The sequence below is a fragment of the Bordetella tumulicola genome (assembly GCF_054779135.1).
The window spans coordinates 112,075-223,002 of record NZ_BAAGYU010000004.1; the positions used below are offsets into that span (position 1 = coordinate 112,075).

The following is a 110,928-nucleotide window of genomic DNA, read 5'->3' on the forward strand; positions in this document are numbered from 1 at the left end:
GAGCCGTTGGCGTCGTTGTTTTATCAGGTGCGTCATCGCGTCGAGTTCTGGCAGCCGGCGGTGACGCGGCAGCGCGAATTGGCATCGTTGGCATTTGGTTACACGTATAGCGGCCCCCCTGATTTTGGACTACAGGAGTTTGCGGAGCAAGCGCGGGCCGACGCTGAGGCTTGCGTGGCGGCGTCCGAGACGTGCGCCCGTCCGCATCATCATCTGAATACAGATCATGGCTATGCGGTCATCATGCCGTCGGCCAGTCGTGACGACAAGCTTTGGCCCGAAGACGATTGGCGCGCCGTGTTTACCCGTGTGCAGCAAGCCGGATGCACATTGCGCTTGTTGGCCGGTAATCAGCAAGAGGCCGAGCGTGCCCAAGCATTGGTGGCAGGCTTTGCGGGCGTCGAGGTATTGCCTCGGATGGATTTGACCGCTATTGCCCGGCAATTGGCCGGCGCGCGCATCATGGTGGGGTTGGACAGCGGGCTGACTCATTTGTCGGCGGCGCTGGGGCGCCCCACGGTGGGCATCTACCGAGCCTCTACGCCGGTGCGCACGCCATTGATCGGGTCGAGTTTCACGGCCAGTCTGGGCGACCGTGGCGCACCGCCGTCGCGTGGGGCGGTACTGGCGTCCGTGGACCAGGCGTTGGCCGCGAGCTAACGGCCATGGCGCTAGATTGATATGCGACGCGGCACCTACACCCTGGCGTTGTATGTTGTGGCTCCTTTGGTGTGGCTCTGGATGGCGCGACGAGCCCGCAAAGCCGGCGGCAACTGGGGTATTTTTTCGGCGGCGCGCTTTGGTCGGCCGAGTGCCGATAGTCCGGCGCCGTTTGCTCGACCGCCCGTATGGGTGCATGCGGTCAGCCTAGGCGAGACGCGCGCCGCTGAGCCCCTCGTCAAGGTGCTATTGGAGCGTGGTTTGCCGGTGTTGTTGACGCACACGACGGCGACGGGACGGGCTGAGGGCGCTCGCCTGTTTCCGGAGGCGATTGCTTCGGGTCAGTTGCGCCAGACGTGGTTGCCGTACGATTTTCCTGGCGCGGTACGCGAATTTTTAACCTGTTATACGCCGCGTTGCGGGCTTCTGATCGAGCGTGAAGTGTGGCCTAACTTGTTGGCGCAGGCACGTCGGCAAGGGATACGAATGGCGCTGATCAGTGCGCGTTTTTCCGCCTCGTCGCTGCGTCAGGCGGCATGGATGGGGCGGGTGTTGCGCGATGCGCTGGCGAACTTGGATGCCGTGCTGGCACAAACGCCCGACGATGCTCAACGGTTGGAGCAGGCGGGCGCGCATCGGGTCAGTGTGACGGGGAGTCTGAAATTTGATCTGAGTTTGCCCACTTCGCAGGCCCTGGAAGGCCGGGCTTGGCGGCAGGTGTTGGGACGACCGGTGATAGCAGTGGCCAGCACGCGGGAAGGGGAAGACGCTTTGTTTGTGCAAGCGATACAGACACTTCGCAACGTCAAGGCGGTAGAGGCTTCGGCAGGTGTCTCATCAGAAGGGGCGGCGTCCGGAGGGGCGGTCAGCGCGGGGGAAGCCCTAACGGCTGGGGCGCGCGTCTCGGCTCGGCGTGTGTTGTATCTATTGATTCCTCGACATCCACAGCGTTTTGATGAGGCTGCCGAGCAGTTGACTGCTGCCGGGCTCACGTACATGCGACGCTCTCAGGTTCCGACGTATGCCTTGGAAGACATCGCTTCTCAAGCGATATCGCAGCAAGGGCAATTGCCACTGACGCAAACGGAGAGTGTGCCGCCAGCGGATTGTGAGGTCGATGTCATGCTGGGTGACTCATTGGGCGAGATGGCGTTTTATTATGCCGCTGCGGATGTGGCCATCGTGGCAGGGAGTTTTGTGCCATTGGGCGGGCAAAACTTGATCGAGGCTTGTGCGGCTGGCGTGCCGGTTATTGTCGGGCCGTACACCTTCAATTTTGAACAGGCCGCTAAAGACGCGATTGCCGCGCAAGCCGCATTGCGGGCAGCGGATGCTCCCGAGGCATTGGGGGCGGCGTTGAGGTTGCTGGGCGACGAGAATCGTCGCGCGGCCATGGGCCGTGCCGCGCACGATTGGTCGGCGGCGCATGCTGGTGCCACAAAGCGTACTTTGCAGGCATTGGACGAGTGGTTTTCGTCATAGCCCTGCGCGTACGTGCGGCTCGATCCAGCGAGGGTTCAACCATGCGCCGCCCAGATGAACCTATTTTGGTGCTAAATCGTCAGCCTGATCAGGGCTCGGCGCCGAGAGTGCCGTAAACAGCGCTATAAAAGCAACATACAGGCTCACCGTACGCATGCCTCGAAACATGAGCTCGGTCAGTCCGAATATGGCGAAGCTCAGACACACTGCCAGCCCCATGGCTGCCGCCACGCGTTGGGTTTGTGGCACGTTGCGGCGCAGGCGGCGCAGGAATAGCCAAGCCGGCGCGAAATAGAGTGCTAGCAGGGCGATGCCGCCAGCCACGCCGAGGGTAGCCAGTGCCTGCAGGAAATCATTGTGCGGCTCACCGAAATCGCGAGCGACAAAGGGCGAGACCCGGCCAGCGGCTACGCCTTGCTGCAGCATATCTTTGAAGCTGGAGCGGTCTCCGGTTCCCGACCAGGGCGCGCTTTTGAACATATGCCACGCTGAATTCCATAGCTGCAGGCGAATGCACATGGACGTGTCGGCCGTCGGGGCGACGGTGAGACATTCATGAATTTCCTGGGCGCCTTGCGTGACGCGTTCACGCAGTGCCGGGTTGGATGCGCCGACGGCCAGTGCGATCAGACCGATACCCAGCAGTGCTGCCAGTGCTCGCATTGGGCGATGCAGCCAGCCGGCCAGCGCGATGCCGATGATGGCGAATACCGGTATCGCCATCCAGCCGGTGCGCGTCTGTGTCAGCACGAAACCCACGCAAGTCAGTGCGGCTGCGGCGATCTTGAACGCGCGTTCGGCTCGAGGATGGCGGGTACACTGCCAGCTCAGACTGTAGATTGACAGCACGGCCATCAACAGCATGAGGTTGCCATAGCCTACGGCATTGAATTGTGGCGTCGGTGGGCGCTGCAACGTCGGGCCTGCCAAATAGCAGACGATTGCGGTCGCGGCAATGCCCGCCGTGATCGGTCCCCAGATGAAATGGCGCAGCCGCTGGCGGTCAATCAGTAGAAAGCCGGCTAACAGACACGGAAAGCCCAAGCTGATTCGCAGGCCACGTTCGATGCTGGGGCCTTCCCAATGGGCATTGAGTAATTGACTGAGCAGTACGGCGGCCAGCGGCAAGCACAGGACGAGTAGTAACCAGCGATACGGACGCAATTGTTGCATCCAGTGCGTGGCAGGTGTGGTTGCGACCATGCAGAGGCAGGCGACGATCAGCAGATAGAACAGCGCACTGCCCCCACCGACCGTGAGCGTCAGCACAGGCAACAGCACAACGAGGAAAGTGATCAGAAACGGGGTATGGGATAAAGAAGAGCGCGTCATGTAAAAAGGGCAGTTCGGTTGCGGTAAGGAAGGCTATTCCTCAAATCAAATGCGACAAATTTGCTACAAAAATAGTACGAAATATTTAAAAAAAAGATAAAATTTATCTAATGATATGGTTTTTCGCGAAAGTGTGTAAGGGAAGATAGGCTTGTTGTGTCATTGAAATGACCAGCCGTTGCGACCTCAGGGCCCTACTGCGGCCGGGGTGAAATTTGCCGGGCGAGTATAGCTGAGACAACTGACATTACAGGGCAGGTACGCACGCATCGGTGTGCTTGGCATTGGCAAGTCGATAGACATCAGCAGACCAATCCAGAAACACTATGTGCGGGCGCCTATCTATACAATCCGTTCGAAACCTAGCAGCCCGGAGTTCCTTACACAGCTTTGTTATGCAATATTTATTGACGGCGTTTCTCACCTCACTCGTGTTCACCGCGCTACTCGTCCGGTGCCGATTCTGGGGTAACGGCTGTATCTTCGATTCCGAGCTGGACAGCGTGCAGAAGTTCCACGTCAAACCCGTGCCGCGAGTGGGCGGTGTGTCGCTGGTGGCCGCTATGGCCGTAACCTGTGCGGTGGCCGCTTTCCGAGAGCCCGAGGTGCTTCCGGGATTACTGTGGCTAGGGCTGGCGGCTGCGCCGGCTTTTTTAGGCGGACTCGCCGAAGACCTGACCAAACATGTACGGGTGCTGACCCGCCTGATGCTGGCGATGGCGTCGGGGGCGATCGCTTATTTCGTGCTTGATGCCGCGGTGACACGCGTGGATATCATCGGCCTGGACTGGCTACTGCAGTTTAGCGCCGTGTCGTTCGTCTTTACTGTCGTGGCGATCGGCGGCTCGGCCAATGCCCTGAACATCATCGATGGCTACAACGGCCTGGCGGCTGTCGTGTCGGCGATGATTTTCGCGGGCTTTGCCTATGTCTGTTTCTATCTGGGCGATCGCATGCTGCTGATCGTGGCCTTGGGTATGCTGGGCGGCGTGGTCGGCTTTCTGTTCTGGAACTATCCGCGCGGCCATATCTTTCTGGGTGATGGCGGTGCGTATTTCCTGGGATTCATGATTGGCGAGCTGTCTGTGCTGTTACTGGCGCGCCATCCCGAGGTATCGGCCTGGTTTCCGTTGTTGCTGTGCATTTATCCTGTTTTCGAGACGCTGTTCTCCATTTACCGCAAACGCTGGCTGCGCGGTCGTTCGCCCGGCGCACCCGACGGCGTGCATTTGCATATGCTGATCTACAAACGCGTGGTGCGATGGGTGGTGGGTTCGCGCGAGGCGCATCACCTGACTTGGCGTAATTCTTTGACATCACCGTATTTGTGGCTGCTGTCGTCGCTGGGCGTCATTCCCGCTGTGTTGTTCTGGCAAACCCCTGTCATGCTGATGCTGTGCGTGGCGGCGTTTTCCATGGGGTACATAATTTTGTATCGTAAATTGGTACTTTTTCGTATTCCCAAATGGATGGTCGTCAAGAAGAAAAAACGCACGTATTGAAAAAGGTGACTTGTACGGCATGGAGTATTTTTTTACCGCCGCGGATTGTCAAATGGGGCAAAATTGGCCCAGATTAATATTGTTCATGATTCTGTCATGGGGACGATTCCTTCCAAGAGAAGCATCCAATTCCCTCTAAACGCGACCAAGGCATCTTCATGCTGATTTCTGTTGTTTTGTCTGGCGGGGCTGGCACCCGTCTTTGGCCTGTTTCCCGCGAAGGCTATCCCAAGCCATTTATGAAGCTGGCGGACGGCGAGAGCCTGTTGCTCAAGACATACCGACGTGCCGCAGAAGTCGGTGCCACGAGTCTTCTCACCGTCACGAATCGCGATTACTACTTCATGAGCAAGGACGAGATGGCGTTGGCCAAGCTCGATGTGCCTGCCCATTTTCTGCTTGAACCCAGTGGCCGCAACACGGCACCCGCCGTGGCGATGGCCGCGCTTCAGGTGGCCGAGCGCCATGGCCCCGATGCGCTGATGCTGGTGCTGCCCGCCGACCATCTGGTGCTGAATCAAGACAGCTTCGCGCTGGCGGTGTCCCGTGCCCAGGTGCTGGCCGAACAAGGCAAGCTGGTCACCTTCGGCATTATTCCCACAGGGCCCGAGACCGGCTTTGGCTATATCGAAACCGGCGTCGACGTTGGCGACGGCAAGCAGGTCGTGCGTTTCGTCGAGAAGCCCTCGGCGGACAAGGCGCGCGAGTACGTGGATTCAGGCCGCTTTGTCTGGAATTCGGGCATGTTTTGCTTTAAGGCCGGCGTCATTCTGAAGGAGCTCGCCGAGCACGCGAGCGACGTGGATACGGCGACGCGCGCCTGTTGGACGGCCACACTTGCCGCGTGCGGCGATCACCCCGAGATGGCCGAGATTCCCGCTGAGTCGTTTGCCGAAGTGCCGGATATTTCCATTGACTATGCGGTGATGGAGCGTTCGTCCAACGTGGTCGTGGTGCCCGGCGATTTTGGTTGGAGCGACATCGGCTCGTGGGTGGCGGTGCGGGATCTGACCGCGCCCGATGCGAATGGCAATCGCGCTGCCGGCAACGCGATGTTCGTCGACAGTCGCAACGTCTACGTCCAAAGCGACGACCGCCTGGTGGCGGCTGTGGGCGTACAGGATTTGATGGTCATCGATACGCCGGACGCCGTGCTGGTGGCGCACCCTGACAAGGCGCAAGAGGTCAAGCAAATCGTCAAAAAACTCAAATCCCAAGGGCACGAGGCATACAGATTGCATCGCACGGTATCGCGACCGTGGGGGACTTACACCGTGCTCGAAGAAGGCCCGCGCTTCAAGATCAAACGCATCGAAGTCAAGCCGGGCGCCAGCCTGAGTCTGCAGATGCATCATCACCGTAGCGAACACTGGATCGTGGTCTGCGGCATGGCTCGGGTCGTCAACGGCGACAAAGAGCTGTTGGTCGGGGCTAACGAGTCCACCTACATCCCTGCCGGCCATAGGCACCGGCTGGAAAATCCCGGCGTGCTGGACTTGGTGATGATCGAGGTACAGAGCGGCGAGTATCTGGGCGAAGACGATATCGTGCGTTTCGAAGACATTTACGGACGTACGTGATGTTAGGTATGTTCAACGCGCTATGGAGCTATCGCGGCTTCATCATGGGCAACGTCAAGCGCGAGTTTCAGTCCAAATATCGCAATTCGTTGTTGGGGGCGGCATGGAATGTGCTCAACCCGTTGTCGATGATTGTCATTTATACGGTGATTTTTTCACAGGTCATGCGCGCCAAATTGCCGGGCGTGGATGGTACGTTCGCCTATAGTATTCACCTCTGCGCAGGCGTGCTCACCTGGGGGCTGTTTGTCGAAATCGTCAGTGGGGCCCAGAACACTTTTATCAACAATGCGAATTTGATCAAGAAGCTGAGCTTTCCACGCCTGTGTCTGCCGGCGACGGTGGTGGCGAATGGCCTGTTGAATTTCTCGATCATCTTTTCACTGTTCACGATTTTTCTGATCGCCACGGGTAACTTTCCAGGCTGGTCGTTTCTGGCGATGGTCCCCGTGCTGTTGATTATGGTGGCATTCGCAATTGGCCTGGGTATCACGTTAGGTGTGCTCAACGTGTTTTTTCGTGATGTGGGTCAATTTTTCACCATATTCCTGAATTTTTGGTTTTGGTCCACGCCAATCGTGTACCCGATCAGCATCTTGCCGGAGCGTCTGCAATCCTTGATGCAGTTCAATCCCATGGCGGTGTTGGTTGATGCGAGTCAGACTATTTTGATGCAAGGCCAATGGCCAGACTGGACCAAGCTGGCCTGTGTCGCCGTGCTGGCCGCGCTATTTTGTATGCTGGGGCTACGATTATTTCGCAAGCATGCCGGCGAAATGGTGGATGAACTCTGATGGGTAGTATCACTGTTTCTAATTTGGGCAAGGCCTACAAGCAATATCCGACACTCTGGTCGCGTTGGCGCGAATGGATGGATCCGCGCGATCGGCCACGCCATCAGTTGCATTGGGTGCTCGAGGACTTGAATTTCACGGTGAATGTTGGCGAGGCGGTCGGCATCATTGGCATCAATGGTGCGGGCAAGAGTACGCTATTGAAGATGATCGTCGGCACGACGCTACCGACTACCGGCAGCGTGCAGATGAGCGGTCGCGTGGCTGCGTTGCTCGAACTAGGCATGGGTTTTCATCCTGATTTTACCGGCCGGCAGAATGCCATTATGGCGGGACAACTCCTGGGAATGAGTGTGGAGGAAGTCAATGCCCATATGGCCGAGATCGAAGCATTTGCCGAGATCGGCGAATACATAGACCAACCCGTGCGCGTGTATTCCAGCGGCATGCAAGTGCGCCTAGCCTTCAGCGTGGCGACCGCGGTGCGGCCCGATGTGCTGATTGTGGACGAGGCCTTGTCGGTGGGGGATACCTACTTTCAGCACAAGAGTTTTGATCGTATTCGCGAGTTTCGTAAGCAAGGCACTACGTTGTTACTTGTGTCGCACGACAAACAGGCGATTCAATCCATTTGTGATCGGGCGATACTGCTTAGCGCCGGAAAGTTGTTGATGGAAGGCAAGCCTGAGGCAGTGATGGATTACTACAACGCGATGCTCGCGGACCATCAGGGGCAGCAGGTCCGGCAAGACGTATTGGACAATGGCAAAGTACAGACGATATCCGGTACAGGCGAAGCAGTTGTCACGGCTATCGCTTTATTGAACGAGGCTGGTAGCCAGATAGAGACGGTGGACGTTGGGCAACAGGTGACATTGCGCATCAAGGTTCAGACCAAGGCGTTCATCTCACGACTGGTTCTGGGGTATGGGATCAAGGATCGATTGGGCCAGGTTATTTATGGAACCAACACCGATCTGAAAAAGCAGGTGTTGACGGACGTTCCGCCTGATAGCAAGGTGACATTCAATATTGCGTTTCCAGCAAACCTTGGGCCTGGCAATTACTCCATTCAAACTGCCTTGGCCAGCTCGGACACACATCTGGTCAATAACTATGAGTGGCGGGATCTGGCGATGGTTTTCAATGTTATCAATACTGACAAACCCGATTTTGCGGGCGTTGCCTGGATAGACCCCGAGATCCAGATCGAGATGCTATGAGCTTTATTTCTTACGCTCAGAACTACGAAGACGTCATGTTGCGTCGGGTACTGAAGTCGGTATCGCGTGGATTCTACGTCGACGTCGGCGCAGCGTGGCCTGACGAGCATTCAGTGACTAAAGCTTTTTACGACCAGGGTTGGTCGGGCATCAATATTGAGCCCAACCCGAGGTTTCACGCCGCTTTATCAGAGGCTCGGCCGCGGGACGTCAATTTGCGGATTGCAGTCGGTGAGCATAGCGGTGAAGTCGTCATGAACATTATCGACGGCACCGGATTGTCATCGGTGGATGACGGTATTGCTCAGGGGCATATTGAGGCCGGCTGGAACCCGGAGCGACAAACCGTAAAAATGGAGCGACTCGCCGATATCCTGGACGAGCACGTACCATCGGGCCAGGAGATCAACTTCCTGAAGGTCGACGTAGAGGGCCTGGAAGAGCAGGCCCTGCGCGGCAATGATTGGCAGAAATTTCGACCGTGGGTTGTGTTGGTCGAGGCCACGTTACCAATGTCGCAGACGCCGTCCTACGAACAGTGGGAGCACGTCTTGCTCGATGCCGGCTATTTGTTTGTTTATGCAGATGGCCTTAATCGTTTTTATATTGCCCGGTCACATGCTGATTTGCGCGACGGTTTTACCTATCCACCCAACGTATTTGATGATTTCAAGGGCGCCGACCTGAAGACGCTGGAAGGCCGGTTGGATCACCTAGAGCGGCAAAAGCAGCAACTTGAGTTTCTGGCTCAGCAAGCGGAGCAACAACGGCAGCAAGCCGAGCAGCGCGCACAACAGGCCGAACAGCGGGCACAGCACGCCGAGCGGCGGACACAAGATGTCGAGCAACAAAAGCGCCAAGTCGATCAACAACTGAAGTTGATTCAGGCTAGTACGTCTTGGCGCGTTACAGCCCCATTGCGATCGGTGAGCCGACGTGTATTCAGGCACGGATTAAAGGCCCAGGTATGGTCGGCGGTACGATATGGCGTGAGCTACGTCAATCGCCATCCGACGCTACGTCGCTTAGCATTGCGGATTCTGAACCATATCCCTGGCTTGAAAGACAAGTTGCGTCGCGTGATGGGCGTGGCGCAGGCAACACAGATGGCTGACAATCACGATTTATATAGCTCGTCTAATCTGACTGCCCATGCAAGTCAAATATACGAAGAATTGCAGGCGGCGTATAAAAACAACGGGCAGGAGAAACGCTGATGCGCATTGTGTTGGATATGCAAGGCGCTCAAACGGAAAGCCGATTCCGCGGGATAGGCCGATACGTCCTCGGTTTTGCCAAGGGCGTTATACGAAACCGCGGGGATCATGAGGTTTTTCTGGCCTTGAATGGCTTGATGCCCGAGGCCATTGAATCGATTCGAAGTGAATTCGACGAGTTGTTGCCTCAGGAGAATATTCTTGTCTGGCATGCGCCGGGCCCCGTGGAAGAATGCACCGCAGGTAACGAGGCTCGCCGACAGGCTGCGGAGATCGCTCGCGAGGCGTTTCTTGCAAGCTTGCGACCCGATGTGGTGCATATCGGCAGCTTGTTCGAGGGCGTATCCGGGTTTGGCGTCACCAGTCTAGGCGAGTTCGATCGATCGACGCGGGTAAGCGTGTTATTACACGACTTGATTCCGCTGGTGAATTCGGCCAAATACCTGGATCCTTACCCTCACGTATCGCGCTGGTACTTTCGCAAGGTCGAATACCTCAAGAAGGCAGCCGTACTGTTGACGAATTCTGATTTCACTAGACAAGAAGGGTTGGAGAATCTGGGTTTGCCGGATGATCGCATCGTGTCGGTGTCGAGCGCGACGGATAGTTACTTTAAACAAATAACGATTAGTTCGGATCAACCAGCGGCTCTGCAGACAAAGTTTGGCATCGGCAAAAAATTTCTGCTCTACACGGGTGGAGCAGACGAGCGAAAAAATCTGCCGCGGTTGATTGACGCGTACTCACGACTGCCTGCTGATCTGCGAGCAGATGTGCAGTTGGTATTCGCGGGGAAAATGCCGGTATACGAATCGGACGTCTTGCGTTCCCACGCAAAAGCCGCTGGTATTGATAGCCAGAGTTTTGTATTGACTGGCTATATTACCGACGAAGAACTGCTATGGCTGTACAACCTGTGCCAGGCTTTCGTGTTTCCGTCATGGCATGAAGGTTTTGGCTTGCCAGCACTTGAAGCCATGGTGTGCGGCGCACCAGTCATCTGTTCCAATAGCAGTAGTTTGCCTGAAGTCATGAGACGAGAGGATGTGCTGTTCGATCCCACCAACACGCCTTCGATCACCGAGAAAATGATCCGGGTATTGCGCGACGACGTATGGCGCGACGAGTTACGGGAATACGGTTTAGAACAATCGAAGAAGTTTTCGTGGGACATTGTGGGTCGGAGAGCCATCGACGCATGGACGCAACTGGAGCCGCCTGCCGAACGGCCTTGGCTGGATCAGTCTTTGCAGAAAAATAGACTGACGGCGGCGTTGGTCGATCGGTTGATGCCAGAGCGTGACGAGCAGATGTTGGTGCCGCTGTCGGCATGCTTGGCCCAGAACGCGCAGACAGGCCTTCAACGTCAGTTGCTGCTCGATATTTCTGAACTATGCCAGCACGATGCAGGTACCGGCGTGCAACGCGTGGTTCGGAATTACTTGCGTTGTTTACTAGAGTCACCACCCGCTGGTTATGACATTGAGCCTGTTTATGCCACTGCCGAGCACGGCTATCGCTATGCTCGCCGGTATACGCAGAAATTTCTTGGCCAGAAAGAAGATCCTGCCGTTGTGGATACGGCGATCCGGTGGCAACGCGGAGATATTTTCTTTGGCCTGGATCTGCAGCATCATGTGCAGATTAGGCATCGTGCGTTTTATCAGACGCTGATGCGCCAAGGCGTCACGGTCAAATTTCTGGTTCATGATCTGCTTCCCATCCAAATGCCGGAGTGTTTCTGGGATGCCGATCTAGCACCGTTGCATGAGCAACTGATGCAGATGATCGCCTCGACGGATGGCGCAATTTGCGTGTCCCGCGCGACTTCAGACGCGTTGCTTGCATGGATACGCGATACCGGCGCTGCGATGTCGCCCAGTTTTCAGAGCACGTGGGTCCACAATGGTGTGGAGAGCCTCGTTCCGGCCTCAGAGGCGTTGCCATCCGATGCCGAGCATACGTTGTCCCTGATTCGCAGTCGGCCGAGTTTCTTATGCGTGTCGACGATCGAGCCGCGTAAATGCCAGGAGCAGATACTGGACGCCGTGGAGGGACTATGGTCAACCGGGCACGATGTCAATCTGGTGTTTGTCGGGCGCCCGGGCTGGAAGATGGATGCGTTCGCGGATCGTTTGAACAAGCATCGAGAGATAGGCAAGCGTCTGTTTTGGCTGCAAGGAATTTCTGATGACTATCTGACCACGGTTTATCAGTCGGCGACATGCCTGGTGGCAGCCAGTTTGAACGAGGGCTTTGGGCTACCTGTTATCGAAGCCGCTCGCCATAAGATGCCTGTTGTCGCTCGTGATATTCCGGTATTTCGCGAGGTGGCAGGAGATGCCGCATGGTATTTCTCGGGCGATACCGTTGCCGATTTGCAGGGGGCGCTGGAACAATGGTTGAGTTTGCATCGAGATGGCAAGCTTCCCGATCCGGGTGCGATGACGTGGTCCACGTGGGAAGACAGCACCGAAGCCCTGAAGTCGGCGTTGTCGACAAATATCGTCTCCAAGCAGCTATTCCTCGATATATCTGAATTGGTGGAGCATGATGCGAGGACGGGCATTCAGCGTGTGGTGCGCAGTATTCTAAAAGAGTGGCTGGAGCATCCCCCCTCGGGTTATGAGGTGGCGCCGGTTTATGCGCGCGTCAATGAACCCTATCGATATGCACGGCGTTATGTTGCCCAGATGATGGGAGTCCGGGCAGAGGGGCTGGTTGATGACCTGATCGAGTTTTCGCAGCGAGATGTCTTCCTGGGTCTTGATCTCTCTCCTCCGATCATGCTGACCCAAGTGAATTTTTATCAACGGCTGCGCAGGCAAGGCGTGCAGGTCAAGTTTTTTGTGCATGATCTGCTTGCGTTAAATCCCGACTACACCGAGCCGGCAGTCACGGAAAACTACCGGCGATGGCTGGTGGAGGTGGTAGCCGAAAGCGATGGCGTGATCTGCAATTCAAAGTCGACCGAGGATCAGGTTGCCGCGTGGTTAGGCACGCAAGAACCAAAGCGACTGAGACCTTTTTCCATGGGGTGGGTCCACATGGGCGCCGATATGGAAAATTCCATCCCGACGCTGGGGTTGCCTGATAACGCCCAACAACTGTTGACCGCGTTTCGCACCGACCCGAGTTTTCTGATGGTCGGCACATTGGAACCGCGCAAGGGACATGCACAAGCCTTGGAAGCATTTGAGACGCTATGGCGCGATGGTTGCGAGGTCAATCTTGTGATTGTCGGCAAACGAGGTTGGAAAGTCGCTGATCTCGCAGAAAAGCTGAGTTCGCACCCCCAAGCCGGTCGGCGGTTGTTCTGGGTTGAGGGGGCTAGCGATGAATTCCTGCAGGAAATTTATGCGGCATGTCGGTGCTTGTTGATGGCCTCATATGCAGAGGGGTTCGGATTGCCACTCATTGAGGCCGCGAAGAACAACTTGCCCATACTGGCGCGCGACATCCCGATTTTTCATGAGGTCGCAGGAAAATATGCGTCTTATTTCCACGCCGAACAAAGCCAGGATCTGGCTGATGCCATCAAGCAATGGCTGGCGTTAGATGCCAAAGGGCAAGCGCCGGGTTCTGTTGGCATGCCCTTTCTCACATGGAAACAAAGCGCGGCGCAGTTGGCTCAGCGCATCCTGAAGGACCATTGATAAAAGCATGGCAAAACCATCCATCATTCTCGTGCGATACGTTGCGCCGGATTTCTGGGAAAGCGTACGGTGCACATAGGCGTTGACGCGCGCCTGTTGACCATGCCTGTGACAGGTATTGGCCGATACACGACTGAGCTTGCCCAGGAGTTGCTGACGCAAGGTCGCGCGTTGACGCTGTACATGCCGCAGTCTCCCGTAGTGGGTGATTGGTCCAGCCCGAATGTCCACGTACGGGCTGGCAGCATCCGGGGCCGGGTCGGCCGGATGCTGTGGTCGCAGACGGTGTTGCCTTGGCAGGCAGGGCGGGATCGTGTTGATCTGTTCTGGGGGCCTGCGCATCGTTTGCCACGGTATCTTTCGCAGTCAATTGCGCGGGTGGTGACTATCCACGATCTGGTGTGGAAGCACGCAGGCGAGACGATGCGGCCGTTGAGCCGGTTTATGGATCGGACGTTGATGCCGCAGGCCGTGCATCTGGCCGATCGCATCATGGCGGTGTCGCGCAGTACGGCAGATGCCATAGAAGCGGAATTTCCGCAGGCCCGGGGCAAGGTGCGCGTGGTGTATCCAGGAGTCACTGCGTTGGCTCCCCCCGATAATCGCGAGGCTTTGCGTGCGCTGGGTGTGAGCCGGCCGTATTTCTTGTTTGTCGGCACGCTCGAGCCGCGTAAGAACCTCAGGCGCTTGTTGGGCGCCTATGCACGCCTGCCGCAAGCGTTACGTTCAGCGTGCCAGCTTGTCATTGCTGGCGGCAAGGGATGGGGCGGGGTGGATGTATCTCAATTGCTGGAGCAGACAGGTTTGACGGGGCAGGTGGTGGTGACGGGTTATGTGACAGATACCCAGTTATCTACGCTTTACGCGCACGCGCGTTTTCTGGCCATGCCATCGCTGTATGAGGGATTCGGTCTTCCCTTAGTGGAGGTTATGTCGTTTGGCGTCCCCGTGGTTACCGCCAATATCTCGTCGTTGCCGGAAGTCGCGGGTGAGGCCGGTGTGTTGGTGGACCCGTTGGATGAAAGCGCTATCGCCAATGGCCTGTCGCGTCTGTTGACCGATGAAACACTGTACGCCGAATTGGCGGGAAAGGCTCGTGCCAATGCCGCTCGCTTTACCTGGCAAGCCGCCGCGCAACAGGCGATGGCGGTATTTCACGAGGCCATTGAAGTCCGGCGCTCGGTGAGCAAAGGGACGTAATCATGGCTGCGCCGCGTATCCTGCATCTCTATCGCTGCTATTACCCCGATCCCCCTGGTGGGGTGGCAGAAGCGATGCGCCAGATCTGTCTGGCGACTTCAGATTACGGGGTACAAAGTACGATTTTCACTTTGTCGCCCAAGCCTACTCCGTCGACACTGAATCAACCAGAAGGACAGGTCGTTCGGGCTCGTTCCTGGGCGGCGCCGGCGTCTTGCGATCTGGGCGGCCCGGCGGCTTTTGTACGCTTTGCTGAACAGGCTCGGCGAGCCGATGTGATTTGCTATCACTTCCCCTGGCCGTTTGCGGACCTGATGGATTTGGTGGTGCGTCCGGAGGTTCCCACTGTATTGGTCTATCACTCGGATATCGTGCGGCAGCGTTGGCTCGGTCAGGCTTATGCACCGCTGATGCGGCGCATGCTGTCATCTGTGTCCGCCATCGTTGCGACTTCGCCAACGTATGCCGCTTCCAGTCCGGTATTGTCCGATCCGCGCTGGAAGGATAAGGTGCGCGCTATTCCCCTTGGCATTGTCGAATCCCCGCAGCAAGAGGATGCGCGCGTGCTTGGCCGGCTGGGCCTGACCGAGGGACAGCCCTATTTCCTGTTCCTGGGGGCGTTGCGCTATTACAAGGGTTTGCATACGCTCGTGTCTGCGGCCAGGCAGGTCAATGCGCCCATCGTGCTCGCTGGCTCGGGCACCGAAGACGCGGCGCTGCGGGCACAGGCCGCGCGCTTGGGCGCGGGTAATGTCCTGTTTGCCGGACAGGTATCCGATGCCGAGAAAACCGCCTTAATGAAGCGTTGCCTGGCATTCGTCTTGCCATCGCATTTGCGATCCGAAGCCTACGGCATGGTGCTGGTCGAGGCCGCTATACAAGGTCGACCGTTGATCTGCTGTGAAATCGGATCGGGTATGTCGTTCGTCAATGCGCAGGATGAGAGCGGTTTGCTGGTGCCCCCTGAGAACGAACAGGCCCTGGCCGAGGCCATGAATACATTGTTGAATGATCCGGCATTGGCGGCCCGGCTGGGGCGAGGCGCGCGAGCCCGCTATGAACGCCTGTTTTCAGGAGCGCCGCTGGGCAGGGAATACGCTGCGTTGTTCCATGAGTTGGCGGCGCGTTGACGCTGAGCAGCGTTGAGCGTCGTCGTCGGGCAATCGGATAAAGGACTATTTTTCAAACAGATCAGGTTGGCGCGGATCGGCTGGTTGCGGATCGTAGTTGATAATCACCGGCGGCTTCACGCAGGATATTTGGGACTGCAGACTACGGCCGGATCTTGATGCGTTCCGCATTCAACTCTTGGCTGAACGTGGAGCGATCACGTCCGGCATCCTCAGGCCGAGCGCCCATCCAGCCCTGGCCCAGTGCATAGACCCAGAGGTTGGCTAGGACAATCAGTACGAAAAGTACACGCATGACAGTTCGCTCACAGAGATTGAGGGTCGGGTTCAGAAGCAAGCAGTGCCAGGCCATCAAGCACAGGCCTATCCAGATAGTGCGGGGTTGGTGTCGAACCTGTCGCATTACCGGTTTGCGCCAGCAATCGTTCCGTTTCCTGTTGCACCTCGGGCCAACCACCACCCGCCACATAGAGGTCCGCAGGTTGACCATAGTGGTGGCAGGCCGCCAGCCACTGTCGAACCACGGCGCCGGCTTGGGCGGCGGCGATACCGGAGGCAATGGCTTGATGGGTATCGACCGGAAAATCGGTGACGGATCCCTCGGCCAGAGGCAAGTTCGCGGTGCCCCGGGCCAGCGAGCTGCGCATCAGCGCGGGGCCGGGGAAAATCAGGCCGCCAATAAAAATGTCATCGGGTCCGACCGTGTCGATCGTCGTGGCAGTGCCGAACGAGGCCAGTACGAATGGAGGGTGATTCGGCGTTAAACGACTGCGTACGCCGAGTAGCGAGACGAGGCGGTCGGCGCCTAGCTGGGTGGGCTGGGTATAGCCGTTTTTCAGGTGCAGCAATTGGGCGCGTGAGGTAATCCAATGCACGGGGCAACCGTGGCGTGCCAGTGCATCGTGAATGCCCGCTCCCCGTTCGCCGCCTGCGACATTCACGCCCAGGGCCAAGGCAGGTTTGTGCGTCAGGGTGCCGAGCCAGTCACCGAGGGCATGCGGGTCGAGATTGTCAAAGGCAACGGCAGCGGGCTCGCGTGCAGCAGGCGTTGCAGCAGACGCGACCCCGTTTATGGAGGGGGATTTGGCGTCGCCCGGTTTCCCGGCCGTCGGCGACATATGCAGCCAGCCGACTTTCAGCCGACTGTTGCCAGAGTCGATGAGCAAAATCATGGTGTTTGCTCCGCGGTGCGGGGTCGAATCGAGATCTCGCCCACTGACACCGGGACGAGATCCCGCGTTGTTTGCACCATCAAACGGCCGTGTTCGTCCAGGCCCCGAGCACAGCCACTGAAGAGCACCGTACCTCGATCAATGATGTTGACGTCGCGGCCCGCCAGGGCATCTACCGCGCTAAACCGATGACAAAATGGCGCGAAGCCGTCTGTTTCGAGTTGCGAGATCGCCTGACGCCACGCGGTGGCCACCGCGCAAACGATATCGGCCACGCTAACGGCGAGGCCATTCGAATGCTGTGTGACGGTTGCCCAATCGGCGATAGAGCGGCCCAGTGCTTGCGACAGCGTCTCAGCATCGCTCAGGTTGATGCCGATGCCGACGATGACGGTGTACGCGTCCGGTACGGCCAAGTTGCGTGTGGACTCGACCAGGATGCCGGCCAGCTTGCCGTCGTGCCATTGCAGGTCGTTTGGCCATTTGACGCGTAGCGGATCGGGGTTGCCGATCAGGCTGCGTAGCGCTTCCCCGGCGATCAGCCCGGCCAGGGGGGAAAGGGCTGGCAGGCGATGCGCGGGCATACGAACAGGGTAGGCGCAGGAAAACATCAAGGTGGCCCCGGCGCGGTTTTGCCACGGTCGTCCAGCTCGTCCGCGGCCTGCCTGCTGTTGGTGGGTCCCCAGTAGCCATGTGCCTGAGTCCTGGCGTGCGCGTGCCAGGAGATCGCCGTTGGTGGAGCCGGTACCGGCTGTCCAGGCGATATCCTGAAAGCCGTCCAGTCGTGCGGACAGCTCGCGCGCCAGCGTCTGGGGCGTAGGCAGATCAATAGGGCGGACATCATTAAGCATGGCGGCGATTGTAGGGCACCTGGGCAGGGCGGGTCACGGCGCCTGCACCGCGATCAAGGTTGGTAACATGCAGGCTGCTTCTATTATTTCGCATCCGCCTATGTCTGCTCGTACCGAAAACCAGGGTTTTACCGGCGAGGCCGGTCGTATCGATTGCGCCATTGACTGGCCTGCCGAGACGCCACGCGGCTGGGCATTGGTCCTGCACCCCCATTCTTTGCAAGGAGGGGCGCGCGATAACAAGGTCGTGACCACGATTTCGCGCGCCTGTGTCCAACACGGGTTGGTCGCGGTACGCCCCGATTTCCGTGGGGTTGGCCAATCAGAAGGCCAGTTCGATAAGTCCCGCGGCGAAACGCAGGACATGTTGGCGCTGGTGACCCAGGTGCGTGAGCGTTATCCCGATTGGGCGGCGATGCCCTGGGTGCTGGCCGGGTTTTCGTTTGGTACTGCGGTTGCGGCGCAGACCTATGCGGGTTTGGTGCAGGCGGGGGACGCTGCGTTGCCGTCGGCGTTGATGCTGATGGGGGCGGCGGTGCAGCGCTTTCAGGCGGCGGAGGTCACGGTGCCGGCCGATACCCTGATGGTGCACGGCGAGGTCGACGACGTGGTGCCTTTGAAAGAAACCCTGGATTGGGCCCGCCCGCGTGATATACCTATCGTGGTCGTGCCGGGTGCCTCGCACTTTTTCCACGGCAAGCTGTTAGTGTTGAGGGCTTTGGTGCAGGCTCGTCTGAAGGTCGCGCTGGACTAGAAACCAAGGCCGACAAGTGCAATGGCGTTTGCTGCTGCGACAGCGCCGTGCTATTGCGGAACGTTCTCTCCACGGCGCGGTCTTATGTGCCTGCCTATAATGACGCTGCTTTCATGGGGTTGCTTGTTGATCAAGCGGCCGCTGTCTATCTGGCAGGCCTGTTAACCGTATGCGTGTTGCCCGTGAGGGCTATTCTTGATTGTGGATCCCTTTTGCCGATGAAACTCACTCGCTCCTCCTCGCCTTCTGTTGCGTTTTCCCGCCGTGTCCTGGCTAGTGCCGTGTTGTCGGCGATGCTGGCTTCAACGCCGTTAGCCTGGGCGCAACAGGAGCCGGCGGCGCCCGTGCCCGCTGCGGCGCCTGCCGCGCCCGCGGCGGTGTCGCAGTTGGCAGAGCTGTCGAGCGTACCGGCCCCCACTATTGCGGCGCGCGCATGGATCACTCTGGATGCGACGAGCGGGCAGGTGCTGGCGTCGTCGAATCCGGATATGCAGATCGAGCCGGCTTCGCTGACCAAGATCATGACCGCCTATGTGGTGTTCAATGCGCTGAAAGAAAAGCGCATTACGCTGGATCAGCAGGTCACTGTTTCCGAAAACGCCTGGCGCACGGGCGGTTCGCGCATGTTTATCGAGCCGCGCAAGCCGGTGACGGTCGATGAGCTCATCCAGGGTGTGATCGTGCAGTCGGGCAATGATGCGTCGGTCGCGCTGGCTGAGGCGGTCGGCGGTACCGAGGCCTCGTTTGCGACGCTGATGAATCAAGAGGCTCAGCGCCTGGGTATGACCCAAACGAATTTCCTGAACTCCACGGGTTTGCCGGACCCGCAACACGTGACCACGGTGGCTGATCTGGCCAAGCTGGCCGTCGCGCTGATCAATGATCATCCCGAGGAGTTTCACTACTACAAGCAGAAAGAGTTCACCTACAACAAGATCACGCAGCCTAACCGTAATCGTCTGCTGTGGGCGGATCCCTCGGTCGATGGCATGAAGACCGGCCACACGGACGCCGCGGGCTATTGCCTGGTGTCCACTGCGATGCGTGGCGACCGTCGTATTCTGACGGTGCTGGCTGGCGCGGATAGCGAGGCCTCGCGCGCCGAAGAAAGCCTGAAGCTCCTGAACTGGAGCTTCCAGAATTTTGACTCGGTCAAATTGTATGGCGAGAACCAGCCTGGCCTGGATGTCCGCGTCTGGGAAGGTACGGTCGAGACGGTCAAACTGGGTCCGGCCCAGCCGATCTGGGTGACGGTGCCGCGCGGCAAGTCCGGTGAGATCAAGCCGATGGCACAGCGCACGGATCCGCTGATCGCGCCGCTGACCAAAGGGCAACAAGTCGGTACGCTGCAGTTGACACTGGACAACAAGGTCCTGCGCACCGAGCCGTTGGTCGTGCAAGAGGCCGTTGAGCGCGCGGGCTTTTTTGGTCGCATGATTGACTGGGCCAAGCGCCAGTTCGAGTAAGATTTTCTTGTCTTTTTCCTTTAGCGATTTCAATCTCAGGAGTACTTGATGATTCCGGGCATGCCAGGTGATAGCCAGGTGTATCTCAATGGTGAATTTACGCGAGCTGATCAAGCCAAGATATCGGTGCTGGATCGCGGATTTATCTTTGGTGATGGTATTTACGATGTGGTTCCGGTATACGACGGCAAGGCATTGCGGATGACCGAGCACCTGGATCGCCTGGACCGTAGCCTCAAGGCCCTGAGCATTGGGCAGCCGATGTCGCGCGCCGAATGGGAAAACCTGGTGGGTGAGTTGATTCGTCGCTCAGCCACGCCGTCGTGCCTGGTTTATTTGCAGGTGACCCGTGGTGTGTACAAACGCGACCACGCCTTCCCCAAGGAACCTATTACGCCCACGGTGTTTGGCATGGCAACCGCGTTTGCGCAGCCGACGGCCGCACAGCGTGAGCAGGGCATCAAGGTGATCAGCATTACCGACGAGCGCTGGCTGCACTGCGAGATAAAATCGATCTCGTTGCTGGGCAATGTGCTGGCACGTCAGAAGGCTGTCGAGGCGGGTGTGGACGAGGTTGCCCAGTTCCGCGACGACTTTCTCACCGAAGGGTCGTCCTGCAATCTCTGGATCGTATCGGGGGGCAAGTTGATGGTGCCGCCGAAAGACAATCTGATCCTCGAGGGTATTCGCTATAGCTTGCTGGGCGAATTGGCCGACAAGGTCGGGGTGCCGTTCGAGGCGCGCCGCATTGCCAGAGACGAGGTCGAATCGGCGGACGAAATCCTGGCGTCCTCAGCCACCAAGGGCGTGTTGCCGGTGACGTCGTTCGACGGCAAGCCTGTCGGTAACGGCAAGCCCGGCCCGGTTTATGCCAAATTGCGGGCGGCGTATGATGACCTGATTGCGTCCTTGTAAATCTGGGTTTTGCCGTGCGAGCGTACGGCGGTAGATTTTGTCATGAACATCATTTCTCCTGAAGACTCCCTGATCGAGTATCCGTCGGATTTTCCGATTAAGGTCATGGGTAAACAGCATCCCGAGTTTGCCCAGACCATGACCGAGTTGGTGCTGCGGTTCGACCCGGAGTTTGATCCGGCCAAGGTCGAAATGCGGCCCAGCAAGGGCGGCAACTATATGGGTCTGACATTCACTGTACGTGCGACCTCGCGCGAGCAGCTCGACGATCTGTATCGCGCGCTGCATGCGCATCCTATGGTGTCCATCGTCCTGTAGGGCGTATCGCTTGGTATATCCATGATCAAGTGGTTGATCCGTCCGGCCGAGTACACCTCGGTGTGGCAAGACATGCAGGCGTTTACCGCGGCACGGGGCACTGATACGCCAGACGAAGTGTGGTTGTGCGAGCATGCCCCGACCTATACGCTGGGGCAGGCCGGCAAGCCCCAGCATTTGTTGAGCCCGGGGGCGATCCCGGTTGTCATGTGCGATCGCGGGGGCCAGGTGACTTATCATGGGCCGGGCCAAGTCGTCGCGTATTCCCTGTTTGATTTACGTCGCGCAGGCTGGTTTGTGCGTGACTATGTGCGTCAACTCGAAGATGCCGTTATCGACACGTTAAGCGATTTTGGTATCGCACACGCCTGTCGCCAGCCTGGCGCGCCGGGCGTCTATGTGCCGCATCGGTCCACCGGCGATCTGGCCAAAATCGCAGCCCTGGGTATCAAGATTCGTAACGGTTGTGCCTATCACGGTGTGGCGCTGAACGTAAATATGGATCTGTCACCGTTTTTGGGTATCAATCCGTGCGGGTACGAGGGGCTGGTGACCGTCGACATGGCGACTTGTGGGGTGCAACAAGACCTGGTGGTTGTGGGCGATCGCCTGGCTCAGCGCTTGTTGGACGCCTTGCCCGAGCCCCTGTGCGATGCCCCTGAAAGGTTGGCGCGTTAGAATGCTTTTTTCTCTCCGTCCGGTGCCGTATTTTGATGCGCCGGTCATGACGAAGGTGACGAATGTCCACGCTTGAGTCCACTCCCGCTTCCTCGAACGACGCGACTATCGCTGCGCCGGCCCCCTATGACGCCACGCAAAAGCAAAAATCGCAGGCCAAGACCGCCCGTATTCCCATCAAGATCGTGCCGGCCGAACGTCTGAAAAAGCCCGAGTGGATTCGCGTCAGGGCCGCCGCACCGGGCTCGCGCTTTTACGATATCAAGCGCATTCTGCGCGAGCACAACTTGCATACTGTGTGCGAAGAGGCGTCGTGCCCCAATATTGGCGAGTGTTTCGGCAAGGGGACGGCGACCTTCATGATCATGGGCGACAAGTGCACGCGGCGCTGTCCCTTCTGTGATGTGGGCCACGGCCGCCCCGATCCGCTGGATACCAACGAGCCCGAGAATCTGGCACGCACCATTGCGGCCCTGAAGCTCTCGTACGTGGTGATCACGTCGGTCGATCGCGATGATTTGCGTGATGGCGGGGCGGCACACTTTGTTGACTGTATTTCGCGTATCCGCGCCTTGTCGCCTACGACGCGGATCGAAGTCCTGGTACCTGACTTCCGCGGCCGCCTCGAGCGTGCGCTGGCGATTTTGAATGCCGGCCCCCCCGATGTGATGAACCACAACCTGGAAACCGTGCCGCGTTTGTACAAGCAGGCTCGTCCGGGCTCTGACTATGCGCATTCGTTGAAGCTGTTGGCCGAGTTCAAGCAACTGCATCCCGAAGTCCCGACCAAATCAGGCCTGATGCTGGGTCTGGGTGAAACGGACGAGGAAATTCTGCAGGTCATGCGCGACATGCGCGAGCATGGCGTGGACATGCTGACCATCGGCCAGTATCTGCAGCCATCTGAGCACCACCTGCCCGTTTTGCGTTATGTGCACCCCGATACGTTCGCGATGTTTGAACGCGAAGCCTACGCGATGGGGTTTTCCCACGCGGCCGTGGGGGCAATGGTGCGCTCGTCGTACCACGCCGACGAGCAAGCGCATGCGGCTGGGGTGAATTAAAGCTGCTGGTACGCCGCATTGACGAGGCGTTCGACGACGGATGCGACTTGGCCGGCCTCGTTGTCTCGCCATGCGTAGGGATAGGTCTCGTCCATGTAAGTGGACTGGCACATTTCCAGTTGAATGGCGTGAATGTTCTGGTCCGGGGCACCGTATTGGCGGGTGATGTATCCGCCTTTGAAGCGGCCATTGATGGCCCAGGTGTAGGCGTTAACGTTGTCGAGTTGATTACGGATTGCGTCTTCCATCGCAGGGTTGCAGCTCCTGCCGCCTGCTGTGCCGATATTCAGATCCGGAAGTTTCCCATCAAAAAGGCGCGGGATGATGCTGGCGATAGAGTGTGCTTCCCAGACCAATACTTTGTCATGCTTGGCGCGCAAGCGATCAATTTCGTGGCGAAGCTGATCGTGATAGGGCTGCCAATAGTGTTGGCGTCGTGTTTCGCGCTCGGCATCATCGATGGTTTCTGCGCCGTCCAAATATAACGGTTGGCCGTCGAAGGTATGCGTGGGACAGAGGCCAGTTTTGGCTTGTCCTGGGTAGAGGTTCTCGTCATTGGGAGGGCGGTTTAAGTCCACCACGTAACGTGAGTAGCGCGCCCACAAAAACGAGGCGCCGAGCTTTTTGGCAAAGGCGTACAAGCGGTCCAAATGCCAATCCGTGTCGCCAGAGCGTAGACCGAACTCGGTCAATCGGGGTTGTAGGGACCCGGGGATCTGGCTTCCCAGATGCGGAATTGAAATCAGTAGCGGGGCAGTGCCGGCTTCAAAATGGTAAACGTCGCTCATAGATAAAAGGATAGCTTGATTTCAGGGATAGGTCTCGACTGTCGCCAACGTCATCCCAATGCTTTTCGTTACTCGGCCTGTACTCGCGAATGTGGGCTGGTCCAGAACACGTCGCTCATGCCCTGTAGGATATTCAAATGCCGCGCCAAGACGAACATCAAGTCAGATAACCGATTCAGATATTGACGTACCGACGCATTGAGGTTGTGGTGTCGTTCCAGGGTGACTACGGAACGCTCCGCGCGTCGTGCGACCGTGCGAGCGAGATGCGCCAGCGCCGCTGGACGGCAACCGCCTGGCAGAATGAACTCGCGCAGCGGTGGCAGGGCGCCGTTATAGTGCGCCAACCGTTGGTCTAAAAACGCGATCTGAGTAGCGGTCAGCGTTGTGTGGCCAGGGATACATAGCTCGGCGCCCAGGTCGAACAAATCGTGCTGGATGGCGTTCAGATCCGCTTGAACTGGATCAGGTAAGGATTCTGTGCGTAAGAGTCCAATGACGCTGTTGAGCTCGTCGACGTCGCCGAGCGCTGCGACACGCGGCTCGTCTTTGCGAAGCCTGCTGCCATCGCCCAGGCCGGTAGTGCCATCGTCGCCGGTGCGTGTAGCGATGGCCGAAAGTCGATTGCCCATGCGAAAAATCTCTCTAGTCGGTGGTTATATGCGGAAACAGCTTGATAGTGTAGTGCCTGCTGCAGTGCAGCCGGACGCGTTATCCTGTACGGGTATGTAGCGTCGGCGATAGTCGGCGTTTTAGGCCGGTTTCTGGCTGAAGGAGCAATGAATGAAAAAGCTGTCTAGCGTAGCGGGACGAGTGCTGATGGCGTCGAGGCTGGCTCTGGTCGGCCTGGCCTGGCCGACCGCGCACGTACTGGCCGCTGAGCAACAAGTGTCTGCGAAACAGGACGCTACCGCTACTGCAAGTGGCGAGGTGCGGCGGGTAGACGCGGCAGCGGGCAAGGTCGCGATCAAGCATGATGCGATATCGGACTTGGAGCTGCCCGCGATGACGCTGGTGTATCAGGCCAGTCCAGCCCTGCTGACCAACATCAAGCCTGGCGACCGTGTGAGGTTCACGGCCGCGCGCCAGAACAGCAAATATATCGTGACGGCGATCAGTAATTAGTCGCCTTGCGGCCTACCAGTACCGGGTTAGATAGGCCGCTTCGCCGTGATGTCGATTGGATAGTGTCCGCGCGCTACAGCATCTGGTCCAGCTCTTGCACCAGACGCTCATGGAATCGTTCGGGATCCTGGATTTGCGGCGAATGCCCCAATTCCGGGAAAGCCACCAGCCGTGCGCCTGGGATCGCCTGCGCGGTGGCCGGCCCTAGTGCCGCGTAATTGCCCAGCGTCGTGGCGACTTCCGGCGTGGCTGCATCCTTGCCCGGCGCCGTGTTGTCTTGTTCGCCAATCAACAGCAGAGTCGGCACGCGCACCTGGCCGAACTCATGCACCACCGGTTGGGTATATACCATGTCATAAGTCAGGGCCTGGCTCCAGGCGACCTGCTCGCGCCCTTCGCCCTGGACCATACCTGCCGCCATCGTGACCCAGCGGTCATATTCGGGTTTCCAGGTGTCGGCGTAATAGGTGTTCTGCTGGTACTTCTTGATACCCGCGAAGTTTGTCTTCAATTCGCGTTCATACCATTCATCCACCGTGCGATAAGGCACGCCCTTGGCCTTCCAGTCTTCCAGGCCGATGGGGTTTACCATCACCAGGGCGTTGACTTGGTCCGGGTACATCAAGGCGTAGCGCGTAGCCAGCATGCCGCCCATGGAATGGCCCATGATCACCGCACGTTCGATGCCCAGGGACTGCAGCAGGGCATGGGTATTGGCGGCAAGCTGATGAAAACTGTACTGATAGGCGGCTGGCTTGCTGGATTTGCAGAAGCCGATCTGGTCCGGGGCTACTACCCGGTAGCCTGCGCGCGTCAAGGCGCTGATGGTGCCTTCCCAGGTGGCGCCGCAGAAATTCTTGCCATGCAGCAGCACGGCGGTGCGGCCATTGGGGCGTTCAGGCTGAATGTCCATGTAGGTCATGGACAACGACTGGCCTTGCGACGTCAGATTGAATTCACTGACTTGGTAGGGATAGTTGAAACGTTCGAGCCGGGGCCCATAGTCGGGCACGGCGGGCTGGGCGTGAACGCTGGCGGTAACAAAAAGCGTCGCGGCGGCGATGGTGGGTTTGAACATGCGAGCCTTCATTGAACATGAACGAAGTTATGCGACATCCACGCATCACAATGGTTCAGCTTTTTGTCAGTAAATGCCGCGCCTGCATCGACTTGCATTATTTTGATGAGTCTCGCTGCACGAGGCTATGACAAGACAAGCACCGCCACGCCCACGCAGCGGTGCTTCATACGTTACAGCACGTAGCGCGCCAGATCCTGGCTGGCTGCGGCTTCGGACAACTGTTCGTTCACGTAGGCCGCGTCGATCTTGACGTTACGGCCGCTGCTGGCCGTTGCATCGAACGAGAGCTCTTCGAGCAGCTTTTCCATGACGGTGTACAGACGCCGCGCGCCGATGTTTTCGGTGCGTTCATTGACCGAAAACGCCAGTTCGGCCAGGCGTTCGATGCCCTCGGGTGTGAATTCGAGGTGTACGTCTTCGGTGGCCAGCAAGGCGGAATATTGCTTGGTCAGCGAGGCGTCGGTGTCGCACAGGATGCGCACGAAGTCCTGGGCCGAGAGCGATTCTAGTTCGACGCGAATGGGAAAGCGCCCCTGCAGTTCGGGGATCAGGTCAGACGGTCGTGACAGGTGAAACGCACCCGAGGCGATGAAGAGGATGTGATCGGTGCGCACCATGCCGTAGCGGGTGTTGACGGTCGTGCCTTCCACGAGTGGCAGCAGGTCGCGTTGTACACCCTGACGCGAGACATCGGAGCCACTGCTTTCTTGGCGGGTGGCGATTTTGTCGATTTCATCCAGAAAGACGATACCGTTTTGCTCGACGTTGGCAATGGCGACAGTGCGTAGATCGTCTTCGTTGACGCGCTTGGCGGCTTCTTCGTCGACGATGAGCTTGAAGGCCTCTTTGACCTTCATTTTCTTGGGTTTTTTCTTGTCGCGGGCCATGCCGGCGAACATGCCGCGCAACTGCTCGGCCATTTCTTCCATGCCCGGCGGGGTCATGACGTCCATTTGCGGCACCGTCTGGGCGACTTCGATTTCGATTTCCAGGTCGTCGATCGTGCCTTCGCGCAGCCGTTTGCGGAATGTCTGGCGGGCACTGCTGTCCTGGTTGCGTTCGGGTTCGCCAGATGCGCCCCGGGCTGGCGGCACCAGGGCGTCCAGGATACGGTCTTCAGCGGCGTCTTCGGCCTGGGTGCGTACGCGGCGCATTTCGAGCTCGCGCGTTTGTTTGATCGAATATTCGGTCAGGTCGCGAATGATGGTATCGACGTCGCGGCCGACGTAGCCGACTTCGGTGAACTTGGTCGCCTCGATCTTGATGAACGGCGCGTTGGCCAGCTTGGCCAGGCGGCGGGCGATTTCGGTCTTGCCCACGCCGGTGGGGCCGATCATCAGGATGTTTTTGGGGTGGATTTCATGGCGCAGGGGTTCGTCGACCTGTTGGCGACGCCAGCGGTTGCGCAATGCGACGGCCACTGCACGCTTGGCACGGTTTTGGCCGATGATGTATTTGTCGAGCTCGGAGACGATTTCTCCGGGAGTCATAGTGGATGCGGACATGAGCGGAATCCTTGCTGCAGCAACTCGTCGCGGCGGCTATTCGCCTAACGTTTCGACGACGTGGTTCTGGTTGGTGTAAATGCACAAATCGCCAGCGATCTCGAGCGATTGTTTAACGATGTCGGCTGGGGCTAGCTCGGTGTTGCGCAACAGGCCCAGCGCGGCCGCTTGCGCGTAGGCGCCGCCGGAACCAATGGCCGCCAGACCGTGCTCGGGCTCGAGGACATCACCGTTGCCGGTCAGGACCAGGGTGTGTTCGGCATCGGCCACGATCAGCATGGCTTCCAGGCGGCGCAGTACGCGGTCGGTACGCCAGTCGCGGGTCAGCTCGACGGCGGCGCGCATCAGGTGACCCTGGTGTTTTTCGAGTTTGGTCTCGAAGCGCTCTTGCAGCGTAAAGGCGTCGGCGGTGGCGCCGGCAAAGCCTGCCAGAATTTTGTCATGGTAGAGGCGACGGATCTTGCGGGCGGTTCCCTTGATGACGATGTTGCCCAGGGTGACCTGGCCATCACCGCCCAGCGCAACGCGGTTGCCGCGGCGCACGCAGATGATGGTAGTGGCGTGAAATTGTTCCATGCGTTCCTTCCTGTGAAGGTCTGAATTGGGGGCGATGCGCCAGATTTCAAGGTGCCGCCTGCATGACATTATCCCTCTGGATCATGCATAACAAGAAAAAGGGCCACATCGGAAAACCGATGCGGCCCTGGAGAGACAGACAAATAGCGCGGGGGAGGGGTTAGTCTCCGTAGAGCTTTTGACGCATTTCGCGCCGCTCTTGCGCCTCGAGAGAGAGGGTAGCGGTCGGGCGTGCCAACAGGCGGGGGACGCCGATGGGTTCGCCGGTTTCTTCGCACCAGCCATATTCGCCGCTTTCGATGCGGGCAATGGACTGTTGCACTTTCTTGAGCAGTTTGCGTTCGCGGTCGCGGGTACGCAGTTCGAGAGCGTGCTCTTCTTCGATGGTCGCGCGGTCGGCGGGATCGGGCACGAATTGCGTTTCGCGCAAGTGCTCGGTGGTCTCGCCGGCGTTGGCCAGGATGTCTTGTTCGAGTTGCTTGAGTCGTTCTTTGAAGAACGCCAATTGGCGGTCGTTCATATAGTCCGACTCGGGCATGGCCAGCAATTCTACTTCGCTGGGCAGATCAATCGCCGCGTCGCTCGTCGACTTGTTTGATTTTTTGGTTGCTGCCTTGGTAGCCATGAAAACACTCCACTATGAATCGATCCTGGCGCGATGCGCGCGTCGGGATTGCGGCGTTAGCCCGCCAGGCACTGCTCCAAACCCCGGGTGAAAATTTCCTGGGGCAGTTTACGACCGATAAAGACCATCTTGGTAGACGGTTTTTCGGCTGCGGTCCACGGCTTGCCAGGTTCGGCGCCCATCATCATGTGAACACCCTGAAACAACATGCGGCGGTTGATGCCTTTCATGTACAGGATGCCCTTGTAGCGCATGAGGTCGGGACCGTAGACCTGCACCACTCCGCCGAGAAATTCTTCAAGCCGTGCGGGATCGAACGGCTTGTTGGAACGGAATACGAACGCACCGATTTCGTCGTCGTGATGGTGGTGGTGGTGATCGTGAGTTTGACAATGCGCCCCGCATTCGCCTTCGTGGTCATGATCGTGGTCGTGACCATGGTCATGACCGTGCTCATGGGCATGGGCGGCGTCGGGGTGCTCATCGGCCAGGAATTCGGGGTCGATGTCGAGAATGGAGTTCAGGTTAAAGCCACTGATGTCGATGATCGACTTGAGGTCGACTTCGCCAAAATTGACCGGCGTAATGGGCGCGCGCGGATTGATGCGCACCAGGCGGGCGCGTAGCGCCTCGTAGTCGGCTTCGTTGACCAAGTCTTTCTTGGACACCAGGATGCGGTCGGCAAAGCCGACTTGTTTCTGGGCTTCGGACTGGGCGTCGAGCGTCGCCATGCCGTGCTTGGCATCGACCACTGTGACTACCGCGTCCAGGCGGTAGTATTCGGCGATGTCGTCATCCATGAAGAACGTCTGGCACACCGGGCCGGGATTGGCCATGCCGGTGGTTTCCAGGATAACGCGTTCGAAACTGAGCTCGCCCGCTACGCGCTTGGCGCGCAGCTCGGCCAGCGTGCGCATCAGGTCGCCGCGCACGGTGCAGCAGACGCAGCCGTTGCTGAGCTCGATGATTTCTTCGTCGCTGTCTTGTACGAGCAAATCGTTGTCGATGCTCTCGGGTCCGAATTCGTTTTCGATGACGGCAACGCGACGGCCGTGGTATTCGGTCAGGATGCGCTTGAGCAGGGTGGTCTTGCCCGCACCGAGAAAGCCGGTGAGGATGGTGACGGGAACCATTTTGTCCAAATTGCGCTGGGTATTCATGGCAAGGCGGTAAGCTGAAAGCTCCAAGGCGCACGAGTGCGTCCAAGGCGATTAACGACAGGCGGCCGCGGTTGCGACCGGACGCAGGATTACAGCACAGTCGGCGCGGGTGGGCAAACCCCGGGACAACCCCCGGCACCGAACTTTTGTCACCGGTATAAAACGCTACGGTAATCCATCAGATGCAGTTATATGGGGATGTATGTCTGCATTTCAAGTGCGGCAGCCTACTTGACCGGAATAAGTGGCGGCGCAATACGCGCGCGCAGCGGTCGCCGCGACCGTGGGGGACGATTCAGCTGGCTGGCCGTTGTCTCGTGGTTCAGTGTGCGTGGCCGTGATGATGGTGGCCGGCATCCGTCGATTGCTTTTGTTGGCACTGCGGGCACAGGGCACGGATTTCGGTCTCGTGGGTGACCAGGGCAAAGCCGGTCAGGGCCACGCGTTCGGCTAATTGCCGGCTCATCGCGGGGTCGCTGACCTCGGCGACCGCGCCGCAACCCGTACAGACCACGAGCAGATCATGAGGGGCGCCGCCGGCGTCCTGGCAAGCTGTCCAGGCATTCACGGCGTCCAGGCGATGGATCAGGCCTTCGTCCATGAGAAAGTCCAGTGCGCGGTAGACGGTGGGAGGCGCGGCGCCGGGATGTTCGGCGCGCATGGCATCAAGCAACTCGTATGCCTTCAGGCTGCGACCGTGGCGCAGGAGCAATTCCAGCACCTTACGACGTATGGGCGTCAGTCGGCGACCGCGCTGCGCACAGAGCGATTCGGCGATGTTGAGTTGTTCGCCTATGGTGTCAGAGTGGCTAGTGCGGGGCGAGGTGGGCATCACGATCAGGGCGGCGGTGTCAGGCCGGACAGGTAATCCCTGGAAAGTATCAGAAAACAGGCCGTACAGGGAGCAAGGGGTCGATCTTGCTCAGTATTGGTATGATATAACATATCTAAATTAAGTAAATGACGTCGCCTGGCCTATGCGCTGGGCGGCATGACACTGATATGTCTCATATTGTTTCCGCTGCTTCGGCGCGTTCTCATCGTTCCGCGCTGCGAACCTCGGTTTTTTGCCGTTTGGGCATCGCGGCGGTGGTGGCAGTGATCCTGTGGATGTTGACGGGGTGGGCGCTGGACTGGCGGTGGATCGGGGCGTGAACGGCATGGCAATTTCTACCCGCGAGGCAGGCGCGAGCGTATCGGTCGATGAACCTGTGATCGCGTTGCGTGATGCGGCTTTTGGCTGGCGGGGGCAGGCGGCCGTGCGGGCGGTGACCGGACATTTTGACCGAGGATCGATGACGGCGATCGCGGGGCCCAACGGCGCCGGCAAATCCACCTTGATCAAAGGCATGGTCGGGCTCATGCGCCCCATGGCCGGCCATCTGCATATCAGCCGTGCCGAACGCCACCGCCTGGCCTGGCTGCCACAGGCCGCGGAGGTCGATCGCTCGTTTCCGATCACGGTGCTGGACATGGTGGCCATGGGCGCGTGGCGGCGAGTTGGCGCGTGGCGCCGTTTTAGCCGAGCAGAAACGCAACGCGTCTGGCAGGCGTTGGAGACGGTGGGGCTGGCCGACGAGGCGGGCCGTATGGTGGGTGTCCTGTCGGGTGGGCAAATGCAACGGGCGCTATTTGCCCGGTTGATGCTACAGGATGCGCAAGTGCTGTTGTTGGACGAGCCTTTCGCCGCCGTCGACAGCCATACCGCGGACGCCTTGATGCAATTGCTATGTATGTGGAATCAGGAGGGCCGCACGGTGATTGCCGTGCTGCACGATTTGGCGATGGTACGCGCGTATTTTGCGCGGTCGTTGCTGCTCGCCGGACGGCAGGTTGCCTGGGGGCCGACGTCCGAGGCGTTGACGCCCGGCAATTTGGCGACGGCGCGTGGCGCGCTCGAGGAGTGGTTGTGATCGAACGTTGTCGGCATAGGCTGCGGGACGCGATATTCGATGTCGCAGGGAGTGTCGCATGACTGGGCTGGATTGGGTCGTGACGCCGTTTATTGACTATGCCTTTATGCGTCGCGCGCTGGCGGGGACGTCGGCGGCAGCGGTGGGCGCTGCGCCTTTGGGGGTGTTTTTGGTGCTGCGGCGAATGAGTCTGATGGGTGACGCGATGTCGCACGCGATTCTCCCCGGGGTGGCTGCCGGTTTTTTGCTTTCGGGCCTGTCACTATGGGCAATGCTGCTGGGCGGGTTGATGACCGGTTTGCTGGTCGCTGTACTGGCGGGTGTCGTGGCTCGGCTGACCCCATTGCGGGAAGACGCCAGTTTCGCGGCGTTTTATCTGATTTCGTTGGGGCTGGGGGTGTTGCTGGTATCGATGCGGGGTTCGAACATGGACCTGTTGCACGTCTTGTTTGGCACGGTGCTGGGTCTGGATGATGCGGCGCTGTTGTTGGTGACGAGTGTGGCGAGTGTGACGCTGCTCGCGATGGCGATGTGGTATCGGGTGCTGGTGGCCGAGTGTTTGGATGCGGGCTTTCTGCGGGCCTGCGGCGGTCGTGGCACGCTGGCGCATATGGTCTTTCTGATCATGGTCGTCGTAAATCTGGTGGCGGGGTTTCAGGTGCTGGGCACCTTGATGGTGGTGGGCATGATGATGTTGCCCGCGGCGGCCGCGCGGTTCTGGTTGTCGACTGTTGCAGGACAGATTGTTCTCGCGGCGGTGATAGGGATCGGGTCGGGTATCTCCGGCCTGTTGATTTCGTATTACTACAACCTGCCAGCGTCACCCGCCATCATTTTGGCGGCGGGTCTGGCGTATTTGATTTCTGTGGTTTGCGGGCCGCAGGGTGGGCTATTGCATGGCCTGATTGCGCATGGCCACGCAACGTTTTCGCTAAAGGAAAAATGATGCATAACAATTTTGTCGCACAGGCGCGGCGCCGTGTTTTGACGCTGTTGATGTTGGGAGCCGTTGGCGTATGCGCGCCGGCCGTGGCGCAAAGCGCCGAACCTCTGCGCGTCGTCGCCAGTTTTTCGGTGCTGGGCGATATGGTGCGTGAGATCGGTGGTGACGATGTGTCGGTGACGACCCTGGTCGGTCCCGATGGCGATGCCCATTCGTATGAGCCCACGCCAGCCGCGGCGCGTCAGTTGAAAGACGCGGCTGTGTTGGTCGAAAATGGACTGGATTTTGAAACGTGGCTGCCCCGCTTGGCCAAGGCCGCGGATTTTTCAGGCGCCAAGATCGTTGCCACCGCCGGGATTACGCCGCGCAAGATGGCTGAGTCAAAGTCAGAGTCAGCGCACGCGGGTAGCCATCACCAAGCCGATGGTGACGATCATGATCATGACGGTCACGATCATGACGCGCATGATCACGATCACGACACGCACAAGCACGACGATCACCATCACCACCATCATGGCGATCAGGACCCTCACGCTTGGCAAAGCCTGAAGAACGGCGCCGTCTACGCCCACAATATTGCCGAGGGTCTGGCCGCGGCCGATCCGTCGCATGCGGCGAGCTATCGTCAACGCGCTCAAGCCTATATCGCGCGCATCGACGCATTGGACGCTCGGATCCGGAAGATCTTTGCTGCGATTCCGGCCGAGCGCCGTCAAGTCGTCAGCTCGCACGACGCGTTCGGCTATTTTGGGGATGCCTATGGTGTGCGATTCATCCCCGTGGCAGGGTTGTCGACCGACGCGGAGCCTTCGGCGGCCGACATGGCACGCATTATTGAGCAGGTCAAGCGCGAGCATGTGTCCGCCGTCTTTGTCGAGAACATCAGCAACCCTGCCTTGGTTCGGCAGATTGCACGCGAAACAGGGGCCCGTGCCGGTGGTACGCTCTATTCCGATGCGCTGGCCCCATCCGGGCAACCGGCGGCGACTTATTTAGGAATGTTTGAATGGAATGCTCGTCAGTTGGCCGACGCCTTGCAGCCGCAATAATTATGGCCAGCGCGGCATCGACGGTACACGCTCATCCACATATGTGGATCGATGCTCGTGCGCGACTCGCTTTTGATGGGCAGGGCCGTATAACGGCGATTAAGCAAGACTGGAAGTTCGACGAGATGTTCGGTGTCTACACGACTCAAGGCCTGGAAAAAGGTCCCGGTGGCAGTCTGTCGGCTGACACTCTGCAAGGTATGGCGAAAGATTGGATGCAGGCCCTGGGCGAGCCGATTTCGCACTACTTTACGCAAGCCTCTGTGAACGGGCAGCCCTTGACGTTTGCCGAGCCGCGCGACGCCGTGGTTAGTTGGGACACGAAGAGCCAGCGCTTGACCTTGTCATTTACCCTCCCGTTTGCGCAACCTTTGGTGCCCGATAAGCAGGGCGTACAGTTCGATATCTACGATCCGACGTACTTTGTCGCCTATGCCTTTGATGCACCTGGCGCCGTGTCTATGATCGATGCCCCCGAGCATTGCCGCTCGTCCTATCGACCGCCACGCGAACTCGATTGGCAAACGATGCAGCAGTTGGCGAGTATCCCCGCCGAGGCGGAAACCGTGCCTGATGAGCTGTTGGCGATTACCAAAGGTCTGACACATCGAATAGAAGTGACTTGTAAATGAAGCGATTGGCTGTTGCGGTGGTGGCGTTACTGCTGTGGTTGTCCCCCTTGGCTGTATGGTCCCAGGGTGCCCATCCATTCGGCGTACCGGAAAGCGGGGGCGGCTTGGCCGGGCCGGATTGGCTGAGCGCCTTGTTTGCCCAGATAGCCGCGTGGCAATCGCATTTCTATCGACAACTGACGGGGGCCGTGCGTGCCTGGCAGGCCGATGGCGCCGCCGCTTGGGGATTGCTGGGGTTGTCTTTCGCCTATGGAATATTTCACGCATTAGGCCCGGGCCACGGCAAAGCCGTGATCGCCTCGTACGTCCTCGCCAATCGCCAGACCGCTCGTAACGGCGCGGTGTTGGCGCTGTTGGCCGCGCTATTGCAGGCGCTCGTCGCCATCATTCTGGTCGCTATCATGGCCTGGTTATTGAACGCCACCGCGCCAGAGATGAACCGCGCCACGCGTTGGCTGGAAACCGCCTCGTATGCGTTGATCACGCTGCTGGGGGCATGGCTGGTCTGGGCCAAGGCCGTGCGTCCCTGGCTGCGCCGGTCCGGGCGAGATCACGATCACGACCAGGGTTATGACGCCGGGCACGCGCATGACGCCACTCATGATCATCACCATCATCGTGACGCCGGGCACGCGCACGACGCCGCCCATGATCATCATTATCATGACGACTGTGGCTGTGGACATGCGCATGTCCCGCTGGCCGACCAGGTGGCGGGTGCGCTGGACTGGCGCAAAACGGGTTCAGTCGTTCTCGCGATGGGTCTGCGTCCATGCAGCGGTGCATTAATTGTCCTGGTCTTTGCTCTGTCACAAAATTTCTTCGCCGCGGGTATCGCCGCTGCCTTGGCGATGGGGCTGGGTACCGGACTGACTGTCGCGGCGTTAGCCGTGTTCGCCGTCGCGGCCGGGGGTGCCGCCACGCGTCTGAGTGCATACGCCAGCGCCATCTGGATGACCCGCGTTCGTATCGCCATCGAGGCCGTCGCCGCACTGCTTATTTTGTTGCTCGGCTTGCTGTTGCTCGGCGGGCAATTCAGCGGCGGAGCGTGACGGTCGGCGTCACTGAAGCACCCTTAATCCGTTCATCATCATTTTTTGTCTGGATTTTGTCTGCGAACAGTATTGATATGTTATATCATCCTGAAATTATTGGAATGTTATAACATCATTGGAAAGGGAAATGATACTTAAACCCCAGCCGCTGGCCTTCGCTTTGTCACTGGCGCTAGCCCCCGCCGTGCAGGCGCAACCTGCGCAAATCCCCGGCGAATTCGAAGAGAATGCCCCGACATTGGCGCCTATCACGGTCTCGGCCAATCCTCTCGGCCTAGATCTCGACAGCATGGCCTTGCCGGCATTGGTGCTGGATGGCAACGCGCTGATTGAACGCCGTCAAGGCACGCTGGGCGATACGTTGAACGGGTTGCTGGGGGTTCATTCGGATACGTTTGGCGGTGGCGCCAGTCGCCCGGTCATCCGTGGTCAGACTGCGCCACGCGTCAAGGTGTTGTCGGATGGTTCCGAATTAATGGATGCTTCCTCTATTTCGCCTGACCACGCGGTGACCACCGAGCCGCTGCTGGCACGGAAAATCGAAGTCCTGCGCGGTCCGTCTACGCTGTTGTATGGCGGCGGCGCGATTGGGGGTGTCGTCAACGTTCTGGACAATCGCATTCCCACGGCGATCCCCGAAAGAGGTGTCGAGGCCGAGGCAGAGATTCGTGGCGCGACCGGGACCAATGAGCGCGCCGGTGCGGTGAGTATCACCGCAGGGACCGGGCAGTTTGCTGTCCATGTCGAAGGCATGAAGCGTCGTACGGATGATTACGATGTTCCTGACTGGACCAGTGATACGTTAGCCGGTTCGTATAGCGAATCTTCGCAAGGTAGCGTGGGTTTGTCGTGGGTGACGCCGCGTGGTTACGTTGGGGTGGCGTTTACGTATCTGGACAGCAAATACGGACTGCCTGGCCATAATCACGAGTACGAGGGCTGCCATCCGCATGGCTCGCATCTGCATTGCGGCAGCCATGACGATCACGATCATGGGGATCACGACGAGCATGATCATGATCACGGTGAAGAAGACCCGCCTTACGTCAAACTGCGCAGCCAGCGCGTTGATGTGCGTGCCGAATACACCGAGCCGTTTGCTGGTTTCGAGAAAATCCGTTTCCGCGGCGGCCTGACCGATTACCAGCATCAGGAAATCGAAGGCGGAGAAGTCGGTACCACCTTTAAAAATCGAGGTTATGACGCGCGTCTGGAGCTGGAGCACAAGCCCCTTTATGGTTGGCGGGGGGTGATCGGTTTACAGAACGCATTCAGCGACTTTAGCGCCGAGGGCGAAGAGGCTTTCTTGCCTCGCAGCGATACGCAATCGACCGGTATTTTTTTGCTGGAAGAGTATCGCCTGGACGATTGGCGTTTTGAACTCGGCGCACGTCAGGATTGGCAGCGTATCTCGCCAGAAGGTGATAACCCGCGTTCGAGCCAGTCGGGCACGTCGCTGTCGGCCGCGGCGATTTGGGAATTTGCGCCGCAGTATTCCGTCGCCCTGTCCTTGTCGCGTTCGCAACGCTTGCCGACGGCCCAGGAGCTCTATGCCGATGGTGTGCATCTGGCAACGAATACCTACGAAATCGGTAATGCAGATTTGAATAAGGAAACGTCGCAGAATATCGATCTGACGTTGCGCAAATATGAGGGTGATACGACGTTCAGCCTGAGCGCATTTCACAATCGCGTCAAGAACTACATCTACGCCAATACGCTTGATCAGTATGAAGATTTTCGTTTGATCGAGTATGCACAGCACGATGCGGAATTCACAGGTATCGAGGGTGAGGTGAGTCACCAGTTCAACAAAGTGTTTTCGGCAGGCGTGTTTGGTGACTATGTGCGTGGCAAGCTGACCGGGGGCGACGGTAATTTGCCGCGTATCCCGGCCGCGCGGGCGGGCGTGCGCGCCAACGTCAACTGGCACAAGTGGTCGGGTGGCGTAGAGTACGCCCATGTGTTCCGTCAAAACGATATCGCGTCGTATGAGTCGACTACGGCGGGTTACGACATGCTCAATGCCGTGGTGAGCTATCGCGATGCGCTAGGCTCGGATGCCGCCTATGAGATTTATCTGCGTGGCACAAACTTGCTGAACGAGTTGGCGTATAACCACGCGTCGTTCATCTCGACGGCGGCGCCGCTGGCGGGCCGTAGTGTGTTGCTGGGCGTGCGGGTGACCTACTGATCGTCGTGCCAAGCCTATGACTTGCGTCCGGCTCTCGGGTGGGCTTGATCGTAGGCTTTGGCCAGGTGCTGGAAATCCAGCCGGGTGTAGATCTGCGTGGTGGAGATGTTGGCGTGGCCCAGTAGCTCTTGCACGGCGCGCAGGTCCTGCGCGGATTGCAAGACATGGCTGGCGAAACTATGGCGCAGCACATGGGGGTGGACATGTGCGGGCAGGCCGGCGGCTTGGGCGAACCTAGCTAATTGTGTTTGTACGACACGAGGGGAGATGCGCCGCCCGCGGGTCCCGACGAACAGGGCGTTGGCATCCGTAGCCGCGGCATTTGTCGCCGCGAGCTGAGGCCGAACGTCGATCCAGCGTTGCAGCGCGGTCAGCGCGGCCTTGCCTACCGGGACACTGCGGCGTTTGCCGCCTTTGCCCAGGACGACGACTTCGGCTTCGTCGCGGTTTATCCAACTGGAGGATTCGTAGTCGGCGGTACGTGTGTAGTGCAGATCGAGTCCGACCAGTTCAGACAGTCGCAGGCCGCTGGAATACAGCAGTTCAAACATGGCCAGATCGCGCAGGCCCGCCGGCTCGGTGGACAATTGGGCGGGGGCGTGATCCAGCAGCGCCTGGGCGTGCTCGACAGAGAGGGCTTTGGGAAGGCCGCGAGGCGCTTTGGGGGCGCGTACGCCCGCAACGGGGTTACCTGCCAGCCCCGCAGTGGGGGCCCACCATTGATAAAAGCCGCGCCAGGCGGCTAATGTGCGTGCCAGGCTACGTGCGCCCAGGCCCTGCGCGTGCAGGCGCGCGGCGAACTGTCGAATGTGTGCCTGGTTGGCTTGCTCGAGTGGCAGGTCGGCAGCGTGTGCCAGCGTGACCAGTTGGCGCAGGTCGCGCCGATAAGCGTCCAGCGTATGTGCCGAGTAGCGCCGGTGGGCCTGTAAATGCTGTAGCCAGGCATCCAGGGGTGCGGGCAAGGCGGTGGGCGGGGTAGCGGGGGCAATTGAACGGGTCATTGTCGACAGGAGTCCGTTTTAGGCCACCCGCTGTGGATCAGGCCTGATCCTGAGGCGTAGGCACATGCAGGCGATGCAGTGTCGCCGATGCCAGACGACCGATGGATTCGAGAAATACCGTGCCCATTTCCGGGTTGAATCGCGTGGGGTCGTCTGACCCCAACACGAGCAGACCGACGCTAGGCTGATCGGGTTCCAGACGTAGCGGAATCAACGCGAGGGATTGCGGTTTGGCGTCCAGCCAGCTGACGGCTTCGAACTCGGTGTCGGGGCCGCAATACGGGGCTTTCAGGCTATCGGTAAAGGTGCGCACGTCTTGTGAGACGGGTTCGCCATAGCCCGTGGGTGGCTGCCCGGCGAGATTCCAGAGGCGCAGGGCGACGTGATTCAGATCAAATTGCTCGGCTAGGCCCAGTGTGATTTCGCCAGGCAGATGTTGCTGCTCGGTTTCCCCCAGCAGGCGGCTGCACCATTGCAAGACATGGGAGCCGATGGTTTCGTTCGAGTCGGCGTGGTTGAGGAGCTCGTTCAGCCGCCATTCGAGCTCGCGCACGCGCTCGCGCAGCGTGAGAATTTGCCGTTCGGCCAGCGAAATGGCCCGCGTACCATGCGGATGGGGCACTTGCAGGGTGGCGAAAATCTCCGCGTGTTCGTCGAAGAACGCAGGGTTGTTTTGCAGGAAATCCGCGATGTCCTGAGCAGTGAAAGCAGTATCGGTCATGTAGGCGTAGCGGGCTATCGGCCAAGGGCCATGGAAAAAACCAGTTTGTCGATATCGACCTGGCCGTTATAGACGGAGGTGGCGGGGCCGGTCATGCGCAGGCGCTCGCCGTTCCAGTCGACGCAGAGGATGCCTCCGCGTGCATGAACGTGCACGGGCGACGCTAATAGGCCGCGGCGGATCCCGGCGGCGACGGCAGCGCAAGCGCCTGTCCCGCAGGCCAGCGTTTCGCCGGCACCGCGCTCATAGACGCGCAGCCGGATCGTCTGGCGGTCAACGACTTGCATAAAGCCGACGTTCACGCGTCGGGCAAAGCGCGGGTGGTGCTCAATCAGTGGTCCGAGGATTTCTACTGGCGCCGTGTCCACGTCGTCGACTTGCTGGACCGCGTGCGGGTTGGAAATCGCCACGGCGGAGACGTGCACGCTATCTGGCAGTCCGGCGGGGGTGTTGGGCAAGTCCAAATGCCACAGCGTGTCATCGCCTTGACGGTGCGAGGCCAGGCCGGCGGTGTCAAACGGCAGGGCGGCGGGATCAAAGCGGGTGCAGCCCATGTCGACGGTGACTTGCTCGTCATCGCCTTCGTCCAGGATCAGGATCCCGGTCGCGATTTCGGCGCGCAGCGGATTGCGATCGGACAGGCGCTGTTCGTGCACAAAGCGTACGAAACAGCGCGCGCCGTTGCCGCAGTGCTCGACCTCGGAGCCGTCGGCATTGAAAATGCGATAACGAAAATCCGCGTCGGCGTGCGTGGAGGGCTCGACCACGAGGATTTGATCGGCGCCGATGCCGAAATGCCGATCGGCGAGCGCGCGCGCTCGCTCCGGCGTCATCGTGATGGACTGGCGTACGCCGTCCAGCACGACAAAGTCATTGCCCGCGCCATGCATTTTGGTGAATTTCCACATCATGGCCTGATTATCGCGCATTACGTGGATGGCGTGGCGCCGATCAGGATTAATAGAACTTGGCCTCGCCCAAGGGGCGAGTTTTGAAGCGCCGGTGGACCCAGTAGTACTGACTGGGGCAGCGTCGCACCCAGCTTTCGATGTCGCGGTTCAGGCGGGCGGTGGCGTCCTCAAGAGAACCCTCGCCGGGAAAATCGTCCAAGGGGGGCAGGACATCGACATGATAGCGGCCCGTCGCGGGGTCCCAAAAATCGATGATCGGCATGACCGCCGCATCCCATTTGCGGGCCAGTTGGGCGGTGGCTACGAGGGTCGCGGCGGGCACGCCAAAAAAGGGCACGAATATCGCGCCGTTGCGACCAAAGTCCATATCGGGTAGGTAATAGACGGGGCGGGGGGCGCGCAGGTGGCGGATCAACTCACGCACGCCGTCTTTGCGATTGACCAGGAACACTTCGTTGAAACGGCCGCGGCCATCACGCACGATGGTGTCGACTGCCGGATCACTTTGTGGGGTGTACATGGTGGCGCTGCTGGGCAGTTCCAGCGTGAGTCGCGTTGCGGCCGCATCCAGCGCCACAAAGTGCGGGGCCAGCAGGATGACGCGCCGGCCTTCGGCAATCAGGGCGTTGATGCGGTCGGCGCCCTTGATCGTCACCAGCTCGCAGATCGCCTCGGGCGTGCCGTACCACAGTACGCCGCGGTCGACGATGGTCTGGGCGAGTGCGCGAAAGTGCGCTCGCATCATCGTCTCTCGCTCCCGCTCGGACAGGTCGGGGAAGCACAGTTGCAGGTTGATGCGTACGATGCGTGCGCGCGAACGAGCCAGTTTGCAGGTCAGCCAGCCGAGCGTCGCGCCGATGCGCTGACGGTTGGCGGGGCGTATGCGGCCGAACCACGCAAACAAGCCATTCAGGGCGCGCAGCTTGAGGTCATTCATGTGCGTCAGGTATGCGCATCGGATTCAGAGGAGGTAGGCGCGGCGCCCCGATCAGATGTCGGGGCATCGGGCATGGGTGGAATGGGGGGGGCGTCGTGTGGGGTTTTGTAGCGGTTGTAGCTCCACAAATATTGGTGTGGGGCCAAGCGGATCAGCTTTTCCATGGAGGCGTTGAACAAAGCAGCCTGGGCCTGCGAATCCGTCGGAAGGGGTTCGGGTACGCGCGAGAAATGGACCCGCCAACCGCGTCCGCGTGGCAGGCGTTCGCCCGCTACTACGATGACCGCGACCTTGGTTTGTGCAGCCAGCTTGCCCGGCATGGTCATGGTGTACGCCATGCGTCCGAAAAATGGTGCCCAGACGCCTTCGCCTTCGCCTGGCGCCTGGTCAGGCAACATTCCGACACACTCTCCGCGACGCAGGGAGCGCACGAATTCGCGTACGCCCTGCATAGTTGCGGGCACGGCCTTGAGGCCCAGTGCGTTGCGCGCCTCGGCCAGCAGCGGGGCGAAAGCCGGCGTGCGGGGAGGGCGAAACATGATGGTCATCGGTGTTTGCTGAATGGCCGCTACGTAGCGTGGGGTAATTTCAAAGCACCCCAGGTGAGGTGTCAGAAACAGGATGCCCCGGTCCGGGTTTTCGGCCAAGGTGGCTTCGACGACATGAAAACTGTCGGAGGTCGTCTTGGCCAGGCTTTCCGCGCTACGGAACCAGACCTTGGGCATTTCCATGATCATGGCACCCGTCTCGGCCGCTGCGCGGCGAGCAAACGCGGGGTCGGGATAACCGGCCTGCGCGGCGTTTGCTTGCAAACGTTGCCGGTAGCGGCCCGGGAAGGCATAGACCAGGCGGCCCAGCAAACGCCCTACCGCATGTAAAAGCGGCAGGGGTAGCAGGGCAATGGCGCGAAACAAGGCAAGCAGCATGCGGGTCGGGGCCTGTATAGCACCGCGGGAGCTGCGGTGCGGACCATTGGGAATTAGCGTATGAATTTATGCAATAAGCATGAACCCTGCATTTTCGCCTAAAATGACATTTGTCGCCGAGTTAACCGACAACTTGCGGGGCGACGCCTGTGATGTGTAAGCATCCCGGGCAAAATCCGCTAAAGCGTCGCGCCCAGATTGTCATTAATGACAGGTTTTGATCCGGGGCGCTACGCGCCTCGTTAACCCTGTGTACCGGTTTTGCCGGTCTCGTGAGGACATATCCGTGGCCAGTAACGATTTTCTCTTTACCTCTGAATCCGTCTCCGAAGGACATCCGGACAAGGTCGCCGACCAGATTTCCGATTCCATCCTGGACGCCATTTTTACTCAAGATCCCAATGCCCGCGTTGCCGCGGAGACACTGTGCAACACCGGACTCGTGGTGTTGGCCGGTGAAATCACCACGACTGCCAACGTCGACTATATCCAGGTGGCGCGCGATACGATCCGTCGCATTGGCTACGACAATACCGACTACGGTATCGACTACAAGGGCTGCGCGGTGCTGGTGGCCTATGACAAGCAATCGCCGGACATCGCTCAGGGGGTCGATCGCACGTCGGAAGACTATCTGAACCAGGGCGCGGGCGACCAAGGCCTGATGTTTGGCTACGCCTGCGACGAAACCCCGGACTTGATGCCGGCGCCGATCTGGTATGCACACCGCTTGGTGCAACGCCAGAGCGAGCTGCGCAAGGACGGCCGCCTGCCGTGGTTGCGTCCTGACGCCAAGTCGCAAGTGACGTTCCGCTATGTGGATGGCCGCCCGGTCGAGGTCGATACGGTGGTGCTGTCGACCCAGCACGCACCTGAGATCTCGCAAACCGAGATCAAAGAAGCCGTCGTCGAAGAAATCATCAAGCCCAGCTTCCCGCAAGGGCTGATCACGTCCAATACGAAATTCCTGGTCAACCCCACGGGCCGCTTCGTGATTGGTGGTCCGCAGGGCGATTGCGGTCTGACCGGTCGCAAGATCATTGTCGACACCTACGGTGGCGCATGCCCGCACGGCGGCGGCGCGTTCTCGGGTAAAGATCCTTCCAAGGTCGACCGTTCGGCGGCCTATGCGGCACGCTATGTCGCCAAGAACATCGTGGCGGCAGGCTTGGCGCGTCAATGCCAGGTGCAGGTCAGCTATGCCATCGGTGTGGCCGAGCCCATCAACATTACGGTGTATACCGAGGGCACAGGCGTGATCCCGGACGACCAGATCGCACAACTCGTGCGGGAGCACTTCGATCTGCGTCCCAAGGGCATCGTCAATATGCTCGACCTGCTGCGTCCGATCTATGCCAAGACTGCAGCCTATGGCCACTTTGGCCGGGCCGAGCCCGAGTTCTCGTGGGAAGCCACCGACAAGGCACAGGACCTGAAGAAGAGCGTCTGACGTCTTGCGTTGAAAAAACCCAGAGGCTTGTCCACATGGACTGTGGACAAGCCTCTTAACAGTTAGACAACAAGTCAGAAAAAACCTTACGCGACAATCACTTGGCGAAGGTGCTCAAGAATTGCTCCGATGTGCGCGCCAGCCGCTGCGCACCGCAGAATCACTCATTGCCCTCCAGTCGCATCCCGATCTTCAATCCGACCTGCCAGTGCGCGACCTTGCCGTCCTTGATGTGGCCACGGATCTGGGTGACTTCGAACCAATCCAGATTGCGCAGGGTCCCGGACGCGCGCTCGATGGCTTGGCTGATCGCATCATCAGAAGATTTGGTGGATGAGCCCACCAATTCGATTTGCTTATAGACATGATTCGACATAGCTCGTCTCCGCTAAGGGGGGTGAGTCGTGAATCGTCGGTCCGCTGGCCCTGTTCCGGGCGCTTACGCGCCGGCAATCCATTCGAACACTCAGGATACTCCCAAAGCGTTAGAGTGGGGTTACGAGTTCCGCCGCGCGGACGCGAGCGGCGAACAAGCGGGCCGCAAGCGCGCAGCACCACGCCGCCCATTGAGTGTGGGGCGGCCGTGCGAGTAGAAGCCGTGTTGCTATCCGGGTCGGCGGAGTCGCTTTTTACCCTTTGCGCCGGGGGTAGCCCTGGGCGCGGATGCGGTGCCACACGATTTGTTTTTCTTCTTCGGTCATAAAGACCCAGTTCGAGACTTCCATGGCGGTACGGCCGCAGCCGCGGCAGATCTCGTCAAAAAGCGTCGAGCACACTGCGACGCACGGAGAATCGGTCGCCACAAAGGCGTTCTGCGACGTCTTGGCGTCGTTGGTGTCGGGCGTGTCGCCGTCGGGGGTGGCTCGGGTGTTGCTCATCCTACGGAGCTTAGCATTCGCAGTGCGTCCCCTTTTGCAAGGCCCTGACGGAAGGTCGGATAAGTGCGGGTCCCGCTACTCGAACAGTTGCCGCGCTTCTTGCAAGACGAGTTCGGGGATTTCCTCGGCCAGATAGTGTGCTCCCGGCAAGGCCCGACCGGCCACATCGTCGCTGATTGAGCGCCATAGTGCCAAGACGTCGAAATTCTGTCCGACAGCGCCCCGTTCACCCCAGAACACGCGTAGGGGCATGCGCAGGCGCTCCCCCCGGTCGCGCCCCTCGCGATCGTGCTCCAAATCGATGGTGGCGGCTGCCCGATAGTCTTCGCAGACGCCGGTGGCCCAGCCGGGCAAACGGGCGCAGCGCTCGTATTCGGCCAAGGCTTCTGGCGCAAACAGCGCCAGGCCGCCCGGTCTGCCGCCCATGAGCGAGCGTACGTAAAACACCGGGTCATGTTCGATCATGGTCTCGGGCATCGGTGCTCGCTGGATCAGCCAGAACCAGTGATAGTAGGCCTGCGCAAAGGCGCGCGTCGTGTTGTCGTACATGTCTAGCGTGGGGGCGATGTCCAATAACATCATGCGTTGCACACGCTCGGCATAGTCCAGCCCCAGGCGATGCGCCACGCGAGCGCCCCGATCATGCGCCAGTACGTCAAAGCGATCAAAGCCCAGTGTTGTCATGAGCTCTGCCATATCGCGCGCCATCTCGCGTTTTGAATACGCGGCGTGATCGGATGACGCCGCGGGCTTGTCGCTATCGCCATAACCGCGCAGGTCTGCGGCGATGCAGGTGTGGCTGCGCGTCAGCTCGGGCCAAAGGCGATGCCAGATGACGTGGGTCTGCGGATGACCGTGCAACAGCAGTAAGGGTGGGCCGTCGCCTTGTACGCGAGCGGCAATGCGCAGGCTATTCACCGTAAAGGTCTGGATAGGCAGATCAAAGAGTGTGTCAGTCACGGTTGTTCCTTGCTTGTTGTCTATGCACGACGCTTTGCCATCCGTCCGGGTGGCGAAAGAGTTACGGTACTGTATTTAATCGGGTGCGCACACGTTGCGCGACGTCTTTCATCCAGGGATGTTGCGCCCAATGTTGCGTTTCATACTGCGCGATTTCGTCGAGTTGCTGCAACGAGGCGCTTACCATGTCTTGTCCTTGCGCAAACATCTGGCGATGTCTTGCAGACAGTGCAAACGTCGCCGTCCAGCCGTCCGCCGCGCGTACCTGTCCCGCCAATATATCGATCTCGAGTTCATGGCTTGCGACATTGGCGACCCGTTTGAGTAAGGCATCCACCCGATCGCCGGGTAGCGCGACCAGCAGCAGACCGTTATTGAGTGCATTAAAAAAGAAGATCTCGCCAAAGCTCGGCGCGATGATGACGCGAATACCAAATTGCTGTAGCCCCCAGACGGCATGCTCGCGACTGGAGCCGCAGCCGAAGTTCGGGCCTGCCACCAAGATGGACGTCTTGCCCTGATACGCGGGCTGATTCAGCACGAATTCGGGGCGCGGGGCGCCGGTTTCGTCGAAGCGCAAATCGTAGAGCAGGCCCTGGTCCAGACCGGCTTTATCGACGATGCGCAGGAACTGCTTGGGCATGATCTGGTCGGTATCCAGATTACTGAATGGCAGGGGCGCCGCGACCCCTTTGATGACTGAGGATGGGCTCATGTTGTTTGCTCCAATGTGCGCGCGTCAACGATGTGGCCGGTCAATGCCGCCGCGGCAGCCATGGCGGGACTCATTAAATGGGTCCGGCCGCCGCGACCCTGTCGCCCTTCGAAATTGCGGTTCGTGGTGGATGCGCAGCGTTCGCCAGGGCGCAGCATGTCATCGTTCATCGCCAGGCACATCGAGCAACCCGGTTGGCGCCATTCGAAGCCGGCTTCGATCAGTTGTGCGGCAATACCTTCGGCCTCGGCCTGTGCACGCACGGCGCCGGACCCCGGTACGATCATTGCGCGTACGCCGGGCGCAACCTTGCGGTCGTGTGCGATGGACGCCACGACACGCAGGTCTTCGATGCGGCCGTTCGTACAGGAGCCAATAAAGACGCGATCAATAGGCACGCCGGCGATCGGGGTGCCAGGCGTCAAGCCGATATAGTCGATTGCCTTGCGCAGCGCGATACGTGCGAGTGTGTCGGGTTCGGCATCCGGGTCTGGCACCGTGCCTGTTACGGGCATAGCTTGATCGGGGCTGGTGCCCCACGTCACGAATGGCGAAATGGATGCCGCATCGAAGACGTGCTCGACGTCGAATCGTGCGTCGGCGTCCGAATACAAGGTGTGCCAATGTGCGCGCGCGAGATCCAAGTCGGCGCCATGGAGTTGCGGTGCGCGTGCTTCGACATAACGATAGGTCGTGTCATCAGGCGCGATCAATGCGGCGCGAGCACCTGCCTCGACCGTCATGTTGCACAAGGTCATGCGGGCTTCGGCCGACAGCGCGTCAATTGCCTGGCCACTGTATTGCACCGCGTAGCCGCGTGCCCCCTGCGCGCCGAGTCGATACACCACATAGATGACGAGATCTTTGGCAGACACACCGGCGGGCAATGTACCGTCGATGCGGATATGCATGTTTTTCGCGAGACGATAGACCAGTGTCTGCGTGGCAAGGATGTGTTCGACCTCGGAAGTACCGATACCAAAACCCAGCGCGCCCAGTGCGCCATAGGTCGTTGTATGGCTGTCGCCACACAGCACCACCATGCCAGGCAGAATCATGCCGTGCTCGGGTGCGATCACATGCTCAATCCCTTGCAAGGGATCTGTCGTGTCGAATAGTGCAATGCCCTGCTCGTCGCAGTTGCGTTTAAGGTTGCGGGCTTGCAGCGAGGACGCGGGATCTTGAATCACCCGGGATGCCGCGGGCGTCGCATGCGTCGGAATGACATGGTCAACCACCGCCATTTGCTGACCAGGCCGCAGTACCTTGCGTCCACGCGCAGCCAATCCGCTGAATGCCTGGGGACTGGTGTATTCGTTCATGATGTGCAAGTCCACATAGAGCAATATGTGCTCGTCATCAATGCGGGCGACTGTGTGGCCAGCGACCAGCTTGTCGTACAAAGTCATAGGAGCCATGGTTAGCGATTCCTTAATCGGGCTGGGTTTTTTTGATGTGTATAACCAGTGTATAAGCCAAGTTTGTTCTTATAATTAATGAATAAATAAAGTTTTATTTAAATTAATTTAATAATATCGGTGCAAATAATCCATGAATGCGGTCTCCGACTTGGCGTTTTTTTCGCTGTTGGTCAAGCACGGCAACTTGTCGGCGGCCGCTCGCGAGCTCGGGCTGACGCCGCCGGCGGTGAGTACTCGCCTGGCCAATCTTGAACGCAGGCTGGGCGTACGGCTGCTGAATCGGACGACACGACGCGTCACGGTCACGCATGAAGGCGAGCTGTATCTAGCCGAAGGGAGTCGCATCCTGGCCGACCTGGAGGCACTGGAGCGCAATATCGCGAGCGGCCGGGCACAGCCGCGCGGATTGCTGCGGTTGAATGCGACGTTCGGCTTTGGCCGCGCCCATATCGTGCCGGCCGTGTCGGATTTTTCACGACAGTTTCCCGACGTCGAAGTGCAGATGCGCCTGACCGATCGCCCCGTCAATTTGCTGGACGAAGGCTTTGATGTCGCCGTGCGGTTTGGTGAAATCCCGGATGCGCGGCTCACGGCGCGCAAGTTCGCCTCGAATCGACGTCTGCTGTGCGCGTCACCGCGCTATTTGCAGGCATATGGCGAGCCACGGACGCCGGGCGAGCTGCAGCGTCATCGTTGCATTGTCGTGCGTGAGAATGACGTCGCTTATGGCACCTGGCATCTGCGCAGTGGACAACGCGTGGAAACCGTCAAAGTGCGGGGGACACTGAGTTCCAACGATGGTGAAAGTGCGCTAGAGTGGGCACTAGATGGTCACGGCATCGTGATGCGATCCGAGTGGGAGACCGCCGCCTATATCAGGTCCGGCCGCTTGCGAGCGATCCTGCCGGATTGGCGTACGCCGCCCGCTGATATTCACGCCCTGTACCCCGAGCGCCTGAATCTGCCCGCCAAGACGGTAGCGTTCGTGGATTTCCTGGTGCAACGATTTGCCGCTCACGTGCGGCCACCCGGCAGCGATCAGGACGTCTGGTAGGGCGCGGACATTGGCGATGTGCCGGCCTTGTCCTATGCCTGTCACATTTCTGTCTTTGACGCGTCATATTTTGCAGGCTAAATCGCGTCATCGCTATTTTCGCGCCGGGGTTGCCCATGCGTATTGTTTTAGTTACTGACGCCTGGCCTCCGCAGGTCAATGGGGTGGTGCGTACGTGGACCACTATGCAGCGCTTGTTGACCCAATGGGGTCATGAGCTGATCGTTGTGAACCCTACCGGCGCGCCTTCGATACCGGCGCCTTCCGAGCCAGAGCTACGTTTGTGCCTGACTCCAGGTCGACAACTGCGTCGTATCCTGGGCGACACTGTGCCCGATGCACTGCACATCGCGACCGAGGGGCCGCTGGGCCTGGCGGCGCGCAAGATGGCGTTGCGCAAAGGGTGGCGGTTCACGACGTCGTTTCATACGTTGTTTCCCGATTATCTGCAGGCCCGCATGGGGATTCCGGCATCGTTGCCGTGGCGGTATATGCGCTGGTTTCATCGGCCCTCTGCCTGCGTGCTGGTGCCTACGCCCACGGTGCGTGACATCGTGGCGGCTCGGGATCTGAAAAATCTGCGCGTGTGGTCACGCGGCGTGGATGCTTCGCACTTTCGTCCGGTTCGACGTGATGCATTTGCTGACTTGCCTCATCCCATTTTTCTGAGCGTGGGCCGAGTAGCCCGAGAGAAAAATCTGGATGCTTTTTTGTCGCTGGATTTGCCGGGCAGCAAGGTCGTCGTGGGAGCCGGGCCGGACGAGGCGCGATTGCGCAAGGCCCATCCGACCGCGCATTTCATGGGCATGCAGCCGGATGATAAGTTGCCCGCGCTTTATTCGGCGGCCGATGTCTTTGTCTTTCCCAGCCTGACCGATACGTTTGGCCTGGTGATGCTGGAGGCCATGGCTTGCGGCACGCCAGTGGCGGCGTTTCATACCGAGGCGCCTTTGGCCGTTATTGATGCGGGCGCGACGGGTTTTGTGAACAATGATCTGGCGATGGCCTGCCGACAGGCGCTGGAGCTGGATCGCAATGGGGTACGCGAGGGCGCATTGAAGCGTACTTGGGAGAAGATCGCTCACGATCTGCTCCAGGCGTTGGTGCCGTTGACTCCCGCAGGTGCGGCCGATTGGCCGATCCATGCGAATTCGGTTGACACCGCGTCGATGCCCATACGGACGTAATTCGGGCAGGCGCGGGGAGGGGGCCGGATTCACGACATCGACAGCCGTTCGTGTCTCGCGGGCGTTGTTGCACAGTTTGTCTCAACCAGTACAATTCAGTTCAGTCCTGAGGAGCGCTGCGACGATCCCCGGTTTGCCCCCTGGCGGGGTGGCCAGGCGGGTTGCCAGGCTCAGGATTCTTACCAGGCGTCGCTTCGGCGGCGTCCAGCAACGGCGCTCACCTTTGTCGCGGCAGGCGGTAAAGGCGGGCGCCTTTCTCATGAATGAGTGTTCCGTACGACCGTCTGTGACGCACATCGTTGTTGATACGTCGTTGATTACAGGAGCACACCATGAATACCGTTACTGACCAAGCCACCGATTACCACGTTGCCGATATTTCGTTGGCGGGATGGGGTCGGCGCGAGCTGGCTATTGCCGAAACCGAAATGCCAGGCCTGATGGCGATTCGTGAAGAGTTCGCCGCCAGCCAGCCGCTCAAGGGCGCGCGCATCGCCGGCAGCCTGCATATGACCATCCAGACCGGCGTGCTGATCGAGACGCTGGTAGCGCTGGGCGCCGAAGTGCGCTGGGCTTCATGCAACATTTTCTCTACCCAGGATCATGCCGCCGCCGCGATTGCCGTGACCGGCACTCCGGTGTTCGCCGTCAAGGGCGAAACGCTGCAAGAGTACTGGCAATATACGCACCGCATTTTCGAATGGCCCGAAGGTCGCCATGCCAACATGATTCTGGATGACGGTGGCGACGCGACGCTGCTGCTGCATCTGGGGGCACGCGCCGAGCAGGATGCATCGGTGCTGGGCAAGCCGGGCAGCGAAGAAGAGCGCGTGCTGTTTGCCGCGATCAAAGAAACGTTGGTGCGCGATCCCAAGTGGTATTCCACGCGCTTGGCGGAAATCAAGGGCGTGACCGAAGAAACCACCACCGGTGTCCATCGCCTGTATCAGATGTCGCAAAAGGGCGAGCTGGCGTTCGCCGCGATCAACGTCAACGACTCGGTGACCAAGTCAAAATTTGACAATCTGTATGGCTGCCGCGAATCGCTGGTCGACGGCATCAAGCGTGCCACTGACGTGATGGTGGCGGGCAAGGTCGCTGTCGTGGCGGGTTACGGCGACGTGGGCAAGGGATGCGCCCAGGCGCTGGCGGCATTGCGCGCCCAGGTCTGGGTGACCGAGGTCGATCCGATCTGCGCGCTGCAGGCGTCCATGGAGGGCTTTAAAGTCGTCACCATGGAAGAAGCCGCGCCGCTGGCCGACATTTTTGTGACGGCGACAGGCAACTACCACGTCATCACGCGCGCGCATATGGATGCGATGAAAGACCAGGCCATCGTGTGCAATATCGGTCACTTTGATAACGAAATCGATGTGGCGTCGGTCGAAGATTGCGAGTGGGAAGAAATCAAGCCGCAGGTGGATCACGTGGTGTTCCCGGACGGCAAGCGCATCATTCTGCTGGCCCAGGGCCGCCTGGTGAACCTGGGTTGCGCCACGGGCCATCCGTCGTTCGTGATGTCGTCGTCGTTTGCGAACCAGACGATCGCCCAGATCGAATTGTTTACCCGCAACGACGTCTACGAGCGCGGCCAAGTGTATGTGTTGCCCAAGCAACTCGACGAGAAGGTCGCGCGTTTGCACCTGAAGAAACTGAACGTGAAACTGACCACATTGCGTCAGGATCAGGCCGATTACATCAACGTGCCGGTCGAGGGTCCCTACAAGTCCGAACACTATCGTTATTGATCCTGTAGTACAACAGGGCGGTGCTTAGGCTTGCGTACCGGCCGGTACGCAAGCCTGCCTTGCCGCCGTGTGTTGAGCATGGTTATTTTCGCCTGGATGGGCGTGTTTCCGGAGAGACCACAATGACTTTAATTCTCGTTTGGCTGTTGAATGCAGTTGCCTTGTTGATTGTGGCTTATCTGCTGCCCGGCATTACGGTGGTTGGGTTCGGCTCGGCCTTGATTGCTGCATTGGTGCTTGGCTTGTTGAACATGCTGGTCAAACCCGTGTTGATCCTGCTGACGCTGCCTATCACCATTGTCACGTTGGGCTTGTTCCTGTTGGTGCTTAACGCCTTGATGTTTTGGCTGGCGGGCTCGATTTTGCGCGGCTTCCAGGTCAATGGATTTTGGTGGGCCGTGGGCGGCGCCATTTTGTACAGCATTATTTCCGCGCTGCTTTCGCGACTGATTGCTTGATCCTGATTCCCTGTTTTTGATTCCCTGATGACCGTACCTTCTACCGTGGCCCTGAGCCTCGAGTTTTTCCCTCCGCGCGATATCGCCGCCCAAGAGCGGTTGGTACGCGCGGCCAAGCAGTTGCTGGCGACGCATCCGCGCTACGTCAGTGTGACGTTCGGCGCGGGCGGCTCGACGCGTACCGGCACTGCCGACACGGTGCGCATGCTGCAAAACCTGGGGTGTGATGCGGCGCCGCACCTGTCCTGCATCGGGGCGACGCGCGATAGTCTGCGCGAGATCCTGACTGCGTACCGCGAGCAGGGGATTCGTCGCCTGGTGGCGTTGCGGGGCGACTTGCCGTCGGGGATGGGTGGCGATGCCGGTGAGCTGCGCTACGCGGCAGACCTGGTGGCGTTTATCCGCCAGGAAACCGGCGACGCGTTTCACATCGAGGTCGCGGCCTATCCCGAGATGCATCCGCAAGCCTCCAGCCCGCACGCGGACCTGAACCACTTTGTGGCCAAGGTCAACGCGGGAGCGAACTCGGCGATTACGCAGTATTTCTTTAACTCTGACGCGTATTTTGATTTCGTGGATCGCGCCCAGAGCAAAGGCGTCACGATCCCGATCGTGCCGGGCATTATGCCGATCACTAACCACACCCAGTTGGTACGGTTTTCGGAAATGTGCGGCGCCGAGATTCCGCGCTGGATACGTTTGCGTCTCGCCGAGTTTGGCGATGACAAGGCGTCGATCCGGGCATTCGGCGCGGATGTCGTGAGCGAACTCTGCCAGACGCTGCTCGATAACGGCGCGCCGGGCCTGCATTTTTATACGCTGAATCAGGCCGAGGCGCCGTTGGCGATCTGGCGCGAACTGGATCTGGGGACCGGGTCTTAAGTCCTTAAGACGTCTGCGTTTTGCCCGGATCTTGGGCGACGATCTGCAGAGGGGTGGGCCCAGGCTCATTCCCCCCCGGGGTGAGCCGGTGCGGCTGATGCAGGCGGCCGGCCGCGGCCAACGAGTCCGATGCTTCGGCCTCGGTCCAGATCGGGTCGGCGATCTCGGTAAATACCTGACGCAAGCGTTCGCCCCAAGTACGGCGGATCATGTGAAAGTATTCGTTGTCTTCGTCGATATGCGTGAAGTGCGTCACGCGCAGCGCGCCCGTTTCGTATACCAGTAGATCCAGCGGCAGGCCAACTGAAATGTTTGACCGCAAGGTTGAGTCCATGGAGATCAACGCGCACTTGGCGGCTTCGTCCAGTGGCGTGTCGGGACGCAAGACGCGGTCCAGAATGGGCTTGCCGTATTTGGCCTCGCCAATCTGCACATAAGGGCAGTCGTCGCTGGTTTCGATGAAGTTGCCAGCTGAATACACCTGGAACAAGCGGCAGCGTTCCGTGCCGATCTGGCCGCCAAAAATCAGATTGATGTTGAAGTCGACGCCATGCTCGCTGAGGGCTTCGGCATCGCGTTCGTGAACGCGGCGTACGGCTTCGCCGACACGGCGCGCGGCCTCGTACATGTCGGGTACCGACCACAGCGAATCCGGGCTGTCGCTATCGAGCTGCGCCAGCAGATTGACGACGGCTTGGCTGATGGCCAGGTTGCCGGACGTAAGCAGCACCATGACACGGTCGCCAGGCCGCTCAAAGACATTAAGCTTGCGGGCGATACTGACCTGATCGACGCCCGCGTTGGTGCGAGAGTCGGAGAGAAAAACCAAGCCTGAATTCAGGCGGGCGGCGACACAGTAAGTCATGGTGATTCGGTGAATAACAGCTGGCGTATTGTAGGGGCAGATGCGTCAGCGTGTGAGAGCGTCCGAGGCATTGTTCTGCCCCCAATTAATTTTCTTGTCGGAACGGCACGGCTCCTAGGTGTTTGTCGGCTGAGCGAGTGTTTTTCGCCCTGATTACTGTTGGGAGTGTTGCGGGGCCGTCTGGACTTGCACCGAGACGGTGAGTGATTCTTCTCCGCCGCCATGGCGTACCCCTCGCACGGGCGCGGCCGAATCATAGTCCCGTGCGACGGCCAGCCGGCAATGGCAATCCGAGGCGAACTGGCGGTTGGTGATATCCAGACTGGTCCAACCCGTTCCGTCCAGCCAGACGTCGGCCCACGCATGGCTGGCGGCGTGTTCCGCTTCGGTATACAGGTAGCCGCTGACGTAGCGGGCCGGCACGCCCAGGTCGCGCACGCAGGCCAGGAACAGGTGGGCATGATCCTGGCATACGCCATGGCCCAGCGCCAGGACCTGGTCTGCTGCCGTGGTCACGTCGGTAGTGCCGGGCTCGTAGGCGACGCGGTCGCAGATGGCGCCGGCCAGCGCCAGCGCGTCAGCCGGCGTGTGCAGCCCTTGGGGGACGGCGCTATGGACGAAATCGCGGATCGTGCCGTTGGCCTGCGTCAATGGGGTGGGAACACAATAGGCATGGATGGGGAGGCGATTGTCTTCCGGGCGTAGTCGGCCATCGGGCAGCGTATCGATCTCGACCTGGCCCGTCACGCGTAATTCGATGCTGTCGTGTGGGGTCGGCAGGGTCAACATGTGAGTAATGTTGCCGTAGGCATCGACCTGTTGCTCCAGCGCGCCCGGCGCGTCGATGCGCCAGCGCAGGGTACGTTGATGATCGTCGTGGCGAGGGGTCAGGCGCAGGGCCTGGATGCTATAGCTGACTGGCGCCGTATAACGGTATTGGGTCACGTGTCGGATAAGGTGTTTCATGCGTTTCTCCGTGCGTGCGGCGTTACGCCACCAGCGGCACCAGGAAATCTTGGCTGATCCGGTTACCCAGGTCGTTGATGCGCTCCAGGAAGCGTTCCAGGTAGCGGTGCAGGCCGCTGTGCAGAATGTCTTCGACGCGGCCATAGCGCAACTCGGCGTACAACATGCCGGCGCGGCGCTCTGTCTCGGCGGAGCGCTGGTTGGCCACGCGCGCCAAGTCTTCGGTCAGGGCTTGCACCGACGCCACGAGCGAGCGCGGCATATCGGGACGCAGAATCAATAGTTCAGCTACCCGGTCCGATGTGATGACGTCCCGATAGACCTTGCGGTAGATTTCCAGGCCCGATACTGAACTCAGCAGTGATGCCCAGCGATAGAACTCGCTGGTGCGCGCCACGATATCCTCGTGTTCTTCGTGCTCTTCGTGAAATTTCACATCCAGCAAACGCGCCGTGTTGTCGGCACGTTCCACGTGCATGCCCAGGCGCAGAAAGTGCAGTGCCTCGTCGTCCAGCATGGTGCCGATGGTGACGCCACGCGCCAGATGGGCGCGGAACTTGACCCACTCGAAGAACTCGCCGGGATTGCGTTCGGGCAGATGGGTTTGCAGATGCTTTTGCAGTTCTAGCCAGGTCGTGTTGTAGGTTTCCCATACCTCGGTGGTCAGACTGCCACGCACCGCACGGGCGTTTTCGCGGGCGGCGCGCAGGCAGGCGTAGATAGACGATTCGTTGGTCGGCTCGCGTACGAGGTAATGCAGCACGTCCAATGCAGTGACGGCCGGAAACCGGGCGTCGTAGTCGTGCTGCAATTCCGAGATACGCAGTACGGCGCGCCACAGGCTGTCGTGGGCACTGGCGTCCTGCGGCATCAACGACATTTGCAGATTGACGTCCAGCATGCGGGCAGTGTTTTCCGCTCGTTCAATGTAGCGGCACATCCAGAATAAGTTGTCGGCGGTACGGCTCAGCATGATTATTCTCCCAGTACCCAAGTGTCTTTGGTGCCACCACCTTGACTGCTGTTGACAATCAGCGAGCCTTCGGCAAGTGCGACGCGGCACAGGCCGCCCGGCACGGTGCGAATCTTTTTTCCGCAAAGCACATAGGGGCGCAGATCCACGTGTCGCGGGGCGACGCCTGACTGAACGTAGGTAGGGATGGTCGATAAGGCCAGTGTGGGCTGGGCAATGTAGTTGCCTGGTCGGCTGCGCACGCGTTCCTTAAAGGCCTGCACTTGCGCGCGGGTCGAGGTCGGCCCGACTAGCATGCCGTATCCGCCCGCGCCGTGTACTTCTTTGACGACCAGTTCGTGCATATGGGCCAGTACGTGCGAGAGCTCGTCCGGCCGCGAGCAGCGCCAGGTGGGTACGTTGGACAGGATGGGCTCTTCCCGGAGATAAAAGCGGATCATGTCGGGCACGTACTGGTATGTGGACTTGTCATCGGCAATGCCGGTGCCGATGGCATTGGCCAGGGTGACTCGCCCGGCCCGATAAACAGATAGCAGGCCGGGGATACCCAGTGCGGAGTCGGCGCGAAACGATAGGGGATCCAGAAAATCGTCGTCGACGCGCCGGTAGATCACATCGACCTTGCGCGGACCGCGCGTGGTGCGCATGTAGACCGTGTTTTTATCGACAAACAAATCCTGGCCTTCGACCAGTTCTACGCCCATCTGCTGCGCCAGGAAGGCATGCTCAAAGTACGCCGAGTTGTACATGCCGGGCGTGAGCACGACGACCGTGGGCGAGTCGCTGCTCTGCGGGGCGACTTCGCGCAGGTTGTCGAGCAACAGATCGGGATAGTGGGCGACGGGTTCTACTTTGAGGCTACCGAATGCCTCGGGCATCAGTCGCATCGACATTTTGCGGTTTTCGAGCATGTAGGACACGCCCGACGGGACACGCAGGTTGTCCTCCAGCACGTAGAACTCGCCGGCCCCGGCGCGCACGATGTCTATGCCCGCAATGTGGCAATAAATGTCTTCGGCGACGTCCACGTCCTGCATTTCAGGGCGGTACTGTGCGTTCAGAAATACTTGTTCCGCCGGTATCACGCCCGCGCGCACGATGTCGTGGCCGTGGTAGATGTCGCGGATGAACATGTTTAATGCGCGCACACGCTGTGTCAGTCCGGCGGATAGGTGTCGCCATTCATCGGCGGGAATGATGCGGGGAACCAGATCGAACGGAATCAATCGTTCGGTGCCGGCCTCGTCGCCGGCGACAGAGAACGTGATACCTACGCGGCGAAACGTCACGTCCGCTTCGATTTGCCGCACGGCCATGGCGTCCGCGGGCTCGTTCGATAGCCATTGCGAAAACGCCCCGTAGTGGGGGCGCACCTGGCCCTTGGCGTCGACCATTTCGTCATATGCCGTTGACGAGGCGGGTGATGCTGGGTGCATAGGCTCCTCCGGTATCCCGTCCGAGCCTGCCGCGTGATCCGGATGGAGCCTGCGGCCCGGACGGGGCGCGGGTCCGCGCGCCGTTAGCAAATTATATGAAGCAACCCCCGTGCCAAGTCTGATCTCGCGTGGGCGCTGGTTCGTTTGTAGCAGAGGAGGACGCGAGCCGTAAGAGGGTTGCCCCTAGGCATCAGGCAGGCATCGCCCTGGTGCATGCACCAGGGTGGGGCCGTTGTGTGTGCGTCAGCGCAGTACGAATGAACCGACCACACCGCCCGATGGTGCGCTGGGGCCGAGCAGGGGAGGCTCGGGGATCCAGCCATCGGGCGTCAGGATGGCGTCCAGTCGCTGGTCGTGCGGGGCGGGTTGATAGCCGTTCTCTAGCAAGCCTTCGTTCCAGGCGATGCCGATGGTCGTGAAGTCGTGGCCCGTCTGGCGCAGATCCGCCAGGGTACGGTCGTAATAGCCGCCTCCATAACCGACGCGGTCGGCCTGATCGGTATAACCCAACGTGGGTACCAAAATGACATCGGGCCGCAGTACAGGCCGATCAGCCAAGGGCTCTTGTACCTGATAGGGGCCCGCCTCCAGAGTGTCGCCCGGTGTCCAGGCCCGGAACTCTAGCGGAGCATCGGCAGCGCGAATGGCAGGCAGGGCCAGGGCAACGCCGGCCTGTGCCCATTGGTTGAGCAGCGGCCGCAGGTCAGGTTCGTGCGTCAGAGGCCAGAATGCCGCGACCGTGGCGGGCGCGGTGGCGCCGCGTTTGGTAGCCTGTTCGCGCACGGCGTTCAGCCAGGTGAATAGGCGCCCGCGTATTAACAATCCCCCACGGCTGCGTTGGGCATCGGGAATTTCGTTTCGGGCCTGGCGTAATCGCGTACGTAACGCGATTAAGTTATTCTGTTCAGTATTTTGAATGTTCATGCGGGTCGGCGATGCAGCAGTGGCTTGAATCAAGACGTTATCAGAAATCTGCGGCCTCCGAGTCTCGTCGATCGGCTAAGCCGGCTCGTCGACGCGCGCAACTCGGTCGTTGGCTGCCTGTCGCCTTGGCCTTGTTCACGGTCTCGTGCACGTCCGTCGATGCACAGCAAGGGCATGGCGCGTCGGGCCAGGGGCCCCGGCCAAGGCTACATGTGCCACCCGTCAAACTGGCTGGGCTGCCTCCTACGGCACAAACGCCGGCATTCCAGGCCGTCCTGGCCGCGCGCGATGCCAATGCTCGTAAGCAGTGGTCCGTGCTGGGCTTGGCGGCGGCCCAGGCGCGTGGGGATGTGTTGGGCGCCTATCCTGAGTACTGGTTGCTGAATTATCAGGTATGGAACGCCCCGACGAGTGCGTTTCCTAAAGCCGACGTGACCCGGTTTTTGCAGGAAAACGATGGTACGTATCTGGCTGAGCGCTTGCGCGGCAATTGGATTTTGTCAGCCACGCGTCGCGGGGATTTCGAAACCGCAAGCAAATTAAGCGAGGCGCCGACTTCGGGCACGCAAACCCAGTGCGCTGTGCTGGAGGCGCGTCACATGACGGGGCAGCGTACCACCGCAAAACAGGCACAGGCCGCGTTTAGTCCCGGCAAGGACTGCTGGAACTTGTATGACCAGCTGGTTGCCGACGGTGTCCTCGGCTGGGCTGAAATTCAGCCGCAATTACGTGCGGCCATCGAAACGAACGAGGTGGCGGATGCCCGGAGATTTGCCGGGTATCTCTTCGACACCAAGGATCAAAAATCCTACGATACGCTGATGAAAAACCCGATGCGATGGTTGACTCGCCAAGATCACCAGCGAATCGGACGTAACGAAAAGGAGCTCGCCACGTTGGCGCTGGCGCGCTTGGCGCGGCAAGATATGAGCGTCGCTGACGACTATCTGCGACGCGAATGGGCCAATAACCTGCCTAAGACCAATTTGGCCTGGGTACGCAATCAGTATGCGCTGATCGCCGCGTTGAATCTCGATAGCCGTGCCGACGGCTGGTATCGCGAGGCGGGCACAACGATTCCGTTGACGGAGTACAACGGTCCCTGGCGCGTGCGTTCGGCGCTGCGTCAGCCCAAGATCGACTGGCGTTGGGTGATGACGTCCATCGAACAGATGCCCGCATCGCAGCAAGCAGAGCCGGTCTGGGTGTACTGGAAAGCCCGTGCCGAGGCCGGTCGAGGGCGTCACGACGCTGCGCGCAAGGCCTATGCGAGCATCGCAGATCAGTATAATTTTTACGGGCAACTGGCGGCTGAAGAGTTGGGGCGCAGCATTACGGTACCCGAGCGCCCTGCACCCATGACCAACTCGGAAATGAACGAAGCCCGTGCCAACGGCAGTCTGCGTCGCGCGGTGCATTTGTTCCGACTGGGGTGGCGATCCGAGGCGGTCGGCGAGTGGAATTTCGCGTTGCGAGGGATGTCTGATCGACAGCTATTGGCCGCGGCGGAGCTGGCTCGCGCCGAAGACATCTACGATCGAGTAGTCAATACTTCCGAACGCACCGAGGGCGAGGTCGACTTCACGCAACGCTATATTGCGCCCTTCGAGGGGCGGGTCACGGCTCAGGCGAACGAGATCGCGCTGGACCCGGCCTGGGTCTATGGCCTGATTCGCCAGGAGTCGCGCTTTGTGATGAACGCGCGTTCGCATGTGGGGGCGTCGGGGTTGATGCAACTGATGCCGGCGACAGCAAAATGGGTGGCACGTCGGATCGGCATGGCGGATTTCACGTCCTCTAGCGTCAACGATTTCGATACCAACACCAAACTGGGCACCAACTACCTGAGCATCGTGCTCAATGACCTGGACGGTTCGCAGGTGCTGGCCACGGCGGGCTACAACGCGGGCCCGGGGCGGCCGAAGACGTGGCGCTCTACACTCTCGCACCCCGTCGAAGGCGCCATTTTTGCGGAGACGATTCCGTTTACGGAAACCCGCTTGTACGTCAAGCATGTGATGTCCAATGCGACCTACTATGCCGCGATGTTCTCCGGTCAACCCCAGTCGCTGAAAGCGCGTTTGGGACAGATCGACCCGAACGGCTCCATGCGTACGGCCGAGGCGCCGTAATGGGGGACGTGCACGTCTCGTCGTCGTTAACCGCGGCTGTTCAAGGCTTGGCCGACGATCCTATCGTGGCGGGTTTGCAGGTGTATATCGTCGGTGGGGCTGTACGCGATGCCTTGCTGGGCTTGCCCGCGGGTGATCGCGACTGGGTCGTCGTGGGCGCGTCGCCCGAAGACATGGCAACCCGCGGCTTTATACCGGTAGGCGGGGATTTTCCCGTGTTTTTGCACCCACGCACCAAAGAGGAATATGCGCTGGCGCGTACCGAGCGCAAGTCGGGCCGGGGTTATAAGGGCTTTACGTTTTATACCGGGATCGACGTGACGCTGGAACAAGACCTGCTGCGCCGTGATCTCACCGTCAACGCTATTGCCTGTACGCCGCAGGGGGCGTTGCATGATCCGTTGAATGGTGTGCGGGACGTGCGGGCGCGCGTGCTGCGGCATGTGGGCGAGTCGTTTGTCGAGGACCCCGTGCGGATCCTGCGCCTGGGGCGCTTTGCAGCGCGTTTTGCCGATTTCACGGTGGCGAACGAGACGTTGGCGTTATGCCAGCGCATGGTTGACGCGGGGGAGGCGGATGCCCTGGTACCTGAACGGGTCTGGAAAGAGTTGTCGCGTGGCCTGATGGCGGCGACCCCTTCGCGCATGCTGGAGGTATTGGTGCAATCGGGCGCGCTGGCGCGCATCATGCCGGAGTTGCAAGCGGTGGACACGGTAGGCGGCGACCTGGATCGTGCCGTGCAAATGACGCTGCCGCTACCCGGTCATTACGCCTTGTTGTGCCGGCTGACGCCTGACCGTGATGCGTTGAGTCGCCGTTTGCGCGTGCCCACCGAGTGTGCGGATCATGCCCGTTTGCTACCCAAAGTGCTTGATCACCTCGGAGCGATCTCGCCCGACGCACAATTGGCCTTGATTGAGCAAACCGATGCCTTGCGCAAGCCCGAGCGGTTTATCGCGCTATGGGAAACGGCAGCCGTGGTGGGCAAGGTGGACGTCGCCGTCTGGCGCCAGCGGCTCGAACGGGCACGCGGGGTGGATGCGGGCGCCATTGCCCGGCGATTCACCGGTAACCCCGAGGAAATCAAGCGCGCTGTGCGCGATGCGCGCTTACAGGTTTTGGTGGCCTTGCACTCAGAGGGCCCTGCGTCGGTATCAAAGAGCCGCTGATCGGTCCGCGCGTTTGAAACCCTGCAACGGGGTCTGAATGCCGCGCCCGACAGCCAGTACTTTGAATAGCTCTCCCATCTCGGCTTCGCTGAGCAGCTTTTGGACGGGAGCGACGACTTGCGCGTAACGCCGCGCGTCTGCCGGATCGTATTGCGCCAAGAGCTCGGCCAGGCCGGCATTCATCAAAAATCGGGCCTGCGAGGTATAGCCCAGGACTTGCAGGCCGGCCTCATGAGCGGCATCAGCCATGGCCGTGAAATCCACATGCGCAGTGATGTCCTGTACCCCCGGGGCGATCAAGGGATCCGCGTGGGCGTGATGGTGCAGATGGCACATGAGCGTACCGCCGGCACGCTGCGGATGGTAGTACTCGCTGCGCGGAAAGCCATAGTCCAGGAGCAGGGCGGCGCCCTGCGTCAGCCAGTGTCCCATCGCCTGCATCCAGGCCTCGGCTTGTAAATTGATTTCGGACACATAGCCCGGTAAGCCAGGCATACGGGCCGCCACGGCGTTGGCAAGCGCGGGCCCGGCGGGCCGATCTTCCCAGGTAAATTCCCCGTTCGCGTCCAGCGCCACCCCGCGTTCCAGTACGGTTGCCTCATCCCCCCAGCAAAAGAGCGAGACGGGCATGGCATCCAGAACTTCATTGGCCAATACGCAGCCCGCAAAACGGTCTGGCAGCGCATCGAGCCATTGCACGCGCTCGCCATACGGTGCCAGACGCGTTTGCTGGCGTGCCCGCAGGTCGGCCGAGACTTCGATAATGCGATATTGCGCAGTGATCCCGAGGTCGTCCAGACCGGTTAATACGCTCTCGGCCAACGCGCCGGACCCCGCGCCAAACTCGAGGACGGTGTGAGTATCGGTGTCGTTCAGAATCTGAGCCACTTGCCGGGCGAGGGTGTGGCCGAACAAGGGCGTGAGCTCAGGCGCCGTCACAAAGTCACCCAGCGCGATCGGTGTGCCACGCGCATCGGTCGCGTCCGATGAGGCTAGCTTGACGGCGCTCGCCGCGTAATAGCCCAGGCCTGGCGCGTACAAGGCCTGCGCCATCCATTGATCGAAGGGCAGCCAGCCGCCCGCTGTCTGAATGGCTAGTCGTAAATGAGCGGCCGTACGGGCACTATGCTGTGCGCTATCGGAATCGAGTGCGGGAAAAGAGGAGGTAGCGGAGCGTTGCATAGGCGTTATTGTCCCATGTCGACCGCGTATGCCAGACCCGAACGTGACACTGCCCGCCGTATCCGTCGGGTGACGGACAGAGCGGGCAGTGGCAGACTTGAACGGCTGGCTAGTGCTTGGCGAATTTAGTCGCGACGCGCGCCGGCAGGCTTGCTGTGGCGCTTGGCGGGACCACCATCACGTTGGGCAAACGGCTTGGTCGAGGGACGAAAGCCGGTGGGGCGACGGTCTGCACCGCGGAATTCTCCGTCGGTACGGGGACGGAATTCACCGCGGGGTTGAAATTCACCACGTTGGCCTTCACGTTGCGGGCGGGCACCAAGGCCGGCTGCAGCCGGACGGGCGTCACGGTCGGCGCGCCAATCGTTGCTCTTGGGGCGATCGCCATAGGCACGCGCCGGGCGGAATTCGCGATCGCCAGCGGGGCGGGCCGAACGCTCGTCATTGCCGCGCCAGCCGCCTTCGCGCGGTTGGAACTCACCACGCGGGCTGTCAGTACGCGACTGGGCATCACCACGAGGCTTGAACTCACCGCGGGGTTTGAAATCGCCACGGGGCTGGAATTCACCGCGAGGTTTAAAGTCGCCACGAGGCTGGAATTCACCACGGGGCTTGAAGTCGCCACGGGGCTGAAATTCGCCGCGGGGCTTGAACTCACCGCGAGGACCGCCTTCACGGGGGCCGTCGGCGCGTGCGCCACCATGGCTGCGTCCTTCGCGGAACTGCGGGCGATCACCGCCAAAGCCGCCGGGGCGCTTGCCAAAGGGCTTGCCACCACGGCTGGCACCGCCGCCCGCGAAGGGACGCGGTGTGCGTTTGGGTTCGAGACCGGCGATGATTTCCGGCGCGATCGGCTGGCCGATGTAGTGTTCGATACGACGCACTTTGTGGCGTTCGGCGTGCGTAGCCAGCGTAAATGCCTGGCCGTCGCGGCCGGCACGGCCGGTACGACCGATACGGTGCACGTAGTCTTCGGCTTGCATCGGCAGGTCGAAGTTGACGGCGTGGCTGATCCCCTGCACGTCGATGCCGCGCGCGGCGACGTCCGTGGCAACCAGAATACGCAGTTGGCCGCGTTGCAGTTGCGTCAGGGTGCGCGTGCGTTGGCGCTGATTCATGTCACCATGCAGTGCCGCGGCGGCAAAGCCCTGGTCGGCCAGGCGATTGGCCAGATCGTCAGCGCCACGCTTGGTGGCGGTAAAGACGATGGCCTGATCCAGCTTGGCGTCGCGCAGCACGTGATCCAGCAATTGCATCTTGTGGCTAGCATCGTCCGCGTACAGCAGGCTTTGCGTGATATTGGTGTGCTTGTCTTTCTGGCCTGCCAGTTCGATACGTTGCGGATCGCGCATCATGGCCGAAGCCAGCTTGGCCACGGTGCCGTCCAGCGTCGCCGAGAACAGCAACGTTTGGCGTTCTTGGGGCAGGCGGGCAACGATGGTTTCGATGTCTTCGATGAAGCCCATGTCCAGCATGCGGTCGGCTTCGTCCAGCACCAGGGTGTGTACCGTGCTGAGCTTGACGCGGCCGGCCTTCAGGTGATCGAGCAGGCGACCCGGGGTGGCGACCAGTACGTCAACGCGGCGCGACAGCGCCTTGAGTTGGGCGCCGTAGGGCATGCCGCCGACGACGGTGGCAGTACGCAGGCCCGGCAAATTACGGCCATAGGAACTCGTGGCATCGGCGACTTGAAGCGCCAGTTCACGGGTGGGGGTCAGTACGAGTACTTGCACGCCCACGCCCTTGTTGGCGGATTGGCCGGCGATGCGGTTCAGTGCCGGCAACATGAAGGCGGCGGTTTTGCCGCTACCGGTTTGCGAAGACACCATCAAGTCCTGGCCAGCCAGTGCTTGAGGAATCGCCGCGGCTTGTACAGGGGTGGGTTCAGAAAAACCAGCGTCTTGTAGGGCCGACAACAGAGTGGGAACCAGGCCCAGTGTTTCAAAAGACATTACTTGTCCTTACCGCGCAAAGCGGCGCATGTGCCGAGATAGCCGAGAAAGGGGGCGGCAGTATCCGGGCGACGGTTGATGGAGCATCGGGCCGACCGGATCAACCGTGCGCACGGCGCGTTATAGAGAACGCGAGGCGGAAGGAAAGGAGGTCAGGAATCGATGGTGTTCGGCATAAAGTCGGGTGACATCCCCGACAGGCTATGACTGCGAAAACCAATCGCGCAATTAAGCGCGTATGAAAAATGCCAGAACAAAATTTGTGCAGTGCCGCGACTATAACCCGAATTCTTGTTGGCGTACAGGAAAAGAATTTTCTGTGCTCCAGTCAATAGGGGATTTTCCCTGATCGAGCAGCCATGCGTTGACTTGGGCAAAATGCCCGCAGCCTATAAAGGGGATCGGAGGGCGTCGCGCCGAGAGGGGCGAGGGATGATTGGCCGTCAGTACCAGGTGTCCGGCGTTGCTGGGAAGCAACACTTGCTTTGCCTGGGCATGCGCGCCCCACAGCAAAAAGGCCTTGGGCACGGGGTCGTGCGCCACCAGGCTGATCAATGCGTCGGTGACGGTCTCCCAGCCGCGTTTGGCGTGGGACGCGGGTTGGCCGTCTTCGACCGTCAGTGAGGTGTTCAAGAGCAGGACCCCTTGATCGACCCAACGGGACAGGTCGTTGCCTTGCGGCAGCGGCGTCCCGGGAAAGTCCTGGGCGATCTCAGTGAATATGTTACGCAGGCTGGGGGGGCGTTTGCAGTCGTCGGGCACAGAAAATGCCAGGCCCTGCGCCTGGCCGGGGCCATGGTACGGGTCCTGGCCCAGAATCACGACTTGGACCTCGGCGGGAGTCAAGCCGTCCAGCGCCCGAAACGGGGTGGCTGGGTAGACGATGGCGCCCGCCTCTAACCGTGTTTCGACATAAGCGGTGACGTCCGCGAAGGCCTGAGCAACGCTCGGGCGTCGAAAGGCGGCCTGCCAAGCCGTCGGGAGCTGGCTGGCCTGTGTGGTCAGGGTATTTTTCTGCAAGCGATTGTCGTGTGCCATGGGCGAATTTTTGCACAAGACATCGCTGTCGCCCGGGAGTAAAGTAAGACGAGTGGTACCGGCTTGACGCGATGGGGTATTGACGGCCGTCGCTATCTCGCCGCTTTTTTCAGGAAAGACGATTATGAAGTTCCCATTTTGGCGTGCGGCGGTCGTGGCTGCCGCCCTGGCCGCCTGCAGTGGGCAGGTTTTTGCCCATGGCCATTATTACGGTGGTTATTATCGCTCCGGCTGGTGGATTGGCGGGGCCGCATTACTGGGCGCCGGGGTTGCGTTGGCGCTCAGCAGCGGCCCGCGTTATGGCTATAGCGGCGTGACGTACAGCTCGCCGCCTATGTATTATCCGCCGCCAGTGTATTACTCGTCGGTCCCATATGGAGGGTCATCCATCACCTATGCGACTCCGACACCCTCGATACGATATGCGGCGCCGCGGATCGCCTCATCTAGCTTGAGTGTCGTGGCCTACCCGGCCAAGGGGCAAAGCGAGTCGCAGCAGATGCAAGATCGCCAGGCGTGCGAAAACTGGGCAATGAATCAAAGCGGGCTCGATCCTGCAAACATCACCGAATACACCACCAGTGCGTCCGCGCAGTCGTACACACGCGCCATGGGCGCGTGCTTCAAGGGACGGGGCTACAGCATCAATTGATGCGATAGTGCCACGCGCTAGCGAATAGGCAGGGCGTACAGCAGTCCGCCCTGCGTCCACTGCGCGTTCAGGCCGCGAGCGATCTTGAGCGGGCTGCCCATGCCCACGTTGCGCTCAAAACTTTCACCATAATTACCGACCTGCTTGATGATTTGGTAGGCCCATTTTTCATCCAGGCCCATATTGGCGCCGGCGCCGGGCGTTACACCCAGGATGCGCTGGATATTGGGGTTGGTGCTTTTGGCTTGCTCGTCCACATTGGCCGAGGTGATGCCGTACTCTTCGGCCGCGATCATCGCCGATAGTGACCAGTGGACGATGTTCAGCCAGCGATCGTCGCCCTGGCGTACAAATGGGCCCAGTGGTTCTTTGGAGATGATTTCGGGCAGCACGACGTAGTCATCAGGATTTTGCAGCTTGGAAATCCGGATCGAAGCCAGGCCCGAGGCGTCTGTACTAAAAACGTCGCAGCGACCGGAGGCAAAGGCGTTGACGACCTCGTCGAACGTCTCCATGACGACCGGTTTGTACGTGACATCGTGGGCGCGCGCCCAGTCCGCCAGCGTATTTTCATTGGATGTGCCGGTTTGCAGGCAGATCGTGGCGCCGCTGAGTTCGGTCGCTTTTTGGACACCCAGGGATTTGGGAACCAAAAAGCCCTGGCCGTCGTAGAAATTGATCCCCGCATGAATGATACCGAGCGCGGTATCGCGCTGTTGGGTGACGGTCGTATTGCGCGTCAGCACATCGATTTCGCCCGACTGCAGCGCCGTAAAGCGTTGCTGTGAATTGAGCGGGACGACTTTGATTTTGCTGGCATCGCCAAAGACGGCGGCAGCGACGGCACGGCACAGATCCACATCCAGGCCGCGCCAGACGCCCTGGGCATCGGGGGCCGAGAAGCCGGCAAAGCCTGTCGTCGTGCCGCAGCGGACCTCACCGCGTTCTTTGACCACATCCAGTGTGGCGGCCTGTGCGCTGGCGAGTGCGCCGAGCGCCAACGCGGCGCCGATTAGTCCTCTTACGATCTTCATGGCGAATTTTCTCCTGCTAGCCAAGTTCGTGAACGGGCAGCCTGTATGGGGCGAAGCCGAGAGAGTAGCGGCCTTGGGGCCGCTTGCCAAATAACCGTATTGCATAATGACACGCGCTTGACGCTATGAGCGGCTGGTCGTGCCCATTAGTGCCATAGTAACGCGTCCATTTTTTCGATGAGGCGATTGCGATAACGGGGCAAGAGTTCTTGAAGGTGTGCCTGTCGCGCGTGCCATTCTGGCGGTTCGGCGCCCGCGGCGACGCGTGGTGTCGCCCAGATGGCGTCCGGAAAATGCCGGTCGCCGCGCCAGCGCGGAATCACGTGCCAATGAAGGTGAGGCACCATGTTGCCCAGCGATGCCAGATTGACCTTGTCGGGCGCGAGTATCTCGCGTTGCGCTTGTTCTATGTTGTATACCGCACGCATCAACAAGTCTCGCCCATGGGTCGAAAGGTTAGTCATTTCCGCCAGATGCGCGTGCCAGATGACGCGCGTAAACCCCGGATAATCGACATCGCCGACTTCGATGATGCGCAGGTGCGGGCCGCGCCAGAGTACGCTGCCACCGTCTTCGCGGCAGAGCGGGCAATCAGGGTCGCGTGCGCTCACAGGGTCTTCCGGTATTGAATGAAACCAGGTTGATCCGCCACGCGGTCGTAGAGGTGCCGGGCCGTCGTATTCGTTTCGTGTGTCAGCCAATATACGCGAGCCGCATTGGCCAGGCGAGCCTGAGCGTAAACATGTTCGATCAGGTGGCGGCCATGCCCGCCACCGCGGACGTCGTTGGCAACGAACAGATCTTGCAGATAGCAGTAATCGCCCGGTGTCCAGGTCGAGCGATGAAATATCCAATGTACGAGACCGACGGCGCGGCCTTCGTGATAGGCCAGCGCCGCGTGTATCGGCTCGGCCGGATCTAGTATGCGTGCCCACGTGGTGTGGGTAGCGCTGTCCGGGATATCGACCTGATAAAACGCTTGATAGCCTTTCCATAACGGCAACCAGGCATCGAAATCAGTATCGGAAACAGGACGGATATCGGGTGTTTTGGGTGAGGTGGTCATGGCTCGGGCGTGGGGCTAGAGGGTTTTTTCCATCGCAGTGACAATGTCCCGCAGGACTTGTACGCGGGCGTGGCGTTTGTCATTCGCCGCAATGAGGTGCCAGGGGGCGTCATCGGTATCGGTGCGCGCCAGCATATCGTTGGCGGCCTGGGTGTATAGATTCCATTTTTCGCGATTGCGCCAATCGTCTGGGGTGATTTTGAAGTTCTTGAATGGCGAGCGCTCGCGCTCGCGAAAGCGCTTGAGCTGTTCTGCGGGTGTGACGGCCAGCCAGAACTTCAGCACGATGGCGCCGTGTCCGGCGAGTTGGTGTTCGAAGTCGTTGATCTCGCCATAGGCGCGCCGCCACGCTGCACTCGAGGCGAGGCCCTCGACCCGCTCGACCAGCACGCGGCCATACCAGGACCGATCAAAAATAGCGATGCGGCCCTGACGGGGCAGGCGACGCCAGAATCGCCACAAATACGGATGTGCCAGTTCGTGGTGCGAGGGGGCACTGATCGGATGGATGTCGACTTGGCGCAGGTCCAGCGCGTGCGTGACGCGACGGATGGCGCCGCCTTTACCGGCGGCATCCTGCCCTTCGAACGCCAGCACCAGCGAGCGTTCTGCGAATGCTTTGGATCGCACGGCGTGCGCGAGTCGGCCTTGTAATTGCGAAAGTTCGGACTCGTAGTCGTCTTTATCCAGCGTGGCGCTGTAGTCGAGTTGCGCGAAACGGTCGGGACTGCGGCGCCGGGTCTCGCTGGATGCCGTGAATACCTGTGACTTGGGTGCGCGCGGGCGTTGCTCGAGGGCATGCAGGACGGTCTGCGCGGTGCAGACGGCGCGCATGTGTTCGTCGGCACTGGGGATGACGGTCCACGGGGCATGTGGAGCGTTGAGCAGACGGATGACGGTATCGCCTGCCTGGCAGATTCGGTCGTATTTTTTTTGGACTTTACGATCCGCCTCGGTGACCTGCCAGGCGGTTTCAGGGTTGGACAGCAAATTCTTGGTGCGCTTGGCTTGGGCCTTGGCCGACAGGTGATACCAAAGCTTGATGATCTGTATGCCGTCGGCGGTCAGGCTGGCCTCAAAGCGGTTGATGGTGTCGACGTACTCGGTGAGCCGCTGTGCCCGGGGTTTTTTGCGGGCAGCCTCACGCAGCAAGGGCAAATACCAGGATCCGAACACAATGCCCGTTTTGCCCTTGGCGGGCATTTCGTTCCAGTATCGCCAGAGCGGTGGGCGTTCTTGTTCGTCGTGTGTGGGTTCGCCAAAAGCCAGGGTGTGAATATGGCGAGGGTCCATCCATTCGTTGAGCAAATTGATCGTGGCGCCTTTGCCCGCGCCGTCGATGCCGGCGACGACGATCAGCAGGCCGCGATCCTCACGTTTGAGCTGACGGTACTGCGCTTTGAGCAGCGCGGTGCGCAAGCGCGTTTCTTCTGCTTCAAAAACCTCTTTGGACAGGGCGGGATCGGACTGGGCTTCGGCAAACATAGGCGAAAGGCTCGGCAAATGACGCGATGGCCTTGATGGTGCAACATATCTGTCTGAGGCACAAGCGTATCGGCACGAGAGTCCAGTCATTCATACGAGCGTACGTCGTCAATGACCTTGCCATCATTTGGCAGGCTACCCGTATCGACCCACTGCACATCGGTACGCAGTTTGGTGATATCGCGTGTCGATGAGGCGATGCGCTCGGCCAGGACATCCGAGTGTTCCGCGGCTTCGACGTGCAGCACCATGCGGTCACTGCCCATTTGTCCGCTGACGATCAATCGCGCCCGGGTGATTTCCGGATGGCGAGCCAGGACTTCGGCGACCTGGGAGGGATGGACGAACATGCCCCGAACCTTGGTGGTCTGATCGGCACGTCCCATCCAGCCCTTGATGCGCAGATTGGTGCGTCCGCAAGGCGACGCACCGGGCAGCACGGCGGAAAGGTCGCCGGTGCCAAAACGCACTAACGGGTAGTCCGGATTCAGTGTGGTGACGACGACTTCGCCGACCTCGCCGATCGGCACGGGTGTGCCGGTGCCCGGCCGGACGATTTCGAGGATGATCTCTTCGCCCACAACCAAACCTTCGCGCGCCGGTGTCTCAAAGGCGATCATGCCGAGATCGGCGCTCCCGTAGGCTTGGTAACCGTCAATGCCACGAGCGGCGAGCCAATTACGCAGCGAGGGCGGAAAGGCCTCTCCCGACACGAGCGCGCGTTGTAGCGAGGGTAGGGTCACCCCCAGCTCATCGGCCTTTTCCAGGATGATTTTCAGAAAACTGGGTGTACCTAGATAACCGCTGGGCGCCAAGTCCGCGATGGCGCGAACTTGCTGCTCGGTCTGGCCCGTACCGCCGGGAAATACCGTGCAACCCACCGCATGGGCGGCAGTCTCCATCATCGAGCCCGCCGGCGTGAAGTGATAGGAAAAACTGTTGTGGGCGAGCTCGCCGGGCCGAAAGCCCGCCGCATAGAGCGCGCGTGCAAAACGCCAGTAGTCGGCACGACTGCTTTCGGGCTCGTAGATGGGACCGGGCGAGGCAAAGACGCGCAGCGCCTTCCCCCATCCTATCGTTGAAAAGCCACCGAAAGTCTTGGTAGCGCTGGCCGTCGCCGTGCTGCCGCGGCTGTGCTGCTGTTTTTCCAGTAGTTCATGTTTGCGTAACACGGGCACAGCCGCCAGGGCCTGTCGCGAGGTCACATCGCGCGGGTCGATACCGTGCAGTTGTTCGGCGATGGCGGGCGCGCCCGACATCGCGCGTTCAAGCACGCCGGGCAATGCCGTCATCAAATCGTGTTCGCGCTGTTCCGGTACGCGAGTTTCCAGTGCATCAAAAAACGCGGGCATGTGGTCGCACTCTATGAAAGGCCGGGAGGCGTAAATAACAGCAATACGGCGTCAGCCATAAAGCCGGATGAAAAAACAGACTAGGCGGGATCAAGCCAGCCAGCGCTTTCGGCGCCGGTAGAATTTGTTGTCCCGGAAGCTCTTGCGTTCGCCGCTGGCAATACCCAGGTAGAACTCCTTGACGTCTTCGTTGCTGGCGAGTTCGGCCGCGTCTCCGTCCATCATGACGCGCCCGTTTTCCAGGATGTACCCATAATCGGCGTAGCGCAGTGCAATATTGGTGTTTTGCTCGGCCAACAGAAAACTCACGCGTTCTCGTTGATTCAGGTCCCGCACGATTTCGAAGATTTCTTCGACGATCTGCGGAGCCAGGCCCATGGAGGGTTCGTCGAGCAGGATCATGTTGGGGTCGGCCATCAATGCACGGCCGATCGCCGTCATTTGCTGTTCGCCGCCCGAGGTATAGCCCGCCTGACTGGCGCGGCGCTGCTTCAGGCGTGGAAAATACTGATATACCCGATCCAGTGCCGCCGCCATGTCGCCGCGGTTCAGATCACGGGTATAAGCGCCCGTCAGCAGGTTTTCTTCGATCGTCAGGTGAGCAAAGCAATGCCGGCCTTCCATGACCTGTACGACGCCCCGCCGCACGAGTTCGGACGGTGATAGCCTCTCAATACGCTGGCCCCGATACTGAATCGTGCCCTTGGTCACGTCGCCGCGCTCGCCTTTGAGCAGGTTGGACACGGCGCGCAGGGTGGTTGTTTTGCCTGCGCCGTTGGCGCCCAGCAGCGCGACGATGCGGCCCTCGGGCACTTGCAGCGACACGCCCTTGAGCACCAGGATGACGTGGTTGTAAATGACTTCGATACCGTTGACGTCCAGCAGTAACTGGGGGGCGTCTGTCGCGGTGGGCGAAGCCGGGGCGGTGTGGGCGGCGTGTGGAGCAGTCATGAGGGTTCCTGCGAGGTAGCCGCCCGCGCACCCGGCGCGAGCGGCTGGTTTACATCAGCCTTCGCACTTGCGAGGCGTGATGTTCTTCTCTTTGGCGTATTTGGCCGCGGCCTCTTCCACCAACGGCCTGGTTACCGACTTGTCGGATTGATACCAGTCGGAGACCACCTTGAACGCCTTGCCATCCCATTGCACGATGCGCGCCCAATCGTCACCCATGTGGTTTTCGCACGAGGTCTTCACAGGGCGCATGATGTCGCCAAAGCCGAGTTCGTTCAGGCGTTCCTGAGTGAGATTCAGGTTTTCAAAACCCCAGCGCACTTGTTCCGGCGTCATGTGCTTGCCCTTGCCGAACTTTTCTTGCGCAGCACGGATGGCTTCGACCTGGAGCATCGAAATCATCATGCCTCGGGTATGTGCGATGGTGCCCAGCGTGTTGCTGCCGGACGAGTCGGAACCTTGTCCTTTGTCGTACACGTACGTCTTCAGGTCGTCGTAGACCTTGCCGCGGGCTGCGCTGTTGTGGATCGTGATGGCGTTGTAGCCCTTGGCCACGTTGCCCAGGTCCTTGACGTCGCCCTCCGAGCCTGCCCACCAGATGGCGTACATTTTGTCGCGCGGAAAACCCGTACCCTGGGCTTCACGAATCGCGGTCGGCGTCATGATCCCGGCGCTCCAGAGCAGCACGTAATTGGGGCGCGACTGACGAATTTGCAGCCATGTCGATTTCTGTTCGACGCCCGGTGCCGTAACGGGGTAGAGCAAAAGCTCGAATCCTTCCTTGGCGGCACGCTTTTGCAGCAAAGCGATTGGTTCTTTGCCATAGGGCGAGTCGTGGTAGACCAGCGCGATCTTCTTGCCCTTGAGTTTGTCCAGGCCGCCTTCTTTTTTGGCGATGTCCTGGATCATGACGTCGGCCGCTGTCCAGTATGTGCCGAGCAACGGGAAGTTCCATTCGAACACCTTGCCGTCGACTGACTGGGATAGCCCGTAGCCCATGGTTTCGACGGGCACTTTGTCCACGACGGCCTTGTCGGTCACGGCGAAGGTAATACCTGTCGATTGGGTGTCAAAGCCCGATGCGCCGCCGCCCTTGGCTTTCAGGCGCTCGTAGCATTCCACGCCGCGATCGGTCGCGTAGGCGGTTTCGCATTCCTCGTAGGTGATTTTGACGCCATTGACGCCGCCATCGCGCGCGTTGACGAGTTTCAGGTAGTCCAGCTTGCCGTCGGCCCAGGGTATGCCCAGCGGCGCAAACGAGCCGGTGCGATACACCAAGAGCGGAACGAATTGCTCTTCGGCCGCCAGCGCTGGCGCGGCGGCTGATAGGGCGCCAGCGGCGGCCAGGCAGGCCGCTGCCCACTTCAGGTTAAGACGCTTCATCTCCATTTACCTCCTGCTTGGTGTGGTTCACACCAGGATTGGCCCGGTCTGAGGCCGGGTAGTCAAAGAGGTTGTCGTGCAGTGCATGGCACGGCAACCGGGAACAGATGCACCGTCAGTGCGGGAAAGGCCAAATTCGCAGTTTCTCTTTCGCAATGCCCCACAGGCGCGCCAGCCCGTGGGGCTCCGCAATGAGGAAGAACACAATCAGCGCGCCGAACACCATGTGCTCGATGTGTGCCGCGGTATCTACCGACAACGAGAGTCCGAGGATATGCGGCACGTTGGTCAGGGCCACGGGGACCAGCACGATAAAGGCAGCGCCAAAGAAGCTGCCTACGATGGAGCCGAGCCCGCCAATGATCACCATGAATAACAGCTGGAACGAGCGCGCCAGATCGAACGCCAGGGGCTCCCACGAACCCAGATGGATGTAGCCCCACAATGCGCCAGCGACACCCACGATGAAGGAGCTGACGGCAAAGGCTGTGAGCTTGGCGTACATGGGGCGTATGCCGATCACGGCGGCAGCCACGTCCATGTCGCGGATGGCCATCCATTGGCGGCCGATGGCGCCACGCACCAGGTTTTTAGCCAGCAGGGCAAAGACCACCACGAAGCACAACACGAGCACATAGCGTTGTACTGACGTCTGTATCGGCATGCCGAATACGCTCAGTGGTGGCACCGATACGCTGCCTGACGACGAATAATTCGTGAAAAACGGAATGCGCAAGAACGCCCAGTCGACAAAGAACTGCGCGGCGAGTGTGGCGACGGCCAGATACAGGCCGCGTATCCGTAAACTGGGGATGCCAAACAACACGCCCACCAGCGTGGCAAAGCAACCCCCTAGCAAAATCTGTATGACCAGCGGCATGCCGGGAAAGCGGACACCGAAGTTCCAGGCCGCATAGGCACCGACGGCCATAAAGGCGCCTGTGCCGAGCGAGATCTGGCCGCAATACCCCACCAGGATGTTCAGGCCAACCGCGGCCAGTGACAAAATCAGAAAGGGAATCAGAATGGCGCGCAGCATATAGTCGCTGGCCAGTAATGGCACGGCGACGAACGCGACCGCCAGCAGCAGCACGACAAAGATGCGGTCCTGGCGGATCGGGAAGATCTGCTGGTCGGCGCGATAGCCGGTCTTGAATTGGCCGTTTTCGCGATAGAACATAGTGTTTCCCTTAGACCCGATCGATGATTTTTTCGCCGAACAGCCCTTGTGGGCGGAACAGCAGGAACACGAGCGCCAACACGTAGGCGAACCAGATTTCGATACCACCGCCCACAAGTGAGCCCAAATAGACTTCGGACAGTTTTTCGCCGACGCCGATGATGAGGCCCCCCAGAATGGCGCCAGGCACTGAGGTCAGTCCGCCCAGAATCACGACCGGCAGGGCGCGCAATGCCGCGGTCGACAAGGTGAACTGCACGCCGAACTTGGATCCCCAGATAATGCCGGCGACGAGGGCGACCAGGCCGGCGACGCTCCAGACGATGATCCAGATGCGATTCAGGGGAATACCGATGGATTGCGCGGCCTGATGGTCATCCGCGACGGCGCGCAGCGCTCGGCCGGTGCTGGTGTACTGGAAAAAAATGGCCAGTGTTGCGACCAGCAGGGCGGCCACGACGGCGGCCGTCAGATCTTCCAGGTTGATCAGGATGCCACCCTCGAATACCGAGTCGAGGATAAAAGCAGGGTCTTTCGGCATGCCGACATCGATGCTGTAGACGGAGCTCCCAAAAGCAATCTGGCCCAGTCCATCCAGGAAATAGCTGATGCCCAGCGTGGCCATTAATAACGTCGTGGCTTCTTGGTTGACCAGGTGGCGCAGAACGTAGCGTTCGATGACGATGGCCAGCACGAACATCAAAATGGCGCTGATGATGAAGGCCAGGACATTGGCAAGCAACAGGTTTTCAAATCCCAGCCATGCCGGTATCCATTCCGAGAAGCGCGCCATCGACAGGGCGGCGACCAGCACCATCGCACCCTGTGCGAAGTTAAAGACGCCCGACGCCTTGAAAATCAGAACAAAGCCCAGGCCGATCAGCGCATACATCATGCCGCTCATCAGTCCGCCGAACAAGGTTTCTAGAAAAAATCCCATGTCTCTTTCGCCTTGGTTCTAGTGCGATACGCCCAGGTAGGCCTGGATGACGGCTTCGTTGGCACGCACCTCATCGGGCTTGCCGTCGCCGATTTTTTTTCCGTAATCCAGGACCACGACCCGGTCCGAGATGTCCATCACAACGCCCATGTCATGCTCGATCAGCACGATAGTGGTGCCGAATTCGTCATTGACGTCCAGAATAAAGCGGCTCATGTCCTGCTTTTCTTCGATATTCATCCCTGCCATCGGCTCATCCAGCAACAGTAGGCGCGGCTCCATGGCCAGGGCTCGGCCCAGGTCGACGCGCTTTTGCAAGCCATAAGGCAGACGGCCCACTGGCGTTTTGCGATAGGCCTGAATCTCGAGAAAATCGATGATGTTCTCGACAAACTCGCGGTGACGAATTTCCTCGCGCTCGGCGGGACCCCAACGAAATGCCTGGGCGAGCAGGCCCGTTGTCATGCGCAGGTTTCGGCCGGTCATGATGTTGTCCAGCACGCTCATACCCTTGAACAGGGCCAGATTCTGAAAAGTGCGCGCGATGCCCATTTCGGCCGCTCGGCGCGGGTTCATCCGCGTGTAGCGCGTGCCCTCGAATTCGATGCCGCCCTGTTGCGGGGTGTACACGCCGTTGATGACATTCAGCATCGAGCTCTTTCCCGCGCCGTTGGGCCCGATGATGGCGCGCACTTCGTGCTCACGGACATTGAAGGAAATATCGGTGAGCGCCTTTACCCCTCCAAAAGACAGGGAAATGTTCTGCAGGTCGAGCATGACCTTGCCAATGCGCTGGTCGCGATTTGTGTGGCTCATAATCTACGCGGCCCGGGCAGCGATGGGGGGAAAGGTTTTGACGGTGCGAATTTTTAAATCCGCCGCGATCTTGCCGCTGCGGCCATCTTCGAACTTCACTTCCGTCTCGATGTATTGCGAGTCTTTCCCGGCGAACAGCGCTTCGACCAAGACCCCGTATTTCTGTGAAATAAAAGCACGTCGAACTTTGCGCGTACGGGTCAGTTCGTCGTCGTCGGGGTCGAGTTCTTTATGCAGAATCAGAAAACGGCCGATCTGCGAGGCGGCCAGCTTGGGGTCGCTGGCGAGATCGGCATTCGTTTGCTCGATACACTCCGCCACCAGTTGATAGACCTCGTCCCTGCCTGCCAGATCGGTATAGCCCGCGTAAGGCAGGCCACGTCGTTCGGCCCAGTTGCCCACGGCCTCGAGGTCGATATTCACAAAGGCGCAAACGTGATCCCGATCCGCGCCAAAGGCCACGGCCTCTTTGATGTGGGGAAAGAACTTGAGCTTGTTTTCCAGGTACTTTGGCGCGAACAGGCTGCCATCGGCGAGCTTGCCGACATCTTTGGCGCGGTCGATGATTTTCAATTGACCATCGGTATCCAGATAGCCTGCATCACCGGTTCGATACCAACCATCGGCATCACGCGCCTCGGCCGTTGCATCAGGGTTGCGGTAGTACTCTTTGAACAAACCCGGACTCTTGATCAGAATTTCACCGTTCTCGGCAACGCGAATTTCGACGCCGCTGACGGGCGGTCCGACGGTATCGTCACGGACTTGGCCATCGGGTTGTACGCACACGAAAACCGAGGTTTCGGTCGAACCATATAGCTGTTTTAAGTTGATGCCGATGGAGCGATAGAACACAAACAGATCCGGGCCGATCGCTTCGCCCGCGGTGTAGGCGACGCGTACGCGGCTCATCCCCAGCGCATTGCGTAGCGGTGCGTAGATGAGCGCGTTGCCCACTGCATAGCACAGGCGATCCCAGAGGCCGACTGACTCGCCATCCAGAATGCGTACACCCACGCGACGGGCCAGTTTCATGCAGGTCTGGAACAGGCTGCGTTTGATGCGGCCCGCGTCTTCCATGCGGATCATGACGTGCGTGAGCAGCGCCTCCAGCACGCGTGGCGGCGCGAAGTAATACGTCGGGCCGATATCGCGCATGTCGATCGACACGGTTTCGGGAGACTCGGGGTGATTCACCGTAAAGCCGCTGACCAGCAACTGCGTATACGAGAACATGTTTTGGCCGATCCAGGCGGGCGGCAGGTAGGCCAGCACGTCCTCCTGGTCGGTCAGCTTTTCCAGTTCGGCGACGGCGCGCGCACGGTCAATCAGGGCATGATGCGTTAACACGACGCCTTTGGGTTTGCCCGTCGTGCCGGACGTATAAAACATGGCGGCCGCATCATCGGGCTGCACCGCGGCGACGGAGGCCTCGAAAAAATCGGGGTTCTGGTCGGCGTGCTCCTGGCCGATCATTTCCAGTTGGTCGAACGAGCGCAGCATGGGATCGGCGTAATGCCGCAGACCGCGTGGATCGTCATAGACCACGTGTGCGAGATCCGGACATTGCACGCGCACGTCCAGCATCTTGTCGACCTGCTCTTGGTCCTCGACGACTGCGACGGTGACGCTGGCATCTTGCAAGACATAGACCATTTCCTGGGCGACAGCGTCTTGATAGAGCGGCACGGGAATGGCGCCCAGTGCCTGGGCTGCCATCATGGCAATATAGAGACGCGGCCGGTTTTCGCCGATGACCGCAACGTGCATTCCTGGCCGGATCCCCAACGTCGCCAAGCCATGCGCGGCCAGACGGACCTCGCGAGCGACGTCGCTCCAGGTCAGGGTTTGCCAGATGCCCAGGTCTTTCTCGCGTATGGCGGGCCGCGACCCGCGTACGTTGGCATGCTGCAGGAGCAGGCCAGGAAAGGTGCTGGGTGCGGTCGACGTTTTGCCGTCGGCTGCGGGCTGTGAATGCACCACGTTGTCTCCTCCGGTTTGGGAGCCGCTGGTCCGGAGATCAAGCTGGCGGCTTGAACTCCGGGGCGACTCTTGACCAGTTCATTTTCGATGTACGGCAACAGTAAGGTATAAGCTTGGTGAGTTGCCAACTGTCACGATCACGACATTCCAAGAATATTTAGGGTATTCCCGATGCAATTAGCCGATTCCCTCCAGCTTGCCGCCGCCTGGTTTCGTGTTTTGACCGACGAGCAACGATCGCGAGTCGAACGGGATATCGCGGTGCAGTCTGTGCAGGCTGGTTCGATAGTAGAGCGCAAAGGGGAATTTGCACAGGTTTGGATCGGCGTGTTGGCGGGTCTGGTGAAGGTGTCGGTCGGCAATGCTGACGGTAAGGTTGCGTCGTTGACTGGTGTGCCGGCCGGCGGCTGGATTGGCGAGGGGTCGCTGCTTAAGCGTGAAATTCGCAAATACGATGTGGTGGCGTTACGCGACTCGGTCATCGCGCGCATGCCGGCCGCGACGTTTGAATGGCTGCTGGATACGAGTATTCCGTTCAATCGTTATTTACTGCATCAATTGAACGAACGGGTGGCTCAGTTCATCGGCAAGGCGGAGTACGACCGTTTATTGGATCCCGACGCACGGGTGGCGCGTTGCCTCGCGGAGTTGTTCAATCCCTTGTTGTATCCCGGAATGGGGATGCGGTTGACCATCACGCAAGAAGAGGTCGGTTATTTGGCCCGTGTCTCGCGCCAGCGCGCCAATCAGGCACTGGGCAAACTGGAGGAAGCCGGGTTGCTGCGAGTGGAGTACGGGGCGGTGCGGGTCCTGGACCTGGATGGGCTCAAGCGCTATGGCGCGGACGCCGTGAGCGGCATCGGTGCGGCATAGATTCCGATGGATGAGGCAATGCCGCTGGGCGTATGACGGGATGAGGGGCGTGGCGCTCAGGCCAAGCCATCGAGTGCCAACCGTATGGCCAGTGTGGCCATGATCAGCGCAATCGCGCCATCCAGGATGCGCCAAGCCCTGGGATTCAGAAAGTACGGCGCAAACAGGCGCGACCCTGCGCCCAACACGAGGAGCCACAGCACGCTGGCGGTCACCGCACCCGCGGCAAAGGCCAGACGCTCGTCGTCAAAACTGTGTGCCAGCGAGCCGAGCACCATGATGTCCAGCCAGAAATGCGGATTCAATAGCGTAAAGCCCGCCGCGGCCAGCAGGGCGCCGGTGCGCGAGGGGACGGCGTGCTGAGCGGCGTGCAGGCCGCCTTGTGTCCGAATGGCGCGCCGCGCCGATTGCAAGGCGTACCAGGCCAGGAAGACCACGCCGAACCACAGAATGACATGCGTTAGCCACGGAAACCAGCTCACCACTGCTTGCAGGCCCCACACGCTGGAGAAAATAAAAATGCCATCCAGCAGGGCGCAGATCGCCAGAATGCTGAATAAGTGGGCACGTACCAACCCCTGCCGCAGAATAAATGCGCTTTGTGCGCCGACGACGGCGAACAGCCCTAGCCCGGTGGCTGTGCCACTGGCCCAGGCAGTCAGGGCAGCAGAGGAGGAGGCGAACGTGAACATCTCGGGGATCCACAAAATAGCGCCGCAGCGACGCGCTTCGGCCAGAGAGCGTATTTTGGCTTGGGTGTAATATGAAATAAAGCTAATTTTCTTTAAGTGAATTAAGTTTTTCTAATGTAAAGAGTCATGAAAATTGATCACGGCAATCTGCGTGCCTTGGCCGCCGTGGTGCGCGAGGGCAGTTTCGAGCGTGCGGCCGCAGCGTTGAATGTGACGCCGTCGGCCGTGTCACAACGCGTCAAGCTGCTGGAGGCCCGGATGGGCCGCCTGCTTGTGCAGCGCACGGTGCCTGCGATGGCCACCGCCGACGGGCAAGTATTGGTGCAGTTGGCGGATCAAACGGCGCTGCTGGAGCATGACGCGTTAGATCGTTTGGGCCTAGAGGGTGACACGCTGCCGCAGATCAGCCTGACCGTGGCGGTCAATCACGATAGCCTGGAAACCTGGTTTATGAATGCGGCCCGGCATTTTGCCGCGCGCAGCCGGGCCACGCTGGATCTGCGATCCGAGGACCAGGACCATACGGCGGCCTTGTTGCGCAACGGCTCGGTGTTGGGCGCCGTGACCGCATTGGCGGATCCGGTTCAAGGGTGCCGTATTCATGCCCTGGGCAGTATGCGTTATGTGGCGACGTGTACGCCCGAGTTTCATGCACGGTATTTTGCGGCGGGGGTCAGTGCGCGGACACTGGCGGCGGCGCCAGTGCTGGTGTTTAACCGTAAAGATGCCATGCAGCACCGATTTGCACGCAAGGTCATGGGGGACGTCCCCTGGCAGCCGCCTGTGTGGTGGCTGCCGTCGTCACGGGCGTTTGTGCAGGCGACGCGGGACGGGCTGGGGTGGACGATGAATCCGCTGCCGTTGATTCAGCATGCGTTGGATGCCGGGCATTTGATTCCGCTGCGTGCACGCGCGACGGAGGATGTCCCGTTGTATTGGCAGCACTGGCGGGTAAACTCTCAGGCCATGGAGGCTTTGACTCAGTCGGTCTTGGCCGCGGCTGCCGATGGTGGTTTGATTCGGCGGCGTTAACCCGTCAGTGCTTTCGTTGGGACTGGCAGCTTTACGGAGACGTTCCTATGCAATTTCGTCAATGGGCACTGGTTGCCGCTCTGAGCCTGTGCGCGGCCCCCGCAGTGTGGGCGCACGATTACAAGGTCGGGCAGATTGAGGTCGACGACCTTTGGGTGCGGGCGTCTGCGCCGGGACAGTCTAATGGCGCGGGCTATATGGAGATCGATAACGATGCCACGGCGCCGGATCGTCTACTGTCGGTAACCTCTGATGCCGCCGAGCGCATTGAGTTGCATACGGTGCAAACCGACAATGGCGTGGCACGGATGCGGCACCTGCCCGAGGGGGTGCCAGTGCCGGCGGGGGGCGATGTCGCGTTGAAGCCGGGCGGCTATCACGTCATGTTCATGAAACTGAAGCAACCCTTTGCCGAGGGGGCCGAGGTGCCCGCGACGCTGAAATTCGAGAAGGCTGGCGAGGTGGCGGTGAAGTTCGAGGTCAAGCCTATCGGGCATCACTCCGGGGCGAGCCATGAGTCGCACATGAAGCACTAACGTCGTCCGGTATTCGTCGGGCGGCAGGCCCGCCGGACAGGCAGGGTGACGCGTTATTGCGGGTACTGCCTCGCACCAAAAATGGCGCTGCCGATGCGGACTTCGGTAGCGCCTTCTTCGATGGCGATTTCGAAGTCGCCACTCATCCCCATGGATAATCTGTCGAGCCGTACGCCATCGATGGCCAGGGTTTTTAGGTGATCGTGTAGTTCGCGCAGGGCACGAAAGCACGCACGCACGGCTTGGGTGTCGTCGGATTGCACCGCCATGGTCATCAAGCCCTGGATGTGCAGGGCGGGGCAGTCGCGGGCGAGTGTGCGCAGAAAGTCGGCTGCGCTTTCGGGCGGCAAGCCATATTTGCTGGGCTCTGGCGAGGTTTTGATTTGCACGAGGACGTCGATTTCCCGGCCCTCGGTTTCCAGGCGGCGTTGTAGGGCGTGCGCGAGTTCGAGGCGGTCAAGTGACTGGACTTCGGCGACATCGCGTGCAGCGTCTTTGGCTTTGTTGGTCTGTAGATGGCCGATCATGACCCACTGGAGATTCAGTTCTGCCAGGTCGCCGGTTTTTTGACGGATTTCCTGTGTTTTGTTTTCGCCGAAGCGGGTGAAACCCAAGGCAGTGGCTTCGCGTATGGCGTCGGGCCCGAAGGTTTTGCTGACGGGCAATAACGTGACGCTGCCGGCGGGCCGGCCGGCCCGGGTGCAGGCGGCATCCATGCGTTCGCGAAGTTGCGCGATGCGGGCCGCCATGTTGTCGTCGAGGCTCATGATGACTGTGAGATTCGGTGCAAAGACGTCATGATAGTCGCGGTGGGTGACGTGTGGTGCTGTTGTGCTGTGGCGGCGGGGTAGTTCTGTTGACGCCCGTGCTTCCCGTTCATAGCCCCCGCTGACCAGATCGCCACGGCTCGGCCCAACCAGGGGCCTCGGCCTCGCTGCGCGAGGCTGCCCGTGGCTCAAACTGGCCAGCGGGGGCTATGAACGGGAAGCACGGGCTGCATCGTACTTGACCTCGGTGCGTTGCTCGTTTTCTCGCTTCGCGCTGCTTGCTGTGTATAGGCGGTTGTTGAGTCACTGTTCTTTACCGGATCATCGCTTTCGGCGGTAGAGGAGGGAGATTTTGGCGAAGGCGATTTGTAGTTCGCGGGTGCCGCCCTGGAAGACGACGGGGCGGCCGCGTTGGGTGAAAACGACGAGGCGTTTGGAAAAGAGCAGAGGGATGAACTTGGCGAAGTGGATGTCTTGCCAGGCGACTTCGCGTCGTGTGATCCAGGTTTGACGCAGGCCGGTTTCGTCGATGGTGGTGACGGATTTTTGCATGTGCCAGGAGACGAGCAGCAATCCGAGAAAGCACAGGATGACGATGAAGGCGAGGACGTTGCTGACGTGGTCGGGTGGCAGGCGGATGGCGGAGAGGAGGATTTGTACGCCAATGATGGCGAGGATGATCCAGGCGAGGATGCGTACCCAATCGGGCCAGGCTTGGCCTGAGAGCGGGAGAGGGCCGATTTCGCGCAGGAGGGCTTCGCGTTCGTCGAGGGAGGGGGGATCGAGCAGGGCCATGAGGGGTCAGGCGGCGCGTTTGGCGGCGACGGCGTTGCCGGCCCGACTGCCGCTTTTGCGACTGAGGTTGGCGGACATCCATTGGCCGATGTCGACGACGGCGTCGAAGTCTGTGCCGGTGTCGATGTCGAGGCCGCGCAGCATGTAGAGAACGTCTTCGGTGGCGACGTTGCCAGTGGCGCCTTTGGCGTAGGGGCAGCCACCGAGGCCCGCGACGGAGGTGTGGAAGATACTGATGCCGGCCTCTAGGGAGGCAAGGATGTTGGCCAGGGCTTGTCCGTAGGTATCATGGAAGTGGCCGGCGATGCGGGCGGGGTCGACGACCTGGGTGACGGCGTTCATGACGGCGCGCACGCGTTGCGGGGTGCCGACGCCGATGGTGTCGGCGACATCGATTTCGTCGCAGCCGAGTGCGAGGTAGCGACGGGCGACGTCGACGACGGCGTCGACGGGGACTTCGCCTTGGTAGGGGCAGCCGAGAGCGCAACTGATGCTGCCGCGGATGCGGATGCCTGCGGCGCGGGCGGCTTGGGCGACAGGTTCAAAGCGGGCGATGGATTCGGCGATGGAGCAGTTGATGTTTTTTTGGGAAAAGGCTTCGCTGGCGGCGCCAAAGATGACGATCTCGTCGGCTTTGGCGGCGATGGCGCCCTCGAGGCCTTTCATGTTGGGGGTCAGTACGGAGTAGATGACGCCGGGTTTGCGTTGGATGCGTGACATGACGTCGGCGGCGTCGGCCATTTGTGGCACCCATTTGGGTGAGACGAATGAGGTGGCTTCGATATTGGGAAAGCCGGCGGCAGTCAGGCGATCGATGAGTTCGACTTTGATGTCGGTGCTGATCTGCTCTTTTTCGTTTTGCAGGCCATCGCGAGGAGAAACTTCGACGATTTTGGCGCGAGAGGGCAGTGTCATGATGGTTCCTGTGAGAGGCGGGCGCACGGGGGTGACGCCATGCCTGCGATCAATGCTTGTAGTTAATCATAATCGTACTTGGTTACGCATTGCGGCGACGTGTTTGATTCCTGAGGGATACGAGTCGTGGCCCGTCAGGATTTCAGGCGCTGAAAACGTCCGCCATCGAGTCGGGTGATGTGGCCGGCCAGTTCGAGATCAAGCAGTTGGGCGGTCAAGGTGGGGATGTCCAGCCCGGTGCGTGCCTGGAGGAGGTCCGGGTGCACGGGGTCGTAGCCGAGAGCTTGCAATAGCGGGGTATCGGGCGGGCTCAGGCGCGTTTCGCCTGGCGCGGTGCTGGATTTTGCGGCGTTTGCGGTGGCTGGCTTGGACGCCGCCCGCGAGGTGACTGGGTGTATTTCGCCGAGTTCGTCGGTGATGTCCTGGGCGGTTTCGACGAGCTTGGCGCCCTGGCGGATGAGGGCGTGGCAACCGCGCGAGAGGGGGGAGTGAATGGAGCCCGGGATGGCGAAGACTTCGCGGCCGTTTTCGCCGGCGAGCCGGGCGGTGATGAGTGAGCCGCTTTGGCGGGCGGCTTCGACGACGAGTACGCCACGCGCTAAACCGGCAACGAGGCGGTTGCGGCGGGGGAAATGAAAGGGCTTGGCACCTGTGCCCAGCGGCAGTTCGGAGACAAGGGCGCCGTGTTCGGCGATGCGGTGAGCCAGCTCACGATGGCTGGCGGGGTAGACGCGGTCGATGCCCGTGCCCATGATGGCGACGGTGCCGGCGCCGTCGGGACCGGCGAGCAGGGCGCCTTCGTGGGCTGCGGCGTCGATGCCATGGGCGAGGCCGCTGATGACGCACCAGCCGTGGCTGGCCAGATATTGAGAAAAGGCCTTGGCGTTTTCACACCCGCCGGGCGTGGCGCTCCGTGAGCCGACCATAGCCAGTGCGGGATGTCCTAACCGCGCAGCGTCACCGTTGATATAGAGCAGCAAAGGCGGATCGGCGATAGTAAGCAAGCTTTGAGGATAGTCAGCGTCGGCCAGAGTCACGATGTGCCTGCCCGGTTCTGAGACCCATTCCAGGGTGCGGTCGATTTGGGTCTGAATCTCTGCAGAGGCGCCGGTTGCCAGCTGGATAGCCAACTGTTGCGGTACATAGCGTGCCAGGGCCGCAGCGCTCAAGGCATAGATTTGTTCGGGTAGCCCAACCGCCGACAGCAGCGGGTAGTGTGTAGAGGGAGTGAGGCCGGGCTCTAGCGACAAGCGCAGCCAGGCGGAGAGTTCAGCGGCGGAATGGGTGAGCGGCATGGCTAGTAAATAAGGCCGCCAACGGGCGGTAGTGCGTTAGTGTCGCATGGCCCAGACCGGACATTGCTGCACGGAGAGACGAAAATGGCTCGCTATACCCATTTCGTCCCCCGTTACGCGTTACGCATCCGTTACGGCACAGCGTGGGGATCAGCAAGACGGGCGACCTGCTTCAGGTATGCCGTCCAGGCAAAGCCATTGAGGCCGGCGCTCAGGCCAGTGAAGCATCTGCGGTGGCGGGAAGCCCGGGTCTTCAAGGCAGCCTACGGACAGGGAAATCGCATCCTTGAGCGCCTCGGCAGTCATGAAGACGACTGACCCGCAATCAGCGCAAAAATGCTGTTCCAGCCATCCTCCGGATGGCCCGATTCTGCGCCAGGATTTCGTCTCTCCCGTTTGGCTGGAGACCGCTGCCTGCGGGTAAATCGCGCGGTACGAGAAAGCTGTTCCGGTGCAACGCTGGCATTCGATGCAAGAGCAAGCATAGACTCGCCGGGGCTCACCGGTACAGACGAGTTTTACTTTTCGGCAGGAGCACGTAGCCGTGCGTATTGAACTATGCATTCGTCTTCTCCACGATGCGTCCTGCGCCGAGGACGTAAACTTTTTGTTTCATTAAGTCCCTCCACGGCCGGTAGCCGCTTGAAATTTTCTATTTGGGCGCGCGGTACGAAGATATAAGATCACCCGGAGTTACGGAAGTACATACCTCGGGGTAAGCGTCCAAAACTGTCAGGGGGCCGATATATGAGAAGCAAGGAGCCAGATGATTGCGGGTTTGCTACGGCACTGCAGGCGATCGGCGGAAAATGGAAAACATCGCTGCTGTGGACCCTGCATCTGCGTGAGCATCGCTTTGCCGAATTACGCCGTTTGTTGCCTGGCATCAGCGAGAAAGTTCTCGCTCAGCAGTTGCGGCAGATGGAGGCCGACGGCTTGGTCCATCGACATGATTATGACGAAGTGCCCCCACGGGTCGAATACTCGATCACACCCCTCGGGCTAAGCCTGAACGATGCCGTAACGGCAATGTCGGCATGGGGAAAACAGCACGAAAGCCGGAAAGCGAGCCAGGAGGCTCCGGTTTAACCAGTTTGCCGAGACTCAGCGTGCTGCCTCAATATGCGGTGTATGTCCGCTGTGGCGCGTTATAGCACTATTAGTCGAAAACTATTAGAAATCAAATGTCTAATGAATTATTATTAATGAGTTGCTGACTAATCAGCCCAATTATCCTTGTTTGCCATGGCTTTACTTCCTATTCTTCATTACCCCGATCCGCGCTTGCACAAAAAGGCCAAGCCGGTTGCGGTGGTGGACGACCGCATCCGGAAGTTAGTGCGGGATATGGCCGATACCATGTATGACGCGCCAGGCGTCGGGTTGGCGGCAACGCAGGTCGATGTGCACGAGCGTGTCGTCGTTATAGACGTCTCAGAGGAAGGCAACGCGCTGCGCGTGCTGATCAACCCCGAAATTACCTGGAAAAGCGACGAGCGCCAGACCTACGAAGAAGGCTGTTTGTCGGTGCCCGGCATTTACGACGAAGTCGAGCGTGCCGCGCGCATTCGCTATCGGGCGCTGGATATCGACGGCAATTCCTACGAGGCCGAAGCCGAAGGGCTCTTGGCGGTGTGCGTGCAGCACGAGCTGGATCACTTGGACGGCAAGGTGTTCGTAGAATATTTGTCCAATCTGAAGCAAACTCGTATCAAGACCAAGCTGAAAAAAGCCGAGCGCGAAGCGCTGCGTGCTTGATCTTCCTCTCTGATTCTTGCCTGGTGCGTGCTCGCGTGCCTCACTGACCCTATGCGCCTGGTTTTTGCTGGTACTCCGGAATTTGCTCGCGTCGCACTGGACGCTTTGTTGGCCGCCGGGCACGAGATCCCGTTGGTGATGACGCAACCTGACCGGCCGGCTGGCCGCGGGTTGAAGTTGACGCCCAGCCCAGTCAAACAGGCGGCCCTGTCCGCCGGCATTCCCGTGGCCCAGCCGCGCAGTCTGCGCCTGGATGGTCGATATCCCGATGAGGCCGCGCAGGCGCGCGCGCAACTGGAGCAGGCGGCTCCCGAGGTCATGGTGGTCGCTGCCTACGGCCTGATTTTGCCGGCTTGGACGCTGGCGTTGCCCACGCGCGGGTGTCTGAATATCCACGCCAGCCTTTTGCCGCGCTGGCGCGGTGCGGCGCCGATTCAGCGGGCCATCGAGGCCGGTGATACGGAGACGGGTGTCACCATCATGCAGATGGATGAGGGATTGGACACGGGCGATATGTTGCTTGAGCGCCGTGTGCCGATCGGCGATGCCGATAGTGCCGCGCAGTTGCATGATGCGTTGGCCATTGCGGGCAGCGAGGCCATTGTGCAGTCGCTGCAAGCATTACAGGCGGGTGGTCTGACCGCGCAGCCGCAGCCCGCCGAGGGCGTGACATACGCCGCCAAGCTGGACAAGGCCGAGGCCGCCCTGGATTGCACCCAGCCGGCCGTCTTGTTGGCCCGACGCGTGCGCGCATTTAATCCCGTGCCGGGGGCGACATTGCGTTTGCCGGGGTTGGACGGGCCGGTGAAAGTGTGGCGCGCGCAGGCGTTGGAGATGTCTACAGAACAGGCGCCAGGCACGCTTTTGGGTGTCACCGCCGAGGGGATCGATATCGCGACCGGTGCGGGTGTGCTGCGCTTGCTGGAGCTACAAAAAGCCGGCGGCAAACGTCAGCCCGTGGATGTGTTTGTGCGTGGCTGGCAGCCTGCGGCGTGAGCGAACTGCCGTTCAATACAGCGTCTTGTGTATCCGTTGCGGCAACTCTCGATCATAAGTCGTCCCGTCAAAGGTCCCCGCACTAAGATCGGCCAGGATGCGGCCCGCCGTCGGCAGATCCGCGCGATCAACCTGGCTGGCGGGATCCCAGAGCGCGGATCGTAAAATGGCCCGAGAGCATTGAAAGAATACGGTCTCGACGTGTACGACCAGCACCGACCGGGGGGGCTTGTCGTTCATCGGGAAACGCGCCAACAGGTTCGGGTCCGTACTGAGACTGGCACGGCCATTGACCCTGAGGGTCTCGCCCACACCCGGCACCAGAAACAACAAGCCCACGCGAGGGTCGGCGAGTATGTTGCGCAGACTGTCGATGCGGTTGTTGCCTCGTCGATCGGGGATCAGCAGGGTTTTGTCGTCGGCCACCGTGACAAAACCGCCAGGATCACCGCGCGGTGACGCATCCAGTCCATCGGGGCCAACGGTGGCCAGGATGACAAAGGACGACGCTTCGATAAAGGCGCGGTAGTGCGGATGTACGTAATCCACTTCTTTGATGATCGACGCATCGCTGGGTTGGCCATACAAGGCCTGCAGAGCGTCCGGATCGGTAATGCGGTAGGCGTCGTTAAGGTCCATGGTCAGTCTTGAGTCAGTGTGGTGGGCAGGTCAGCGACGGTCAGGATGAGATGGTCGGGTTTGTGCTCGCGCAGGGCATCGGCATGGTTATATCCCCAGGCGACGGTGGCGACATGTACGCCGGCCTTGCGGGCCGCATCAATGTCGCGCATTTCGTCGCCGATCAATATACAGCGCTGCGGCGCGACCGAGTGTCGTGCCAACAGGCGCTTGAGCTTGGCGGATTTGCCAAACATGTCGGTGCCGCATTCAAAATCATCAAACCATTGTTCGGCCTGCGGTCCCAGCACCCGTTGTACGTTGGCTTTCGAATTGGAGCTCAGGACGGTCATGCGCAGGTTTTTGCCCCGCAACTGTGTCAGGGCCCGGGCGATGCCGTCGAATAGCTGCACATTGGGGGCACCGTCGTGCATCATCCGGCGCACGTGTGTCATGATGGCGGGAAGCTTCCAGAGAGGTACGCCCAGAAATTTCAGGATCTCGGGGGCGTTGCGGTAACGCAGTTCGGCCCGCTCGGCGGCACTGGTTTTACGAAATCCGTACTTATCGGCGACTTCGTTCAGAACGGATTCAAACCAGGGATAGGTATTGGCCAGGGTACCGTCGAAATCAAAAGCCAGGAGATCGTATTTCAAGCCGTGCCACCCGTTGGATGCACCGGATCGGCACGGCGGATCCAGTGGATCACCGGTGCCAGGGCCTCGATGGGGGGCGCAGCCTGAACCACATGTTGCGGATCCGTCCAGGGGTAGGGCAGTGCCGTCAGCCAGGCAAAGACTGAGGGGGCCGCATCGGCCGGCAGGGTCAACATGGTTTCAATGGTGATGGTCAGGCGGTTGGCCAAATGAGGCTCGGCCTGGAACGCCCAATCGTACCGACCGCAGCCCACGCGCACGTGTCCCGTGGCTTTCTCCGTCATGCCTACAAACCAATCGCAGGCGTATTCATCCAGGGCGACGTCGTCGCCAGGATGCGCCAGGTAAAACGTAAATACGTTCTCGTAAGTCTGCCCAAACGTACGCACCAGGGCCTCGGTAATCGCTTCTACGCCATGCGCTTCGGGTGGGAACGCGATCGCCTGGGTGCGCAGCGTCATCTTCAGCGTCGCGTCGGTGGTGAACGCCCGTGCCATATACAGGGGGCGGTTCTCGTCCTTGGCGTGGAGGTAGTTTCGCATCAAGGATGCGGTGCTGACGGGATGAGCGGATGAGGTCGGCATGGCGAGTACGCAGTGAGCAGATGAGTTCGATATCAATGCTCGCCCGGGCTTATCCATTTGGACACGGTGGGCGGCGTGTAGGCAGCATAGCGATCCAGCAAAGCGGCCGGCTCGTTTTCGACGATGAGCATGGCGCGGTGTTCGGCGCGGATGAATGATGCTTGCGTCGCGTGGTCTAGAAAACCCGCCAGTTGGTCGTAGTAACCGGCAATGTTGAGCAAGCCGCAGGGCTTTTGATGCATGCCCAGTTGCGCCCACGTCCAGGTTTCGAAGATTTCTTCGAGGGTGCCGGCACCGCCTGGCAGGGCGATGAAGCCGTCTGAACGTTCGGCCATGAGCGTCTTGCGCTCGTGCATGGATGACACCACGTGCAGTTCGGTCAATGCGTGGTGGCCGATTTCTTTGAGCATCAGGTGTTCGGGGATGATACCGACGACGCGCCCGCCCGCCGAAAGTACGGCATCGGCGATGGCACCCATGATGCCCACGCTGGCGCCACCGTAGACCAGCCCGATATCGCGGTTGACCAGCTCACGCGCTAATTCGCGCGCCCCCTCAATGTAATCGGGGCTGTTGCCGGTGTTGGAGCCGCAGTAAACGCAAAGATTTTTGATAGTCATAATCACCAAAAAGCGGGCACCCCTGATGAGGGGCATCAGGGGAATAGTTTACGCAAGTTGGCGATTTACGCTTGGCGGGCCCTCGGTGGGTGTCGGACCTTAGATAAGATCGCCGTGCAAGTCGTATTCGTCGGCATCCGTCACGCGCACGCGCACCATGTCGCCGACGCGGATTTTTCGGTCGGCGCTGACATAGACGTTGCCGTCGATTTCGGGGGCATCGGCGCTGGATCGCCCAATCGCGCCGTCCTCGGCGAGTTCGTCGATCAGCACGTCAATCTCGCGCCCGATACGGGTTTGCAGTCGCGCGGCCGAGATGGCCTGCTGATGTGCCATGAAGCGATCCCAGCGGTCTTGTTTTATCTCGTCAGCAACGGGATTGGGCAATGCGTTGGCAGGCGCGCCGTCAACAGGGGAATATTGGAAACAGCCGACGCGATCGAGCTGGGCTTCGCTCATCCAGTCGAGCAAATATTGGAAGTCTTCTTCGGTTTCGCCCGGGAAACCCACGATGAACGTGGAGCGCAGCGTCAGGTCGGGACATTCCTCGCGCCAGCGCTTGATCCGAGCCAGCGTCTTGTCTTCGAACGCAGGGCGCTTCATGGCCTTGAGTACACGCGGACTGGCGTGCTGGAACGGGATATCCAGGTACGGCAGAACCTTGCCTTGCGTCATGAGCGGGATGATTTCGTCGACGTGTGGATAAGGATAGACATAGTGCAAGCGCGTCCAGATACCCAGGTCGGACAACGCCGTACAGAGCTCGGTCATGCGGGTTTTGACGGGGCGGCCGTTCCAGAATCCACTGCGGTATTTGATATCCACGCCGTAGGCACTGGTGTCTTGAGAGATGACCAGCAGTTCTTTTACGCCGGCTTTGACCAGGCGCTCGGCCTCGTTCAGCACATCGCCCACGGGGCGGCTGACCAGATCGCCGCGCATAGAGGGGATGATGCAGAAGCTGCAGCGGTGATTACAGCCCTCGGAAATCTTGAGGTAGGCGTAGTGGCGCGGCGTGAGCTTGATCCCTTGGGGCGGGACCAGATCGAGGTAAGGGTTGTGGTTGGTGTTGGGAGGCGCGGCCTGATGGACGGCGCGCACGACCTCTTCGTATTGCTGCGGGCCGGTCACGGCCAGGACGCTGGGATGCACGTCACGGATGACGGATTCCTCGACGCCCATACAGCCCGTGACAATCACTTTGCCGTTTTCGGCGATGGCTTCGCCGATGGCCTCCAATGACTCGGCCTTGGCACTGTCGATGAACCCACAGGTGTTGACGACGACGACATCTGCATCCTGGTATTCGGGCGTGACTTGGTAGCCCTCGGTACGTAGTTGAGTCAGGATGCGTTCCGAATCGACCAGGGCTTTCGGACAGCCCAGGCTGACAAAACCCACACGCGGGACGTGGTCTTTAGTGTCGGGTGAATTCAAAGGGGTATTCATGCGGGATTCCGTGTGGGGCGCGGGCCGGGGAAGAGGTGGGAGCGCCCAAAGGGGTAAAGCCAATCGCTAATTTTACCGTGTCGCCCGTTTTTTGCGCCCTGTAACGCTGCCGGGTGGTGTAACGCCGTCGTAGCGGGGCGCTGCTTATGTTGCCGTGCGGGGCCGTATAGGCAAGGATTTGCCGCGGAGCACCTCTTCTTTTCGTCCGAAAAACATCTCAATGTTGTCATCATTGGGGGTTTGTCGTTGCGTCAAGCATTCAATCGGCTTGTGCTGCAGGAGTCAGTCTGTGCAGCGCATTTCTTATGGATAGGAGAGCGGCAAAATGCAAGGAATGAATTTGAGTCAGTTGGTCATGGAGAAGGTTTCCCAGATCAAGGGGCAAGTCAGCAACGACGGTATCCAGTTTCCGGGCAGTACTTCCATAGGGCGCGGGTTTCCCGATGGGTCGTGGTGCCCCGGTCATCGCAACCGGCCACTTCGCATGGTCGCTTACGACGACATGGTGCCTGCCGACTGACTGCTGGCTGGCCTACACGGCGCGCATCCTTGGGTGCGCTGTTTTTCGGTCTGGCCGGGGAGCACTACGGAAATGATTTCTCAGGCACCGCTCGATATTCAGATAGAGAATGTGCTGGCCTTGATTCACAAGGCAGGCCTTGAGATAGGAGCAATACAGAATGCTCAGGCGCTATCGAATTACTACCGCAAGGCATTAGAGGGATTACAAGGCAGAAAAAGCAAAGGCGCGTTTCAGAGGGCAAACATGGTGTTTGGCCATGACGATGCGATGGCGTTCAGTCGCCTGCTGTCCGATGATGCCTTGACGTCACTGGATGATAAAGGTCAGGCCGATGTCATCTGTCGGGAACAAGATCCTCTCGCGCAACAGAAGGCCGCTCTCCTGAGAGCGGCGGTGGCGTGCTTGGGCGCTCTGTCGCCAGAGCACAAGAGCCTCTTCGATTTTCTGATCACCGATATATTTCTGATGCCATCCAGGCAGGCCAGTGGTGGCAGTACGTCCTGCGCCATTGGTGTGATCTGGGCGAATCCCAAGCTTACCTATCGGATACCGGATGTGGTGGAGTTTCTGGTGCACGAGCTCACGCATCACGCGATGTTCATTGATGAGCACCGACACGGTCACTATGACTACAGCGTCATATTGCGCCCCGAGACTTGGGCCCAATCCGCTCTCTTGAGAGCGCCCCGTCCCCTGGATAAAGTGATTCACAGCATCGTCGTCGCTGTCGAGATCGTGATGTTTCGTGAAAAGTACCTGGGGCATCCGGCGACGCCCCTCGTCCATCCTCCGACATCGCGCATTCTGCCGCAGATTGCGGCCTCGCTCGCCGCTGCCAGCCAGGTCATTGATGCGCTGGAGAGAAACGGTGAAACCCCGATCTCGCCGCGAGTGAACGCGTTGCTGCGCGGCGCTCGTGACGTCGTGGAGTCAGACAGCTTCGCCGAGTATCGAGCCGCTCCAAAGGATTGTCGATGAGAGGCCTATCCGTTCGTTTCTTACCGTGGGTGTTTGCGAGTCCCGCGGCCGTTGTTACGTTGGCGTTGGTGATCGTGCATCAATCCATCATCGCGTCATCGGCGTATTTTCTGACACAAACGATCAGCAGCTACCAGGCGGGACGAGAGATCGCGGGCTATCTTGTTTTGTATTTTCTGTCGATGACGATCCCGTTTATTCCGGGGTGTTTGTCGTTTGTGACGACGCGCCAATGGATCAATGCCGTGCATCGAAAGTTCGCGTTGGCCATGACGTCGACGGTTTACGGCAATATCGACGAATACCGGTCGGCAGAGCGCAAATCGGCCTTTGAGTCCGCGATCTCAAGAAATTCATTCGACGTGATTGCGTCTTACGTCATGTTGTCTCATGACTTTGTCAGTCTGGCGCTCAATAGCGTACTGAGTCTGGTTGTGATCGGCTTTATCTTGCCAACCGAGATCGTATGGGGTTATGGGGTCAGCCTGATGCTCAGCGCGGCAATGGTGTGGGCGTTGTCCAAAGCGGTGAAAAAGCTGTCTGTCGAGACGGAAACACAATATTCCCATTACGGAAATACCCTGGGAAAGGCCTGGGACAATGCGGTGCTCGGAAACGCCTATAACTATCGTTTGTGGCTGGAGGAGTTCGGTGGCAATGGGGGCGCCTATTATTCGTCGTCCCTGAGGCTGACGGCATACAAGCAGTTTGGCAACATTGCGATAGCCATGGCGTCGCTGATTCCGACGGCATATTTGGTGTATCGCCTGCTCGTTCAGGCACAGATCGAGGCCGCGATCATTGCGGCGATCATCGTCAATCTGACGCGGATATTTCATATTCTGAATTCGATGAGTGCGTTGGTGTACGAGCTCGTTGAATGGGCCTCGGCCTCTGCCCGGCTGCAGTATCTTTCCGCCTTTGTAAAGCCTGCGGTGGCAGGCGCGTTGCCGCAAACACCATCGGGCAAAGTGACCGTCAACGGAGACCCGGTCACTGACTATCAAGCGTTGCAGGATGTGCTGCAGCATCGCCGTGCCGGCAGGATGACGATACGGGGTGAGAACGGCTCGGGCAAATCCACGCTTTTGTTGTCGATCAAGCAGGCTTTTCCCGATCAGGCGCATCTACTGCCGGCTGGCAACCCTCAACTTTGTTGGCGTAGCGGGCAGGGCAATGTGTCAACGGGGCAGCGCGCTTGTGCAATCATTGACGAAATCCTGCAACAAGGCACGAATATTCGGTATCTGTTGCTGGATGAGTGGGACGCGAACCTGGATCGGGACAATCGGACACGGATTGATGGGGTGCTGGATGGGCTGAGCAAAGAAAAGGTCGTGATTGAGGTCAGACATTAAGGCGTGGGGGGCCCGTCAGCGGCTACCATAGCGCAATTGCATTGTTGTTGATGATTCCATGGTTTCCCGTCCTGCCCCTATAGATAGTCCCGAGTCGCAGCCAGCCCGGCCGGCTTTGTCGGCCGTGATGTTGGCCGCCGCCGGCGCGGTACGCGCCGTGATGGAGGGGCGTTCGCTGACTGACGCCCTGGCCGCCGTGCCCCCTGCGCTGCGGCCGGCCACGCAGGCGGTATCGTTTCACGCCATGCGTCAGTTGGGGTGGGCCAGCGCAATAGGAAGCGGGCTGGTACAGCGGTCGCCCGGCACTGAATTCGATGCGTTGTTGAACGTGGCGCTGTCGCTCCTGAAGGCGCCATTGCCGGACAGCGCGTCCGAGGCAGCGCCCGTGGCGTTGCCCGGCATGCCGGTATATGCCCCGCATACGGTGGTTAATCAGGCGGTCACGGCGGCGGCGGGCCAGCGTAGTTTGATGACATACAAGGGGCTGTTGAACGCGTGTTTGCGTCGCTTTTTACGTGAACGCGATGCGATCGAGGCCGCGGTCGCCGACTTGGCCGAGGCACGCTGGAATCACCCCCGTTGGTGGGTGAGTCAGTTGCGCGAGGCGTATCCGAACGATTGGCAGGATATTTTGCGATCGGCGAATATTCCGGCGCCGCTGACGTTGCGCGTGAATGCGCGGCGCGCGAGCCGGGATCAGGTGCGCGACGCTTTGCAAGCAGTGGGCATCGCCGCCGAGCCGGTCGGTGAGGTGGGTCTGGTCCTGGCAGAGGCCCGGCCTGTCACACAGTTACCCGGGTTTGCCGAGGGTTGGTGGTCGGTACAAGACGCCGCCGCGCAACAAGCGGCGGCCCTGCTCGCGGTGCGCGACGGTGAGCGGGTGCTCGATGCGTGTGCGGCACCGGGCGGTAAAACGGCGCATCTGCTGGAAATGGCAGACGTTGAGTTGCTGGCACTGGACTCGGATAACAAGCGCCTGGCGCGCGTCGGCCAGAATCTGGATCGCTTGGGGTTGAATTCGGCGCGCGTGGCGCTCAAAGCAGCGGATGCGACGGATCTCGACGCCTGGTGGGATGGCAGGCCCTTTGATGCGGTGTTGGCCGATGTGCCGTGTACGGCCTCGGGCATTGTCCGCCGCCATCCGGACATCCGCTGGCTGCGTCGGGCGCCAGACGTGGCGCGTACGGCCGCGCTGCAGGCCCGTATCGCCGATGCACTGTGGCGTACCGTCGCACCCGGCGGGCGCTTACTGTACGTTACATGTTCGGTGTTTCCTGCCGAGGGCGCGCAGCAGGCGCAGTCTTTTGCCCAGCGTCACGCCGATGCCCAGCGCCTGGAGGCACCGGGTCAAATGCTGCCTGTTGCGGTCAATGCAACACTGCAGGCCCAGCACGACGGCTTTTTCTATGCGTTGTTTGCCAAGAGGTTCTGAATCGCCAAGAATAGTCAAGGATGCGATCAGGTTACGAATGTCGATGATTTCTCGCTTATTTTGTGCGTTCTTGCTGTTATTCCTGTTGGTGCCTCTGGGCATCGGGCAGGCATACGCCGGTGATCCCCACGTCACGCGTATTGATCCCGTCATTCGCGACGGGAAACTCGAAATCGATGCGGAAATTGATGTCCAGCTGAATGATCAGTTGCGTGATGCCGCCGAGCGTGGATTGCCGCTGTATTTCACGGCTGACCTGGTGATCAGTCGTGCTCGCTGGTGGTGGTTTGACGAAACGGTGGTCGACACCAGCCGCACTTGGCGTGTGATCTATAACGCTTTGACGCGTCAATGGCGGGTCGGAACAGATGCGTTGAATCTGCCGGTGTCGTCGCTGGACGAGGCCATGGATATGGTCCGTCATATCCGGAATTGGCCCTTGATCGCCGTTTCCGAGCTGGATGCAGAGGTGCCGTACCGCGGTCAACTGCGTTTGCGGTTGGATACCTCCCAGTTGGCAAGACCATTTCAGGTCAACGCGCTCAATAGCAGTTCGTGGTCATTGGGTACACCTTGGACTGACTTCTCGTTCTCGGTGGCTGAACCGCAGGATCCTTCATGAGAATGCTGTTGCGCGTGGCGTTGATCATCGGCGCTATCAGCGGACTGGCGCTACTGGGTTTATTGGCCTGGTCCACGGGCAATGCTTCACGGCTTGCCCGCTATTACGACACGTTGCTGTTGCTCAACGGCATTTTTGCGTTGGCCCTGTTTGTCTGGGTGGTGGCGCTGACCACGCGTCTGGTGCGCCAGATTCGCCGGCGTCAGTTCGGCGCACGGCTGACGGCCCGGTTCGCGCTGGCGTTTGCGTTGATTGGCGTGGTGCCGGGCGCATTGATCTATATCGTCTCCGTGCAGTTCATGTCGCGGTCCATCGAATCGTGGTTCAACGTGCGGGTCGACAGTGCCTTGGAGTCGGGCCTGAATCTTGGCCGCGCCGCGCTGGATTCTCAACTGACGGATCTGGATGCCAAGGCGCGATCGATGGCGTCCGAACTCAACAATACGCAAGACCGCGATATCCCGCTGGCATTGACACGCTTGCGCGAGTCCAGCGGGGTCAAGGATGTGATGGTCTTTACGGGTGGCGGCCGTCTGGTGGCTTTTTCGACAGAGCAGTACGGCCAATTGTTGCCGGAAATGCCGCCGGTCTCGGTACTGAATCAGTTGCGGCTGGGGCGCGGTTACTCCGCGGCCGAGGCCGACGATACCGGGGTGGCGGCCGGCAAGGACCGTTTGGTCTTGCGAGTGGTAATTCCGCTGGCGGCCCCGCAGCGCTTTGATTCCTTGATGTCTCCGCCTTCGGAGCCCCGTTGGCTACAACTGTTGCAGCCCGTACCGGAGCAAATCGCGGATAACGCGAATCGGGTACAGGAGGGGTTCCGCGATTACCAGGAGCTCGCCCTGTCTCGATTGGGGCTGCGCAAGCTCTACGGCATTACCTTGACGCTGGCGTTGCTGCTGGCGGTGTTTGCCGCGATTGCCGTGGCCTTGTCGCTGTCCAAACGTCTTGTGCGGCCGCTGTTGCGGCTGGCGGCCGGTACTCAGGCGGTCGGGGTAGGCGATTATCGTCCGTTGCCAGAACCCCCCGAGCGCGACGAGGTGGGACAGTTGACGCGCTCTTTCAATGCGATGACGCGCCAGTTGGACGAGGCGCGCCGTATGGTGGAGAGCAATCGTCGCCAACTGGAGCGCTCCAACGTTTATCTGGAAAGTGTGCTGTCCAATTTGTCGTCAGGTGTGCTGGTCTTTGACGAAAACTTTCGTGTGACGACAGTAAACCAGGGTGCGCAGTCGATTTTGCAGGCGGATTTGCGTTCAGTGATCGGGCGGCCCCTGGAGACCGTCGATGGCATGCTGGCGTTCATCCAGATCGTGCGCCAGGCCTTTTCGCAGCACGCCGCGGTGGGCTCGGAGCGCCTGCACTGGCAGCAACAGTTCGAGATTTCGCCGGCGTCGGTGGCGGATTCCGTCGAGTCGTCGCAAACCCTGACCTTGTTGGCGCGGGGCACCCATTTGCGGGTGGATGGGCGCGGCAATGGCTATTTGGTGGTGTTCGATGACATCTCCGAGGTGATTTCAGCGAACCGTACCGTGGCCTGGGGCGAGGTCGCGCGTCGTCTGGCGCACGAAATCAAGAACCCGTTGACGCCGATTCAGCTGTCGGCCGAACGCTTGGCCATGAAGCTCGCCGATCGCCTGGAGCCTGCCGATCGGCAGATGCTCGAGCGGTCTACCAATACCATCGTGAATCAGGTGGGGTCGCTCAAGCAGATGGTGGATGATTTCCGCGAATATGCTCGCACGCCACCCGCCGTGATGCAAACCATCGATTTCAATGCGCTGGTGGCCGATGTGCTGGCGTTGTACGGGTGGGAGCCGGGCGAAAAGCACGCCATGCCGGGGCTGATGTCGACGCAGGCTTTAAACCTGGACGTCGAGCTTGAGGCGGGCTTGCCACCTATCGAGGGTGATCCGACGCAACTGCGGCAAGTCCTTCATAATCTACTGTCAAATGCGCGTGACGCGGTGGCAGAACAAGGCGCGCAAGGGCGTGTCCGGGTCACGACGCAGTTAATGAGCGGCCCGGACGGCGCGGCACAACCCGCAGTTCGTTTGACGGTCTCCGATACAGGCCAGGGTTTTTCGCCTAAAGTAATGCAGCGGGCCTTTGAGCCTTATGTCACGACTAAGTCACACGGGACTGGGTTAGGATTGGCAATTGTGCACAAGATCGTGCAGGAGCATGGTGGGAAGATCGATCTTGGCAACCGCAAGGAAGGGGGGGCTCGGGTTTCAATATTGCTGACCCGGGTAGCGGCAAGGGCTGCGACTATGGACGCGGCCTCGCAAGAACAGGATAATGCGGCTACGCAATAGGTGGATGGTTTATGGCCAGAATTCTGGTGGTGGACGACGAAGTTGGCATTCGTGAACTTTTGTCCGAGATTCTTTACGACGAAGGTCACACGGTCGAATTAGCCGAAAATGCAGCGCAAGCGCGGGCGGCGCGCTTGCGTATGCGTCCGGATCTCGTGCTGCTGGATATCTGGATGCCAGACACCGATGGGGTGAGCCTGCTCAAAGAGTGGGCATCCCAAGGGCTGTTGGACATGCCTGTCATCATGATGAGTGGCCACGCCACCGTCGATACAGCCGTCGAGGCGACGCGTATTGGCGCGATGGATTTCCTCGAAAAACCCATCACGTTGCAGCGTTTGCTCAAGACCATCGCGGCTGGGTTGGCACGGGGTCGTACTCAGCATGCGGCGTCGACGGTAACGCCTTTGGCCGCGGCGTCGCCGATGGTGCGCCTCGAAGACGAACTCGATCCGCCTCCCGCACAAGGCGCCGTGGCCAGTGTGCCGGCGCCTGTCGAGACGACGCCGGCTGCCAGCGGCAAGCTCGGTAGCATCCCGCTGGACCAGCCCTTGCGCGAGGCCCGGGACGAGTTCGAGCGTATTTACTTTGAATACCACCTGGCGCGAGAAAATAACAGCATGACGCGTGTCTCGGAGCGCACCGGGCTGGAGCGCACCCATCTGTATCGCAAGCTCAAGCAATTGGGCATCGAGTCCGCACGTAAACGCGCCACATGAAAATCCTCATTATGGGGGCGGGCCGCGTGGGCACCAGCGTGGCCGAGAACCTGGTGTCGGAGCAGAACGACATCACGGTGATGGACACCAATGCAGAGCAGTTGCGCTACCTGCAAGACCGTTTTGATCTGCGCGTCGTGCACGGCGATGGCACCCAGGTGTCGGTACTGGAGGGGGCAGGCGCCGCGGACGCCGACCTGTTTATCGCCTGTTCCGCCTCTGACGCGGCCAATATGGTCGGCTGCAAGATCACGCGCCAGTTGTTCAACGTACCACGCCGCATTGCCCGTATCCGCATGCCGGATTTTGCCGAGCATCCCGAGTTGATGGGCGAAGAAGGCTTTTGCATCGATGCCTTGATCAGCCCCGAGCGCAGCGTCGCCACCTATTTGCATAGTTTGATCGAGTTTCCTGAGGCCCTTCAGGTGGTCGAGTTTGCCGATGGCCGTATCAGCGTGGTGACGGTGAGGGTGGGGCATGGCAGCCCCATGGCGCATCACCCGGTGGCACAACTGCGCGAGGTATGGCCCGATGTGGCCGCCCGCGTCGTCGATGTGGTGCGCGACGGCCGGCCATTGCAAGCCGATCGAGGCACGGTGATTGCGCCAGGCGATGAGGTCGTGCTGGTGGTGGACACCCGTCATGCTCGCCGTGCCATACGACAACTGCGCGATGCGGAAAAATCTGTGCGTCGCGTGATGATCGCCGGTGGCGGCAATATCGGTCTGCGTTTGGCGCGACAGTTGGCTGAGGAGAACTACAGCGTGCGCATCATCGAGCGCAACGAACAACGCTGTGAGTATCTGGTGGCCGAGTTACCTAGTAACGTCTTAGTGCTGCACGGCAGCGGGACGGACGAAGAACTCCTTGAACGCGAAAACATCGAGGATATGGACACCTGGCTGGCACTGACCAGTGACGACGAGGACAATATCATGTCGTCGCTCTTGGCCAAGCGACTGGGGGCGCGCAAGGTGATCGCGCTGATTAACCGCCAGGCCTATGGCGAGTTGATGCAGGGCAGTCACATCGACATCGCGGTGTCGCCCGCACAGGCCACAATGAGTGAGTTATTACGCCATGTGCGCCGCGGCGATATTGCGGCGGTGCACCGGCTGCGCCAGGGCGTAGCAGAGGCGATCGAGGCCGTGGCGCATGGCGATCGCAGCACCTCCAAAGTCGTCGGGCGCCCGGTAGGCGCGATTCGTTTACCCAAGGGGGCCAGTATTGGCGCCTTGGCGCGCGGCGACGAGATCTTGATGCCGGATGACGAGACTGTCATCGAGACGGACGATCATGTCATTGTGTTTGTGCCGTCGCGTCAGATGATGCCGCGTGTGGAAAAACTCTTTCAGGTTTCGGCGTCTTTCTTCTGAGCTTTGATACGGGTCTATTCATGCGCCTTACGGCCATTCACGCTAGCACCGCTTTCACCGCATGAAACGTTTACTCGCCACGTTCTATGTTGCGGGCCTGACCATGGTCGTGTTTTCGCTGACCATGCTCTTGCCGTTGCTGGTTGCTTACCTGGGTGACGATGAGGGTTTGACAGCGTTTCTGGAAGGCTTTCTGCTGGCCTTCGGAGGGGGGGGCGCCGTCTGGTTGGCCACGCGACGGGGTCGCAGCGAATTGCATGCGCGCGATGGATTTTTGCTGGTGTCGGTGGTGTGGCTCAGCCTGCCGCTGTTGGCTGCAATTCCGTTGCTGATCTACTTTGATGGTGTCGGCGTGCCGTTGTCATTTACCGATGCCTATTTTGAGGCGATGTCGGGGTTGACGACCACCGGTGCCACGGTGTTGACCGGACTGGATTATCTGCCCGCGTCGATCAATTTGTGGCGCAGCACGCTGGTCTGGATTGGTGGATTGGGCATCCTGGTGCTGGCCGTAGCCATTTTGCCGTTGCTTGGCGTGGGGGGGCATCAGGTGGTGCGGGCCGAAACGCCCGGTCCCATGAAGGACGAGCGCTTGACGCCACGCATTGCCAGTACGGCCAAGGCCTTGTATGCGGTGTATTTTGGGCTCTCGGTGCTTTGCCTGGTGGCCTATCGCGGCGTCGGGTTGTCCTGGTTTGATGCTTGGTGTCATACGGCGACGACGATGGGGTTGGGGGGATTTTCCACGCGGGACGCGGGCTTCGCCTACTTTGACTCAGTGCCGGTCGAGATCGTGTCCATGATCTTCATGACCCTGGCGGGCATCAGCTTTGCGACGCATTTCAACGCCTTGCGGCAGGGTAGTCTGCGCGCGTACCGGATCTGTCCGCAAACCATCCCGTATCTGACCATCATGCTGGGAGCGGGATTGGCGATTTCCGCTTTTTTGTACGTTCGCGGTGTCTATGATGATCCTGTCCAGGCGCTGCGCTATGGCATGTTCAACACGATTTCAGTGGCTACCACCACAGGCTTTGCCAACGTGGATTACGCCGCGTGGCCCTTGGTGGCACCTCTGACCATGTTGCTGCTGTCGGGTTTTGTGACCTCGGCGGGTTCGACAGGTGGCGGAATCAAGATGGTGCGTGCCCTATTGTTGGTCAAACAGGTCCGTAACGAGTTGGTCGTCATGCTGCATCCCAGTGCGGTCAGCCCGATCCGTATGGCTGGTCGCCTGGTTTCTCAGCGGGTGATGGCGTCGGTGCTGGCTTTCATGGTGGTGTATGTCCTGTCGATCGGTTTGCTGGCCAGCCTGATGCTGGTGTCGGGGCTTGAGCCCATCGCGGCGTTTTCGGCAGTGCTGGCCAGTATCAATAACACCGGGCCGGGTTTGGGGTCGGTGGGCCCCATGGGCAATTTCGGAGTGCTGACCGACTTTCAGACCTGGGTGTGTACGTTTGCCATGCTGATCGGCCGGCTGGAATTGCTGACTGTCATGGTGCTGTTCACGCCCATGTTCTGGCGCAAGTAACCGGCACGTCGGGCTCACGCTACGCAAGGGCGACACGATACCGCGCCAGCGCGGCCAGATTCGGCTCGACACTCATACCGGGTGTGTCCGGCAGGTGAAACCAGCCGTCTTTCAAGTTGTTCAGCGGGTATACCTGCTCGCGCAGTGGATTCGGGTTCGCATCGACTTCGACCATTCCCGCCGGGCCCAACGCGGCGCGCAGATGCATTGAGGCCGCCAATCCGATGCCGCCGCCCAGCCAGTGCGGGCAGAACGTCAGCCCCGCGTGCTCGGCGCGGCGGGCGACTGCCAGACAACCCGAAATACCGCCCCATTTGGCCACGTCGGGTTGCACGAAACGTAGGTGTCCATTCCGGATGGCGGCTTCGAAGTCGGCGTGGCCGCGGATGTTCTCCCCGGCGGCCAGCGGGACTGGCGTGCTGTCGGCTAGCCGGCGCCATACGTCCAGCGGTTCGTCGGCCGCGAGCGGCTCTTCGATCCAGAACGGCTCGTAGCGTGCCAGCGCGGCGATCCGCCGTGCCGCCGTGTCTGGTTCCCAGGCCTGGTTGGCGTCGATCATGATCTGCGCCTCTGGGCCCAATGCGGCGCGCATGGCCTCGAAATCCGCGATGTCCTTGTCGGGTTCGAAACCCACCTTGAATTTGAACGCGGTATAGCCCTGGGCCTGTTTGGCCAGTGCGAATTCGGCGGGCTGTTCGGGGCCCAGGCCGCTGGCGTACAGGCGCACGCGGTTGCTGGCCTGTGGCGTATCGGCCAGCAGGCGCCACAGGGGCAGGCCAGCGCGGCGGGCCTGCATATCCCATAGGGCCTGATCGATGGCGGCGATGGCTTGTGCCAGCGGGCCGGGCTCGCCGGCTTGCAGCGCCATGCGGCGCAGGCGCTGTGTCAAATGCCGCCAGGTGTCGGCGGGTTGGTCGCTGGATGTGCCCAGGAGCAGCGGGGCGACGATCTCGCGCACGATGCGGGCGCGGTGCTCGGCGCCTACGGTCGGAAAGTTGCAGAACACCTCGCCCCAGCCCCAGGCGCCATCGGCCGCACTGATACGCACGAACACGGCGGGGCGATTGGTCATGCTGCCCACGGCTGCGGTCACGGGGCGTTCAATCGGGGCGCGAAATACCCAGCATTCGATGTTGGCAATGGTCATCGGGTGTGTCGCTCATTGCACCGAGATGCCGATGTCGGTGGCGACTTTACGCCATTTGGTCAGCTCATCGCCGATGTACTGGCGAAACGCCTGAGGTGTGCCCGCATCGGTGGAGAGCCCGGCTGCGGCCAGGCGCGCCTTGATGGCTGGGTCAGCCTGGATCTGGTTGATGGCCTGGTTCAACTGGTCGACGATGGAGGCGGGCAGCCTCGCGGGGCCGGCCAGGCCCTGCCACGCCACGGCCTCGAAGCCGGGCAGATCGGCGGCCTCGGCTATCGTCGGAATATCCGGGTATTCGGGCCTGCGCGTCAGCCCGCATACCCCTAGCACCCTCAGTTTGCCGGCATTGACCTGCTGCATCATCGATCCCTCATCGGCGAAAATCATGTCCACGTGCCCTGCGACCAGGTCTCCCACCAGCGCGCCGGTGCCCTTGTATGGTACGTGCAGCAACTTGGTGCCGGTGCGTGACTGGAACAGCTCGGCAGCCATTTGTTGCATGCTGCCGGTACCGGACGATCCGTAGGTCAGTTTTCCCGGGTTGGTTTTGGCGTAGGCGATGAGTTCGGCCGCGGTGCGCGCCGGCACCTGGGGGTTCAGCACCAGCACATAGTTGACATTCACGGTCTTGGCGATGGGTGTCAGGTCGGCCAGCGGGGCGATGGGGTTGTTTTTGTAAACGACCGGGTTGATGCCCAGGATGGCGATGTTGCCCACCAACAGCGTATGGCCGTCGGCCGGCGCGCGCTTGACCATCTCGGCGCCGATGTTGCCGCTGGCGCCAGGACGGTTTTCCACGATCACGGTCTGGCCCAAGATGCGGGATAGTTCAGGCGAGATGATGCGCGAATAGATATCCACCGCGCCGCCGGGCGAGAAAGGCGCGATCAGCCGGACAGGCTGGCTGGGGTAGGCGGGCTGGGCGGCGGCCCGGCTGCTTGTGGCATAAGCCACGGTGGCCAGCATGGCGCCGCGCAGGAATTGCCGCCGTGCGAGGGGAAATGGGGGGCGCATGTCGTCTCCTTGATGTGGGCCGCCTGTGGGGGCGTGTGTCGAGCGGCGGCTCTTGCAAGGATTATCGACAGTGTGGTGTTAAGCATCAATTATTAATATCTCATTAACCCATATACTTTTCATATGAGCACGCTACCGCTATCTCAGTCAGATGGACAGCCGTTGTCGCGCGCCGCGGCGTATCGGCTCGATCGTTTGCGTCTGCGCCACCTGCGGTTATTGGAAGTCATCGACCGCGAAGGCTCGCTGGGCGCGGCCGCGCGCGAGTTGGGTATCAGCCAGCCGGCGGTCACACTGTTGTTGCGCGAGGTCGAAGGCGTTTTCGGCATGCAGTTGGTCGAACGCGATGCGCGCGGTGGCCGCTTGACCGTCGCGGGCCGTCATGCACGTGAACGGCTGGTCATTGCGATGGCTTCGGTGAATTTCGCCATCGGCGCGGCACGGCAAAGCGGGCGCGATCCGACGCTTCGGGTAGGCTGTGTGCAACTGGTGGGCTTTAGCATGCTGCCCGAGGCGTTGACGCGTCTGTTGGAACAAGACACGCTGCCGCATATGCACATCGAAGAAGCCGAGGCCGTGACACTGGTTGCCGCGCTGGCCGCCGGCGAGCTCGATTGCGTCATCGGCTGGCTGGACGAGACTATCGCTTCGACGGTGAATCTGGATCTGCTGCATGTCGAGCCGCTGTGGGCGGGTCGTATGCAGGTGTTTGCCGCGACCGGGCATCGATTGGCCCGGCGCAAGCAGGTGCGCATGGCTGAACTGGCCGAGTTTCCCTGGGTGGTGCCGCACCGTGGGTCGCGCACCTATGCGGCGTTCCAGCGTTTGTTCCTGAATAGCGGTCTGGCCGCACCGCGTCCGCGGGTAGTGTGCACGTCCATTCATTCCGGCATGCATATGGTGGCAGGGGGACGGTTCGTCAGCGTCGGCCCGGACCGCCTGATCGCGCAATACCGCGACAGACTGGGTATCCAGCCGCTGCGCGGTCGCGAGCTCGATACCGGGCGCACCCAGTTGTCGTTCTTTACCCTGAAGGAAGCGGCTGATTTCGAGCCGGCGCAACGATTCAGGCACGCCTTGCTGGCCACCCAGTTCGAGGGCGCCGATTGACGGCACCCGTCGCTACCGCAAGCCTGTTACCAGGGGCGCTCGCAGCGGAATCGAGAACGCAGACTTCTGTCACAGTCTGGTCAGGGAAACCCTGCAAAATACTAGGAATAACCCGATATAGGGTTAACCCGCCCATCTCTGGCAGCCGCATTTTTAGCGAGAAAACACAGCCGATACCGCTGTCACCCGCGCCATTCCTAGTCTGTGAGTAGTCACTTACATTGTTGTCACAGACAAATACGCCTGGATTCTTGAAGTTGCGCGTAATTGTCACGATTTTGAATCTTCTTGGCACAAAGTTGCGGCTATCATGCAGGCATAAGACACCGTCAAGTGCCCCCCGGGAGGTCGCCGGGCTTCAAGGCCGAATGGTGCGCCCCCACCAACGTACATTAAGGAGTCAGAGATGGAACAGATCCCGTTCGTCTCGTCCGCCCCCAACACGCTCGGCATAGAGCTTGAGCTGCAACTGATTAATCCACGTAGTTTTGACTTGACTGCGGCGGCGGACGAGTTGCTGGTTCAGATGGCCAATCATCCGATTGCGGATCGGGTCAAGCCCGAAATCACCCGCTCTATGATTGAGCTGAATTCCTCGGTACACGAACACCCCATGGGCCTCTTGGCCGAAATGCGCGAAATGCGTGATGCCTTGTGCGAAGCCGCAGACGCGGTGGGGGTGTCAGTCGCTGGCGGAGGGGCCCACCCCTTCATGCGTTGGCAAGAGCGCGCCATTTCCGATTCTCCCCGGTTTCAGTATCTGGCTGAAATGTACGGTTATCTGGCGCGTCAATTTACCGTGTTCGGTCAGCATATTCATTTGGGCGTGCCCTCGGGTGATGCGGCGGTGCGTATGGTGCGCGGGCTGTCCCCGTATGTGCCGCATTTCATTGCGTTGTCGGCGTCGTCGCCCTATTACGAAGGGGTGGATACGTTGTTTTCGTGCTGCCGCCTCAATGCTGTCAACAGTTTCCCCTTGTCGGGGCATCTGCCGGCGGATGTGACCGACTGGTATCAGTTCGAGGCCCATATGGCCCAGTTGCGTCGCAGTGGCTTGGCCGAGAGCATCAAGGACCTGTATTGGGATATTCGTCCCAAACCCGAGTTCGGTACGGTAGAGATACGCGTATGCGATACCCCGTTGACCGTTGAGCGGGCGTGCCAGCTGGCCGCCTTTGCCCAGGCACTGGCCGTGCTAGTGACGCGCGAGCCCCAGCCCGCGCCTACGGCATGGCTAGCCTATCGCAGCAATCATTTTCAGGCGTGCCGCTTTGGCCTCCAGGGCAGTTATGTGACCCCGGATGGGCAGCGTTTGCGCTTGATCGATCATCTGCGTTCGCTATTCCTGCGTCTGATGCCGATCGCGGAAGAGCTCGGCACCCGGGATATGCTGGCCACATTGCAGGACGAGGCGATCCGTAATGGTAATGATGCCCGCTGGCTGCGCGGTCAGTTCCATCGCGTGCGCGACTTGCCCTCTGTCGTCGAGTCTATGACCCGGGTCTGGCGAGGCGAGCGCGAAACGAGCGCGATTGCCGTCGAGGTGCAGCGTCGCCGCATTCGTGCGACCTCCGAGCCCGTGCACGGCAGTGTGCAAGCCTTGGCGACGCCCGACCCGGGGCTTGCCTCGGGATGGGGATCCGATCGATTGCATTAACTGCCGGCGCGACGCCCGCCGATGGCGCTGATCGAGAGATGAGTTTCGCCCGCTGCGCTGCGGCGGGCTGCTGCGCGCCAAGCGTGGCCATAGGACACTTCGATCGTCAGCGCAATGACGCCGTCTGTATTGCGCTGGGCCTCTAGGGCGGCATGCAGTCGATTGAGCCAACTTCGGCCGACCAGGCCTCGACGGCGGTCGCTGGCGGGGTTGCCGCCCAGCGCCCGTACGTCTTCGAGCAGGCGTTCCGGGCTGCGGTAGGTGAGCGTCAGGGTTTCTTGATCCATGACCGGGTCAGAAAATCCGTTTTCCACCAACAGGTCGCCGAAGTCGTGCATATCGACAAAAGCAGGCGTGGCGGTGCGCAGGCCGGCGTCGTCCAGTGCCTGGCGTAGTTCGCGCAGCGTGGCCGGCCCCAGACAGGAAAACATTGCCAGTCCGCCGACTTTCAGCACACGTCGCCATTCGGCCAGCACGGCATGCGGGGCGGGGTGCCAGTGCATGGCCAGATTGGACCAGACCAGATCGAGCGATTCGGGAGGCAGGCCGGTATCGGCGAGATCGGCACGGATAAAGCGCGGGGTGTTATGGCCGAGTCCGACCAGTTTGCCCAGCCACTGGGTGACGCCGCCGGAGGCATGGCGCTGACGGGCGTGCGCTAGCACGGCCTCGTTGATATCCAGGCCGTGGTAGGCCGCATCGGGATAGCGTTCCCGTAGCAGGGGCAGGTTGTCTGCGGCGCCACAGCCCGCATCCAGCAGGGCTGTGGGTTGCAAGCGTATGTACTGCAGCCGCCCCAACATGCGTCGGGCGACTTCGCCGTACAGAAATTGGGCGTCGGAGAGATCGCCGCGGCGCGAAAATTGTTGTACGACATGCGCGGGGTTGAGCGGCAATGTCGGAGGAGTAGCGGGCGAGGGTTGTGACATGAATGTCGCGCTACCCGACGGCAGCGCAGGAAAAGCGTGGTGTGATAACGGCCCGAGCAAAATGCATGAGCCTGAATGTCGTCCATTATTGCCTATTCGCGTTTTCTCTTCCCGTTACGCACCGCCACGCAGCGGGTCTTTGCCCTGATCGCGACGGATTGTCCGTTGTGCGCGGGCGCGGCAACCGGCGGGCGCCTCTGCGTCGGATGTATCCAGGATGTTGCGGCCACCATGCGCGACGGCTGCCAGCGCTGTGCACGTTGTGCCCAGCGTATGCGTGCCACGGGACGCGAGTGCCCCTCTTGTGCGGACATGAATCCCGTCTTTACGCGCACCATCGCCGCGTTTGACTATGAACCGCCTTTCGATAGCCTGATCGGTCGTTACAAGGCCGAACGTCGCTATGGGTTGAGTACAGCGTTGGCGCAACTGCTGGCCGATGCCGTCGTTCGCGCCGGCGGCGTGACGTCCTCGGCATTGTCGCCGTCACCTCCTCAGACCGCACTGGTTGCGCAAAACGGAACCTATGCTCTGCGGGTGGGGACGATCCTGGTCCCGATTCCGTCGAGTCGCCAATCGCTGCGGCAGCGTGGCTTTAATCCTGCGGCTGAGTTGGCGGCCAGTTTGGGCGTATGCTTGCACCTGCCCGTCCGACGCGGTGTGTTGCGGCGCTTGCGTGAAGGTCCCCGGCAGGCCTTCAGTTCTCGTCAGGCGCGTCGTGCTGGCGCGGAGGGCCTCTTTGAGTGTGTCCGGCCGTTGCCCGGCTGTCCGGTAGGGCTGGTCGATGATGTCATGACCACCGGCAGCACCGTGAATGCCGCGGCCCAGGCGTTGTTGAGCGCTGGCGCGTCAGAGGTGACGGTGTTGGTGGCGGCCCGTACCCCGGTGGGTGGCGAATTTAATTAGATTAGATAGAGTGATGCGCAGCGTGAGCGTTGGCCAGGATTGAATGTATGTTTCATGTCGTACTTGTTTGCCCCGAAATCCCGCCCAATACCGGCAATGTGATCCGCTTGTGCGCCAATGCCGGGGCGCAGCTGCATTTGGTGCGGCCATTGGGTTTTGATCTGGATGACACGCGCTTGCGTCGCGCCGGCCTGGATTATCACGAGTGGCAACCCGTGCAAGTGCATGACACGTTGGCACAGGCGTTGGCGGCGACGGGCGCGCGGCCCGATCACTGCTATGCCATGACCACCCGTGCGTCGCACAACGTGTCAGAGGTTGCCTTTGTGCCCGGTGATGTGTTTGTGTTCGGTCGCGAGACGGCTGGCTTGTCCGCCGAGCACATGGCCATGTTTGCGCCCGCTCAGCAGATACGCTTGCCCATGTGCGAGGGCCAACGCAGCCTGAATTTGTCCAATGCGGTGGCGATTACCGTGTTTGAGGCGTGGCGTCAGAATGGTTATGCAGGTGGAGCGTAGTAGGCCTGCTTTCTTAAGGCGTCCCCGCCGCTGGCTGGCGTAGGCTCCACCGGCGTAATCGCTGCGGCTCGGCCCAACCAGGGGCCTCGGTCCCGCTGCGCGGGACTTGCCCGCAGCTCAAAACGCCGGTGGAGCCTACGCCAGCCAGCGGCGGGGACTCGCGTTAGGGAATGCGGGGGGGCTACTTAGGGTAACGGCGTACGTATGGGGTATGTCAGTTTTCTGGGTGCCGACTCTGATTAATCTAGCGATAGGTTCAATTGGTTGATGACGGTGTTCCAGCGGGCCTGGTCTTTTTTGATGCGGTCGGTAAGGCCTTGCGGGGTGGAGGGGGCGGCGGTGAAGTATTGCTGTGCCAATTGCTTGCGGACGGTGTCGCTGTTGATGATTTGGGAGAGTTCTTTGTTCAGTCTCTCTACGATCGGGGCGGGGGTGCCGGCGGGGGCCAGGATGGCGTTCCAGGAGATGGCTTCGAAACCGGGATAGCCCTGGGTGGCCATGGTGGGGATGCCCGCCAGGGATTCACTGGGTTCCAGGCTGGTGATGGCCAGTGCTTTAGCTTTGCCGCTTTTGACTTGCGGCATGGCAATGGCGGGGACCATAAAGCCGGCTTGTACGTCGCCGGCGATGATGGCGCTGATGACTTGTGGGAAACCCGAGTAGGGAATCTGTACCAAGTCGATACCGGCCTCGTTTTTGAACATTTCCATTGCCAAGTGAGCGGAACTGCCGGGGCCGACGGAACCGTAGTTCAGTTCGCCCTTGCGTTCGCGCGCCAGTTTGATGAAGTCGGCGACGTTATTGACGGAGAGGGTCGCGGGGACGGTCAGCAC

General features: G+C 60.2%; 108 protein-coding genes and 1 riboswitch (2 of these 109 cut by a window edge). Of the genes, 52 read left to right on the plus strand and 56 right to left on the minus strand.

Annotated elements, in window-relative coordinates:
• Positions 1-660: the 3' portion of a lipopolysaccharide heptosyltransferase I gene (gene waaC, locus ACYVDM_RS02680; RefSeq protein WP_415791081.1), read on the plus strand. It extends 363 nt beyond the left edge of the window; the window shows 660 of its 1,023 coding nt (coding positions 364-1,023); its start codon lies beyond the left edge, outside the window; the stop codon is at positions 658-660.
• Between the two features lie 21 nt (positions 661-681).
• Positions 682-2,142, plus strand: coding sequence for a 3-deoxy-D-manno-octulosonic acid transferase (locus ACYVDM_RS02685; protein ID WP_460475302.1), 1,461 nt, complete (start codon positions 682-684; stop codon positions 2,140-2,142).
• A gap of 60 nt (positions 2,143-2,202) precedes the next feature.
• Here ACYVDM_RS02685 and ACYVDM_RS02690 read toward each other — a convergent pair whose 3' ends face one another.
• Positions 2,203-3,474 (minus strand): O-antigen ligase family protein, encoded by a 1,272-nt coding sequence (locus ACYVDM_RS02690; RefSeq protein WP_415791079.1) that lies wholly within the window; start codon positions 3,472-3,474, stop codon positions 2,203-2,205.
• Between the two features lie 395 nt (positions 3,475-3,869).
• Between ACYVDM_RS02690 and ACYVDM_RS02695 the strand changes: the two genes are divergently transcribed.
• From ACYVDM_RS02695 to ACYVDM_RS02730, 8 genes are all read left to right on the plus strand, one after another.
• Entirely contained in the window at positions 3,870-4,976 is a 1,107-nt protein-coding gene (locus tag ACYVDM_RS02695) for an MraY family glycosyltransferase (RefSeq protein WP_415791077.1), read from the plus strand.
• A 158-nt stretch (positions 4,977-5,134) separates the two neighbouring features.
• On the plus strand, positions 5,135-6,556 hold the full coding sequence (locus ACYVDM_RS02700) for a mannose-1-phosphate guanylyltransferase/mannose-6-phosphate isomerase (RefSeq protein WP_415791075.1): 1,422 nt from the start codon (positions 5,135-5,137) through the stop codon (positions 6,554-6,556).
• On the plus strand, positions 6,556-7,350 hold the full coding sequence (locus ACYVDM_RS02705) for an ABC transporter permease (protein WP_415791073.1): 795 nt from the start codon (positions 6,556-6,558) through the stop codon (positions 7,348-7,350). The genes ACYVDM_RS02700 and ACYVDM_RS02705 overlap by 1 nt, the downstream gene beginning before the upstream one ends.
• Entirely contained in the window at positions 7,350-8,573 is a 1,224-nt protein-coding gene (locus ACYVDM_RS02710) for an ABC transporter ATP-binding protein (protein WP_415791071.1), read from the plus strand. The genes ACYVDM_RS02705 and ACYVDM_RS02710 overlap by 1 nt, the downstream gene beginning before the upstream one ends.
• Complete coding sequence (locus ACYVDM_RS02715; protein ID WP_415791069.1) at positions 8,570-9,790, plus strand: FkbM family methyltransferase; 1,221 nt, start codon at positions 8,570-8,572, stop codon at positions 9,788-9,790. Before ACYVDM_RS02710 ends, ACYVDM_RS02715 begins: the two co-directional genes overlap by 4 nt.
• A complete protein-coding gene (locus ACYVDM_RS02720; RefSeq protein WP_415791067.1) occupies positions 9,790-13,446 on the plus strand; it encodes a glycosyltransferase family 4 protein in 3,657 nt (1,218 codons plus the stop codon). The genes ACYVDM_RS02715 and ACYVDM_RS02720 overlap by 1 nt, the downstream gene beginning before the upstream one ends.
• Before the next feature lie 69 nt (positions 13,447-13,515).
• Positions 13,516-14,646, plus strand: coding sequence for a glycosyltransferase family 4 protein (locus ACYVDM_RS02725; protein WP_415791065.1), 1,131 nt, complete (start codon positions 13,516-13,518; stop codon positions 14,644-14,646).
• Between the two features lie 2 nt (positions 14,647-14,648).
• On the plus strand, positions 14,649-15,776 hold the full coding sequence (locus tag ACYVDM_RS02730; RefSeq protein ID WP_415791063.1) for a glycosyltransferase: 1,128 nt from the start codon (positions 14,649-14,651) through the stop codon (positions 15,774-15,776).
• 142 nt (positions 15,777-15,918) lie between these two features.
• Here the strand turns inward: ACYVDM_RS02730 and ACYVDM_RS02735 are convergent, their stop codons facing one another.
• The 3 genes from ACYVDM_RS02735 to ACYVDM_RS02745 are packed head-to-tail and all read right to left on the minus strand — an operon-like array spanning position 15,919 to position 17,799.
• The gene (locus tag ACYVDM_RS02735) at positions 15,919-16,071 is read right to left on the minus strand and encodes a hypothetical protein (protein ID WP_415791061.1); all 153 of its coding nucleotides are present in this window, start codon (positions 16,069-16,071) and stop codon (positions 15,919-15,921) included.
• A gap of 10 nt (positions 16,072-16,081) precedes the next feature.
• Positions 16,082-16,948: a type III pantothenate kinase gene (locus tag ACYVDM_RS02740; protein WP_415791059.1), complete on the minus strand. Its 867-nt coding sequence runs from the start codon at positions 16,946-16,948 to the stop codon at positions 16,082-16,084.
• Entirely contained in the window at positions 16,945-17,799 is an 855-nt protein-coding gene (locus ACYVDM_RS02745; RefSeq protein ID WP_415791057.1) for a biotin--[acetyl-CoA-carboxylase] ligase, read from the minus strand. Before ACYVDM_RS02745 ends, ACYVDM_RS02740 begins: the two co-directional genes overlap by 4 nt.
• Before the next feature lie 100 nt (positions 17,800-17,899).
• On the opposite strand from ACYVDM_RS02745, the gene ACYVDM_RS02750 reads away from it, so the two are divergent.
• The 6 genes from ACYVDM_RS02750 (at position 17,900) to lipA (ending at position 22,994) form a co-directional block, all read left to right on the plus strand.
• Positions 17,900-18,553, plus strand: coding sequence for an alpha/beta hydrolase (locus tag ACYVDM_RS02750; protein ID WP_415791055.1), 654 nt, complete (start codon positions 17,900-17,902; stop codon positions 18,551-18,553).
• Positions 18,554-18,771: 218 nt separating this feature from the next.
• Complete coding sequence (locus ACYVDM_RS02755; RefSeq protein ID WP_415791053.1) at positions 18,772-20,019, plus strand: D-alanyl-D-alanine carboxypeptidase family protein; 1,248 nt, start codon at positions 18,772-18,774, stop codon at positions 20,017-20,019.
• Between the two features lie 48 nt (positions 20,020-20,067).
• Positions 20,068-20,934 (plus strand): D-amino acid aminotransferase, encoded by an 867-nt coding sequence (locus ACYVDM_RS02760; RefSeq protein ID WP_415791051.1) that lies wholly within the window; start codon positions 20,068-20,070, stop codon positions 20,932-20,934.
• Positions 20,935-20,943: 9 nt separating this feature from the next.
• Positions 20,944-21,252, plus strand: coding sequence for a YbeD family protein (locus ACYVDM_RS02765; protein WP_415791049.1), 309 nt, complete (start codon positions 20,944-20,946; stop codon positions 21,250-21,252).
• 21 nt (positions 21,253-21,273) lie between these two features.
• A complete protein-coding gene (gene lipB / locus ACYVDM_RS02770) occupies positions 21,274-21,930 on the plus strand; it encodes a lipoyl(octanoyl) transferase LipB (protein ID WP_415791047.1) in 657 nt (218 codons plus the stop codon).
• A gap of 62 nt (positions 21,931-21,992) precedes the next feature.
• A complete protein-coding gene (lipA, locus tag ACYVDM_RS02775) occupies positions 21,993-22,994 on the plus strand; it encodes a lipoyl synthase (RefSeq protein WP_415791045.1) in 1,002 nt (333 codons plus the stop codon).
• On the opposite strand, the gene hutG is transcribed toward lipA, so the two are convergent.
• Complete coding sequence (gene hutG, locus ACYVDM_RS02780; RefSeq protein WP_415791043.1) at positions 22,991-23,782, minus strand: N-formylglutamate deformylase; 792 nt, start codon at positions 23,780-23,782, stop codon at positions 22,991-22,993. The genes lipA and hutG overlap by 4 nt on opposite strands.
• Before the next feature lie 68 nt (positions 23,783-23,850).
• A complete protein-coding gene (locus ACYVDM_RS02785) occupies positions 23,851-24,414 on the minus strand; it encodes a cob(I)yrinic acid a,c-diamide adenosyltransferase (protein WP_415791041.1) in 564 nt (187 codons plus the stop codon).
• A gap of 151 nt (positions 24,415-24,565) precedes the next feature.
• Here ACYVDM_RS02785 and ACYVDM_RS02790 point away from each other — a divergent pair, with 151 nt between their 5' ends.
• Positions 24,566-24,907: a copper-binding protein gene (locus ACYVDM_RS02790; protein ID WP_415791039.1), complete on the plus strand. Its 342-nt coding sequence runs from the start codon at positions 24,566-24,568 to the stop codon at positions 24,905-24,907.
• A 73-nt stretch (positions 24,908-24,980) separates the two neighbouring features.
• On the opposite strand, the gene ACYVDM_RS02795 is transcribed toward ACYVDM_RS02790, so the two are convergent.
• From ACYVDM_RS02795 to ACYVDM_RS02820, 6 genes are all read right to left on the minus strand, one after another.
• Positions 24,981-25,985, minus strand: coding sequence for an alpha/beta fold hydrolase (locus ACYVDM_RS02795; RefSeq protein ID WP_415791037.1), 1,005 nt, complete (start codon positions 25,983-25,985; stop codon positions 24,981-24,983).
• 173 nt (positions 25,986-26,158) lie between these two features.
• Positions 26,159-27,493 (minus strand): ATP-dependent protease ATPase subunit HslU, encoded by a 1,335-nt coding sequence (gene hslU / locus ACYVDM_RS02800; RefSeq protein WP_415791035.1) that lies wholly within the window; start codon positions 27,491-27,493, stop codon positions 26,159-26,161.
• Positions 27,494-27,529: 36 nt separating this feature from the next.
• Positions 27,530-28,069 (minus strand): ATP-dependent protease subunit HslV, encoded by a 540-nt coding sequence (gene hslV / locus ACYVDM_RS02805; RefSeq protein WP_415791033.1) that lies wholly within the window; start codon positions 28,067-28,069, stop codon positions 27,530-27,532.
• A gap of 160 nt (positions 28,070-28,229) precedes the next feature.
• Entirely contained in the window at positions 28,230-28,694 is a 465-nt protein-coding gene (gene dksA / locus ACYVDM_RS02810; RefSeq protein ID WP_415791031.1) for an RNA polymerase-binding protein DksA, read from the minus strand.
• 56 nt (positions 28,695-28,750) lie between these two features.
• Positions 28,751-29,854 (minus strand): CobW family GTP-binding protein, encoded by a 1,104-nt coding sequence (locus tag ACYVDM_RS02815; RefSeq protein ID WP_415791029.1) that lies wholly within the window; start codon positions 29,852-29,854, stop codon positions 28,751-28,753.
• A gap of 322 nt (positions 29,855-30,176) precedes the next feature.
• Positions 30,177-30,686: a Fur family transcriptional regulator gene (locus ACYVDM_RS02820; RefSeq protein WP_415791027.1), complete on the minus strand. Its 510-nt coding sequence runs from the start codon at positions 30,684-30,686 to the stop codon at positions 30,177-30,179.
• 170 nt (positions 30,687-30,856) lie between these two features.
• On the opposite strand from ACYVDM_RS02820, the gene ACYVDM_RS02825 reads away from it, so the two are divergent.
• From ACYVDM_RS02825 to ACYVDM_RS02855, 7 genes are all read left to right on the plus strand, one after another.
• Positions 30,857-31,009 (plus strand): hypothetical protein, encoded by a 153-nt coding sequence (locus ACYVDM_RS02825; RefSeq protein ID WP_415791025.1) that lies wholly within the window; start codon positions 30,857-30,859, stop codon positions 31,007-31,009.
• Positions 31,010-31,014: 5 nt separating this feature from the next.
• Positions 31,015-31,767: a metal ABC transporter ATP-binding protein gene (locus ACYVDM_RS02830; RefSeq protein WP_415791023.1), complete on the plus strand. Its 753-nt coding sequence runs from the start codon at positions 31,015-31,017 to the stop codon at positions 31,765-31,767.
• A 58-nt stretch (positions 31,768-31,825) separates the two neighbouring features.
• Positions 31,826-32,713, plus strand: coding sequence for a metal ABC transporter permease (locus tag ACYVDM_RS02835; protein WP_415791021.1), 888 nt, complete (start codon positions 31,826-31,828; stop codon positions 32,711-32,713).
• Entirely contained in the window at positions 32,713-33,762 is a 1,050-nt protein-coding gene (locus tag ACYVDM_RS02840) for a metal ABC transporter substrate-binding protein (RefSeq protein WP_415791450.1), read from the plus strand. The genes ACYVDM_RS02835 and ACYVDM_RS02840 overlap by 1 nt, the downstream gene beginning before the upstream one ends.
• 41 nt (positions 33,763-33,803) lie before the next feature.
• Positions 33,804-34,394 carry a DUF1007 family protein gene (locus ACYVDM_RS02845; RefSeq protein WP_415791448.1) on the plus strand — a complete coding sequence of 197 codons (591 nt, stop codon included), beginning with the start codon at positions 33,804-33,806 and terminating at the stop codon, positions 34,392-34,394.
• Entirely contained in the window at positions 34,391-35,446 is a 1,056-nt protein-coding gene (locus tag ACYVDM_RS02850) for a nickel/cobalt transporter (protein WP_415791019.1), read from the plus strand. Before ACYVDM_RS02845 ends, ACYVDM_RS02850 begins: the two co-directional genes overlap by 4 nt.
• Before the next feature lie 130 nt (positions 35,447-35,576).
• The gene (locus tag ACYVDM_RS02855) at positions 35,577-37,643 is read left to right on the plus strand and encodes a TonB-dependent receptor domain-containing protein (RefSeq protein ID WP_415791017.1); all 2,067 of its coding nucleotides are present in this window, start codon (positions 35,577-35,579) and stop codon (positions 37,641-37,643) included.
• A 14-nt stretch (positions 37,644-37,657) separates the two neighbouring features.
• On the opposite strand, the gene xerC is transcribed toward ACYVDM_RS02855, so the two are convergent.
• From xerC to ACYVDM_RS02880, 5 genes are read right to left on the minus strand one after another with little or no spacing between them, the layout of a single operon-like run.
• The gene (xerC, locus tag ACYVDM_RS02860; protein WP_415791015.1) at positions 37,658-38,644 is read right to left on the minus strand and encodes a tyrosine recombinase XerC; all 987 of its coding nucleotides are present in this window, start codon (positions 38,642-38,644) and stop codon (positions 37,658-37,660) included.
• 37 nt (positions 38,645-38,681) lie between these two features.
• Positions 38,682-39,365 (minus strand): DUF484 family protein, encoded by a 684-nt coding sequence (locus ACYVDM_RS02865; RefSeq protein ID WP_415791013.1) that lies wholly within the window; start codon positions 39,363-39,365, stop codon positions 38,682-38,684.
• A 14-nt stretch (positions 39,366-39,379) separates the two neighbouring features.
• Positions 39,380-40,294 carry a diaminopimelate epimerase gene (dapF, locus tag ACYVDM_RS02870; protein WP_460475303.1) on the minus strand — a complete coding sequence of 305 codons (915 nt, stop codon included), beginning with the start codon at positions 40,292-40,294 and terminating at the stop codon, positions 39,380-39,382.
• 28 nt (positions 40,295-40,322) lie between these two features.
• A complete protein-coding gene (locus ACYVDM_RS02875) occupies positions 40,323-41,213 on the minus strand; it encodes a lysophospholipid acyltransferase family protein (RefSeq protein ID WP_415791010.1) in 891 nt (296 codons plus the stop codon).
• Positions 41,214-41,218: 5 nt separating this feature from the next.
• Entirely contained in the window at positions 41,219-42,139 is a 921-nt protein-coding gene (locus ACYVDM_RS02880; protein WP_415791008.1) for a lysophospholipid acyltransferase family protein, read from the minus strand.
• A gap of 286 nt (positions 42,140-42,425) precedes the next feature.
• Between ACYVDM_RS02880 and metK the strand changes: the two genes are divergently transcribed.
• Entirely contained in the window at positions 42,426-43,589 is a 1,164-nt protein-coding gene (gene metK / locus ACYVDM_RS02885) for a methionine adenosyltransferase (protein ID WP_415791006.1), read from the plus strand.
• Positions 43,590-43,749: 160 nt separating this feature from the next.
• Here the strand turns inward: metK and ACYVDM_RS02890 are convergent, their stop codons facing one another.
• From ACYVDM_RS02890 to leuC, 5 genes are all read right to left on the minus strand, one after another.
• On the minus strand, positions 43,750-43,965 hold the full coding sequence (locus tag ACYVDM_RS02890; RefSeq protein WP_415791004.1) for a dodecin: 216 nt from the start codon (positions 43,963-43,965) through the stop codon (positions 43,750-43,752).
• A 253-nt stretch (positions 43,966-44,218) separates the two neighbouring features.
• Positions 44,219-44,467 (minus strand): DUF1289 domain-containing protein, encoded by a 249-nt coding sequence (locus ACYVDM_RS02895; RefSeq protein ID WP_415791002.1) that lies wholly within the window; start codon positions 44,465-44,467, stop codon positions 44,219-44,221.
• A 75-nt stretch (positions 44,468-44,542) separates the two neighbouring features.
• On the minus strand, positions 44,543-45,427 hold the full coding sequence (locus ACYVDM_RS02900) for an alpha/beta fold hydrolase (RefSeq protein WP_415791000.1): 885 nt from the start codon (positions 45,425-45,427) through the stop codon (positions 44,543-44,545).
• A gap of 61 nt (positions 45,428-45,488) precedes the next feature.
• Positions 45,489-46,142 (minus strand): 3-isopropylmalate dehydratase small subunit, encoded by a 654-nt coding sequence (gene leuD, locus ACYVDM_RS02905; protein WP_415790998.1) that lies wholly within the window; start codon positions 46,140-46,142, stop codon positions 45,489-45,491.
• Entirely contained in the window at positions 46,139-47,560 is a 1,422-nt protein-coding gene (gene leuC, locus ACYVDM_RS02910) for a 3-isopropylmalate dehydratase large subunit (RefSeq protein ID WP_415790996.1), read from the minus strand. The genes leuD and leuC overlap by 4 nt, the downstream gene beginning before the upstream one ends.
• A 133-nt stretch (positions 47,561-47,693) precedes the next feature.
• Between leuC and ACYVDM_RS02915 the strand changes: the two genes are divergently transcribed.
• The 5 genes from ACYVDM_RS02915 (at position 47,694) to metF (ending at position 52,892) form a co-directional block, all read left to right on the plus strand.
• Positions 47,694-48,617, plus strand: a complete 924-nt coding sequence (locus ACYVDM_RS02915; protein ID WP_415790994.1) for a LysR family transcriptional regulator — start codon at positions 47,694-47,696, stop codon at positions 48,615-48,617.
• A gap of 116 nt (positions 48,618-48,733) precedes the next feature.
• A complete protein-coding gene (locus ACYVDM_RS02920; protein ID WP_415790992.1) occupies positions 48,734-49,804 on the plus strand; it encodes a glycosyltransferase family 4 protein in 1,071 nt (356 codons plus the stop codon).
• A gap of 102 nt (positions 49,805-49,906) precedes the next feature.
• Positions 49,907-50,030: riboswitch (S-adenosyl-L-homocysteine riboswitch) on the plus strand.
• A 106-nt stretch (positions 50,031-50,136) separates the two neighbouring features.
• Positions 50,137-51,552: an adenosylhomocysteinase gene (gene ahcY, locus ACYVDM_RS02925; RefSeq protein WP_415790990.1), complete on the plus strand. Its 1,416-nt coding sequence runs from the start codon at positions 50,137-50,139 to the stop codon at positions 51,550-51,552.
• 122 nt (positions 51,553-51,674) lie between these two features.
• Positions 51,675-52,010 carry a phage holin family protein gene (locus ACYVDM_RS02930; RefSeq protein ID WP_415790988.1) on the plus strand — a complete coding sequence of 112 codons (336 nt, stop codon included), beginning with the start codon at positions 51,675-51,677 and terminating at the stop codon, positions 52,008-52,010.
• Between the two features lie 27 nt (positions 52,011-52,037).
• Positions 52,038-52,892, plus strand: coding sequence for a methylenetetrahydrofolate reductase [NAD(P)H] (gene metF / locus ACYVDM_RS02935; RefSeq protein WP_415790986.1), 855 nt, complete (start codon positions 52,038-52,040; stop codon positions 52,890-52,892).
• A 4-nt stretch (positions 52,893-52,896) separates the two neighbouring features.
• On the opposite strand, the gene ACYVDM_RS02940 is transcribed toward metF, so the two are convergent.
• The 5 genes from ACYVDM_RS02940 to ACYVDM_RS02960 all read right to left on the minus strand — a co-directional run bounded on the left by ACYVDM_RS02940 (position 52,897) and on the right by ACYVDM_RS02960 (position 58,056).
• On the minus strand, positions 52,897-53,757 hold the full coding sequence (locus ACYVDM_RS02940; RefSeq protein WP_415790984.1) for a peptidase: 861 nt from the start codon (positions 53,755-53,757) through the stop codon (positions 52,897-52,899).
• Positions 53,758-53,910: 153 nt separating this feature from the next.
• Positions 53,911-54,723 (minus strand): transglutaminase family protein, encoded by an 813-nt coding sequence (locus ACYVDM_RS02945; RefSeq protein ID WP_415790982.1) that lies wholly within the window; start codon positions 54,721-54,723, stop codon positions 53,911-53,913.
• Positions 54,724-54,745: 22 nt separating this feature from the next.
• Positions 54,746-55,696, minus strand: a complete 951-nt coding sequence (locus ACYVDM_RS02950) for an alpha-E domain-containing protein (RefSeq protein ID WP_415790981.1) — start codon at positions 55,694-55,696, stop codon at positions 54,746-54,748.
• 2 nt (positions 55,697-55,698) lie between these two features.
• Complete coding sequence (locus ACYVDM_RS02955) at positions 55,699-57,090, minus strand: circularly permuted type 2 ATP-grasp protein (protein WP_415791446.1); 1,392 nt, start codon at positions 57,088-57,090, stop codon at positions 55,699-55,701.
• Between the two features lie 285 nt (positions 57,091-57,375).
• Positions 57,376-58,056: a 5-formyltetrahydrofolate cyclo-ligase gene (locus tag ACYVDM_RS02960; RefSeq protein ID WP_415790979.1), complete on the minus strand. Its 681-nt coding sequence runs from the start codon at positions 58,054-58,056 to the stop codon at positions 57,376-57,378.
• Between the two features lie 11 nt (positions 58,057-58,067).
• On the opposite strand from ACYVDM_RS02960, the gene ACYVDM_RS02965 reads away from it, so the two are divergent.
• Together ACYVDM_RS02965 and ACYVDM_RS02970 are read left to right on the plus strand one after the other, a co-directional pair.
• Positions 58,068-60,188: a lytic transglycosylase domain-containing protein gene (locus tag ACYVDM_RS02965; protein ID WP_415790977.1), complete on the plus strand. Its 2,121-nt coding sequence runs from the start codon at positions 58,068-58,070 to the stop codon at positions 60,186-60,188.
• Complete coding sequence (locus ACYVDM_RS02970) at positions 60,188-61,357, plus strand: CCA tRNA nucleotidyltransferase (RefSeq protein ID WP_415790975.1); 1,170 nt, start codon at positions 60,188-60,190, stop codon at positions 61,355-61,357. Before ACYVDM_RS02965 ends, ACYVDM_RS02970 begins: the two co-directional genes overlap by 1 nt.
• On the opposite strand, the gene ACYVDM_RS02975 is transcribed toward ACYVDM_RS02970, so the two are convergent.
• The 3 genes from ACYVDM_RS02975 to ACYVDM_RS02985 form a co-directional block, all read right to left on the minus strand.
• Complete coding sequence (locus ACYVDM_RS02975; RefSeq protein ID WP_415790973.1) at positions 61,343-62,539, minus strand: class I SAM-dependent methyltransferase; 1,197 nt, start codon at positions 62,537-62,539, stop codon at positions 61,343-61,345. The two genes, ACYVDM_RS02970 and ACYVDM_RS02975, sit on opposite strands and share 15 nt — an antisense overlap.
• Positions 62,540-62,664: 125 nt before the next feature.
• Positions 62,665-64,491: a DEAD/DEAH box helicase gene (locus tag ACYVDM_RS02980; RefSeq protein WP_415790971.1), complete on the minus strand. Its 1,827-nt coding sequence runs from the start codon at positions 64,489-64,491 to the stop codon at positions 62,665-62,667.
• 276 nt (positions 64,492-64,767) lie between these two features.
• Positions 64,768-65,529 (minus strand): uracil-DNA glycosylase, encoded by a 762-nt coding sequence (locus ACYVDM_RS02985; protein WP_415790969.1) that lies wholly within the window; start codon positions 65,527-65,529, stop codon positions 64,768-64,770.
• Between the two features lie 124 nt (positions 65,530-65,653).
• On the opposite strand from ACYVDM_RS02985, the gene ACYVDM_RS02990 reads away from it, so the two are divergent.
• A complete protein-coding gene (locus ACYVDM_RS02990; protein WP_415790967.1) occupies positions 65,654-66,181 on the plus strand; it encodes a hypothetical protein in 528 nt (175 codons plus the stop codon).
• A gap of 17 nt (positions 66,182-66,198) precedes the next feature.
• Here ACYVDM_RS02990 and ACYVDM_RS02995 read toward each other — a convergent pair whose 3' ends face one another.
• From ACYVDM_RS02995 to ACYVDM_RS03045, 11 genes are all read right to left on the minus strand, one after another.
• Positions 66,199-67,215 (minus strand): amino acid ABC transporter substrate-binding protein, encoded by a 1,017-nt coding sequence (locus ACYVDM_RS02995; RefSeq protein WP_415790965.1) that lies wholly within the window; start codon positions 67,213-67,215, stop codon positions 66,199-66,201.
• A 146-nt stretch (positions 67,216-67,361) separates the two neighbouring features.
• Entirely contained in the window at positions 67,362-67,826 is a 465-nt protein-coding gene (locus tag ACYVDM_RS03000; RefSeq protein WP_415790963.1) for an HIT family protein, read from the minus strand.
• Positions 67,823-68,281 (minus strand): GNAT family N-acetyltransferase, encoded by a 459-nt coding sequence (locus tag ACYVDM_RS03005; protein ID WP_415790961.1) that lies wholly within the window; start codon positions 68,279-68,281, stop codon positions 67,823-67,825. The genes ACYVDM_RS03000 and ACYVDM_RS03005 overlap by 4 nt, the downstream gene beginning before the upstream one ends.
• Before the next feature lie 15 nt (positions 68,282-68,296).
• Positions 68,297-69,766, minus strand: coding sequence for a polyphosphate:AMP phosphotransferase (gene pap, locus ACYVDM_RS03010; RefSeq protein WP_415790959.1), 1,470 nt, complete (start codon positions 69,764-69,766; stop codon positions 68,297-68,299).
• 86 nt (positions 69,767-69,852) lie between these two features.
• Entirely contained in the window at positions 69,853-71,118 is a 1,266-nt protein-coding gene (locus ACYVDM_RS03015; protein ID WP_415790957.1) for a phenylacetate--CoA ligase family protein, read from the minus strand.
• 90 nt (positions 71,119-71,208) lie between these two features.
• The gene (locus tag ACYVDM_RS03020) at positions 71,209-72,069 is read right to left on the minus strand and encodes an ABC transporter ATP-binding protein (RefSeq protein ID WP_415790955.1); all 861 of its coding nucleotides are present in this window, start codon (positions 72,067-72,069) and stop codon (positions 71,209-71,211) included.
• A 54-nt stretch (positions 72,070-72,123) separates the two neighbouring features.
• On the minus strand, positions 72,124-73,458 hold the full coding sequence (locus ACYVDM_RS03025) for an ABC transporter substrate-binding protein (protein ID WP_415790953.1): 1,335 nt from the start codon (positions 73,456-73,458) through the stop codon (positions 72,124-72,126).
• 109 nt (positions 73,459-73,567) lie between these two features.
• Positions 73,568-74,632 carry a branched-chain amino acid ABC transporter permease gene (locus ACYVDM_RS03030; RefSeq protein ID WP_415790951.1) on the minus strand — a complete coding sequence of 355 codons (1,065 nt, stop codon included), beginning with the start codon at positions 74,630-74,632 and terminating at the stop codon, positions 73,568-73,570.
• Between the two features lie 10 nt (positions 74,633-74,642).
• Complete coding sequence (locus ACYVDM_RS03035) at positions 74,643-75,572, minus strand: branched-chain amino acid ABC transporter permease (protein ID WP_415790949.1); 930 nt, start codon at positions 75,570-75,572, stop codon at positions 74,643-74,645.
• An 18-nt stretch (positions 75,573-75,590) separates the two neighbouring features.
• On the minus strand, positions 75,591-76,388 hold the full coding sequence (locus tag ACYVDM_RS03040) for an ABC transporter ATP-binding protein (protein ID WP_415790947.1): 798 nt from the start codon (positions 76,386-76,388) through the stop codon (positions 75,591-75,593).
• Positions 76,389-76,391: 3 nt separating this feature from the next.
• On the minus strand, positions 76,392-78,371 hold the full coding sequence (locus ACYVDM_RS03045) for an AMP-dependent synthetase/ligase (RefSeq protein WP_415790945.1): 1,980 nt from the start codon (positions 78,369-78,371) through the stop codon (positions 76,392-76,394).
• A gap of 171 nt (positions 78,372-78,542) precedes the next feature.
• On the opposite strand from ACYVDM_RS03045, the gene ACYVDM_RS03050 reads away from it, so the two are divergent.
• Entirely contained in the window at positions 78,543-79,244 is a 702-nt protein-coding gene (locus ACYVDM_RS03050; protein ID WP_415790943.1) for a Crp/Fnr family transcriptional regulator, read from the plus strand.
• Between the two features lie 56 nt (positions 79,245-79,300).
• On the opposite strand, the gene ACYVDM_RS03055 is transcribed toward ACYVDM_RS03050, so the two are convergent.
• A complete protein-coding gene (locus tag ACYVDM_RS03055; protein ID WP_415790941.1) occupies positions 79,301-79,936 on the minus strand; it encodes a LysE/ArgO family amino acid transporter in 636 nt (211 codons plus the stop codon).
• A gap of 126 nt (positions 79,937-80,062) precedes the next feature.
• Between ACYVDM_RS03055 and ACYVDM_RS03060 the strand changes: the two genes are divergently transcribed.
• Complete coding sequence (locus tag ACYVDM_RS03060) at positions 80,063-80,968, plus strand: LysR family transcriptional regulator ArgP (protein ID WP_415790939.1); 906 nt, start codon at positions 80,063-80,065, stop codon at positions 80,966-80,968.
• A 47-nt stretch (positions 80,969-81,015) separates the two neighbouring features.
• Positions 81,016-81,504 (plus strand): copper chaperone PCu(A)C, encoded by a 489-nt coding sequence (locus ACYVDM_RS03065; RefSeq protein WP_415790937.1) that lies wholly within the window; start codon positions 81,016-81,018, stop codon positions 81,502-81,504.
• Between the two features lie 53 nt (positions 81,505-81,557).
• On the opposite strand, the gene ACYVDM_RS03070 is transcribed toward ACYVDM_RS03065, so the two are convergent.
• The 5 genes from ACYVDM_RS03070 to ACYVDM_RS03090 all read right to left on the minus strand — a co-directional run bounded on the left by ACYVDM_RS03070 (position 81,558) and on the right by ACYVDM_RS03090 (position 85,840).
• Entirely contained in the window at positions 81,558-82,271 is a 714-nt protein-coding gene (locus ACYVDM_RS03070; RefSeq protein WP_415791444.1) for a YggS family pyridoxal phosphate-dependent enzyme, read from the minus strand.
• A 321-nt stretch (positions 82,272-82,592) separates the two neighbouring features.
• Positions 82,593-83,066 (minus strand): hypothetical protein, encoded by a 474-nt coding sequence (locus tag ACYVDM_RS03075; protein WP_415793105.1) that lies wholly within the window; start codon positions 83,064-83,066, stop codon positions 82,593-82,595.
• Positions 83,067-83,072: 6 nt separating this feature from the next.
• On the minus strand, positions 83,073-83,981 hold the full coding sequence (locus ACYVDM_RS03080) for a hydroxymethylglutaryl-CoA lyase (RefSeq protein WP_415793104.1): 909 nt from the start codon (positions 83,979-83,981) through the stop codon (positions 83,073-83,075).
• Positions 83,982-84,115: 134 nt separating this feature from the next.
• Positions 84,116-85,276, minus strand: a complete 1,161-nt coding sequence (gene dprA, locus ACYVDM_RS03085) for a DNA-processing protein DprA (RefSeq protein ID WP_415793103.1) — start codon at positions 85,274-85,276, stop codon at positions 84,116-84,118.
• Between the two features lie 150 nt (positions 85,277-85,426).
• The gene (locus tag ACYVDM_RS03090) at positions 85,427-85,840 is read right to left on the minus strand and encodes a GFA family protein (RefSeq protein ID WP_415793102.1); all 414 of its coding nucleotides are present in this window, start codon (positions 85,838-85,840) and stop codon (positions 85,427-85,429) included.
• A gap of 183 nt (positions 85,841-86,023) precedes the next feature.
• On the opposite strand from ACYVDM_RS03090, the gene ACYVDM_RS03095 reads away from it, so the two are divergent.
• The 3 genes from ACYVDM_RS03095 (at position 86,024) to fmt (ending at position 88,030) form a co-directional block, all read left to right on the plus strand.
• Complete coding sequence (locus ACYVDM_RS03095) at positions 86,024-86,365, plus strand: winged helix-turn-helix transcriptional regulator (protein WP_415793101.1); 342 nt, start codon at positions 86,024-86,026, stop codon at positions 86,363-86,365.
• A gap of 156 nt (positions 86,366-86,521) precedes the next feature.
• Positions 86,522-87,034: a peptide deformylase gene (gene def, locus ACYVDM_RS03100; RefSeq protein WP_415793100.1), complete on the plus strand. Its 513-nt coding sequence runs from the start codon at positions 86,522-86,524 to the stop codon at positions 87,032-87,034.
• Positions 87,035-87,085: 51 nt separating this feature from the next.
• On the plus strand, positions 87,086-88,030 hold the full coding sequence (fmt, locus tag ACYVDM_RS03105) for a methionyl-tRNA formyltransferase (RefSeq protein WP_415793099.1): 945 nt from the start codon (positions 87,086-87,088) through the stop codon (positions 88,028-88,030).
• 12 nt (positions 88,031-88,042) lie between these two features.
• Here fmt and ACYVDM_RS03110 read toward each other — a convergent pair whose 3' ends face one another.
• The 5 genes from ACYVDM_RS03110 to rimO form a co-directional block, all read right to left on the minus strand.
• Positions 88,043-88,669: a pyridoxamine 5'-phosphate oxidase family protein gene (locus tag ACYVDM_RS03110; RefSeq protein ID WP_415793098.1), complete on the minus strand. Its 627-nt coding sequence runs from the start codon at positions 88,667-88,669 to the stop codon at positions 88,043-88,045.
• Positions 88,670-88,671: 2 nt separating this feature from the next.
• Positions 88,672-89,304 carry an HAD-IA family hydrolase gene (locus ACYVDM_RS03115; protein WP_415793097.1) on the minus strand — a complete coding sequence of 211 codons (633 nt, stop codon included), beginning with the start codon at positions 89,302-89,304 and terminating at the stop codon, positions 88,672-88,674.
• Positions 89,301-89,888 carry a hypothetical protein gene (locus tag ACYVDM_RS03120; RefSeq protein WP_415793096.1) on the minus strand — a complete coding sequence of 196 codons (588 nt, stop codon included), beginning with the start codon at positions 89,886-89,888 and terminating at the stop codon, positions 89,301-89,303. Before ACYVDM_RS03120 ends, ACYVDM_RS03115 begins: the two co-directional genes overlap by 4 nt.
• 32 nt (positions 89,889-89,920) lie before the next feature.
• Entirely contained in the window at positions 89,921-90,508 is a 588-nt protein-coding gene (locus ACYVDM_RS03125; RefSeq protein ID WP_415793095.1) for an LOG family protein, read from the minus strand.
• Between the two features lie 99 nt (positions 90,509-90,607).
• Positions 90,608-91,957, minus strand: a complete 1,350-nt coding sequence (gene rimO, locus ACYVDM_RS03130) for a 30S ribosomal protein S12 methylthiotransferase RimO (protein WP_415793094.1) — start codon at positions 91,955-91,957, stop codon at positions 90,608-90,610.
• 325 nt (positions 91,958-92,282) lie between these two features.
• On the opposite strand from rimO, the gene ACYVDM_RS03135 reads away from it, so the two are divergent.
• The 9 genes from ACYVDM_RS03135 (at position 92,283) to ACYVDM_RS03175 (ending at position 102,814) form a co-directional block, all read left to right on the plus strand.
• Positions 92,283-92,477: a hypothetical protein gene (locus ACYVDM_RS03135; protein WP_415793093.1), complete on the plus strand. Its 195-nt coding sequence runs from the start codon at positions 92,283-92,285 to the stop codon at positions 92,475-92,477.
• A gap of 72 nt (positions 92,478-92,549) precedes the next feature.
• Positions 92,550-93,458: an aKG-HExxH-type peptide beta-hydroxylase gene (locus ACYVDM_RS03140; protein WP_415793092.1), complete on the plus strand. Its 909-nt coding sequence runs from the start codon at positions 92,550-92,552 to the stop codon at positions 93,456-93,458.
• Positions 93,455-94,816 (plus strand): ATP-binding cassette domain-containing protein, encoded by a 1,362-nt coding sequence (locus ACYVDM_RS03145; RefSeq protein ID WP_415793091.1) that lies wholly within the window; start codon positions 93,455-93,457, stop codon positions 94,814-94,816. The genes ACYVDM_RS03140 and ACYVDM_RS03145 overlap by 4 nt, the downstream gene beginning before the upstream one ends.
• Positions 94,817-94,874: 58 nt before the next feature.
• Entirely contained in the window at positions 94,875-96,248 is a 1,374-nt protein-coding gene (gene rsmB, locus ACYVDM_RS03150) for a 16S rRNA (cytosine(967)-C(5))-methyltransferase RsmB (protein WP_415793090.1), read from the plus strand.
• 43 nt (positions 96,249-96,291) lie between these two features.
• On the plus strand, positions 96,292-96,870 hold the full coding sequence (locus ACYVDM_RS03155) for a DUF4390 domain-containing protein (protein WP_415793089.1): 579 nt from the start codon (positions 96,292-96,294) through the stop codon (positions 96,868-96,870).
• Positions 96,867-99,188 (plus strand): sensor histidine kinase, encoded by a 2,322-nt coding sequence (locus ACYVDM_RS03160; RefSeq protein WP_415793088.1) that lies wholly within the window; start codon positions 96,867-96,869, stop codon positions 99,186-99,188. Before ACYVDM_RS03155 ends, ACYVDM_RS03160 begins: the two co-directional genes overlap by 4 nt.
• A gap of 11 nt (positions 99,189-99,199) precedes the next feature.
• Entirely contained in the window at positions 99,200-99,907 is a 708-nt protein-coding gene (locus tag ACYVDM_RS03165; RefSeq protein WP_415793086.1) for a response regulator, read from the plus strand.
• Positions 99,904-101,283 (plus strand): Trk system potassium transporter TrkA, encoded by a 1,380-nt coding sequence (gene trkA, locus ACYVDM_RS03170; RefSeq protein ID WP_415793084.1) that lies wholly within the window; start codon positions 99,904-99,906, stop codon positions 101,281-101,283. Before ACYVDM_RS03165 ends, trkA begins: the two co-directional genes overlap by 4 nt.
• 61 nt (positions 101,284-101,344) lie before the next feature.
• On the plus strand, positions 101,345-102,814 hold the full coding sequence (locus ACYVDM_RS03175; protein ID WP_460475304.1) for a TrkH family potassium uptake protein: 1,470 nt from the start codon (positions 101,345-101,347) through the stop codon (positions 102,812-102,814).
• Between the two features lie 19 nt (positions 102,815-102,833).
• Here the strand turns inward: ACYVDM_RS03175 and ACYVDM_RS03180 are convergent, their stop codons facing one another.
• Together ACYVDM_RS03180 and ACYVDM_RS03185 are read right to left on the minus strand one after the other, a co-directional pair.
• The gene (locus ACYVDM_RS03180) at positions 102,834-103,961 is read right to left on the minus strand and encodes a mandelate racemase/muconate lactonizing enzyme family protein (RefSeq protein WP_415793082.1); all 1,128 of its coding nucleotides are present in this window, start codon (positions 103,959-103,961) and stop codon (positions 102,834-102,836) included.
• A 12-nt stretch (positions 103,962-103,973) separates the two neighbouring features.
• Positions 103,974-104,975: a Bug family tripartite tricarboxylate transporter substrate binding protein gene (locus ACYVDM_RS03185; protein WP_415793081.1), complete on the minus strand. Its 1,002-nt coding sequence runs from the start codon at positions 104,973-104,975 to the stop codon at positions 103,974-103,976.
• A 123-nt stretch (positions 104,976-105,098) separates the two neighbouring features.
• On the opposite strand from ACYVDM_RS03185, the gene ACYVDM_RS03190 reads away from it, so the two are divergent.
• Both ACYVDM_RS03190 and ACYVDM_RS03195 read left to right on the plus strand, forming a co-directional pair.
• Positions 105,099-106,085, plus strand: coding sequence for a LysR substrate-binding domain-containing protein (locus ACYVDM_RS03190; RefSeq protein ID WP_415793080.1), 987 nt, complete (start codon positions 105,099-105,101; stop codon positions 106,083-106,085).
• 406 nt (positions 106,086-106,491) lie between these two features.
• A complete protein-coding gene (locus tag ACYVDM_RS03195; protein ID WP_415793079.1) occupies positions 106,492-107,742 on the plus strand; it encodes a YbdK family carboxylate-amine ligase in 1,251 nt (416 codons plus the stop codon).
• Here ACYVDM_RS03195 and ACYVDM_RS03200 read toward each other — a convergent pair.
• Entirely contained in the window at positions 107,739-108,671 is a 933-nt protein-coding gene (locus ACYVDM_RS03200) for a methyltransferase domain-containing protein (protein WP_460475305.1), read from the minus strand. The two genes, ACYVDM_RS03195 and ACYVDM_RS03200, sit on opposite strands and share 4 nt — an antisense overlap.
• Positions 108,672-108,746: 75 nt before the next feature.
• On the opposite strand from ACYVDM_RS03200, the gene ACYVDM_RS03205 reads away from it, so the two are divergent.
• A complete protein-coding gene (locus ACYVDM_RS03205; RefSeq protein ID WP_415793077.1) occupies positions 108,747-109,577 on the plus strand; it encodes a ComF family protein in 831 nt (276 codons plus the stop codon).
• Positions 109,578-109,624: 47 nt separating this feature from the next.
• Complete coding sequence (locus ACYVDM_RS03210; RefSeq protein WP_415793076.1) at positions 109,625-110,095, plus strand: tRNA (cytidine(34)-2'-O)-methyltransferase; 471 nt, start codon at positions 109,625-109,627, stop codon at positions 110,093-110,095.
• 239 nt (positions 110,096-110,334) lie between these two features.
• Here the strand turns inward: ACYVDM_RS03210 and ACYVDM_RS03215 are convergent, their stop codons facing one another.
• Positions 110,335-110,928, minus strand: partial view of a Bug family tripartite tricarboxylate transporter substrate binding protein gene (locus tag ACYVDM_RS03215; protein WP_415793075.1) — the 3' portion only. The gene runs 402 nt beyond the window's last position; only the last 594 of its 996 coding nucleotides appear in the window; its start codon lies beyond the right edge, outside the window; the stop codon is at positions 110,335-110,337.

Excerpts from the sequence above, each read along its gene's own strand:
- ACYVDM_RS02685 (WP_460475302.1), top strand. The coding sequence starts at position 682 with ATGCGACGCGGCACCTACACCCTGGCGTTGTATGTTGTGGCTCCTTTG.
- ACYVDM_RS02690 (WP_415791079.1), bottom strand. The coding sequence starts at position 3,474 with ATGACGCGCTCTTCTTTATCCCATACCCCGTTTCTGATCACTTTCCTC.
- ACYVDM_RS02695 (WP_415791077.1), top strand. The coding sequence starts at position 3,870 with ATGCAATATTTATTGACGGCGTTTCTCACCTCACTCGTGTTCACCGCG.
- ACYVDM_RS02700 (WP_415791075.1), top strand. The coding sequence starts at position 5,135 with ATGCTGATTTCTGTTGTTTTGTCTGGCGGGGCTGGCACCCGTCTTTGG.
- ACYVDM_RS02705 (WP_415791073.1), top strand. The coding sequence starts at position 6,556 with ATGTTAGGTATGTTCAACGCGCTATGGAGCTATCGCGGCTTCATCATG.
- ACYVDM_RS02710 (WP_415791071.1), top strand. The coding sequence starts at position 7,350 with ATGGGTAGTATCACTGTTTCTAATTTGGGCAAGGCCTACAAGCAATAT.
- ACYVDM_RS02715 (WP_415791069.1), top strand. The coding sequence starts at position 8,570 with ATGAGCTTTATTTCTTACGCTCAGAACTACGAAGACGTCATGTTGCGT.
- ACYVDM_RS02720 (WP_415791067.1), top strand. The coding sequence starts at position 9,790 with ATGCGCATTGTGTTGGATATGCAAGGCGCTCAAACGGAAAGCCGATTC.
- ACYVDM_RS02730 (WP_415791063.1), top strand. The coding sequence starts at position 14,649 with ATGGCTGCGCCGCGTATCCTGCATCTCTATCGCTGCTATTACCCCGAT.
- ACYVDM_RS02735 (WP_415791061.1), bottom strand. The coding sequence starts at position 16,071 with ATGCGTGTACTTTTCGTACTGATTGTCCTAGCCAACCTCTGGGTCTAT.
- ACYVDM_RS02740 (WP_415791059.1), bottom strand. The coding sequence starts at position 16,948 with ATGATTTTGCTCATCGACTCTGGCAACAGTCGGCTGAAAGTCGGCTGG.
- ACYVDM_RS02745 (WP_415791057.1), bottom strand. The coding sequence starts at position 17,799 with ATGCTTAATGATGTCCGCCCTATTGATCTGCCTACGCCCCAGACGCTG.
- ACYVDM_RS02750 (WP_415791055.1), top strand. The coding sequence starts at position 17,900 with ATGTCTGCTCGTACCGAAAACCAGGGTTTTACCGGCGAGGCCGGTCGT.
- ACYVDM_RS02755 (WP_415791053.1), top strand. The coding sequence starts at position 18,772 with ATGAAACTCACTCGCTCCTCCTCGCCTTCTGTTGCGTTTTCCCGCCGT.
- ACYVDM_RS02760 (WP_415791051.1), top strand. The coding sequence starts at position 20,068 with ATGATTCCGGGCATGCCAGGTGATAGCCAGGTGTATCTCAATGGTGAA.
- lipB (WP_415791047.1), top strand. The coding sequence starts at position 21,274 with ATGATCAAGTGGTTGATCCGTCCGGCCGAGTACACCTCGGTGTGGCAA.
- lipA (WP_415791045.1), top strand. The coding sequence starts at position 21,993 with ATGTCCACGCTTGAGTCCACTCCCGCTTCCTCGAACGACGCGACTATC.
- hutG (WP_415791043.1), bottom strand. The coding sequence starts at position 23,782 with ATGAGCGACGTTTACCATTTTGAAGCCGGCACTGCCCCGCTACTGATT.
- ACYVDM_RS02785 (WP_415791041.1), bottom strand. The coding sequence starts at position 24,414 with ATGGGCAATCGACTTTCGGCCATCGCTACACGCACCGGCGACGATGGC.
- ACYVDM_RS02790 (WP_415791039.1), top strand. The coding sequence starts at position 24,566 with ATGAAAAAGCTGTCTAGCGTAGCGGGACGAGTGCTGATGGCGTCGAGG.
- ACYVDM_RS02795 (WP_415791037.1), bottom strand. The coding sequence starts at position 25,985 with ATGTTCAAACCCACCATCGCCGCCGCGACGCTTTTTGTTACCGCCAGC.
- hslU (WP_415791035.1), bottom strand. The coding sequence starts at position 27,493 with ATGTCCGCATCCACTATGACTCCCGGAGAAATCGTCTCCGAGCTCGAC.
- hslV (WP_415791033.1), bottom strand. The coding sequence starts at position 28,069 with ATGGAACAATTTCACGCCACTACCATCATCTGCGTGCGCCGCGGCAAC.
- dksA (WP_415791031.1), bottom strand. The coding sequence starts at position 28,694 with ATGGCTACCAAGGCAGCAACCAAAAAATCAAACAAGTCGACGAGCGAC.
- ACYVDM_RS02815 (WP_415791029.1), bottom strand. The coding sequence starts at position 29,854 with ATGAATACCCAGCGCAATTTGGACAAAATGGTTCCCGTCACCATCCTC.
- ACYVDM_RS02820 (WP_415791027.1), bottom strand. The coding sequence starts at position 30,686 with ATGCCCACCTCGCCCCGCACTAGCCACTCTGACACCATAGGCGAACAA.
- ACYVDM_RS02825 (WP_415791025.1), top strand. The coding sequence starts at position 30,857 with ATGTCTCATATTGTTTCCGCTGCTTCGGCGCGTTCTCATCGTTCCGCG.
- ACYVDM_RS02830 (WP_415791023.1), top strand. The coding sequence starts at position 31,015 with ATGGCAATTTCTACCCGCGAGGCAGGCGCGAGCGTATCGGTCGATGAA.
- ACYVDM_RS02835 (WP_415791021.1), top strand. The coding sequence starts at position 31,826 with ATGACTGGGCTGGATTGGGTCGTGACGCCGTTTATTGACTATGCCTTT.
- ACYVDM_RS02840 (WP_415791450.1), top strand. The coding sequence starts at position 32,713 with ATGCATAACAATTTTGTCGCACAGGCGCGGCGCCGTGTTTTGACGCTG.
- ACYVDM_RS02845 (WP_415791448.1), top strand. The coding sequence starts at position 33,804 with ATGTGGATCGATGCTCGTGCGCGACTCGCTTTTGATGGGCAGGGCCGT.
- ACYVDM_RS02850 (WP_415791019.1), top strand. The coding sequence starts at position 34,391 with ATGAAGCGATTGGCTGTTGCGGTGGTGGCGTTACTGCTGTGGTTGTCC.
- ACYVDM_RS02855 (WP_415791017.1), top strand. The coding sequence starts at position 35,577 with ATGATACTTAAACCCCAGCCGCTGGCCTTCGCTTTGTCACTGGCGCTA.
- xerC (WP_415791015.1), bottom strand. The coding sequence starts at position 38,644 with ATGACCCGTTCAATTGCCCCCGCTACCCCGCCCACCGCCTTGCCCGCA.
- ACYVDM_RS02865 (WP_415791013.1), bottom strand. The coding sequence starts at position 39,365 with ATGACCGATACTGCTTTCACTGCTCAGGACATCGCGGATTTCCTGCAA.
- dapF (WP_460475303.1), bottom strand. The coding sequence starts at position 40,294 with ATGCGCGATAATCAGGCCATGATGTGGAAATTCACCAAAATGCATGGC.
- ACYVDM_RS02875 (WP_415791010.1), bottom strand. The coding sequence starts at position 41,213 with ATGAATGACCTCAAGCTGCGCGCCCTGAATGGCTTGTTTGCGTGGTTC.
- ACYVDM_RS02880 (WP_415791008.1), bottom strand. The coding sequence starts at position 42,139 with ATGCTGCTTGCCTTGTTTCGCGCCATTGCCCTGCTACCCCTGCCGCTT.
- ACYVDM_RS02890 (WP_415791004.1), bottom strand. The coding sequence starts at position 43,965 with ATGTCGAATCATGTCTATAAGCAAATCGAATTGGTGGGCTCATCCACC.
- ACYVDM_RS02895 (WP_415791002.1), bottom strand. The coding sequence starts at position 44,467 with ATGAGCAACACCCGAGCCACCCCCGACGGCGACACGCCCGACACCAAC.
- leuD (WP_415790998.1), bottom strand. The coding sequence starts at position 46,142 with ATGAGCCCATCCTCAGTCATCAAAGGGGTCGCGGCGCCCCTGCCATTC.
- leuC (WP_415790996.1), bottom strand. The coding sequence starts at position 47,560 with ATGGCTCCTATGACTTTGTACGACAAGCTGGTCGCTGGCCACACAGTC.
- ACYVDM_RS02915 (WP_415790994.1), top strand. The coding sequence starts at position 47,694 with ATGAATGCGGTCTCCGACTTGGCGTTTTTTTCGCTGTTGGTCAAGCAC.
- ACYVDM_RS02920 (WP_415790992.1), top strand. The coding sequence starts at position 48,734 with ATGCGTATTGTTTTAGTTACTGACGCCTGGCCTCCGCAGGTCAATGGG.
- ahcY (WP_415790990.1), top strand. The coding sequence starts at position 50,137 with ATGAATACCGTTACTGACCAAGCCACCGATTACCACGTTGCCGATATT.
- ACYVDM_RS02930 (WP_415790988.1), top strand. The coding sequence starts at position 51,675 with ATGACTTTAATTCTCGTTTGGCTGTTGAATGCAGTTGCCTTGTTGATT.
- metF (WP_415790986.1), top strand. The coding sequence starts at position 52,038 with ATGACCGTACCTTCTACCGTGGCCCTGAGCCTCGAGTTTTTCCCTCCG.
- ACYVDM_RS02940 (WP_415790984.1), bottom strand. The coding sequence starts at position 53,757 with ATGACTTACTGTGTCGCCGCCCGCCTGAATTCAGGCTTGGTTTTTCTC.
- ACYVDM_RS02945 (WP_415790982.1), bottom strand. The coding sequence starts at position 54,723 with ATGAAACACCTTATCCGACACGTGACCCAATACCGTTATACGGCGCCA.
- ACYVDM_RS02950 (WP_415790981.1), bottom strand. The coding sequence starts at position 55,696 with ATGCTGAGCCGTACCGCCGACAACTTATTCTGGATGTGCCGCTACATT.
- ACYVDM_RS02955 (WP_415791446.1), bottom strand. The coding sequence starts at position 57,090 with ATGGTCGACGCCAAGGGCCAGGTGCGCCCCCACTACGGGGCGTTTTCG.
- ACYVDM_RS02960 (WP_415790979.1), bottom strand. The coding sequence starts at position 58,056 with ATGAACATTCAAAATACTGAACAGAATAACTTAATCGCGTTACGTACG.
- ACYVDM_RS02965 (WP_415790977.1), top strand. The coding sequence starts at position 58,068 with ATGCAGCAGTGGCTTGAATCAAGACGTTATCAGAAATCTGCGGCCTCC.
- ACYVDM_RS02970 (WP_415790975.1), top strand. The coding sequence starts at position 60,188 with ATGGGGGACGTGCACGTCTCGTCGTCGTTAACCGCGGCTGTTCAAGGC.
- ACYVDM_RS02975 (WP_415790973.1), bottom strand. The coding sequence starts at position 62,539 with ATGCAACGCTCCGCTACCTCCTCTTTTCCCGCACTCGATTCCGATAGC.
- ACYVDM_RS02980 (WP_415790971.1), bottom strand. The coding sequence starts at position 64,491 with ATGTCTTTTGAAACACTGGGCCTGGTTCCCACTCTGTTGTCGGCCCTA.
- ACYVDM_RS02985 (WP_415790969.1), bottom strand. The coding sequence starts at position 65,529 with ATGGCACACGACAATCGCTTGCAGAAAAATACCCTGACCACACAGGCC.
- ACYVDM_RS02990 (WP_415790967.1), top strand. The coding sequence starts at position 65,654 with ATGAAGTTCCCATTTTGGCGTGCGGCGGTCGTGGCTGCCGCCCTGGCC.
- ACYVDM_RS02995 (WP_415790965.1), bottom strand. The coding sequence starts at position 67,215 with ATGAAGATCGTAAGAGGACTAATCGGCGCCGCGTTGGCGCTCGGCGCA.
- ACYVDM_RS03005 (WP_415790961.1), bottom strand. The coding sequence starts at position 68,281 with ATGACCACCTCACCCAAAACACCCGATATCCGTCCTGTTTCCGATACT.
- pap (WP_415790959.1), bottom strand. The coding sequence starts at position 69,766 with ATGTTTGCCGAAGCCCAGTCCGATCCCGCCCTGTCCAAAGAGGTTTTT.
- ACYVDM_RS03015 (WP_415790957.1), bottom strand. The coding sequence starts at position 71,118 with ATGCCCGCGTTTTTTGATGCACTGGAAACTCGCGTACCGGAACAGCGC.
- ACYVDM_RS03020 (WP_415790955.1), bottom strand. The coding sequence starts at position 72,069 with ATGACTGCTCCACACGCCGCCCACACCGCCCCGGCTTCGCCCACCGCG.
- ACYVDM_RS03025 (WP_415790953.1), bottom strand. The coding sequence starts at position 73,458 with ATGGAGATGAAGCGTCTTAACCTGAAGTGGGCAGCGGCCTGCCTGGCC.
- ACYVDM_RS03030 (WP_415790951.1), bottom strand. The coding sequence starts at position 74,632 with ATGTTCTATCGCGAAAACGGCCAATTCAAGACCGGCTATCGCGCCGAC.
- ACYVDM_RS03035 (WP_415790949.1), bottom strand. The coding sequence starts at position 75,572 with ATGGGATTTTTTCTAGAAACCTTGTTCGGCGGACTGATGAGCGGCATG.
- ACYVDM_RS03040 (WP_415790947.1), bottom strand. The coding sequence starts at position 76,388 with ATGAGCCACACAAATCGCGACCAGCGCATTGGCAAGGTCATGCTCGAC.
- ACYVDM_RS03050 (WP_415790943.1), top strand. The coding sequence starts at position 78,543 with ATGCAATTAGCCGATTCCCTCCAGCTTGCCGCCGCCTGGTTTCGTGTT.
- ACYVDM_RS03055 (WP_415790941.1), bottom strand. The coding sequence starts at position 79,936 with ATGTTCACGTTCGCCTCCTCCTCTGCTGCCCTGACTGCCTGGGCCAGT.
- ACYVDM_RS03060 (WP_415790939.1), top strand. The coding sequence starts at position 80,063 with ATGAAAATTGATCACGGCAATCTGCGTGCCTTGGCCGCCGTGGTGCGC.
- ACYVDM_RS03065 (WP_415790937.1), top strand. The coding sequence starts at position 81,016 with ATGCAATTTCGTCAATGGGCACTGGTTGCCGCTCTGAGCCTGTGCGCG.
- ACYVDM_RS03070 (WP_415791444.1), bottom strand. The coding sequence starts at position 82,271 with ATGAGCCTCGACGACAACATGGCGGCCCGCATCGCGCAACTTCGCGAA.
- ACYVDM_RS03075 (WP_415793105.1), bottom strand. The coding sequence starts at position 83,066 with ATGGCCCTGCTCGATCCCCCCTCCCTCGACGAACGCGAAGCCCTCCTG.
- ACYVDM_RS03080 (WP_415793104.1), bottom strand. The coding sequence starts at position 83,981 with ATGACACTGCCCTCTCGCGCCAAAATCGTCGAAGTTTCTCCTCGCGAT.
- dprA (WP_415793103.1), bottom strand. The coding sequence starts at position 85,276 with ATGCCGCTCACCCATTCCGCCGCTGAACTCTCCGCCTGGCTGCGCTTG.
- ACYVDM_RS03090 (WP_415793102.1), bottom strand. The coding sequence starts at position 85,840 with ATGCATAGTTCAATACGCACGGCTACGTGCTCCTGCCGAAAAGTAAAA.
- ACYVDM_RS03095 (WP_415793101.1), top strand. The coding sequence starts at position 86,024 with ATGAGAAGCAAGGAGCCAGATGATTGCGGGTTTGCTACGGCACTGCAG.
- def (WP_415793100.1), top strand. The coding sequence starts at position 86,522 with ATGGCTTTACTTCCTATTCTTCATTACCCCGATCCGCGCTTGCACAAA.
- fmt (WP_415793099.1), top strand. The coding sequence starts at position 87,086 with ATGCGCCTGGTTTTTGCTGGTACTCCGGAATTTGCTCGCGTCGCACTG.
- ACYVDM_RS03110 (WP_415793098.1), bottom strand. The coding sequence starts at position 88,669 with ATGGACCTTAACGACGCCTACCGCATTACCGATCCGGACGCTCTGCAG.
- ACYVDM_RS03120 (WP_415793096.1), bottom strand. The coding sequence starts at position 89,888 with ATGCCGACCTCATCCGCTCATCCCGTCAGCACCGCATCCTTGATGCGA.
- ACYVDM_RS03125 (WP_415793095.1), bottom strand. The coding sequence starts at position 90,508 with ATGACTATCAAAAATCTTTGCGTTTACTGCGGCTCCAACACCGGCAAC.
- rimO (WP_415793094.1), bottom strand. The coding sequence starts at position 91,957 with ATGAATACCCCTTTGAATTCACCCGACACTAAAGACCACGTCCCGCGT.
- ACYVDM_RS03135 (WP_415793093.1), top strand. The coding sequence starts at position 92,283 with ATGCAAGGAATGAATTTGAGTCAGTTGGTCATGGAGAAGGTTTCCCAG.
- ACYVDM_RS03140 (WP_415793092.1), top strand. The coding sequence starts at position 92,550 with ATGATTTCTCAGGCACCGCTCGATATTCAGATAGAGAATGTGCTGGCC.
- ACYVDM_RS03145 (WP_415793091.1), top strand. The coding sequence starts at position 93,455 with ATGAGAGGCCTATCCGTTCGTTTCTTACCGTGGGTGTTTGCGAGTCCC.
- rsmB (WP_415793090.1), top strand. The coding sequence starts at position 94,875 with ATGGTTTCCCGTCCTGCCCCTATAGATAGTCCCGAGTCGCAGCCAGCC.
- ACYVDM_RS03155 (WP_415793089.1), top strand. The coding sequence starts at position 96,292 with ATGATTTCTCGCTTATTTTGTGCGTTCTTGCTGTTATTCCTGTTGGTG.
- ACYVDM_RS03160 (WP_415793088.1), top strand. The coding sequence starts at position 96,867 with ATGAGAATGCTGTTGCGCGTGGCGTTGATCATCGGCGCTATCAGCGGA.
- ACYVDM_RS03165 (WP_415793086.1), top strand. The coding sequence starts at position 99,200 with ATGGCCAGAATTCTGGTGGTGGACGACGAAGTTGGCATTCGTGAACTT.
- trkA (WP_415793084.1), top strand. The coding sequence starts at position 99,904 with ATGAAAATCCTCATTATGGGGGCGGGCCGCGTGGGCACCAGCGTGGCC.
- ACYVDM_RS03175 (WP_460475304.1), top strand. The coding sequence starts at position 101,345 with ATGAAACGTTTACTCGCCACGTTCTATGTTGCGGGCCTGACCATGGTC.
- ACYVDM_RS03180 (WP_415793082.1), bottom strand. The coding sequence starts at position 103,961 with ATGACCATTGCCAACATCGAATGCTGGGTATTTCGCGCCCCGATTGAA.
- ACYVDM_RS03185 (WP_415793081.1), bottom strand. The coding sequence starts at position 104,975 with ATGCGCCCCCCATTTCCCCTCGCACGGCGGCAATTCCTGCGCGGCGCC.
- ACYVDM_RS03190 (WP_415793080.1), top strand. The coding sequence starts at position 105,099 with ATGAGCACGCTACCGCTATCTCAGTCAGATGGACAGCCGTTGTCGCGC.
- ACYVDM_RS03195 (WP_415793079.1), top strand. The coding sequence starts at position 106,492 with ATGGAACAGATCCCGTTCGTCTCGTCCGCCCCCAACACGCTCGGCATA.
- ACYVDM_RS03200 (WP_460475305.1), bottom strand. The coding sequence starts at position 108,671 with ATGTCACAACCCTCGCCCGCTACTCCTCCGACATTGCCGCTCAACCCC.
- ACYVDM_RS03205 (WP_415793077.1), top strand. The coding sequence starts at position 108,747 with ATGTCGTCCATTATTGCCTATTCGCGTTTTCTCTTCCCGTTACGCACC.
- ACYVDM_RS03210 (WP_415793076.1), top strand. The coding sequence starts at position 109,625 with ATGTTTCATGTCGTACTTGTTTGCCCCGAAATCCCGCCCAATACCGGC.